General features: G+C 37.9%; 120 protein-coding genes, 1 other RNA gene, 1 pseudogene and 2 other annotated features (2 of these 124 only partly in view). Of the genes and pseudogenes, 98 read left to right on the forward strand and 24 right to left on the reverse strand.

From position 1 onward, the window contains the following. The 3 genes from H0173_RS10860 to H0173_RS10870 all read left to right on the forward strand — a co-directional run. On the forward strand, nucleotides 1–552 hold the 3' portion of the coding sequence (locus tag H0173_RS10860) for a response regulator transcription factor (protein ID WP_221846548.1). The gene continues 51 nt to the left of window position 1, outside the view; the window shows 552 of its 603 coding nt (coding positions 52–603); the start codon falls outside the window, past its left edge; its stop codon occupies nucleotides 550–552. Nucleotides 553–922: 370 nt separating this feature from the next. After that, nucleotides 923–3,481, forward strand: a complete 2,559-nt coding sequence (locus H0173_RS10865) for a vitamin B12-dependent ribonucleotide reductase (RefSeq protein ID WP_221846549.1) — start codon at nucleotides 923–925, stop codon at nucleotides 3,479–3,481. Nucleotides 3,482–3,615: 134 nt separating this feature from the next. Further along, on the forward strand, nucleotides 3,616–4,500 hold the full coding sequence (locus H0173_RS10870; RefSeq protein ID WP_221846550.1) for a patatin-like phospholipase family protein: 885 nt from the start codon (nucleotides 3,616–3,618) through the stop codon (nucleotides 4,498–4,500). 23 nt (nucleotides 4,501–4,523) lie between these two features. Here H0173_RS10870 and H0173_RS10875 read toward each other — a convergent pair whose 3' ends face one another. Together H0173_RS10875 and H0173_RS10880 are read right to left on the reverse strand one after the other, a co-directional pair. Continuing rightward, entirely contained in the window at nucleotides 4,524–4,910 is a 387-nt protein-coding gene (locus tag H0173_RS10875; protein WP_313770629.1) for an SA1362 family protein, read from the reverse strand. A gap of 56 nt (nucleotides 4,911–4,966) precedes the next feature. Further along, nucleotides 4,967–5,911, reverse strand: a complete 945-nt coding sequence (locus tag H0173_RS10880; protein WP_221846552.1) for a DUF1385 domain-containing protein — start codon at nucleotides 5,909–5,911, stop codon at nucleotides 4,967–4,969. 308 nt (nucleotides 5,912–6,219) lie between these two features. Here H0173_RS10880 and H0173_RS10885 point away from each other — a divergent pair, with 308 nt between their 5' ends. The 4 genes from H0173_RS10885 (at nucleotide 6,220) to ssrS (ending at nucleotide 8,821) form a co-directional block, all read left to right on the forward strand. Further along, a complete protein-coding gene (locus H0173_RS10885) occupies nucleotides 6,220–6,732 on the forward strand; it encodes a YqhR family membrane protein (RefSeq protein WP_221846553.1) in 513 nt (170 codons plus the stop codon). Nucleotides 6,733–6,859: 127 nt separating this feature from the next. Continuing rightward, on the forward strand, nucleotides 6,860–7,921 hold the full coding sequence (locus H0173_RS10890; protein WP_221846554.1) for a M24 family metallopeptidase: 1,062 nt from the start codon (nucleotides 6,860–6,862) through the stop codon (nucleotides 7,919–7,921). A 64-nt stretch (nucleotides 7,922–7,985) separates the two neighbouring features. Beyond that, nucleotides 7,986–8,543, forward strand: a complete 558-nt coding sequence (gene efp, locus H0173_RS10895; RefSeq protein ID WP_221846555.1) for an elongation factor P — start codon at nucleotides 7,986–7,988, stop codon at nucleotides 8,541–8,543. A gap of 95 nt (nucleotides 8,544–8,638) precedes the next feature. Continuing rightward, a non-coding RNA gene (ssrS, locus tag H0173_RS10900) (6S RNA) lies at nucleotides 8,639–8,821 on the forward strand. A gap of 40 nt (nucleotides 8,822–8,861) precedes the next feature. Here the strand turns inward: ssrS and H0173_RS10905 are convergent. Continuing rightward, nucleotides 8,862–9,536: an SIMPL domain-containing protein gene (locus tag H0173_RS10905; RefSeq protein WP_221846556.1), complete on the reverse strand. Its 675-nt coding sequence runs from the start codon at nucleotides 9,534–9,536 to the stop codon at nucleotides 8,862–8,864. Between the two features lie 111 nt (nucleotides 9,537–9,647). Continuing rightward, nucleotides 9,648–11,045 carry an alkaline phosphatase gene (locus H0173_RS10910; protein ID WP_260631139.1) on the reverse strand — a complete coding sequence of 466 codons (1,398 nt, stop codon included), beginning with the start codon at nucleotides 11,043–11,045 and terminating at the stop codon, nucleotides 9,648–9,650. Between the two features lie 191 nt (nucleotides 11,046–11,236). On the opposite strand from H0173_RS10910, the gene spoIIIAA reads away from it, so the two are divergent. From spoIIIAA to H0173_RS10950, 8 genes are all read left to right on the forward strand, one after another. After that, the gene (gene spoIIIAA / locus H0173_RS10915; RefSeq protein ID WP_221846557.1) at nucleotides 11,237–12,163 is read left to right on the forward strand and encodes a stage III sporulation protein AA; all 927 of its coding nucleotides are present in this window, start codon (nucleotides 11,237–11,239) and stop codon (nucleotides 12,161–12,163) included. Then, nucleotides 12,164–12,679 (forward strand): stage III sporulation protein SpoIIIAB, encoded by a 516-nt coding sequence (gene spoIIIAB, locus H0173_RS10920; RefSeq protein ID WP_221846558.1) that lies wholly within the window; start codon nucleotides 12,164–12,166, stop codon nucleotides 12,677–12,679. 66 nt (nucleotides 12,680–12,745) lie between these two features. Next, complete coding sequence (gene spoIIIAC, locus H0173_RS10925; RefSeq protein WP_221846559.1) at nucleotides 12,746–12,952, forward strand: stage III sporulation protein AC; 207 nt, start codon at nucleotides 12,746–12,748, stop codon at nucleotides 12,950–12,952. 15 nt (nucleotides 12,953–12,967) lie between these two features. Next, a complete protein-coding gene (gene spoIIIAD / locus H0173_RS10930) occupies nucleotides 12,968–13,357 on the forward strand; it encodes a stage III sporulation protein AD (protein WP_221846853.1) in 390 nt (129 codons plus the stop codon). Between the two features lie 118 nt (nucleotides 13,358–13,475). Further along, on the forward strand, nucleotides 13,476–14,675 hold the full coding sequence (spoIIIAE, locus tag H0173_RS10935) for a stage III sporulation protein AE (RefSeq protein ID WP_221846560.1): 1,200 nt from the start codon (nucleotides 13,476–13,478) through the stop codon (nucleotides 14,673–14,675). A 12-nt stretch (nucleotides 14,676–14,687) separates the two neighbouring features. Beyond that, on the forward strand, nucleotides 14,688–15,302 hold the full coding sequence (gene spoIIIAF / locus H0173_RS10940; protein ID WP_221846561.1) for a stage III sporulation protein AF: 615 nt from the start codon (nucleotides 14,688–14,690) through the stop codon (nucleotides 15,300–15,302). A 6-nt stretch (nucleotides 15,303–15,308) separates the two neighbouring features. Then, nucleotides 15,309–15,980 carry a stage III sporulation protein AG gene (gene spoIIIAG / locus H0173_RS10945; RefSeq protein ID WP_221846562.1) on the forward strand — a complete coding sequence of 224 codons (672 nt, stop codon included), beginning with the start codon at nucleotides 15,309–15,311 and terminating at the stop codon, nucleotides 15,978–15,980. A 4-nt stretch (nucleotides 15,981–15,984) separates the two neighbouring features. Then, the gene (locus H0173_RS10950) at nucleotides 15,985–16,530 is read left to right on the forward strand and encodes a SpoIIIAH-like family protein (protein ID WP_221846563.1); all 546 of its coding nucleotides are present in this window, start codon (nucleotides 15,985–15,987) and stop codon (nucleotides 16,528–16,530) included. Between the two features lie 25 nt (nucleotides 16,531–16,555). Here the strand turns inward: H0173_RS10950 and H0173_RS10955 are convergent. Then, a pseudogene (locus H0173_RS10955) lies at nucleotides 16,556–17,102 on the reverse strand (methyl-accepting chemotaxis protein). 359 nt (nucleotides 17,103–17,461) lie between these two features. On the opposite strand from H0173_RS10955, the gene accB reads away from it, so the two are divergent. From accB to spo0A, 14 genes are all read left to right on the forward strand, one after another. Then, nucleotides 17,462–17,962 (forward strand): acetyl-CoA carboxylase biotin carboxyl carrier protein, encoded by a 501-nt coding sequence (gene accB / locus H0173_RS10960; protein WP_221846564.1) that lies wholly within the window; start codon nucleotides 17,462–17,464, stop codon nucleotides 17,960–17,962. Between the two features lie 14 nt (nucleotides 17,963–17,976). Then, nucleotides 17,977–19,335 (forward strand): acetyl-CoA carboxylase biotin carboxylase subunit, encoded by a 1,359-nt coding sequence (gene accC, locus H0173_RS10965; RefSeq protein ID WP_221846565.1) that lies wholly within the window; start codon nucleotides 17,977–17,979, stop codon nucleotides 19,333–19,335. A 35-nt stretch (nucleotides 19,336–19,370) separates the two neighbouring features. Further along, nucleotides 19,371–19,754: an Asp23/Gls24 family envelope stress response protein gene (locus H0173_RS10970; RefSeq protein ID WP_260631156.1), complete on the forward strand. Its 384-nt coding sequence runs from the start codon at nucleotides 19,371–19,373 to the stop codon at nucleotides 19,752–19,754. Between the two features lie 280 nt (nucleotides 19,755–20,034). Beyond that, nucleotides 20,035–20,421 (forward strand): transcription antitermination factor NusB, encoded by a 387-nt coding sequence (gene nusB / locus H0173_RS10975; RefSeq protein ID WP_221846566.1) that lies wholly within the window; start codon nucleotides 20,035–20,037, stop codon nucleotides 20,419–20,421. Between the two features lie 45 nt (nucleotides 20,422–20,466). Further along, on the forward strand, nucleotides 20,467–21,336 hold the full coding sequence (folD, locus tag H0173_RS10980) for a bifunctional methylenetetrahydrofolate dehydrogenase/methenyltetrahydrofolate cyclohydrolase FolD (protein WP_221846567.1): 870 nt from the start codon (nucleotides 20,467–20,469) through the stop codon (nucleotides 21,334–21,336). A 141-nt stretch (nucleotides 21,337–21,477) separates the two neighbouring features. Next, a complete protein-coding gene (xseA, locus tag H0173_RS10985; RefSeq protein ID WP_221846568.1) occupies nucleotides 21,478–22,818 on the forward strand; it encodes an exodeoxyribonuclease VII large subunit in 1,341 nt (446 codons plus the stop codon). Between the two features lie 5 nt (nucleotides 22,819–22,823). Further along, nucleotides 22,824–23,057 (forward strand): exodeoxyribonuclease VII small subunit, encoded by a 234-nt coding sequence (locus H0173_RS10990; protein ID WP_221846569.1) that lies wholly within the window; start codon nucleotides 22,824–22,826, stop codon nucleotides 23,055–23,057. Between the two features lie 2 nt (nucleotides 23,058–23,059). Continuing rightward, complete coding sequence (locus H0173_RS10995; protein WP_260631140.1) at nucleotides 23,060–23,953, forward strand: polyprenyl synthetase family protein; 894 nt, start codon at nucleotides 23,060–23,062, stop codon at nucleotides 23,951–23,953. A gap of 173 nt (nucleotides 23,954–24,126) precedes the next feature. Next, nucleotides 24,127–26,019 (forward strand): 1-deoxy-D-xylulose-5-phosphate synthase, encoded by a 1,893-nt coding sequence (gene dxs, locus H0173_RS11000; RefSeq protein WP_221846570.1) that lies wholly within the window; start codon nucleotides 24,127–24,129, stop codon nucleotides 26,017–26,019. A gap of 3 nt (nucleotides 26,020–26,022) precedes the next feature. After that, nucleotides 26,023–26,865: a TlyA family RNA methyltransferase gene (locus tag H0173_RS11005; RefSeq protein WP_221846571.1), complete on the forward strand. Its 843-nt coding sequence runs from the start codon at nucleotides 26,023–26,025 to the stop codon at nucleotides 26,863–26,865. Between the two features lie 207 nt (nucleotides 26,866–27,072). Then, nucleotides 27,073–27,522, forward strand: coding sequence for a transcriptional regulator AhrC/ArgR (ahrC, locus tag H0173_RS11010; RefSeq protein WP_221846572.1), 450 nt, complete (start codon nucleotides 27,073–27,075; stop codon nucleotides 27,520–27,522). A 16-nt stretch (nucleotides 27,523–27,538) separates the two neighbouring features. Continuing rightward, complete coding sequence (gene recN / locus H0173_RS11015; protein WP_221846573.1) at nucleotides 27,539–29,230, forward strand: DNA repair protein RecN; 1,692 nt, start codon at nucleotides 27,539–27,541, stop codon at nucleotides 29,228–29,230. 145 nt (nucleotides 29,231–29,375) lie between these two features. Next, entirely contained in the window at nucleotides 29,376–30,665 is a 1,290-nt protein-coding gene (spoIVB, locus tag H0173_RS11020) for a SpoIVB peptidase (RefSeq protein WP_221846574.1), read from the forward strand. Between the two features lie 276 nt (nucleotides 30,666–30,941). Next, on the forward strand, nucleotides 30,942–31,733 hold the full coding sequence (spo0A, locus tag H0173_RS11025; protein WP_221846575.1) for a sporulation transcription factor Spo0A: 792 nt from the start codon (nucleotides 30,942–30,944) through the stop codon (nucleotides 31,731–31,733). Nucleotides 31,734–31,788: 55 nt separating this feature from the next. Here the strand turns inward: spo0A and H0173_RS11030 are convergent, their stop codons facing one another. Next, nucleotides 31,789–31,926 carry a YycC family protein gene (locus tag H0173_RS11030; RefSeq protein WP_221846576.1) on the reverse strand — a complete coding sequence of 46 codons (138 nt, stop codon included), beginning with the start codon at nucleotides 31,924–31,926 and terminating at the stop codon, nucleotides 31,789–31,791. Between the two features lie 38 nt (nucleotides 31,927–31,964). Here H0173_RS11030 and H0173_RS11035 point away from each other — a divergent pair, with 38 nt between their 5' ends. Next, nucleotides 31,965–32,696: a glycerophosphodiester phosphodiesterase gene (locus H0173_RS11035; RefSeq protein WP_221846577.1), complete on the forward strand. Its 732-nt coding sequence runs from the start codon at nucleotides 31,965–31,967 to the stop codon at nucleotides 32,694–32,696. 17 nt (nucleotides 32,697–32,713) lie between these two features. On the opposite strand, the gene H0173_RS11040 is transcribed toward H0173_RS11035, so the two are convergent. Next, nucleotides 32,714–32,962, reverse strand: a complete 249-nt coding sequence (locus tag H0173_RS11040; RefSeq protein ID WP_221846578.1) for a DUF2627 domain-containing protein — start codon at nucleotides 32,960–32,962, stop codon at nucleotides 32,714–32,716. A 228-nt stretch (nucleotides 32,963–33,190) separates the two neighbouring features. Here H0173_RS11040 and H0173_RS11045 point away from each other — a divergent pair, with 228 nt between their 5' ends. From H0173_RS11045 to H0173_RS11125, 17 genes are all read left to right on the forward strand, one after another. Next, nucleotides 33,191–35,260: a sigma 54-interacting transcriptional regulator gene (locus tag H0173_RS11045; RefSeq protein ID WP_221846579.1), complete on the forward strand. Its 2,070-nt coding sequence runs from the start codon at nucleotides 33,191–33,193 to the stop codon at nucleotides 35,258–35,260. 150 nt (nucleotides 35,261–35,410) lie between these two features. Further along, nucleotides 35,411–36,310: a phosphate butyryltransferase gene (yqiS, locus tag H0173_RS11050; protein ID WP_221846580.1), complete on the forward strand. Its 900-nt coding sequence runs from the start codon at nucleotides 35,411–35,413 to the stop codon at nucleotides 36,308–36,310. Nucleotides 36,311–36,405: 95 nt separating this feature from the next. Continuing rightward, nucleotides 36,406–37,503 (forward strand): branched-chain amino acid dehydrogenase, encoded by a 1,098-nt coding sequence (bcd, locus tag H0173_RS11055; protein ID WP_221846581.1) that lies wholly within the window; start codon nucleotides 36,406–36,408, stop codon nucleotides 37,501–37,503. 114 nt (nucleotides 37,504–37,617) lie between these two features. Continuing rightward, nucleotides 37,618–38,724 (forward strand): butyrate kinase, encoded by a 1,107-nt coding sequence (gene buk, locus H0173_RS11060; protein ID WP_313770630.1) that lies wholly within the window; start codon nucleotides 37,618–37,620, stop codon nucleotides 38,722–38,724. Nucleotides 38,725–38,792: 68 nt separating this feature from the next. Beyond that, nucleotides 38,793–40,214 (forward strand): dihydrolipoyl dehydrogenase, encoded by a 1,422-nt coding sequence (lpdA, locus tag H0173_RS11065; protein ID WP_221846583.1) that lies wholly within the window; start codon nucleotides 38,793–38,795, stop codon nucleotides 40,212–40,214. 81 nt (nucleotides 40,215–40,295) lie between these two features. After that, complete coding sequence (locus H0173_RS11070; protein ID WP_221846584.1) at nucleotides 40,296–41,288, forward strand: thiamine pyrophosphate-dependent dehydrogenase E1 component subunit alpha; 993 nt, start codon at nucleotides 40,296–40,298, stop codon at nucleotides 41,286–41,288. A 15-nt stretch (nucleotides 41,289–41,303) separates the two neighbouring features. Then, nucleotides 41,304–42,287, forward strand: a complete 984-nt coding sequence (locus H0173_RS11075; protein WP_221846585.1) for an alpha-ketoacid dehydrogenase subunit beta — start codon at nucleotides 41,304–41,306, stop codon at nucleotides 42,285–42,287. A 202-nt stretch (nucleotides 42,288–42,489) separates the two neighbouring features. Next, nucleotides 42,490–43,812 carry a dihydrolipoamide acetyltransferase family protein gene (locus H0173_RS11080; protein WP_221846586.1) on the forward strand — a complete coding sequence of 441 codons (1,323 nt, stop codon included), beginning with the start codon at nucleotides 42,490–42,492 and terminating at the stop codon, nucleotides 43,810–43,812. Between the two features lie 270 nt (nucleotides 43,813–44,082). Beyond that, the gene (locus H0173_RS11085) at nucleotides 44,083–45,921 is read left to right on the forward strand and encodes a methylmalonyl-CoA mutase family protein (RefSeq protein WP_221846587.1); all 1,839 of its coding nucleotides are present in this window, start codon (nucleotides 44,083–44,085) and stop codon (nucleotides 45,919–45,921) included. Continuing rightward, nucleotides 45,914–48,109, forward strand: coding sequence for a methylmalonyl-CoA mutase (scpA, locus tag H0173_RS11090; protein WP_221846588.1), 2,196 nt, complete (start codon nucleotides 45,914–45,916; stop codon nucleotides 48,107–48,109). The genes H0173_RS11085 and scpA overlap by 8 nt, the downstream gene beginning before the upstream one ends. Next, nucleotides 48,102–49,226: a methylmalonyl Co-A mutase-associated GTPase MeaB gene (meaB, locus tag H0173_RS11095; RefSeq protein WP_221846589.1), complete on the forward strand. Its 1,125-nt coding sequence runs from the start codon at nucleotides 48,102–48,104 to the stop codon at nucleotides 49,224–49,226. The genes scpA and meaB overlap by 8 nt, the downstream gene beginning before the upstream one ends. Before the next feature lie 157 nt (nucleotides 49,227–49,383). Continuing rightward, on the forward strand, nucleotides 49,384–49,821 hold the full coding sequence (locus tag H0173_RS11100) for a BrxA/BrxB family bacilliredoxin (RefSeq protein ID WP_221846590.1): 438 nt from the start codon (nucleotides 49,384–49,386) through the stop codon (nucleotides 49,819–49,821). A gap of 306 nt (nucleotides 49,822–50,127) precedes the next feature. Further along, on the forward strand, nucleotides 50,128–50,916 hold the full coding sequence (locus H0173_RS11105) for a transporter substrate-binding domain-containing protein (RefSeq protein ID WP_221846591.1): 789 nt from the start codon (nucleotides 50,128–50,130) through the stop codon (nucleotides 50,914–50,916). Between the two features lie 87 nt (nucleotides 50,917–51,003). Further along, nucleotides 51,004–51,663 (forward strand): amino acid ABC transporter permease, encoded by a 660-nt coding sequence (locus tag H0173_RS11110; RefSeq protein ID WP_221846592.1) that lies wholly within the window; start codon nucleotides 51,004–51,006, stop codon nucleotides 51,661–51,663. Next, nucleotides 51,656–52,378: an amino acid ABC transporter ATP-binding protein gene (locus tag H0173_RS11115; RefSeq protein WP_221846593.1), complete on the forward strand. Its 723-nt coding sequence runs from the start codon at nucleotides 51,656–51,658 to the stop codon at nucleotides 52,376–52,378. The genes H0173_RS11110 and H0173_RS11115 overlap by 8 nt, the downstream gene beginning before the upstream one ends. A gap of 125 nt (nucleotides 52,379–52,503) precedes the next feature. Next, nucleotides 52,504–53,499, forward strand: a complete 996-nt coding sequence (locus H0173_RS11120) for an aromatic acid exporter family protein (protein ID WP_221846594.1) — start codon at nucleotides 52,504–52,506, stop codon at nucleotides 53,497–53,499. 48 nt (nucleotides 53,500–53,547) lie between these two features. Next, on the forward strand, nucleotides 53,548–54,036 hold the full coding sequence (locus H0173_RS11125; RefSeq protein ID WP_221846856.1) for a L,D-transpeptidase: 489 nt from the start codon (nucleotides 53,548–53,550) through the stop codon (nucleotides 54,034–54,036). A gap of 114 nt (nucleotides 54,037–54,150) precedes the next feature. On the opposite strand, the gene prli42 is transcribed toward H0173_RS11125, so the two are convergent. After that, on the reverse strand, nucleotides 54,151–54,231 hold the full coding sequence (gene prli42 / locus H0173_RS11130; protein WP_313770634.1) for a stressosome-associated protein Prli42: 81 nt from the start codon (nucleotides 54,229–54,231) through the stop codon (nucleotides 54,151–54,153). A 254-nt stretch (nucleotides 54,232–54,485) separates the two neighbouring features. Here prli42 and mce point away from each other — a divergent pair, with 254 nt between their 5' ends. The 3 genes from mce to H0173_RS11145 all read left to right on the forward strand — a co-directional run bounded on the left by mce (nucleotide 54,486) and on the right by H0173_RS11145 (nucleotide 57,637). Further along, nucleotides 54,486–54,890 (forward strand): methylmalonyl-CoA epimerase, encoded by a 405-nt coding sequence (mce, locus tag H0173_RS11135; protein ID WP_221846596.1) that lies wholly within the window; start codon nucleotides 54,486–54,488, stop codon nucleotides 54,888–54,890. Nucleotides 54,891–54,899: 9 nt separating this feature from the next. Continuing rightward, nucleotides 54,900–56,450, forward strand: coding sequence for an acyl-CoA carboxylase subunit beta (locus tag H0173_RS11140; RefSeq protein ID WP_221846597.1), 1,551 nt, complete (start codon nucleotides 54,900–54,902; stop codon nucleotides 56,448–56,450). A 68-nt stretch (nucleotides 56,451–56,518) separates the two neighbouring features. Beyond that, nucleotides 56,519–57,637 carry a tripeptidase T gene (locus H0173_RS11145; RefSeq protein ID WP_221846598.1) on the forward strand — a complete coding sequence of 373 codons (1,119 nt, stop codon included), beginning with the start codon at nucleotides 56,519–56,521 and terminating at the stop codon, nucleotides 57,635–57,637. A gap of 65 nt (nucleotides 57,638–57,702) precedes the next feature. Here the strand turns inward: H0173_RS11145 and H0173_RS11150 are convergent, their stop codons facing one another. Beyond that, entirely contained in the window at nucleotides 57,703–58,935 is a 1,233-nt protein-coding gene (locus H0173_RS11150; protein WP_221846599.1) for an MFS transporter, read from the reverse strand. 221 nt (nucleotides 58,936–59,156) lie between these two features. Between H0173_RS11150 and H0173_RS11155 the strand changes: the two genes are divergently transcribed. From H0173_RS11155 to H0173_RS11185, 7 genes are all read left to right on the forward strand, one after another. After that, nucleotides 59,157–59,588 carry a MarR family winged helix-turn-helix transcriptional regulator gene (locus H0173_RS11155; RefSeq protein WP_221846600.1) on the forward strand — a complete coding sequence of 144 codons (432 nt, stop codon included), beginning with the start codon at nucleotides 59,157–59,159 and terminating at the stop codon, nucleotides 59,586–59,588. A 98-nt stretch (nucleotides 59,589–59,686) separates the two neighbouring features. Continuing rightward, nucleotides 59,687–60,163, forward strand: a complete 477-nt coding sequence (locus tag H0173_RS11160) for a chemotaxis protein CheW (RefSeq protein WP_221846601.1) — start codon at nucleotides 59,687–59,689, stop codon at nucleotides 60,161–60,163. 108 nt (nucleotides 60,164–60,271) lie between these two features. Next, nucleotides 60,272–61,534 carry a DNA polymerase IV gene (locus H0173_RS11165; RefSeq protein WP_221846602.1) on the forward strand — a complete coding sequence of 421 codons (1,263 nt, stop codon included), beginning with the start codon at nucleotides 60,272–60,274 and terminating at the stop codon, nucleotides 61,532–61,534. Between the two features lie 292 nt (nucleotides 61,535–61,826). Further along, entirely contained in the window at nucleotides 61,827–62,825 is a 999-nt protein-coding gene (locus H0173_RS11170) for a DUF3231 family protein (RefSeq protein WP_221846603.1), read from the forward strand. A gap of 142 nt (nucleotides 62,826–62,967) precedes the next feature. Further along, nucleotides 62,968–63,894, forward strand: coding sequence for a ribonuclease Z (gene rnz / locus H0173_RS11175; protein ID WP_221846604.1), 927 nt, complete (start codon nucleotides 62,968–62,970; stop codon nucleotides 63,892–63,894). 33 nt (nucleotides 63,895–63,927) lie between these two features. Beyond that, nucleotides 63,928–64,470, forward strand: coding sequence for a histidine phosphatase family protein (locus H0173_RS11180; protein WP_260631142.1), 543 nt, complete (start codon nucleotides 63,928–63,930; stop codon nucleotides 64,468–64,470). A 345-nt stretch (nucleotides 64,471–64,815) separates the two neighbouring features. Continuing rightward, nucleotides 64,816–65,032 (forward strand) — a binding site (T-box leader). Nucleotides 65,033–65,120: 88 nt separating this feature from the next. Beyond that, nucleotides 65,121–66,464, forward strand: coding sequence for a sodium-dependent transporter (locus H0173_RS11185; protein ID WP_221846605.1), 1,344 nt, complete (start codon nucleotides 65,121–65,123; stop codon nucleotides 66,462–66,464). A gap of 51 nt (nucleotides 66,465–66,515) precedes the next feature. On the opposite strand, the gene namA is transcribed toward H0173_RS11185, so the two are convergent. The 3 genes from namA to proC form a co-directional block, all read right to left on the reverse strand. Then, a complete protein-coding gene (gene namA, locus H0173_RS11190; RefSeq protein WP_221846606.1) occupies nucleotides 66,516–67,535 on the reverse strand; it encodes an NADPH dehydrogenase NamA in 1,020 nt (339 codons plus the stop codon). Nucleotides 67,536–67,614: 79 nt separating this feature from the next. Continuing rightward, entirely contained in the window at nucleotides 67,615–68,706 is a 1,092-nt protein-coding gene (locus H0173_RS11195; protein ID WP_260631143.1) for a glycosyltransferase family 2 protein, read from the reverse strand. Nucleotides 68,707–68,789: 83 nt separating this feature from the next. After that, complete coding sequence (proC, locus tag H0173_RS11200) at nucleotides 68,790–69,620, reverse strand: pyrroline-5-carboxylate reductase (RefSeq protein WP_221846607.1); 831 nt, start codon at nucleotides 69,618–69,620, stop codon at nucleotides 68,790–68,792. Nucleotides 69,621–69,707: 87 nt separating this feature from the next. Further along, nucleotides 69,708–69,935: a binding site (T-box leader), on the reverse strand. A 406-nt stretch (nucleotides 69,936–70,341) separates the two neighbouring features. Here proC and H0173_RS11205 point away from each other — a divergent pair. The 4 genes from H0173_RS11205 (at nucleotide 70,342) to H0173_RS11220 (ending at nucleotide 75,765) form a co-directional block, all read left to right on the forward strand. After that, nucleotides 70,342–73,125 carry a DUF6359 domain-containing protein gene (locus tag H0173_RS11205; RefSeq protein WP_221846608.1) on the forward strand — a complete coding sequence of 928 codons (2,784 nt, stop codon included), beginning with the start codon at nucleotides 70,342–70,344 and terminating at the stop codon, nucleotides 73,123–73,125. A gap of 153 nt (nucleotides 73,126–73,278) precedes the next feature. Next, nucleotides 73,279–74,082, forward strand: coding sequence for an ABC transporter ATP-binding protein (locus H0173_RS11210; RefSeq protein WP_221846609.1), 804 nt, complete (start codon nucleotides 73,279–73,281; stop codon nucleotides 74,080–74,082). A gap of 106 nt (nucleotides 74,083–74,188) precedes the next feature. After that, the gene (gene dapF / locus H0173_RS11215; RefSeq protein WP_221846610.1) at nucleotides 74,189–75,034 is read left to right on the forward strand and encodes a diaminopimelate epimerase; all 846 of its coding nucleotides are present in this window, start codon (nucleotides 74,189–74,191) and stop codon (nucleotides 75,032–75,034) included. Between the two features lie 53 nt (nucleotides 75,035–75,087). Continuing rightward, nucleotides 75,088–75,765 (forward strand): SOS response-associated peptidase, encoded by a 678-nt coding sequence (locus H0173_RS11220; protein ID WP_221846611.1) that lies wholly within the window; start codon nucleotides 75,088–75,090, stop codon nucleotides 75,763–75,765. 69 nt (nucleotides 75,766–75,834) lie between these two features. Here H0173_RS11220 and H0173_RS11225 read toward each other — a convergent pair whose 3' ends face one another. Next, nucleotides 75,835–76,752 carry an LCP family glycopolymer transferase gene (locus H0173_RS11225; RefSeq protein ID WP_221846612.1) on the reverse strand — a complete coding sequence of 306 codons (918 nt, stop codon included), beginning with the start codon at nucleotides 76,750–76,752 and terminating at the stop codon, nucleotides 75,835–75,837. A gap of 271 nt (nucleotides 76,753–77,023) precedes the next feature. On the opposite strand from H0173_RS11225, the gene H0173_RS11230 reads away from it, so the two are divergent. Together H0173_RS11230 and H0173_RS11235 are read left to right on the forward strand one after the other, a co-directional pair. Further along, nucleotides 77,024–77,983 carry an MBL fold metallo-hydrolase gene (locus H0173_RS11230; protein WP_221846613.1) on the forward strand — a complete coding sequence of 320 codons (960 nt, stop codon included), beginning with the start codon at nucleotides 77,024–77,026 and terminating at the stop codon, nucleotides 77,981–77,983. A gap of 27 nt (nucleotides 77,984–78,010) precedes the next feature. After that, entirely contained in the window at nucleotides 78,011–78,805 is a 795-nt protein-coding gene (locus tag H0173_RS11235) for an SDR family NAD(P)-dependent oxidoreductase (protein ID WP_221846614.1), read from the forward strand. Between the two features lie 60 nt (nucleotides 78,806–78,865). Here the strand turns inward: H0173_RS11235 and H0173_RS11240 are convergent, their stop codons facing one another. Beyond that, nucleotides 78,866–79,063, reverse strand: a complete 198-nt coding sequence (locus H0173_RS11240) for a YqzH family protein (protein ID WP_221846615.1) — start codon at nucleotides 79,061–79,063, stop codon at nucleotides 78,866–78,868. A 210-nt stretch (nucleotides 79,064–79,273) separates the two neighbouring features. Between H0173_RS11240 and H0173_RS11245 the strand changes: the two genes are divergently transcribed. Further along, nucleotides 79,274–80,533, forward strand: a complete 1,260-nt coding sequence (locus H0173_RS11245; protein ID WP_221846616.1) for a Y-family DNA polymerase — start codon at nucleotides 79,274–79,276, stop codon at nucleotides 80,531–80,533. A gap of 19 nt (nucleotides 80,534–80,552) precedes the next feature. Continuing rightward, nucleotides 80,553–80,885, forward strand: coding sequence for a YolD-like family protein (locus H0173_RS11250; RefSeq protein WP_221846617.1), 333 nt, complete (start codon nucleotides 80,553–80,555; stop codon nucleotides 80,883–80,885). A 67-nt stretch (nucleotides 80,886–80,952) separates the two neighbouring features. Here H0173_RS11250 and H0173_RS11255 read toward each other — a convergent pair whose 3' ends face one another. After that, nucleotides 80,953–82,425: an amino acid permease gene (locus H0173_RS11255; RefSeq protein WP_221846618.1), complete on the reverse strand. Its 1,473-nt coding sequence runs from the start codon at nucleotides 82,423–82,425 to the stop codon at nucleotides 80,953–80,955. Between the two features lie 419 nt (nucleotides 82,426–82,844). On the opposite strand from H0173_RS11255, the gene H0173_RS11260 reads away from it, so the two are divergent. Beyond that, a complete protein-coding gene (locus H0173_RS11260; protein WP_221846619.1) occupies nucleotides 82,845–83,006 on the forward strand; it encodes a hypothetical protein in 162 nt (53 codons plus the stop codon). A gap of 29 nt (nucleotides 83,007–83,035) precedes the next feature. Here the strand turns inward: H0173_RS11260 and H0173_RS11265 are convergent, their stop codons facing one another. Next, nucleotides 83,036–83,248 (reverse strand): CDGSH iron-sulfur domain-containing protein, encoded by a 213-nt coding sequence (locus H0173_RS11265; RefSeq protein ID WP_221846620.1) that lies wholly within the window; start codon nucleotides 83,246–83,248, stop codon nucleotides 83,036–83,038. A gap of 133 nt (nucleotides 83,249–83,381) precedes the next feature. Between H0173_RS11265 and H0173_RS11270 the strand changes: the two genes are divergently transcribed. The 3 genes from H0173_RS11270 (at nucleotide 83,382) to H0173_RS11280 (ending at nucleotide 85,314) form a co-directional block, all read left to right on the forward strand. Further along, the gene (locus tag H0173_RS11270; RefSeq protein WP_221846621.1) at nucleotides 83,382–83,711 is read left to right on the forward strand and encodes an iron-sulfur cluster biosynthesis family protein; all 330 of its coding nucleotides are present in this window, start codon (nucleotides 83,382–83,384) and stop codon (nucleotides 83,709–83,711) included. A gap of 210 nt (nucleotides 83,712–83,921) precedes the next feature. Next, nucleotides 83,922–84,656 (forward strand): polysaccharide deacetylase family protein, encoded by a 735-nt coding sequence (locus H0173_RS11275; RefSeq protein WP_221846622.1) that lies wholly within the window; start codon nucleotides 83,922–83,924, stop codon nucleotides 84,654–84,656. Between the two features lie 136 nt (nucleotides 84,657–84,792). Further along, nucleotides 84,793–85,314 carry a hypothetical protein gene (locus H0173_RS11280; RefSeq protein WP_260631144.1) on the forward strand — a complete coding sequence of 174 codons (522 nt, stop codon included), beginning with the start codon at nucleotides 84,793–84,795 and terminating at the stop codon, nucleotides 85,312–85,314. Nucleotides 85,315–85,332: 18 nt separating this feature from the next. On the opposite strand, the gene H0173_RS11285 is transcribed toward H0173_RS11280, so the two are convergent. From H0173_RS11285 to H0173_RS11290, 3 genes are all read right to left on the reverse strand, one after another. Continuing rightward, nucleotides 85,333–86,268 carry an alpha/beta hydrolase gene (locus H0173_RS11285; protein WP_221846860.1) on the reverse strand — a complete coding sequence of 312 codons (936 nt, stop codon included), beginning with the start codon at nucleotides 86,266–86,268 and terminating at the stop codon, nucleotides 85,333–85,335. A gap of 106 nt (nucleotides 86,269–86,374) precedes the next feature. Further along, a complete protein-coding gene (locus H0173_RS22280) occupies nucleotides 86,375–86,506 on the reverse strand; it encodes a hypothetical protein (RefSeq protein ID WP_260631145.1) in 132 nt (43 codons plus the stop codon). Nucleotides 86,507–86,568: 62 nt separating this feature from the next. Then, nucleotides 86,569–87,486, reverse strand: a complete 918-nt coding sequence (locus H0173_RS11290; RefSeq protein WP_221846623.1) for a hydroxymethylglutaryl-CoA lyase — start codon at nucleotides 87,484–87,486, stop codon at nucleotides 86,569–86,571. 219 nt (nucleotides 87,487–87,705) lie between these two features. Between H0173_RS11290 and H0173_RS11295 the strand changes: the two genes are divergently transcribed. From H0173_RS11295 to H0173_RS11315, 5 genes are all read left to right on the forward strand, one after another. Continuing rightward, entirely contained in the window at nucleotides 87,706–88,893 is a 1,188-nt protein-coding gene (locus H0173_RS11295) for an acetyl-CoA C-acetyltransferase (RefSeq protein WP_221846624.1), read from the forward strand. Between the two features lie 67 nt (nucleotides 88,894–88,960). After that, nucleotides 88,961–89,650, forward strand: a complete 690-nt coding sequence (locus H0173_RS11300) for a CoA transferase subunit A (RefSeq protein ID WP_221846625.1) — start codon at nucleotides 88,961–88,963, stop codon at nucleotides 89,648–89,650. A 21-nt stretch (nucleotides 89,651–89,671) separates the two neighbouring features. Further along, nucleotides 89,672–90,340 carry a CoA transferase subunit B gene (locus H0173_RS11305; RefSeq protein WP_221846626.1) on the forward strand — a complete coding sequence of 223 codons (669 nt, stop codon included), beginning with the start codon at nucleotides 89,672–89,674 and terminating at the stop codon, nucleotides 90,338–90,340. A gap of 60 nt (nucleotides 90,341–90,400) precedes the next feature. After that, nucleotides 90,401–90,772, forward strand: coding sequence for a VOC family protein (locus H0173_RS11310; protein WP_221846627.1), 372 nt, complete (start codon nucleotides 90,401–90,403; stop codon nucleotides 90,770–90,772). Nucleotides 90,773–90,827: 55 nt separating this feature from the next. Next, nucleotides 90,828–91,073, forward strand: coding sequence for a YqkE family protein (locus H0173_RS11315; protein ID WP_221846628.1), 246 nt, complete (start codon nucleotides 90,828–90,830; stop codon nucleotides 91,071–91,073). 33 nt (nucleotides 91,074–91,106) lie between these two features. Here the strand turns inward: H0173_RS11315 and H0173_RS11320 are convergent, their stop codons facing one another. Next, the gene (locus H0173_RS11320) at nucleotides 91,107–92,018 is read right to left on the reverse strand and encodes an aldo/keto reductase (RefSeq protein ID WP_221846629.1); all 912 of its coding nucleotides are present in this window, start codon (nucleotides 92,016–92,018) and stop codon (nucleotides 91,107–91,109) included. A 388-nt stretch (nucleotides 92,019–92,406) separates the two neighbouring features. Then, nucleotides 92,407–92,559: a Z-ring formation inhibitor MciZ gene (mciZ, locus tag H0173_RS11325; protein WP_221846630.1), complete on the reverse strand. Its 153-nt coding sequence runs from the start codon at nucleotides 92,557–92,559 to the stop codon at nucleotides 92,407–92,409. A 76-nt stretch (nucleotides 92,560–92,635) separates the two neighbouring features. Between mciZ and H0173_RS11330 the strand changes: the two genes are divergently transcribed. Both H0173_RS11330 and H0173_RS11335 read left to right on the forward strand, forming a co-directional pair. Beyond that, nucleotides 92,636–93,187 carry an NUDIX hydrolase gene (locus H0173_RS11330; RefSeq protein WP_221846631.1) on the forward strand — a complete coding sequence of 184 codons (552 nt, stop codon included), beginning with the start codon at nucleotides 92,636–92,638 and terminating at the stop codon, nucleotides 93,185–93,187. A gap of 1 nt (nucleotide 93,188) precedes the next feature. Continuing rightward, the gene (locus H0173_RS11335) at nucleotides 93,189–94,352 is read left to right on the forward strand and encodes an endonuclease Q family protein (protein ID WP_221846632.1); all 1,164 of its coding nucleotides are present in this window, start codon (nucleotides 93,189–93,191) and stop codon (nucleotides 94,350–94,352) included. A 55-nt stretch (nucleotides 94,353–94,407) separates the two neighbouring features. Here H0173_RS11335 and H0173_RS11340 read toward each other — a convergent pair whose 3' ends face one another. Beyond that, the gene (locus tag H0173_RS11340) at nucleotides 94,408–94,812 is read right to left on the reverse strand and encodes a GNAT family N-acetyltransferase (protein ID WP_313770631.1); all 405 of its coding nucleotides are present in this window, start codon (nucleotides 94,810–94,812) and stop codon (nucleotides 94,408–94,410) included. Between the two features lie 325 nt (nucleotides 94,813–95,137). On the opposite strand from H0173_RS11340, the gene spoIIM reads away from it, so the two are divergent. The 17 genes from spoIIM to H0173_RS11425 all read left to right on the forward strand — a co-directional run bounded on the left by spoIIM (nucleotide 95,138) and on the right by H0173_RS11425 (nucleotide 110,240). Continuing rightward, nucleotides 95,138–95,776, forward strand: a complete 639-nt coding sequence (gene spoIIM, locus H0173_RS11345) for a stage II sporulation protein M (protein ID WP_221846633.1) — start codon at nucleotides 95,138–95,140, stop codon at nucleotides 95,774–95,776. 126 nt (nucleotides 95,777–95,902) lie between these two features. After that, complete coding sequence (gene fur / locus H0173_RS11350; RefSeq protein WP_221846634.1) at nucleotides 95,903–96,370, forward strand: ferric iron uptake transcriptional regulator; 468 nt, start codon at nucleotides 95,903–95,905, stop codon at nucleotides 96,368–96,370. 139 nt (nucleotides 96,371–96,509) lie between these two features. Further along, nucleotides 96,510–96,740 (forward strand): YqzK family protein, encoded by a 231-nt coding sequence (locus tag H0173_RS11355; RefSeq protein ID WP_221846635.1) that lies wholly within the window; start codon nucleotides 96,510–96,512, stop codon nucleotides 96,738–96,740. A 7-nt stretch (nucleotides 96,741–96,747) separates the two neighbouring features. After that, nucleotides 96,748–97,641: a site-specific tyrosine recombinase XerD gene (gene xerD / locus H0173_RS11360; RefSeq protein ID WP_221846636.1), complete on the forward strand. Its 894-nt coding sequence runs from the start codon at nucleotides 96,748–96,750 to the stop codon at nucleotides 97,639–97,641. A gap of 226 nt (nucleotides 97,642–97,867) precedes the next feature. Then, the gene (deoB, locus tag H0173_RS11365; protein WP_221846637.1) at nucleotides 97,868–99,052 is read left to right on the forward strand and encodes a phosphopentomutase; all 1,185 of its coding nucleotides are present in this window, start codon (nucleotides 97,868–97,870) and stop codon (nucleotides 99,050–99,052) included. A gap of 14 nt (nucleotides 99,053–99,066) precedes the next feature. Continuing rightward, nucleotides 99,067–99,891, forward strand: coding sequence for a purine-nucleoside phosphorylase (locus H0173_RS11370; protein ID WP_221846638.1), 825 nt, complete (start codon nucleotides 99,067–99,069; stop codon nucleotides 99,889–99,891). 63 nt (nucleotides 99,892–99,954) lie between these two features. Next, complete coding sequence (locus tag H0173_RS11375; protein ID WP_221846639.1) at nucleotides 99,955–101,259, forward strand: pyrimidine-nucleoside phosphorylase; 1,305 nt, start codon at nucleotides 99,955–99,957, stop codon at nucleotides 101,257–101,259. A gap of 181 nt (nucleotides 101,260–101,440) precedes the next feature. Then, nucleotides 101,441–102,607 carry a D-alanyl-D-alanine carboxypeptidase family protein gene (locus H0173_RS11380; protein WP_221846640.1) on the forward strand — a complete coding sequence of 389 codons (1,167 nt, stop codon included), beginning with the start codon at nucleotides 101,441–101,443 and terminating at the stop codon, nucleotides 102,605–102,607. A gap of 249 nt (nucleotides 102,608–102,856) precedes the next feature. Beyond that, nucleotides 102,857–103,207: an anti-sigma F factor antagonist gene (gene spoIIAA / locus H0173_RS11385; RefSeq protein WP_221846641.1), complete on the forward strand. Its 351-nt coding sequence runs from the start codon at nucleotides 102,857–102,859 to the stop codon at nucleotides 103,205–103,207. 1 nt (nucleotide 103,208) lies between these two features. After that, nucleotides 103,209–103,649 (forward strand): anti-sigma F factor, encoded by a 441-nt coding sequence (gene spoIIAB, locus H0173_RS11390; RefSeq protein WP_221846642.1) that lies wholly within the window; start codon nucleotides 103,209–103,211, stop codon nucleotides 103,647–103,649. An 11-nt stretch (nucleotides 103,650–103,660) separates the two neighbouring features. Continuing rightward, a complete protein-coding gene (gene sigF, locus H0173_RS11395) occupies nucleotides 103,661–104,419 on the forward strand; it encodes an RNA polymerase sporulation sigma factor SigF (RefSeq protein ID WP_221846643.1) in 759 nt (252 codons plus the stop codon). Nucleotides 104,420–104,685: 266 nt separating this feature from the next. Beyond that, on the forward strand, nucleotides 104,686–105,306 hold the full coding sequence (locus H0173_RS11400; protein ID WP_221846644.1) for a stage V sporulation protein AA: 621 nt from the start codon (nucleotides 104,686–104,688) through the stop codon (nucleotides 105,304–105,306). After that, the gene (locus H0173_RS11405) at nucleotides 105,293–105,718 is read left to right on the forward strand and encodes a stage V sporulation protein AB (RefSeq protein WP_221846645.1); all 426 of its coding nucleotides are present in this window, start codon (nucleotides 105,293–105,295) and stop codon (nucleotides 105,716–105,718) included. The genes H0173_RS11400 and H0173_RS11405 overlap by 14 nt, the downstream gene beginning before the upstream one ends. Nucleotides 105,719–105,750: 32 nt before the next feature. Then, nucleotides 105,751–106,338 carry a stage V sporulation protein SpoVABEA gene (gene spoVAEA / locus H0173_RS11410; protein WP_221846646.1) on the forward strand — a complete coding sequence of 196 codons (588 nt, stop codon included), beginning with the start codon at nucleotides 105,751–105,753 and terminating at the stop codon, nucleotides 106,336–106,338. Further along, nucleotides 106,313–107,794, forward strand: a complete 1,482-nt coding sequence (locus H0173_RS11415) for a spore germination protein (RefSeq protein WP_221846647.1) — start codon at nucleotides 106,313–106,315, stop codon at nucleotides 107,792–107,794. The genes spoVAEA and H0173_RS11415 overlap by 26 nt, the downstream gene beginning before the upstream one ends. Before the next feature lie 227 nt (nucleotides 107,795–108,021). Then, nucleotides 108,022–109,341: a diaminopimelate decarboxylase gene (gene lysA, locus H0173_RS11420; protein WP_221846648.1), complete on the forward strand. Its 1,320-nt coding sequence runs from the start codon at nucleotides 108,022–108,024 to the stop codon at nucleotides 109,339–109,341. Between the two features lie 542 nt (nucleotides 109,342–109,883). Beyond that, nucleotides 109,884–110,240 (forward strand): GNAT family N-acetyltransferase, encoded by a 357-nt coding sequence (locus tag H0173_RS11425; protein ID WP_221846649.1) that lies wholly within the window; start codon nucleotides 109,884–109,886, stop codon nucleotides 110,238–110,240. 40 nt (nucleotides 110,241–110,280) lie between these two features. Here the strand turns inward: H0173_RS11425 and H0173_RS11430 are convergent, their stop codons facing one another. After that, nucleotides 110,281–110,808, reverse strand: coding sequence for a DUF309 domain-containing protein (locus H0173_RS11430; protein ID WP_313770635.1), 528 nt, complete (start codon nucleotides 110,806–110,808; stop codon nucleotides 110,281–110,283). Nucleotides 110,809–110,985: 177 nt separating this feature from the next. Beyond that, nucleotides 110,986–111,087, reverse strand: a complete 102-nt coding sequence (locus tag H0173_RS11435) for a YjcZ family sporulation protein (RefSeq protein WP_221846651.1) — start codon at nucleotides 111,085–111,087, stop codon at nucleotides 110,986–110,988. A 216-nt stretch (nucleotides 111,088–111,303) separates the two neighbouring features. On the opposite strand from H0173_RS11435, the gene H0173_RS11440 reads away from it, so the two are divergent. The 5 genes from H0173_RS11440 to H0173_RS11460 form a co-directional block, all read left to right on the forward strand. Continuing rightward, entirely contained in the window at nucleotides 111,304–112,044 is a 741-nt protein-coding gene (locus H0173_RS11440; RefSeq protein ID WP_221846861.1) for a segregation/condensation protein A, read from the forward strand. Between the two features lie 29 nt (nucleotides 112,045–112,073). Further along, nucleotides 112,074–112,661: an SMC-Scp complex subunit ScpB gene (gene scpB / locus H0173_RS11445; protein WP_221846652.1), complete on the forward strand. Its 588-nt coding sequence runs from the start codon at nucleotides 112,074–112,076 to the stop codon at nucleotides 112,659–112,661. Between the two features lie 108 nt (nucleotides 112,662–112,769). Continuing rightward, a complete protein-coding gene (locus H0173_RS11450) occupies nucleotides 112,770–113,189 on the forward strand; it encodes a hypothetical protein (protein WP_221846653.1) in 420 nt (139 codons plus the stop codon). A gap of 117 nt (nucleotides 113,190–113,306) precedes the next feature. Further along, nucleotides 113,307–114,197: a superoxide dismutase gene (locus tag H0173_RS11455; RefSeq protein WP_221846654.1), complete on the forward strand. Its 891-nt coding sequence runs from the start codon at nucleotides 113,307–113,309 to the stop codon at nucleotides 114,195–114,197. A gap of 301 nt (nucleotides 114,198–114,498) precedes the next feature. Next, a protein-coding gene (locus H0173_RS11460; protein WP_221846655.1) for a D-alanyl-D-alanine carboxypeptidase family protein crosses the window boundary here: on the forward strand, nucleotides 114,499–115,343 show its 5' portion. It continues 304 nt past the right edge of the window; only the first 845 of its 1,149 coding nucleotides appear in the window; the start codon lies at nucleotides 114,499–114,501; its stop codon lies off the right edge, out of view.

Below are 115,343 nucleotides of genomic sequence, written 5' to 3' on the forward strand. Positions count from 1 at the left end.
GGCTCTCTGCTAGATTTAGAGGACGATTTAATAGTAGTAGATCAGGTCAGAAACGGGGAAGAAGCTCTAAGGACGATTTTGGCTTTAAAACCAGATGTTTGCCTAATGGATATAGAAATGCCTATCAAAAGCGGGCTAGATGTAGCAGAGGAATTGAAGGTTCTTGGTTCTGAATGCAAAATTATTATTTTAACAACGTTTGCAAGACCAGGGTATTTTGAACGTGCTGTAAAGGTTGATGTACACGGATATTTGCTTAAGGATGGGTCAAGTGATGAATTGGCAGAAGCAATAAGAAATGTGATGAGAGGCAAACGTGAATTTGCGCCGGAGCTTATTTTTGGAAGCATGAAGGAAGAAAATCCGTTAACAGATCGGGAACGTGAAGTGCTTAGAATGGTTGCTGATGGAAAAACAGCGAAGGAGATTTCAGCAGCTCTTTACTTATCAGCTGGAACTGTAAGGAATTATATGTCGGAAATTATAAGTAAACTTCAAGTGAAAAATCGCATTGAAGCCATCAGTCTTGCAGAAAAAAAGGGTTGGATTTAATAGAGGAGACAGAGTCACATTATGACACTGTCTCCTCTATTTCTTTATTTTATAGGAAAAAATTGATTGTTTGTTTGAAGCATGATTAATTGACAATAGTGCAAGTCGCAAATTATATTGAAAATTGTCCAAATCTGTAACTATTCTATGATTATCTAATATATACTCTCTTTTATAGTTTTTTTTGATTTTGACAAATAAGTAAAAACGTGAACCGAACACAATATGTAGTAGTGTCGAAAAACTTTAATCACTATATATTGATTTTTAATGCAGGGGTATGGTAACGTTTATATTAAGATATTTAATAGGATAATTTAAACTATTAAATGTGAAAAATTGAATATTTTGATCTGAAGGAGTTGTAATAATGTCTGTAGCAATAGGACAAAAAATGACTTTAAATATTGAGCGATTAAACCAGGATATCCGATTATTTCCACAAGTTCATCCTATCACCCCAGATATGAAAATGACCCACAAAGGGGTCTCCCGATTAGTTATGCTTGATAGGTATACATTTAAGGATACGGAAAAGATTACATTAACTAACGGAGACTTTGTCGTACTCACCATCAAAGAAGATCCAAAATTCCCTGCACGAGGGCTTGGTTATATTCAAGAAATAGATTGGGAAAACAAGGCAGCATCTGTTCTAGTGGAAGAAGATTATAGAGGGGTGCTTGATGACCCAGAAGAAGCGAAAACGGGCATCATCAAGAGATCTCTCGATGTGATAGAAAAACCACTAGAACTTTTTTATGAGCAAATTGCCAAGCGTAATGCAACTGGTCTAGCTTCTGTGGAAGAAACAGAAGAAAAAAGACAAGAATGGTTCGATAAGTTTTATCAAGAATTGGCTAGCTTAAACTTTATCCCAGCTGGACGTGTTCTCTATGGAGCAGGAGCAGATACTGATGTTACTTACTTCAACTGCTACGTTATGCCGTATGTTGCAGATTCACGTGAAGGAATTTCAGAGCACCGCAAGCAAGTAATGGAAATCATGAGCCGTGGAGGCGGAGTTGGAACAAATGGTTCAACTTTAAGACCACGAAACACTTTAGCAAAAGGCGTAAATGGAAAATCATCAGGATCGGTTTCTTGGCTTGATGATATTGCGAAACTTACACATCTTGTCGAGCAAGGTGGTTCCAGACGGGGCGCGCAGATGATCATGCTGGCCGACTGGCATCCTGACATTATTGAATTTATAATTTCTAAAATGCAAAACCCAAGAATTCTTCGTTTCCTTCTTGAAACAACGAACGATGAAATGATTAAGAAATATGCAAAAGAAAAATTAAAATTTACTCCTTTTACTGAACAAGAAATGGCCATGTACCAAGGAATTATTAATTATAAAAACCTTCCAGGCTTTGGAGGATTCAATGAAAAGATCATCCAAGATGCTGAAGAAAAGCTTGAAATTGGCGGTACTTATTCCGTTCATAATTCTGAATTCCTTACTGGTGCTAACATTTCTGTATGCTTAACAAAAGATTTCATGGATGCAGTAGAAAATGATTCTGAGTATGAACTTCGCTTCCCGGATGTTGAAGGCTATGATAAAGAGCAAATGGACATTTACAATGAAGAATGGCATAAAGTTGGAGATGTTCGTGAATGGGAGAAGCTTGGCCATAAGGTAAGAGTTTACCGCAAGATTAAGGCGAAAGAGCTTTGGAACTTAATTAACATTTGTGCGACTTATTCAGCAGAGCCAGGCATTTTCTTCATTGATAATGCTAATGACATGACAAACGCAAAAGCATACGGACAGAAGGTTGTAGCAACTAATCCTTGTGGCGAACAGCCTCTTGCTCCATTCAGCGTTTGTAATTTAGCTGCTGTCAACTTAGCTGAAATGGCGGATAAAGAAAACAAAACCGTCAATTTTGAAAAATTAAAGAAAACGGTCGAAGTTGGAGTAAGAATGCAGGATAATGTTATCAATGCAACTCCATACTTCCTGGAAGAAAATAAAAAGCAAGCCCTTGGCGAGCGTCGTGTTGGTCTTGGAGTAATGGGTCTTCATGACTTATTAATCTACTGTGAAACAGAATACGGCTCTGATAAAGGAAATGAATTAGTAGATAAAGTATTTGAAACGATTGCAACAACTGCATACCGTGCTTCAGTAGACCTTGCAAAAGAAAAGGGGAGCTTCCCGTTCTTAACTGCTGAAACAAAAGAGGAAACAAACAGATTACGAGAAGCATTTACTAAAACAGGATTCATGCAGAAAATGCCTGAGGATATCCGTCAAGGAATTCTTGAAAATGGTATTCGTAATTCACATTTATTAACCGTTGCTCCTACAGGATCAACTGGGACAATGGTTGGAGTATCGACTGGCCTTGAACCATATTTCTCATTCTCTTACTTCAGAAGCGGGCGCCTTGGAAAATTCATTGAAGTAAAAGCAGATATTGTTCAAGAATATTTAGATAGAAATCCTGATGCTGATCCTAATAACTTGCCAGATTGGTTTGTGGCAGCAATGGATTTATCACCAGAAGCACATGCTGATGTTCAGTGTATTATTCAGCGCTGGATCGACAGCTCTATTAGTAAAACGGTGAATGCACCAAAGGGCTACAGTGTTGAACAGGTAGAAAAAGTATATGAGCGCTTGTACCGCGGCGGTGCGAAAGGCGGAACTGTATATGTTGATGGGTCCCGGGATTCACAGGTTCTAACGCTGAAAGCTGAAGAGAATAGCTTTGAAGATACAGTCATTGGTAAAAAGGAAAAATCAAAGCAGCATGTTGTCCTAGTCGATACGATTAATGACCTTCGTTCCACTAACGTAATTGGATCAGAAGTAGGGAATACATGTCCTGTTTGCCGTAAAGGTAGCGTCGAAGAAATCGGTGGCTGCAATACATGTACAAATTGTAATGCACAGCTTAAATGCGGATTATAATCAATAAATAATTTTAGATTAAAGATGGGATTCTTACGTCCCATCTTTTTTTTATTATTATCTATTTGTCCCCTGTACTAATTTCATAGTTCTATGATTAAAGATGTATTAATACATCGACAGGGGTGGCTTCCATGGATATTGATGGCGTTTTTTCAGGGGGAGGTATAAAGGGTTTTGCACTCGTTGGAGCCTATGAAGAAATTGAAAGAAGAGGTTTTCGTTTTAAAAGAGTAGCAGGTACTAGTGCCGGATCTATTGTCGCAGCCCTAATTGCAGCAAACTATTCAAGTAAAGAAATTCACCAGCTGTTGGATGAATTAGAACTGGAAAAATTTCTTGATGCACGAAAAACCCTTATTCCTTTCCCTGTTATGAAATGGATATTAATTTATTGGCGCCTCGGATTGTATAAAGGTGATGAATTAGAGAAATGGCTAGCCGAAAAGCTTGCGGCGAGAGGAGTAATGAGATTTTCGGACTTACCACCCCAGACATTGAGAGTGATTGCCTCTGACTTAACGAATGGTCAGCTGATCGTACTTCCTGATGATTTAATTAAATATGGAATTGACCCATATTCATTTCCGGTAGCGAAAGCAATCCGTATGAGCTGCAGTCTCCCTTATTTTTTTGAACCCGTTAAGCTTTATACAAAACGGACAGCTAATATTATTGTCGATGGCGGTGTTTTAAGTAATTTTCCAATGTGGCTTTTCGATAAAGAAAACATAATAAAAGTTCGACCTGTTTTAGGTGTTCAACTAAGCCACAGTAAGCCTAATCATCCTCAGCATAAAATCCGTAATGCTATTCAAATGTTTGAAGCATTGTTTGATACGATGAAAGAGGCTCATGACTCGCGTTATATTTCAAGGAAGCATGCGGGTGATATTATTTTTATTCCAACTGAAGGAATTTTAACGACAGAATTTCAATTAACCCCTGAGAAGAAGCAGGAACTCATTGACTTGGGGAAGGAATGTACAAAGCAATTTTTCTCGAAATGGTGTTATTAACAATAGAAAAAGATCGAGCTTATTTAGAGAGAAGCCCGATCTTTCTTTTTTCCTTTTTTTCCTTCGATTACAGTTAAATGTGTGGTCGATTTTCTTCTAGGTCTTTTAATCGAAGTTAAAGTAGCAGGATTTGACTTGCGATTGCTGCCCTTTCCTGTGTCAGCATGTGAAAATCGCCTTTTTGATTTCTTTGCTGCGCGATTAAATGCTCGTTGCTCTTGTTTTCTAGGGCTAGCTCTATAAAAACGTTGAAAAATGTAATACACTACAGCACCAACTAATAAAATGACAGCTATTCTCCGCAAAAAACCGGCGGGATTTGATATCATACTGGTGGACACTCCCAAAACAGCTAGAAGAACAAGACCAGAAATAATCAATAGTGAAATCCGATTTTTCAAGAAAGCCACCTCCCTATGAGCATGATGAGCATTTTTCCATTCTTTTAAACTTATGGAAATGAAAATTACAAAATTTCTTCAGTTTTCAGTTTTTCTTCCGTTTCATTTTCTTTTGCTAATAATCTTTCAAATGAGAGAATGGCAACCTCCACTTGATCGTCTTTTGGTTCCTTTGTAGTTAGGAGCTGCAGCCATAGACCTGGCAAACCTAAATACTTCAATACTGGAACATTCCTAACTTTATTCGTTAATTGCAGTACTTCAAAAGAAATGCCAAGTACAACAGGAATTAATGCGAGTCGGTTTAAAACGCGCACGTAAAGAGGTTCTGTTGGGACAAGTAAATAAACGAACACTCCGATAATGACGGTAAATAATATGAAACTGCTTCCGCAGCGGTAATGAAGTCTTGATTGGGCTTGCACATTTTCGATTGTTAATTCTTTTCCGTTTTCAAAAGCGTTAATTACTTTATGCTCAGCACCATGGTATTGGAATACCCTTTTGATAATAGGTGTTAAAGAAACGAAATAAATATAAACAAGCAATAGCATTAATTTAAAAAAGCCCTCAACTAAAATCTGTGCGAAATGTCCTGGGAAAATCGGTTTTGTTAATGCTGCTAAGAAAACAGGGACAAGTGTAAAAATAAACTTGCCAAAAAGAAATGATATGACGCCTATTGCAGCTACTCCAAGCCACATCGATAATTTAGAGCCTTCCTGTTCATTTAACTTATCGTCTTCGCTCGGATCTAAATCGAATCTTTCTGTTGAGAAATTTAAATGCTTTGAGCCATTTGCGCTTGCTTCAAAAATAGCAACAATTCCGCGGAGAAGTGGGATCTTTTTTAACATCTGCAGGGAAGGTTTTGATTTACGTGGCAGCTCGAAATATTCTATAGAGTTATCCTTACGTCTGATTGCAGTCACATAATGATGTTTTCCACCAAACATGACTCCCTCTACAACCGCTTGGCCGCCGTATACAGGCTTCTGAACTTTTGACATGTGTATTTGCACCAACCTAATTTGAACTCGGAATGTAACAGCTAAATAAACAAGGGTGCTTTAAATCATCGCAATATTTCTTAAGCATGTAGTTATGCTTGAAAACAACTTGTTCAAAGGGGCTTCATTTAAAAGCTGTATGTACCTATCTTTATTCTACTAAAAATCCAAAAAAACCTCTAGGAATGACTTACAAATGCCAATAATTAATTTATTTTTTGCTTGTTCTAATGGAAAGTAGTCTTAATTCTTTTTATAATGCAAGTGAATAAATGCATAGGGACATAATATGAATGGAGGTGGATATTATGGCAGAAGAAAAGAACGCTGAACAACATCAAAATAATCAGCCAATGTCTTTTATGACAATGGTTATTTTAACCGGATTGATTGGAGGGATTTTCTGGAGCGGCCTTGCTTATTTAGCTTATGTTGTGAATTTAACAGAAATACACCCTAAAGTAATAATGGAACCATGGACAGTAGGAGATTGGAAGGATAGCTGGCTAGGTACGGTTATCTCCATCTTATTTATAGGGGTCATCTCAATCGTATCTGCACTCATATACTATGCCTTGCTGCGTAGGTTCCCAAGTATATGGGTTGGCATATTCTATGGCATTGTCCTTTTCCTTTTAGTATTCTTTGTTCTTAATCCAATTTTTCCTGGAATAAGTCCCGTCCATGAACTTGACAGAAATACCATTATTACATCTATATGTTTCTATGTATTATATGGTGTATTTGTAGGCTATTCGATATCGTACGAAGAGAGTGAAATAAATTATAAGAAGAAACGGGAAAAAGAGGCAAGTTCATAGGAGGGATTTTAAATCATAGATATGCTTTTCCCTTTGGATTTTCATGGTAGTTAAAATAAAATCATTTATGTTAGAATGTTCTTGGTAATTAATTTTTCGCTGTACGAAATTAAGGGGGAGAAGAAAAATGGAAAAGCTGCAAAAACTTCGCTCAAGCTTCGAACGAATAGGCATTGATGGAATGCTAGTTACTAGTGAATATAACCGTCGCTATATGACGAACTTTACAGGTTCAGCAGGTGTTGTGTTAGTTAGTGGGGAACATGCTCAATTTATAACTGATTTCCGTTATATTGAACAAGCTCAGTCAGAATGTATTGGGTATGACATTGTCAAACACACAGGCTCTATCCCAGATGAAGTGGCAGAGCAAGTAAAGAACCTTGGAATAAAGAAGTTAGGCTTTGAACAGGATCATCTAACTTTTTCCGATTTTAAAGCTTATGAAAAAGCTGTACAAGCAGAATTAATCCCTGTATCGAATGAAATTGAAAAGTTACGCTTGATAAAGACTGATGCAGAGATTAAGATATTAAAGGTAGCGGCTGAGATTGCTGATGCTGCATTTAAACATATTATTGATTTCATTCGCCCAGGCATCACAGAGCTTGATGTATCGAATGAATTAGAGTTCTTTATGAGAAAAGCTGGCGCTGAATCATCTTCTTTTGATATTATCGTCGCTTCCGGCTATCGTTCTGCACTTCCACATGGCAGAGCAAGTAGTAAAGTGATTGAAAAAGGCGATTTCGTTACACTTGATTACGGTGCTTACTATAATGGGTATGTTTCAGATATAACTCGAACTTTGGCAGTTGGGGAACCTGACAGCAAGCTTAAGGATATTTATGATATTGTCCTTCAAGCGCAATTACGTGGTATGGAAGGAATCAAACCAGGTATGACAGGGAAAGAAGCAGATGCTCTGACCCGTGATTATATTACGGAAAAGGGTTATGGAGAATATTTCGGACATTCAACTGGACATGGAATCGGTCTAGAAGTTCATGAAGGACCATCCCTTTCAGTGAAATCTGATGTTGTTCTGGAACCTGGAATGGTCGTAACAGTTGAGCCTGGCATTTACATACCTGGACTTGGCGGAGTTCGAATTGAGGACGACACGATTATTACAAAAGAACATAATGAATCGCTTACGCATTCAACAAAGGAACTGATTATTCTATAATTCATTGTTCTGAAACTAATTTCTTTTAATTAGTTTTAGTCGTGACACTCTAGGAGGATTATTAATGATTTCTGTAAACGATTTTCGTACGGGTTTAACAATTGAAGTAGATGGCGGAATTTGGCGTGTAATGGATTTCCAACACGTTAAGCCGGGAAAAGGTGCTGCATTCGTACGTTCAAAATTACGTAATTTACGAAATGGAAATGTTCAAGAAAAAACTTTCCGTGCTGGTGAAAAAGTCGCAAAAGCACAAATTGATAACAGAAAAATGCAATACCTTTATGCAAATGGTGATCAGCATGTATTTATGGATAATGAATCATATGACCAAATTGAATTACCTGCCGCACAAATCGAGTATGAACTGAAGTTCCTTAAGGAAAATATGGAAGTTCATATTTTAATGTATAATACAGAAACACTTGGTGTTGAACTTCCAAATACTGTTGAATTAGAAGTAATTGAAACAGAGCCAGGAATTAAAGGGGACACAGCTTCCGGCGGTTCTAAACCGGCAAAACTTGAAACAGGTCTTGTTGTTCAAGTACCATTCTTCATTAACCAAGGTGATAAGCTAATCATCAATACAGATGAAGGTTCTTACGTTTCACGCGCATAGTAAATTGGCATTGAACAGGGATTGCATTTATGCAATCCCTGTTTGTAAAAAAATACCTCTTGTGATAACGAATGTTTTTGGGTATTATAAGTATACAGAAGCTGCGTTGTACGCTTGAATATGAAGTTTCAACCTTTATTTATTTTAAGGGAGTTCAACACCATAATCGGACCATCATGCCTTACATACAGAGGACGATTGCGAAGATCATTGCGAACACCCACCTGGAGGAGCAGGTATGAAACTCCATATTAATCGGCGGCAAAGGCGGCTATACATAAGCAAAACTTAAGCAATAACCAGATGGTTATTGCTTTTTTATTGTGTAAAATATTCAAATTCAGCCTCAACTTGACCAATGATTTCCATAGTACCAGACTGAATCGGTGTGATTGATGCTGATTTTAAAAATAGGGAGTTTTGCATAGGGATGGGGTCACCATGATTCCTAACTATTTCATTTATCATGATAGGTGTTTGAAATAATTGAACTCTTAATGTTTTTGCGATAACATCCGCTTTTTTGTACGCATCAATAACTGCTAATGATAACGCCTGTTTTTCATAATGAGCTGCATGCTCTGCAGAAAATACTAAACTTGAGACGATATTGGCACCATTTTTTACAGCTGTGTCTACTGCCAATCCTGCTTTTTCAATCGGGTTAACTGAAATGAGCAGAAGATGCTCAACCTTATACCCTCTAAAAATTTGCTTCCCCTCTATATAATCATAATGAGGAAAAATAGAATAATTTTTGGTTTGTATTTGCTCGTTTGGAATGCCGATTTCTCTTAGGTTTAGGATGATTCCTTCAATAATTTGTGTATTTTTCTTTTGCGCTGCTTCTAATACAGCATCTTCTGTAGATGCTCCTAAAGTAATCTCTGCTGTATCAGGCTGGATTACGACCTTACCTAACCCCGATACTCTAATGATATTCCGTTTATTCTTAAGAGCGGTATTTCTATAAGCAGGCTGCTGAACATACATTCTTCTCCCTCTCCTCCATATATTTAAGCTTTGTAAATATATACGGTAGAAGGTGAAGTAACATTCTTAATGCCGGCTCTTGTTAATTATAATAGTCCATTCAAAGTATACTTAAAAATCGTAGTTCATGAGTTGTGCAATCTTCTTGGGGACGTCTGTATTTTCAAGGACGCCATGAAAAACATCTCCTCCTTTCCCATATGCAAAAAGAATGATTGGATTAGAAGTATGACCACCTGTTGTACTGATGGATCTAACTTTTCGTTGAACTATACCTGCGTTAAAGTGCTTTGCGAGCACGCTTCCCAATTCCCAAGCAGCTGCATATTGAGGATAAACTAACCCACTTTCATCCATTATACTTTCGTTGTATTGCTGAATTTCATCAGCTGTTAATTCAATATTTGCATATTCCTTGACTACGTTTTTAATACTTTCTGGATCATACTCCATTGAGTTTGTCTTCTTAATAAATTGCATCACCATATATTCTGGTGATGCTTTTACTTGCTTTAAACCCTTAATATCTAGAGGTTCAGTGGCAGAGATGCCCATTGTCTCGTGATCAGCAGCAACAAGGACTAATGTGTTTTGATCTTTTTTTGCCCAATCAACCGCATATTGTACAGCATGGTCAAATTCAATTACTTCCTTCCAAACACTTGTTAAATCTGCAGCATGTGAGGCGTGGTCAATACGTGCACCTTCACACATAAGAAAAAATCCGTTATTTCCTTTCGATAAAAATTCTATCGCTTTTTTTGTCATTTCTTTTAAACTTGGTTCCTGACTATTGATAAGTTTGCGATCTAGCTTAAAGCTCATATAGGAGGAATGAAATAAGCCAAGAAGTTTATTCCCGTTAGCATTTAATAATTCATCTCTAGTAGAAACAAACGTATAGCCATCGTTCATCGCCTCTTTTATTAGATTTTTGCCATTTTGGTGTTTAGGCTTAAATACGTCGGCTCCTCCTCCGAGAAGAACGTCTACTCCATTTTTAAGCTGCTGTCTAGCAATTTCATCCTGACCTGACCAACGGTTATTGACGCTAGCAGTAAACGCTGCAGGTGTGGCGTCTGTGACTGTATTAGTTGAAATCACACCAGTTTTTTTACCGTTCTTCTTAAAAGTATCAAGAATGCTAGTGGCTTCCTTTCCATCTGGTGTTACTCCGACCATGCCATTATTTGTCTTTTTCCCAATTGCTAATGCAGTCCCTCCTGCAGCGGAATCTGTAACTGTATGATCAGCTGAAGAGGTATGAACGAGTGAAACAAATGGCAAAGATTCGAGAAACAGTCTGCCTTCCTTTCCATACTCCAATAGTCTAGCGATTTCTATTTGGCCAGCTCCCATTCCATCACCTATCATCAAAATGACATTTTGAGGAGAGGATGATAGCTTTTTATCTACGAGATGTTCATTTTCTTTTGAATACGTAATAGAGTGTAAACTTATTCCTATCATTAAAAAAGCAGTTACTAAACAAACAAATGTTTTCCTCATTTTGTTTCCTCCTTTTACATTCTTCTACTATTTTTTGTAAACTTCAGATTAAATACTCAAATAAATAAAGAACAAATGAATAAATCAAAGTCATATTGTCTCAATGCAGGCATACATTTTAAGTAGAAACATGCTAGTCCATCGAGAAAGAGAGAAGGACCTGAAGGAATAAATATAGGAGGAACTAGTCATTGAAAACAATTCTGCCTTTTTTACCGAAAAATATCTCAGAAAAAATGATGCATATTCCACCTCCTCAATTGAATGAATTAGAAGAAATACGTGTACGTATCAATAGACCACTTGAATTAACGTTCAAGGGCAATCCACAGTTTTTGCACTATGTTGTGACACAGGAAGATGCTCTGCATTTATTAAACAAGATTAGTCATTTTTCTATATATACTCTTGAGGAAGAATTACGAAGAGGGTATGTCACGATTGAAGGCGGGCACCGAGTCGGATTAGCTGGAAAAGTCATTCTAGATGGTGGAAGAGTGAAAGCGATTAGAGATATTTCTTCTTTTAATATTCGTATTGCCAGAGAACAGATAGGAATTGCAGATAAATTGATTATGAATTTACAAGCTGAAGGATCTTGGCTTCATACAATGATTATTGGTCCGCCACAAACAGGTAAAACGACTCTTCTTCGTGATATTGCGAGAATCATATCAGGCGGAGACACGTTTGATCGGTTTCCAGCCTTCAAAGTCGGAATAATTGATGAACGTTCTGAAATTGCAGGAAGTGTCAGTGGTATTCCGCAAATGACATTTGGGCCGAGAATAGACGTGCTTGATGCCTGTCCGAAGGTTGAAGGCATGATGATGATGATTCGTTCGATGAGTCCTGATGTATTAATAGTGGACGAAATAGGCAGAAAAGAAGATGGAGAGGCCATAATGGAGGCAGTGAATGCGGGCATTAAGCTCATGATGACTACCCATGGGAATTCATTGGATGAAATTCGTAACAGACCTACTCTCAAGCCAATTATTGAAATGGGTATTTTCCAGCGATTTATTGAGCTTACAAGAAAAAATGGTCCTGGAACAGTTGCAAGCATAAAAGATAAGAATGGAAGAGATATCCTCTATGAAGTGAGGGTGACATAAATGATTAAACTAATTGGTGCTGTGTTCATTATTATCGCTACAACATGGGGAGGCTTTGAGGCTTCAAGGCATCTGACTGAAAGGCCACGCCAGCTTAGACAGTTGAAATCAGCTCTCCAGTCATTAGAAGCAGAAATTATGTATGGACATACTCCTCTTCACGAAGCGGCAAGAAGACTATCAGCCCAAGTACCAAAGCCATTATCTGTTTTCTTTGATGTATTTGCTAAAAAGCTAACAAATTCGGAAACAACGGTAAAGGAAGCATGGGAACAAAGCCTAAAGCAAATTTGGAAAATGACCGCTCTAAAACAAGGTGAGTATGAAATCATGAAGCAATTTGGAGAGACACTGGGCCGCCATGACCGAAGTTCACAGCAAAAGCAAATCATGCTGACATTATCACATTTAGAACGAGAAGAGAATGATGCCTACGATAAACAAGCCAAATACGAAAAAATGGTGAAAAGTCTAGGGTTTTTATCGGGTTTATTATTAGTCATTTTATTAATGTAATTACGAAACGTTTTATATGAGAAAAAGGCGAAGGCATGCTGCTTGATATTCATAGGAGGGAATAGGATGGGCCTAGAGGTTGATATTATTTTCAAAATTGCAGGTGTCGGAATTGTTGTTGCATTCCTGCATACAATTCTTGATCAGGTAGGGAAAAAGGAATATGCCCAGTGGGTAACACTGTTTGGGTTTATATATATACTTTTCATGGTTGCTTCCATTGTTGATGATTTATTTCAAAAAATTAAATCTGTATTTCTATTTCAGAGCTAAAAGGAGGTCTTTGCCATTGAAATTATTCGAATAGTCAGTGTTGCGCTTGTAGCAACCTTCCTAGCTTTAATTGTCAAAGAGCAGAAGCCTAACTTTGCCTTTTTACTCGTTGTTTTTGTCGGCTGTACCATCTTTCTTTTTTTAGTTGATCAAATCTACGCGATCATCCATATGATTGAAAGAATCGCAGTCAATGCAAAAGTGAATATGATTTATATTGAAACGATATTAAAAATTATTGGAATCGCCTATATAGCTGAATTTGCTGCTCAAATAACAAAAGATGCAGGACAAGGTGCAATTGCATCAAAAATTGAGCTCGGAGGGAAAATTCTAATCCTTGCCATGGCTATCCCGATACTGACAGTTATGATCGAAACAATTATTCAAATGATCCCAGGATAAAGAATTGAATATCAAGCCGGATTTTGACAATAGCAAACACACCACCTAATTAAACAATCCTCCTTTAGTGTCAAGGATCCAAAAGACGCGGGCATTTTTTCAAAATGAGGTGTAATAGATGAAGCAACGGCTGCAGAAAATCATATTACTAAATCTACTATTCTTTTTTTTACTAATTCCTAATGTACAAGCCTCACCGCAAACTAAAGAATTTAATGAAATGATAGGTCCGCAGACAATCGTGAATTCCCAGATTGATTCTCTAAATATTGATGAATTGAAAAGCTTTTGGGAAAAGATTACTACTGAGTATGGCGGGTTCTTGCCCGAAAGCCAAAAAGGCAGTTTGTATGAATTCCTTAAAGGTGAAAAGAAGTTTTCCTTTAAGGAATGGTCCTCAGGGTTTCTTAAATTTATGTTTCATGAATTTATTGCAAATGGCAAACTGCTAGGCTCTTTAATCCTGTTAACGATATTTAGCATGTTTTTGCAATCTCTGCAAAATTCCTTTGAAAAAAATACAGTTAGCAAAGCCGCATATGCGATTGTATTTATGGTGTTGATTATTTTGGCACTTAACAGTTTCCATATAGCCATTAGCTATACACAGGAAGCAATTGACACAATGATCTCCTTTATCCTGGCGCTAATCCCATTATTGCTTGCTTTAATCGCATCATCAGGAGGTATTGTTTCAGCTGCATTTTTTCACCCTGTCATATTATTTCTAATGAATATTAGCGGATTATTAATTCAATATGTTGTGCTCCCGCTGCTGTTTCTATCGGCATTGCTCAGTATTGTCAGTATCATGTCGGAGCATTACAAAGTAACTCAGCTAGCAAATTTACTGAAAAATTGGAGCATAGCTCTGCTAGGAATGTTTTTAACCGTATTCTTAGGGGTCATATCTGTTCAAGGTGCATCTGCAGCAGTGGCAGATGGTGTAGCCATTCGCACCGCTAAATTTATTACAGGGAATTTTATCCCTGTCATTGGCCGAATGTTCACTGACGCAACAGATACGGTGGTCAGTGCATCTGTCTTATTAAAAAATACTGTAGGTATTGCCGGTGTAGCCATTTTAATTCTGATCGCTGCATTTCCCGCAATCAAAATTTTAATGATTGCGTTTATTTATAAATTTGCGGCTGCTATTTTACAGCCTGTAGGCGGTGGGCCAATCATCTCCTGCCTTGACGTCATTAGCAAAAGTGTCATCTATGTTTTTGCTGCACTCGCTGTTGTATCTCTTATGTTCTTTCTAAGCATTACAGTTATTATTGCAGCTGGAAACTTGACAATGATGGTCAGGTAGGAGGTTTGCTCAATGGAATTTATTAAAGAATGGATTACCAATATTATTTTGTTCATCCTCTTAGCGACAGTAATTGATATGCTGCTGCCTAATTCTAATTTGCAAAAATACACGAAAATGGTGACAGGGCTTTTACTCATCGCAGTCATTTTAACACCAGTATTTAAGCTGATTTCACATGATTTTGAGGAAGTTCTTGCTTCTATTCCTGTTCTTAAAGGCACAGGAGAAAAAAATCTAGAAAATTCCATAGAAATGAAGAAAAGAGAAATACAAGCCTGGCAAGATGCATATATTTTAGATGAGATGGCTGTCCAATTAGAAAAACAAGCAGAAGAGGAGCTGATGGAACAGTATCAATTGGAGTTTATGCATGTTGATCTTCAGGTGGATGCAAATGATCCTAACACTTTTCCAGACAACCTAAAAAAGGTTGAGGTGCAGCTTAGACCAAAAGGAGCAAAACCAGAAGTTGTTGAGGTAGTTAAAAAAATTGAAATTAATACACAGGAATCTCTTCCTTCTAACAGATCAACTAATGAAACTGAAAAAATTGTTTCTCTGTTAGCAGAAAAATGGAATGTAAATGAAGAAAAAATTGTAGTACGGGTAGAAGGAGGGAAGTAAAAAAGGATGGAAAAAGAAAAAGGACCATTGAGTCAATTGAAGAAATGGCTTTTTAACAAAGATGATCAGACTGATAAAAAGCCTGGGAAATATCAGTATTTGCTTCTTGTCCTCCTCTTCGGTGCAGCCATTATGCTAATAAGCAATATCTTCTTTCAAGATAAGCCATCTAATGCTAACTTGGCTGTAATGAAAAATCAGCAAGAGGGGAACGGGGATGAAGATGTTCCCGCTTTTGGCCAGAAACAGAAGGCAGGCAATGACACGATTTCAGCGTATGAAAGAGCGTATGAAGCTCAGTTAAAGGAAGCGCTTGACACCATTATTGGTGTTGAAGATGTAACAGTCGTTGTAAATGTGGATGCTACTGAAGAGAAAGTGCTTGAAAAGAACAAAACGAGTAAAAAGCAAATTACTGATGAAACCGACCGAGAAGGCGGAAAAAGGAATGTCGAGGATATTTCTAATGAGGAACAGCTCGTCATTTTAAGAGAAGGAGAAAGAGAGGTTCCAATTGTACTAGAGACAAAGAAACCTAAAATCAGAGGGGTTCTAGTCGTTGCAAAAGGAGCTGACAATATACAGGTGAAAAAATGGATCATTGAAGCAGTAACAAGAGCCTTAGATGTTCCAAGCCATAGAGTTGCAGTTATGCCTAAAAAAACTAAGGGGGAATAATGAGATGTTATTGAAAAAACAAACAGTATGGTTATTAACAATGTTAAGCTTAGTCGCAGTATTATCGGTGTACTATATTACATCACCAGAACAAAATGGTCAGAATCTTGCTGATATGTCTAAAAAAGCAGAAGAATCAAATGAAACAGCTGCATCAGAAAGCGCTGATGATAGTGCAGTCATTACAAATGCATCCGGTGACGAAATGTTTGAAGCTTTACGCTTACAATTAAATGACGAGCGCAGCAAAATGATTGAAGATCTAACAGCAAAAATGGCTAATACAGAGCTCCCAGCCGAAGAAATCAGCGCAGCTAAGGATCAAATTGATCAGCTAGATGCCCTTGCGAAAAAGGAAGAAATGCTAGAAACATTGATTCGTGCTATGAACTATGAGGATGTATTAGTTCGTGCAGATGGAAAGAATGTTCTAGTAACAGTTAAGGCAAAAGAACTTTCCCGTACTGCTGCTAACGATATTATTCGTGAAGTCAATAATGAAATTGGCGGTTTACAGGCTGTAACTGTGGAATTTAAGGCTCCTAAATAAGAAAATAGCGGTCCCTTTGGGGCCGCTATTTTTCCTGTAGTTTCACTAATTCTTCCATTGATTTATTTGCATGAGTAACTGCCTGAAAGAGATGCTCATGATGCTCGGTTTGGACATTTACTGTAGAGGAAAGCTCTTCTAAAGAAGAACTTGCTTGCTCGATTACCGCACTGAATTCATTAATAGATTCACTGATTGTTTTAGAGGAATGACTTATATCCTTAGTAAGAGAGTCATATTTTGATATATTCCCTTTTAAATGGATAAACTTTTGATGGACCTCTTTAAATGCCGCGTTTGTTCTGTCAGCAAGAGAAAGATTACTAGTTACTTTATTTCCGGAGATTTGAATATTGTTTTTTGTATTGTCTGTATTCGTCATAATTTGATTTAGATTATCCGTAATTTGCTTCGCTGTTTTTCCCGTTTTTTCAGCTAGCTTTCTAACTTCCTCCGCTCTCAGCGGCTCTTGCTGCTTCAATGGATGCGTTTAAAGCTAAAAGATTTGTCTGCTCAGCTATTTCTCTTATGCTTGCAGAGAAGTGTGATGTTTCATGGACGAGACCAATCATACAAAGGCTGCTTTTATAATAAGTGAGTTTTTTTGATATAAATCTTCATGTATAATTTCTTCAATCGTTCTCATGACCTATCTTCTCCTCTGTACTAGTTCATTTGAATTATTATTTCGCTATTTTAATCGAAATTACTTTGAAAAAATTAACAAAATTTTAACAAGCTGGAATATTTACTAGTAATAAATCGTGAGGAAAGATTGAATTTGGGCATAATTATTATTTATAAAGATAATACATTATTGAATTTCAATAAGATTTTATCGTATGATATTAGTATCTAGTCATAATTAATTCTTGCAGTTCATTATTTTATTCAAGAATAAAGAACTCAAGAAAATAAGGGGTGCCTAAATATGTTAAAAGTACAAGAAATTCGTGAGCTGATTAAATTAGTTGATCAGTCGAACATTGATGAATTCGTATATGAGCATGATGGTTCAAAAATAAAAATGAAAAAGAAAACGGCTGAAACAGCTGTTGTTCAGCAAGTAAGAACAGTGGTTGAAGAAGTTCCAGCACCACAGGCAGTTCAACAAGCACCTGTAGTTCAGGAGCCGGTTGTTCAAAAGGCTGCTGAAGAGCCAGCTAAAAAAGCTGATGTTGACACAAAGGACTTACATAAAATTGTTTCACCGATGGTAGGTACTTTCTATCAGTCATCTTCTCCTGATGCAGATTCATATGTAAAAGTTGGTTCTAAAGTGTCTAAAGATTCAATTGTATGTATTGTAGAGGCAATGAAGCTCTTCAATGAAATTGAAGCAGAAGTAAATGGGGAAATTGTTGAAATCCTTGTTAAGGACGGACAATTAGTAGAATACGGCCAGCCATTATTTTTAGTAAAAGCAGAATAAGGAGCGGTAACAGGATGATTAAAAAACTGTTAATTGCAAACAGAGGAGAAATCGCTGTTCGGATTATTCGTGCATGCCGAGAAATGGACATCGAAACCGTTGCGGTGTATTCCGAGGCTGATAAAGAAGCCCTTCATGTTCAGCTTGCTGATGAAGCATATTGCATCGGGCCGACAGCATCAAAAGATAGTTATTTAAATTTCACTAATATTATTAGTGTTGCAAAGTTAACTGGTTGTGAAGCCATTCACCCAGGCTATGGATTTTTAGCAGAAAATGCAGATTTTGCAGAGCTTTGCCGGGAATGTAATATCATTTTTGTTGGACCAACTCCAGAGGCTATTACGAAAATGGGAACAAAGGATATTGCACGTGAAACGATGAAGGAAGCGGGAGTTCCGATTGTTCCGGGTTCGAATGGAATTATTAAAGATATCGATGATGCAATTGAGCTTGCGAACAAAATCGAATATCCCGTTATCATTAAGGCAACAGCTGGCGGAGGCGGAAAAGGCATTCGTGTTGCACGAAATGAACAAGAGCTTGTAAAGGGAATTAATATTACCCAGCAAGAGGCTTTAACAGCTTTCGGGAATCCAGGAGTTTATATTGAAAAGTATATCGAGGACTTCCGCCATGTTGAAATTCAAGTTCTTGCTGATACATTTGGTAATACTGTTCATCTTGGCGAAAGAGACTGCTCTATTCAGAGACGTCTTCAAAAGCTTTTAGAAGAAACACCATCTCCAGCATTAGATGGAGAAACACGTGAAGAAATGGGAAATGCCGCAGTTAAAGCTGCGAAAGCAGTGGGATATACGAATGCTGGCACAATTGAATTCATTTATGATTATCGTAATCGTAAGTTTTATTTTATGGAAATGAATACGCGTATTCAAGTGGAGCATCCAGTTACTGAAATGGTAACAGGAACGGATTTAATTAAAGAACAAATTAAAGTGGCTTCGGGAGAAAAGCTTAGCTTTACTCAAGAAGATATTACGTTTGATGGCTGGTCAATTGAATGCAGAATAAATGCAGAAAACCCTGAAAAGAACTTTATGCCTTCAGCAGGAAGAATTAACATGTATCTGCCTCCTGGCGGTTTAGGTGTTCGGGTAGATTCTGCAGCATATCCAGGCTACATGATTCCACCTTACTATGATTCCATGATTGCAAAGGTTATCACATACGGAGCAACTAGGGATGAAGCTATTGCCAGAATGAAAAGAGCATTAAGCGAATTCGTCATTGAAGGTGTGCACACAACAATTCCTTTCCATCTTAAGCTGCTCAGCCATGAGAAATTTGTGGAAGGTCATTTTAACACGAAGTTCTTAGAATTGAATAATGTTATGCAGAAGGAAGACTAATTGGAGGTGCTATAGTGAACGAGAATATTCTGGAAATGAATCATGCAAACAGTGGTCTTGGCAAAATTGAAATTGCTCCTGAAGTAATCGAAGTGATTGCTGGCATTGCGGCTTCAGAAGTAGAAGGAGTTGCCCAAATGCGTGGTAACTTTGCTACAGGAGTAGTTGAGAGATTAGGAAAGAAAAATCACGGCAAAGGCGTTAAGGTCGAGCTTGCAGAGGACGGCATTAAGGTAGATGTATACTGTTCCATGGTATTCGGTATTTCCATTCCTAATGTTGCACAGAAAATTCAAGACAATATCCGTCAGGCTTTATTGAATATGACAGCACTAGAAGCACAGGAAGTAAATGTTCATGTTGTCGGAATCGTATTTGAAAATCAAAAACAAGCAGTAGAATATGAGCAGGAAATGTAATTGAATGCAGCTAGCCAAAGACAACAGGTTGTCTTTGGCTTTTTGCATGATTATCCTTAACTAGTATAATTAATATTGAATTTCTGCTAGAGTAGTGTTTGGAAAAAGATATTTATCTTAACAGGGAAATATTTTGTTTTCGATGCTAATTGGACGTACTTATGCTATGATTTAAAATGTATTTTTAAAGAAGTTAGTGGCATAAATGATAATACGATAGATGCAGCTTACGAATGACTGCAATTGTAAAACTTTCCCTGTTAAAGGAGTTATTAATAGAATGAAGAGAAGAACAGCAAGAGAAAAAGCTTTACAAGCCTTATTTCAAATTGATGTTAGTGAAGTAGAACCAGATGCAGCGATTGAACATGTATTAGATGAAGCGCCGAGCAATGATTTTTTGAATGAGCTTGTCAATGGTGTTGTAATTAACAAAGCAGTAATTGACGAAACAATTAAGAAACATTTAGAAAATTGGACGATAGAAAGATTGGCAACCGTAGATCGAAATCTATTAAGACTTTCCGTTTATGAGCTATTATTTTGCAAAGATACTCCTCCAAATGTTGTCATTGATGAGGGCATTGAAATTGCAAAAATGTATGGGGACGACCAATCAAGCAAATTTATAAATGGAGTTCTTTCTAAGATTAAACAACAACTGTGAACACTCAGCAGGTTCCTTTCATTATTTATTGGGGGAGAAGATAACATGACTGCGAATTTGATTGATGGAAGAGAAATTGCCAGACAGAAAAAATCCTATATTACTGAAGAAGTAGAAAAGCTAAAAAAAGAGGGAATTATTCCAGGTCTTGCTGTTATTTTAGTCGGGAATAATCCGGCTTCTAGAACATATGTGACAAATAAACAGAAAACATGTAAGGATTTAGGAATGCATTCTGAATTAATTGAACTTCCTGAAGATGTTAGTGAACAAGAACTTTTAGAAAAAGTAATTGAACTAAATGAAAATCCAAATATTCATGGTATTCTTGTTCAATTGCCTTTGCCTCATCACATTAATGAAGTGAAGGTAATTGAAACGATTTCTCCTGAGAAAGACGTAGATGGTTTCCACCCAGTTAATATTGGAAGAATGATGACTGGACAAGATGCATTTCTTCCTTGTACTCCATATGGAGTAATGGAAATGCTTGATTTTATTAATGTTGATATTTCAGGCAAGCATGTTGTTGTAGTTGGCAGGAGTAATATCGTAGGGAAACCTGCTGGTCAATTGTTTTTAAGTAAAAATGCAACAGTTACATATTGTCATTCCAAAACAACTGATTTAAAGGAATTTACTAGACAAGCAGATATACTTGTAGCAGCAGTTGGAAAGGTGAACTTAATTACGAAGGATCATGTAAAAGAAGGTGCGATCGTAATCGATGTTGGAATGAACCGCAATAGTGAAGGAAAGCTTTGCGGCGACGTTGATTTTGATGCAGTAAAAGAAGTAGCAAGCTATATTACACCTGTTCCTGGCGGTGTAGGTCCAATGACGATTACAATGCTTATGTTTAATACGTTAAAAGCTGCTAAGTCCATACAGCAAAAATTGCAATGTAAAAATTAATAATTTGTCTAGCCTCTGCCCTTTTCATATGATGCTTTAGAGACTCAATGCCAGAACAGTTAATACGTGACGGCTGGAGAAACTAAATCTATAATGAAAGGGCAGTTTTGTTGTGGAGACAAAATCTTAAAGGAGCTAATTATGAAGGATCAACGCTATTTAACGGTAAATGCGCTGACCAAATATATAAAGAGAAAATTTGATGCAGATCCGCATTTACAGGATGTATTAGTTAAAGGTGAAATATCGAATTATAAACAGCATTCAAGCGGTCATATGTACTTTACATTAAAGGATGAAAAAGCCCGTATTCTTGCAGTGATGTTTTCAAGAAATAATCGCGGCATGAAATTTTCGCCTGAGAACGGAATGAAAGTACTGATTCGAGGCGATCTTACTGTGTACGAGCCAAGCGGCCAGTACCAAATCTATATTAAAGAAATGCATCCTGACGGTGTTGGTGATTTATATGTTGCCTTTGAGCAGTTAAAGGAAAAGCTTGAAAACGAAGGGGTGTTTTCACCGGAAAGAAAGAAGCCCATTCCAAAATTCCCCAAAACCATCTGTATTATTACGTCGCCAACAGGTGCGGCTATTCGCGATATTTTAACAACAATTAAAAGGCGGTTCCCAGTCGTTAATATAATTATTTACCCTGCACTTGTTCAAGGGGGACAAGCTGCCCCTTCTATCGTAAAGCAGATTCAAACGGCTAATCAATTAAATGAAGCAGATGTTATTATAATGGGAAGAGGCGGAGGATCAATCGAAGAGCTTTGGGCTTTTAATGAAGAAGAAGTAGCAAGAGCTATTTTTCATTCAAATATCCCTATTATTTCGGCTGTTGGTCACGAAACGGATTTCACAATCGCTGATTTCGCAGCTGATTTACGAGCCCCCACGCCAACAGGTGCAGCTGAATTGGCAGTTCCGCATATTGAGGATTTAACAGAAAGAGTTTTAAATCGTCAAACTCGATTATTAAGAGCGTTAAAAGAGCAAATGACTTTAAAAAAAGAACAACTGTCAAGAATTCAAAAATCTTATGCATTCAGATATCCGCAGAAATTATACGAACAAAAGCTTGAACAAGTCGATAGACTAACAGAAAAGCTAGAAAAGGGTTCAAAAAAACTCTTTGATCGAAAAATAGACCAATTACAGCAAATCCAAAAGCGAATGCAAAGAAAAACATTAGATGAATTAGTTCTTTCTTCTAAAGATAGGCAAGAAAAAATGCAAAAACAGCTGAATAAAGTTATGATCAATATTTTAGGGTCTAAAAAGAAGGACTTTTCCCATAAAATCTCTACTTTAGAGGCACTTAGTCCATTAAAAATTATGGACAGAGGATATAGTTTAGTCTATTCTTCAGAAGAGAAATTAATTAAATCAGTGAAACAAATTAATAAAAATGATGAAGTAAAGATAAAGGTAGCAGATGGAACAATTAATTGTCAGGTTATGGATATAGAGGAGTGATAAAAATGTCTTCTGAACAAAAATTATCCTTTGAGGAAGCTATGGAACAATTGGAAGTGATCGTAGAGAAGCTCGAGGAAGGCGACGTCCCTCTCGAAGAGGCGATTAACATTTATAAGCAAGGCATGGAGCTATCAAAGCTTTGTCATGATAAGCTGAAAAATGTAGAAGCACAGCTTACTGAAATCTTGACAGAGGATGGACGTAAAGAAAATTTCGTTGTACTTGAGGAGGAGTAAGATTGCAGCAGCCATCCTTACCAACATTTACAAAAAACCATAAAGAGTTATTAGAAAATATTTTAAGAGAAACAGTAAAGCGCCTAAATGCCCCATCTATCATAAAGGAATCTATGCTTTATTCATTAGAAGCTGGTGGAAAGCGAATAAGGCCTCTTCTATTATTTGCAACACTTGAAGCATTTGGACAAGATACTACAAAGGGGCTCTTGACTGCCGCAGCCATTGAAATGATTCATACGTATTCATTAATTCACGATGATCTTCCAAGCATGGATAATGATGATTTAAGAAGAGGAAAGCCGACAAATCATAAAGTGTTTGGCGATGCTTTCGCTATTTTAGCTGGAGATGCACTTTTAACATACAGCTTTCAATTAATTGCTGAAACACCTTCAAACTATGCAAATGCTGAAACGAAGCTTGAACTTATAAAAGAAATGGCGAAAGCAGCAGGAGCAGAAGGAATGGTCGGAGGACAGGTTGCCGATATTAGCGGGGAAGATAAAAACTTGTCTTTAAGTGAATTAGAGTATATCCATATTCATAAAACGGGTAAACTGCTTCAATACAGTGTTATAGCTGGAGCCCTCCTAGCAGGCGCTGATGAAACTAAATTGAAAACACTAGGAGAATTTGCATACCATCTTGGACTCGCTTTTCAAATTAGAGATGATATTCTTGATCTGGAAGGAACAGAATCCATAATTGGAAAGCCTGTTGGCAGTGATACCTCTAATCATAAGAGCACATATCCATCACTGCTGACTCTGGATGGAGCAAAGGAAGCTCTTCATAGTCATATTGAGCAAGCAAAGGCAAAACTATCAGAAACAGGTCTGAACACTATGCTGCTTCAAGAAATAACAGACCTGATCGAAACAAGAAATCATTAAGTTTTAAGAATAGATGCATGATCTCTAAATTGGCAAATTACTACACTATCTTGAGGAATTCCATCATACTGTTATAATAAACCATATACAATAATATGTTCATAATGAAGACAGCCTTATGAACAGCTGCAGAGATATGCATGATAAAGATATGAAAGTGAGTGATCCACTGAATGGATCTAATGAAAATTAAAGACCCATCATTTTTAAAGGGGTTATCTAATAAAGAATTAGAAGCATTGAGTCAAGACATTCGTCAATTTCTAATCGAGAGACTATCGTATACTGGCGGGCATATTGGTCCGAATTTAGGAGTTGTGGAATTAACGATTGCATTGCATAAATGCTTTGACAGTCCAAAGGACAAAATTATTTGGGATGTAGGTCATCAATCCTATGTTCACAAAATCTTAACTGGCCGTGCTGATCAGTTTGATACATTACGCCAATACAAGGGGCTTTGCGGATTTCCTAAAATGGTTGAGAGTGAACATGATGTTTGGGAAACAGGGCATAGCTCAACTTCGCTCTCAGCAGCAATGGGAATGGCTATTGCAAGAGATTTGAAAAAGGAAAAATCCTATGTGATTCCTGTAATTGGTGATGGAGCATTAACAGGCGGTATGGCTTTAGAAGCATTAAACCATATCGGCCACGAGAAAAAGAATATGATAGTGATTTTAAATGATAATGAAATGTCAATTGCACCTAATGTAGGGGCGCTTCATAATGTCCTTGGCAAACTGCGTACTGCAGGGAAATACCAATGGGCAAAGGATGAGTTAGAGCTTCTTCTGAAAAAGATCCCTGCTGTTGGAGGCAAGCTTGCTTCTACAGCAGAAAGGCTAAAGGATAGCCTAAAATATTTATTTGTTTCAGGAATGTTTTTTGAGGAAATGGGGTTCACGTATCTTGGTCCTGTAGATGGTCATAATTTTGAAAGTCTATTTGAGAATTTAAGCTACGCTAAGAAAACGGAAGGTCCGGTTCTCCTTCATGTTATTACGAAAAAAGGAAAAGGATATCATCCTGCAGAAAGCGATACAAAAGGAACTTGGCATGGTACAGGACCTTATAAAATTGAAACAGGTGATTTTGTTAAACCTGTAAATACCCCTCCTGCGTGGAGCTCTCTTGTAAGTGAAACGGTCCGCAGATTAGCTAGAGAGGATGACCGGATTGTAGCCATTACTCCAGCGATGCCGGTAGGATCTAAGCTAGAAGGGTTTGCAAGTGAATTTCCAGAACGCATGTATGATGTGGGGATTGCTGAACAGCATGCTGCTACTGTGGCCGCTGGACTAGCGACACAAAACATGAAGCCGTTTCTAGCCATTTATTCAACATTTCTTCAGCGTGCTTATGACCAAGTTGTTCATGATATTTGCCGTCAAAATTTAAACGTTTTTATTGGGATCGACCGTGCTGGATTAGTTGGGGCAGACGGAGAAACACATCAAGGTGTTTTTGATATTGCCTTTTTAAGACATGTGCCAAACCTAGTGTTAATGATGCCTAAAGATGAAAATGAAGGACAGCACATGGTCTATACAGCAGTAAATTATGATGATGGTCCAATTGCCATGAGATTTCCACGAGGAAATGGAATTGGTGTTCCGATGGATAAAGACTTGCATAAGATTCCCATTGGAACGTGGGAAGTACTTAAAAATGGCACAGATGCTGCTATTTTAACATTTGGTACAACCATTCCAATGGCATTGAAAGCTGCAGCAATCATGGAAAAACAAGGTCATTCTGTAAAAGTAATAAATGCGAGATTCATTAAACCATTAGATGAAAAAATGCTCCTCGAGCTATTTAAAGACAATACGCCGATATTAACGATTGAAGAGGCAGTCCTTCAAGGCGGATTTGGCAGCTCTGTTCTTGAGTTTGCTCATGAGAGAGGCTTCCATCATATAGAAATAGATCGAATGGGTATTCCGGACAGATTTATTGAACACGGCAGTGTTGATAAGCTATTAGAAGAAATCGGCATGACTGTTGGTGATGTTGTCGATCGATTAAATATTCTTGCAAGAAAGAAACAGAAAAGGGCTTAACGAATGAAAGCAAAAAAGGAACGCTTAGATGTTTTATTAGTAGAAAGAGGTTTATCAGAGACGAGAGAGAAAGCAAAGAGAACGATAATGGCTGGTCTTGTTTTCAGTAATGAAACTCGTCTTGATAAGCCAGGTGAAAAGGTAAGCAGTGATATTCCGCTAATTGTAAAAGGAAAAGTTATGCCATATGTAAGCAGAGGCGGATTAAAACTAGAAAAAGCATTAAAAGTATTTGATCTGGAAGTAAAAGACAAGATTCTGCTTGATATTGGCGCTTCTACCGGAGGATTTACTGATTGTGCTCTGCAAAATGGAGCTAAAATGTCATATGCCCTTGATGTCGGTTATAATCAGCTTGCTTGGAAGTTAAGGCAGGATGAGAGAGTTGTCGTAATGGAACGTACTAATTTTCGTTATGTGACACCTGCTGATTTGCAAGCAGGAATGCCAAATTTTGCATCTATTGACGTATCTTTTATTTCTCTAAAGCTGATCCTTCCTGTATTAAAGACTCTTCTTGTATCGGGCAGTGATACTGTAGCTCTTGTAAAGCCGCAGTTTGAAGCTGGGCGTGAACAGGTTGGAAAAAAAGGGATTGTAAGAGAAGCAAAGGTACATTTACAGGTGCTTGAAACGATCATAACTTTTGCACTCCAACAAGGGTTTGATGTGAAAAATGTTTCGTTTTCTCCGATAACTGGCGGAGATGGAAATATTGAATTTTTACTTCATTTATGGTGGTCTGGCGAAAAGGAAAATGGTGATAATTTATTAAATATCACACCGGAAGCTGTTGTAAAAGAAGCACATTTAGAACTAAAGACAAAGCAAAATGAAGAGGAATAGGCAGCCGCTTATTCCTGCTTTTTTTGTTGGAAATGTAACTTCGCCATTTTGCTAAGAATTAAGTCAATAATATGCTGCGAAAAACAAAGAATAATTGTACATTATCGGGAAAATCAGCTAACATATAATTAGAATTACTCATTTTTTTCAACAATTTGGAAATTAAAAATGAATACGCATTGCGTTTTTCTTAATAGAGGTGATTATATGACAAAAGGACAGCGTCATATTAAAATACGGGAAATTATTGCTAATAATGATATTGAAACACAGGATGATCTAGTAGATGAATTAAAGAATGCTGGATATAATGTCACACAAGCTACTGTTTCACGTGATATTAAAGAGCTCCATCTCGTGAAAGTTCCTCTTATGGATGGCAGATATAAATATAGCCTTCCAGCAGATCAGCGCTTTAATCCATTACAGAAATTAAGACGTAATTTAATGGATGCGTTTATACGGATTGACTCAGCAGGGAATTTGCTCGTCATGAAAACCTTGCCTGGAAACGCTATGGCGATTGGAGCGCTTATTGATAATTTAGATTGGGAAGAGATCCTAGGTACGATCTGCGGGGATGATACTTGCCTGATTATTTGCAGAACGCCAGAACAAGCGGAAGAAATAACGAATCGTTTTCTTGAAATGCTGTAAATGGGGATGATTTCATTTGTTAACTGAATTATCAATTAGAAACTTTGCTATAATTGAAGCCCTTTCAATTTCATTGGAAAAGGGCTTAACTGTGTTAAGCGGTGAAACGGGTGCAGGAAAATCTATTATTATTGATGCGATTCACCTTCTGGTTGGTGGAAGAGGATCATCTGAATTTGTAAGGCACGGAGAGGAAAAGGCAGAAATCGAAGGGCTTTTTCAAATCGAAGATCTTAATCATCCGCTTTATAAAAAGGCATATGAATTTGGCATTGATCTTGAAGAGGGAATGATTGTCTTAAGAAGGGACATATCAAAGTCAGGAAAGAGCGTTTGCAGAATCAATGGAAAGCTTGTAACCATCTCGACTTTAAGGGAGATTGGGAGTACCCTTATCGATATTCACGGGCAGCATGAACATCAGGAGTTAATGGATGAGGTAAAGCATATTTATCTGCTAGACCAATTTGGTGGAGAGAAAATCGCCGAGGCACTAACAGAGTATCAACAAGTTTTTCATACATATGAGCAAAAGCAAAAGTATTTAAAAACTTTAAGTGAAAACGACCAGCAAATGGCTCATCGACTTGATTTAATCCAGTTTCAATTTGACGAAATTCAAAATGCTAATCTAAAGCTAAATGAAGATGAGGAGCTTTTTGAAGAGCGGAAAAAGCTTAGTAATTTTGAGCGGATATTCAGTTCACTGAAGGCAGGCTATGATGGCCTGCAAGGGGAGCAGAGAGGGCTTGATTGGATTGGCATGGTAATGAGCCATGTTGAAGATGCTGCTGAAATTGATCCTGCCTACAAGGAGCTTGCAGAGACAGTTTCAAACAGCTTTTATCAGTTAGAGGATGCTATGAGAACTCTTCGCAACGAACTTGATTTTCTTGAATATAATCCGGAAAGACTTGCGGAAATCGAAGATCGACTAAATGAAATTCAACAGTTAAAACGAAAGTATGGCAAAACAATTGAAGAAATACTTGAATATGCCGCAAAAATAGAAGAAGAAATTGAAACATTGCAAAATAAAGAAACACATATTGGCAAATTGGAAAAAGAGATAGCCTCATTAAAAAAAGATCTACTTATAGAGGCAGAGGAAGTAAGTAAATTAAGAAAGAAAACTGCAGTTCATTTAACAAAGTTAATACATAATGAATTAAAAGAGCTGTATATGGAGAAAACTGTTTTTGAGGTGAATTTTGATCGGGACTTTGATGCTTTTACGAAAAATGGAGTTGACCGGATTGAATTTTATCTTTCAACAAACCCAGGAGAGCCATTAAAACCTCTGTCTAAAATTGCATCAGGCGGAGAGCTTTCCAGAATCATGCTAGCCTTAAAAAGCATTTTCTCTAAGCATCAAGGAGTTACTTCCATTATATTTGACGAAGTAGATACTGGAGTGAGCGGTCGGGTTGCCCAAGCAATTGCAGAGAAAATTCACCATGTTGCTGTTAATTCACAAGTAATGTGCATCTCTCACCTTCCACAAGTGGCAGCAATGTCAGATACTCACTTATATATTACAAAAGATATTAAAAATGGACGCACGAAAACCACTGTCAAACCATTAAATGAGGCGGAGAAAATCAAAGAAATTGGCCGAATGATTTCTGGAGTTGAGATTACGGATTTAACGAAAAAGCATGCTGAAGAGTTGCTTCAGCTAGCGAATAAAATAAAAGTTCATTCGTGAAGCTCAGGTTATAATACAATGAAAAGCTATCCAAAGCAGGATAGCTTTTTTTATCCCTAAAACAGTTATAAATGCGCCGCTTACAGGCAAAATTATAGATGTAGCCATTTGACGTTGTGGATTAGAAGCGAGGAGAGTGAAGGTTTTGACTAAAGAAGTGATTAGAAAAATAATAGGTGGAATTCTCCTTGTTTCATTAATTGCAATTGGATTCTCTAAACCATTTAAGGACTATTTAGATATTCCAACATCAGTTACTCTTTTTGAGGGACAGCAATTACAGCTTACTAAAGCAGAAATGGTAACAGCAACAATGTCTACAGATGATTCAAGTATTGCACTAAACCAAGATTCACATTCCGTTTCCCTGAATGCTAAAAAACGCGGAGAAAACGAAATGTTTCTGGAGTTAGCAGGTTTTCCAATTAAAAAAGTCGATGTAAATGTATTAAAGGATTTCAAAGTGATTCCAGGCGGACAATCAATTGGAGTTAAATTAAATACGGTTGGTGTCTTAGTGGTAGGGCATCATCAAATAAATACAGTTGACGGAAAATCATCTCCTGGCGAAATAGCAGGCATAAAAGTTGGGGATATTATTACTGAAATTAACGGTAAGAAAATCGAAAAAATGTCAGATGTAGCACCTTTTGTCCAAGAAGCTGGAAAGTCCGGCAAACCATTAAATATTTTGGTAACCCGAGAAAATGAACGGTTCTCAACAAAATTAGCACCTCTTAAAGAGAAAGGTGAAGGTTCATTCAAATTGGGGCTATATATTCGTGATTCTGCTGCCGGAATTGGCACCATGACATTTTATCATCCGGAATCACGCAAATATGGAGCTTTAGGACATGTTATTTCAGACATGGATACTAAAAAGCCTATTGTCGTTGATGATGGTCAAATTGTACGCTCAACCGTAACTTCTATTGAAAAAGGAAGTAATGGAAATCCCGGAGAAAAACTCGCACGATTTTCTGATGACAAAGAAGTAATCGGGAATATTGTAAGAAATAGTCCATTTGGCATATTTGGAAAGCTTAATCAGGATTTGAAAAATGGCATTTTCGATAAGCCAATGCCAATAGCCCTTTCACATCAAGTAAAAGAAGGGCCAGCCAAAATATTAACGGTTGTCGATCATGATGAGGTAAACCTGTTTGATATTGAAATTGTCAGCACAATCCCGCAAAAATTCCCTGCAACAAAAGGAATGGTCATTAAGGTGACAGATCCTAAACTATTAGCAAAAACAGGCGGTATTGTTCAAGGGATGAGCGGAAGCCCGATTATTCAAAATGATAAAGTAGTTGGCGCTGTTACTCATGTCTTCGTTAACGACCCTACTTCAGGATATGGAGTTCATATTGAGTGGATGCTCAATGAAGCAGGGATCGATATTTATGAAAAACAAAAAGAAAAAGCATCATAATAAAAAGACGGGGACACTTTCCCGTCTCTTTTAATATCTATACTACATATATGTTATAATAAAGTATAAAGATTTTTCGACAAATAATCAGCGGAATGACAGTCGAATATCGAAAATGGTCGAATAGTAGAGAAAATAAAAGAAAACTAAAGATTTTCTCCTATTTTTGAGTTTTTTAAAAAAAACAAAAGGATTTTCAGTTGCATTGTCGAATTTCTCATTTAGAATAAGAATAGACATTAAAGAGACCACAAAGGATCGGGGAGGAAAGAATTCGTGAGTAAAATTAAAGTTTGTGTTGTCGATGACAATAGAGAGCTTGTCGGACTTTTAGAAGAATATATTTCATCACAGGAAGATATGGAAGTTGTAGGTGTTGGCCATAATGGACAGGAATGCTTGGATATATTAGAGCATGAGGATCCAGATGTTCTTGTTTTAGATATTATTATGCCTCATTTGGATGGATTAGCGGTACTTTCTAAAATGCGTGAAATGAATAAGAGCTATCTTCCAAATGTAATTATGCTAACTGCTTTTGGGCAGGAAGATGTTACAAAAAAAGCGGTTGATTTAGGCGCATCATATTTTATTTTAAAACCATTTGATATGGAAAATTTAGCTAGTCATATTCGTCAAGTGAGCGGAAAGGCAAATCCAGTCATTAGGAAGACGGTATCTTCAGCCTATAGGCCACAAGTAGAATCGAAGCCAAAAAATCTTGATGCAAGCATTACAAGCATTATCCATGAAATTGGCGTGCCTGCACATATTAAAGGGTATATGTATCTTCGTGAAGCCATTTCCATGGTTTATAACGATATTGAACTACTTGGTTCTATAACAAAGGTACTTTATCCGGATATAGCGAAGAAATATAATACAACCGCAAGCCGAGTTGAACGTGCTATTCGGCATGCGATTGAGGTTGCCTGGAGCAGAGGAAATATCGATTCCATTTCGTCTTTATTTGGCTATACGGTTTCTATGTCCAAGGCTAAGCCAACCAATTCTGAGTTTATCGCGATGGTAGCCGATAAATTAAGACTTGAGCATAAAGCGTCCTGAAAGGGTAAGGAGTAATAAAGTAGAGCGTTCTCATTAAGGGAACGCTTTTTTTGAATTAGTTTTTTTCTTTATCTAATTCCATCATTTTTTGAATTAGAACATGCTGTGGCATATGTAAAATTTGCTCGAGTGGAAGCTTCAATTTTTTAGCAAGTTTAACCGCAGTTTCAGGTGAAATTTGTAATGGTTTCATTTTTATACCTCCATATCATAATAAGGGAGCAATGTGTAATGACGCTTATTTTTGCCCATCGGGGATATTCTGCTCTGTACCCGGAAAACACTTTGAAATCATTTAGGGAAGCAGAAAAAGCTGATGCAGATGGAATTGAATTGGATGTTCAGCTGACAAAGGACGGTGAAATCGTGGTCATCCATGATGAAAAGGTTGATCGAACAACGGATGGAAAAGGCTACGTTAAAGATTTTACATTTAATGATTTAAGAAAGCTAGATGCTGGCCGGCATAAGAAAAAACTTTTTTCACAAACTGAACCGATTCCCTGTTTGGCTGAGGTCCTGGAATGGATGAAGGGCAATAAAATCATTTGCAATATAGAGCTGAAAAATGGGGTTATACCTTATGAAGGTATGGAGGAAAAAGTGATTAGCCTTGTCCGTGCATATAATATGTCAGACCGCGTTGTTCTTTCATCATTTAATCATTATAGTATTGTGTATTGTTACAGGCTTGCTCCGGAAATTGAAACAGCCCCGCTATTTTCTGAAGGGCTTTTTATGCCATGGATATATGCTGAATCAATAGGCGCCAAGAGCATGCATCCTAAATATACAATTGCAAGGACTGAATTGATAAAGGCCTCAGAGGAATACGGTATAGCTGTTAGACCATACACCGTTAACAAAGAGAAGGAAATGCATCGATTAATATCAGCAGGGTGTTCAGCATTTATTACAGATGACCCTGTTTTAGCTAGGAAAATTAGGGGAATGTATATTTAAAAAAGGATGACATTGAGTCATCCTTTTCCATTTTTTCTTTGGAAACGCGGTTGTACTTTATTTTTCTTGCGATCGCGGTGCAGGATAAAACCTGCAATAAAACCAAGTCCGACAACAAAGAAAAGCAGTCCGGCTAAAAACTGAAGCCATAAATAAGGAAAGGGGCTTTGTAAAATGCCAAATACCATATCCCTCATTAATTTTATTCCGTATGCAGCCAGAAAACCTGGTATAAGCATAATTAATAACGCAATAATTCTTATCATACGAAAAATCCCTTCGTTCCCTAATACATGATAATATCGCTCATAAAAATAATAAATCAACAGAAGGATTTGTCAAGCGATTGAGCCTTTCAAAAGGTTCTTAGTAAATTGCTTTACCTTTTTAGTTGGCATGATAGAATTCTTAAGATAAAATAAGTGTGAAATAAATTGCACAAAATGTGAAATGCTAATGAAAAAAATTTCAATTAAGAAGGTGGTCACACGATTATGCAAACAGTTATGATTGTGGGTGCAGGAAAAGGCGGATCAGCAATATTAAAAATAATAAAAGAAACTGCTATGCTAAAAGTCATTGCTGTCGTTGACCATAATCCTCATGCACTTGGCCTCTTAATTGCAAAAGAAAGTGGAATTCCTACAGATCCGGACTGGAGAAAATTTATAAAGCAAGATATAGATATTATCGTTGAAGTAACTGGGGATGAAAACGTATTTATTGAACTGAGAGAAGCAAAAAATAAAAATTCAGTGCTTATTCCTGGCAGTGTTGCTGCATTAATTGCCAATCTCATCGAGGAAAAAGAAGAATTAATAACAAATATACAAAATGAAAAATATAAGCACGATCTTATTTTTAACTCAACTGGCGATGGCATGATTGTGATTAATAAACACTGTGAAATCATCCTTTTTAATAAAAGTGCTGAAAGAATGACGGGGACAAATCGAAAAGAAGTAATTGGTAAACACATCCTTGAAGTTATTTCCAATAGTGAACTGCCAAGAGTATTAGAGACAAGACGTACATATGCGAATCAAGAGCTTGTTCTAAATAATGGTGTAAAAATTATTACAACAAGAGTGCCGATGGTAACTGAGAACAACGAGCTTATTGGTGCTTTTGCTGTGTTCAAGGATATTACGGAAGTTATGAACTTGGCTGAGGAGATCACCAATTTAAAGGAAATACAAACGATGCTCCAAGCTATCATTCAGTCAAGTGATGAAGCAATTTCGGTTGTTGATGAAAATGGACGGGGGATCTTAATTAATCCAGCCTATTCAAGAATTACTGGGCTTTCGGAGGAAGAGGTTATTGGAAAACCGGCAACCGCAGATATTTCTGAAGGTGAAAGTGTACATATGAAGGTGCTTCAAACGAGGCGGGCTGTAAGAGGAGTAGCTATGCGTGTAGGGCCAAAGAAAAAAGAGGTTATCGTAAATGTGGCTCCTGTAATTGTAGATGGCAAATTAAAAGGCAGTGTTGGCGTCATTCATGACGTATCAGAAATTAAAACATTAAATCGTGAACTAAACCATGCACGGCAAATTATCCGGAATCTTGAGGCAAAATATACCTTTGAGGACATAATTGGCGAGTCAGAGGAAATGACGATTGCCATTGAACAAGCTCGTCTTGGAGCAAAGACTCCGGCAACCGTATTACTCCGTGGGGAGTCAGGAACTGGGAAGGAATTATTTGCCCATGCGATCCATAATGGCAGTGACCGAAAATATAATAAGTTTATTCGTGTGAATTGTGCAGCCCTTTCAGAATCTTTGTTGGAAAGTGAGCTGTTTGGATATGAAGAAGGTGCTTTTTCCGGTGCAAAACGTGGCGGAAAAAGGGGTTTGTTTGAGGAAGCGAATAATGGCAGCATTTTCTTAGATGAAATTGGTGAGTTATCAGCTAACACACAGGCAAAACTATTAAGAGTTTTGCAGGAAAAAGAAATCACAAGAGTTGGCGGAACAAAGCCGATTGGAATTAATGTCAGAGTTATTGCTGCAACGAATGTAAATTTAGAAAAAGGAATTGCAAGTGGAACTTTCAGGGAAGACTTATATTATCGCTTAAATAGAATGCCTATTCACATTCCCCCTCTTAGAAAGCGAAAGGAAGATATTCCGCTCCTATGCAATCGTCTTATCCAAAAAATTAATCAGGAGTATGGACGTAATGTAGAAAGTACATCTCAAGCGGCCATGAATAAATTAATGTTGTATGATTGGCCCGGAAATGTCAGGGAACTTGATAATATTTTAGGAAGAGCCATTATTTTTATGAATTATAATGAAAATATTTTGGACGAACATCATGTTCCGGAGTTATTAAAACTTGAAAACAAGAGCCAAAGGGAATATGAGACAAATGAATTTAATCCTAACAAAACATTGGCTCAGCTAGTTGAACAATATGAAAAGGAACTTATAGAACATACTTTAAAAAAATCACTTGGAAATAAAACACTAGCAGCCAAGTCACTCGGATTGTCGGTAAGAAATTTGTATTATAAGATAGAGAAATATGAAATTGCAAACAATAGCATGCAATAATTTGCAGAGTGTGCATATTTTTTCATACTACAATTACAGAAATAAAGCGTTTTCATAGAATTTTTGTTTTGGCACAAATCTTGCAAAATAGATAAGTGACTGTAGCAGTAATTGAAATTAGCGCTTTTACAGTAAAGGGGTTGAGACTAGATGAAGTTGGATTCGCTTATACAGAGAGCAACCCAATATGAAGAAAAAACAGTAGCTATTGCTGCCGCAGAAGATCAAGAAGTTATCGAGGCTGTCTCCATGGCGGTTAATCATAACTTAGCAAAGTTTTTGTTGTTTGGGGACAAAGAAAAAATATTGAAATTAGTTAAAAAGTACGAAAATTTAGCCTCAAGCAATAAAATTCAAATCATTCATACGCTCTCAAAAGGTTTAGCTGCAGAAAATGCAGTTAAGGCAGTGAAATTAAATGAAGCGGATGTTTTAATGAAGGGAAATGTTCCAACGGCAACACTTCTAAAAGCCGTATTAAATAAGGAATATGGATTAAGGACTGGAAGTGTCTTATCTCATGTTGCTGTATTTGAAATCCCAGACTATGACAGATATACAATTATTACAGATGCAGCCATGAATATTGCTCCAGACTTAGATCAAAAAGCGCAAATTATTAAAAATGCAGTCGGGATTGCAAGGAGTATTGGAATTGAAAAACCGCTAGTTGCACCTCTTGCAGCAGTGGAGGTAATTAATCCGGCCATGCAAGCAACTCTTGATGCAGCTGCCTTAACATTAATGAACAAGCGCGGACAGCTGACAGACTGTATTGTCGACGGGCCACTGGCTTTAGACAATGCTATTTCGGTAACAGCTGCAGACCATAAGGGAATTATAAGTGATGTTGCAGGAAAAGCTGATATATTATTAGTGCCAACGATTGAAGTTGGCAACACTCTGTATAAATCATTAATTTATTTTGCAAGAGCTAAAGTTGGGGCTGTCATTGCTGGAGCAAAGGCTCCAATTGTTCTAACATCACGAGCAGATTCAGCGGAGAGCAAGCTCTATTCCTTAGCATTGGCTTTATGTTCAGCATCCTGATTGCCTAGTCAAGAAGTTACTATACTAGTGACAGTACAGGCTGCGGATGTTTTCTATAACTTATTCAAAACATACATTCTTAGGAGGCTTTTCAGATGGAAATTTTTAAGTATCTAGAAAAATATGATTATGAGCAAGTAGTATTTTGCCAAGATAAAACATCAGGATTAAAAGCAATTATTGCTATTCATGATACAACTTTAGGACCTGCTTTAGGCGGAACAAGAATGTGGACATATGCTTCAGAAGAAGAAGCAATTGAAGATGCGCTGCGTTTAGCTAAAGGTATGACTTACAAAAATGCTGCAGCAGGGCTTAACCTTGGTGGCGGTAAAACAGTTATTATCGGAGATCCGAAAAAAGACAAAAACGAAGAAATGTTCCGTGCATTTGGCCGTTATATTCAAGGTTTAAATGGCCGTTACATTACAGCTGAAGATGTTGGTACAACAGTAGCTGATATGGACCTTATTCACGAAGAAACAGATTATGTTACAGGTATTTCACCTGCCTTTGGATCTTCAGGGAATCCATCTCCAGTAACAGCTTACGGAGTTTATGTCGGTATGAAGGCTGCTGCAAAGGAAGCATTTGGCTCAGATTCACTTGAAGGCAAAGTAATAGCGGTTCAAGGTGTCGGAAACGTAGCATACAGCCTTTGCAAGCATTTACATGAAGAGGGCGCCCAGCTGATTGTTACCGATATTAATAAAGAGGCTGTTCAGCGTGCAGTAAATGATTTTGGTGCAAAAGCGGTTGAACCAAATGAAATTTATGGCGTAGAGTGTGATATTTATGCACCATGTGCACTTGGTGCCACAATTAATGATGAAACGATTCCGCAATTAAAAGCAAAGGTTGTTGCAGGATCAGCTAATAACCAGTTGAAAGAAGAAAGACATGGAGACATTCTTCATGAAATGGGAATTGTATACGCACCTGACTATGTTATTAATGCCGGTGGAGTTATCAATGTAGCAGATGAGTTATACGGATATAATGCAGAACGTGCACTAAAAAAGGTAGAAGGCCTTTACCAAAGCATTGAAAAGGTTATTGAAATTTCAAAACGAGACAATATTCCAACTTATAAGGCTGCAGACAGAATGGTAGAAGAACGAATCGAAAGAATGAGAAATTCTAGAAGCCAATTCCTGCAAAATGGCCATCACATTTTAAGCCGCCGTAAATAATTGCGCTTATAGTTTAAATTAAGAAATTAATGCTTGCCGATTAACGGCATAAAGTTTGCTCACTGGATGAATAGAACAATTCTTCCGGTGAGCATTTTAAACGGAGGTTTCATTGTGCTAGAACAAGAACATCGAATTCTCGTCATCAACCCAGGATCTACATCAACCAAAATTGGAGTATTCGATAACGACATTTCAATATTAGAGAAAACGATACGTCATGACTTAGAAGTAATTAATTCATATGAGAACATTATTGATCAGTACGAATTTCGTAAAAATGTCATCCTTGAAACGTTGGACATAGAGGGTATAAATATTTCAAAGCTTAATGCTGTCTGTGGTAGAGGCGGGCTGTTAAGACCTATTGAGGGAGGAACCTACCCGGTAAATGAAGCGATGCTCAAGGATCTTAGGGATGGCTATGCTGGTCAGCATGCTTCAAATCTTGGCGGAATCATTGCTTATGAAATAGCTGCAGCATTAAATATCCCATCTTATATTGTTGATCCAGTAGTAGTTGATGAATTAGCCCCAATTGCCAGAATTTCCGGTTTCTCACTTATTGAAAGAAAAAGTATTTTTCATGCTTTAAATCAAAAAGCTGTTGCTAGAAGAGCGGCAAAAGAATTAGGTAAAAAGTATGAAGACCTTAATTTAATCATTACTCACATGGGTGGCGGAATAACAGTCGGCGCGCATCAAAAAGGCAAGGTCATCGATGTAAATAATGGATTACATGGAGAGGGACCATTTAGCCCAGAGCGTGCTGGAACTGTTCCCGTAGGTGATTTAGTTTCATTGTGCTATTCAGGCTCTTATTATCGTGAAGAAATCATGAGAAAAATCGTCGGGCAAGGCGGACTTGTTGGATATTTAGGTACGAATGATGCCCTTAAGGTTGAAGAAATGATTAAAAATGGTGATGACTACGCAAAGCTAATTTACTCGGCAATGGCTTATCAAGTTGCAAAAGAAATTGGAGCAGCAAGTGCAGTTTTGAGTGGGAAAGTTGATGCAATTGTTATAACCGGCGGACTTGCTTATGGTAAAGATTTTGTTAAAGAAATAAGTGATCGAATTAATTGGATTGCAGATGTGATAGTCCAACCTGGTGAAAACGAATTACAAGCATTAGCTGAAGGAGCTCTGCGTGTACTTCGCGGTGAGGAAACAGAAAAGGAATATCCTAGAACACAAAATAAAGTAACAGTTCTATAGTTAAATCACTGTCTATCTCCAGCTCTAAATCCCCATTGTTAAGTATATCCATAATAGGAGGAATAAAAGTGGCAGAAGAATACGATTTAGTCATATTAGGCGGAGGTACAGGCGGTTATGTTGCTGCGATCCGTGCATCACAACTAGGACTAAAAACAGCTCTCGTTGAAAAAGGAAAACTTGGCGGTACATGCTTACATAAAGGCTGTATTCCAAGTAAAGCACTCCTAAGAAGTGCGGAAGTATTTGCAACCGCAAAACGCAGCGAAGAGTTCGGTATAACAGCTGAAAATGTTGCAGTTAACTTTAATAAAGTTCAAGAAAGAAAAAATAAAATTGTGGACCAGCTTCATAAAGGTGTTCAACATTTAATGAAGCAAGGAAAAATTGATGTCTTTGAAGGAACGGGCAGGATTTTAGGTCCATCGATTTTTTCTCCAATGCCAGGAACTATTTCAGTTGAAATGAATAATGGCGAGGAAAACTCAATGCTAATTCCGAAAAATGTGATTGTAGCAACAGGCTCTCGCCCTAGAACATTACCAGGTCTTGAGATTGGCGGAAAGGTAATGACTTCAGATGAAGCATTAGTAATGGAAGAGATTCCAAGCTCAATTATAATCGTAGGCGGCGGGGTTATCGGAATCGAATGGGCTTCTATGCTTTCAGATTTCGGTGCGGAAGTGACCGTTATTGAATATGCTGATCGCATTATTCCAACAGAAGATAAAGAAATTTCTAAAGAAATGCAGCGTTTAATGAAGAAAAAAGGCGTAAAAATTATTACGAGTGCCAAAGTGCTGCCGGAAACACTTCAACAAACAGACAGCAATGTAACAATTTCAGCAGAAGTAAAAGGAGAACAAAGAGAATTTTCTGCTGAAAAGCTGCTTGTTTCAGTTGGACGTCAAGCGAATACTGAAGGAATCGGCATTGAGAATACAGATATCCAGATTGAAAAGGGCTATATTGTAACAAATGAGTTTTTCCAAACGAAAGAATCCCATATTTATGCAATTGGAGATGTAATTGGCGGATTACAGCTCGCACATGTTGCTTCTCATGAAGGGATTGTGGCTGTAGAGCATATCGCGAACCAAAATCCATCACCGATTAATTATAGTCTTGTATCTAAATGTATTTATAGCTCTCCGGAAGCGGCCAGTGTCGGCTACACCGAAGATGAAGCTAAAGAAATGGGCTATAAAGTAAAGACTGGAAAATTCTCATTCCGTGCAATTGGAAAGGCACTAGTATTTGGAGAATCGGATGGCTTTGTTAAAATTGTTGCTGATGAGGAGACAAATGATATTCTAGGTGTGCACATGATAGGACCACATGTAACGGATATGATTTCTGAAGCTGGCTTAGCCCGTGTCCTAGACGCAACTCCTTGGGAAGTTGCTAATACGATCCATCCACACCCAACTTTATCAGAGGCTATTGGGGAAGCAGCACTTGCTGTGGACGGGAAGGCAATTCACGGTTAATCTCCAATATTTGATTTGTTAATTTTGTGAATAACAAAGAGCTCCATGCTCTTTCCATATAACTTATTAGGAGGGTTTGAAATGGTTGAAAACCGTCATAAAGATTTAGGATTAAGTGATGAAACGGTATTACAGATGTACGAAACCATGCTTTTATCACGTCGTATCGATGAGCGTATGTGGCTTTTAAACCGTGCAGGGAAAATTCCTTTTGTTATTTCATGTCAAGGTCAAGAGGCTGCTCAGGTTGGAGCAGCGTTCGCACTTGATAAGGATAAGGATTATGTTCTTCCGTATTATCGTGATATGGGCGTCGTACTTACATTTGGCATGACCCCAACAGAATTAATGCTTTCAGCGTTTGCAAAGGCAGAAGATCCAAACTCAGGAGGCAGACAAATGCCAGGCCATTTTGGCCAAAAGAAAAATCGAATCGTAACAGGTTCTTCTCCAGTTACTACACAAGTTCCACATGCTGTCGGTGTTGCATTAGCAGGCAGAATGGAAGGGAAGGATTTAGTGACGTTCGTAACATTTGGAGAAGGCTCTTCTAACCAAGGGGATTTCCATGAAGGCGCAAACTTTGCTGGAGTTCATAAGCTTCCGGTTATCTTCATGTGTGAAAATAATAAGTATGCTATTTCCGTACCGATTGAAAAGCAATTGGCTTGTGAAAATGTATCAGATCGTGCAATAGGCTACGGAATGCCTGGAGTTACAGTCGATGGAAATGATCCTCTTGCTGTCTATCAAGCAGTTAAGGAAGCGGCAGACAGAGGACGCCGTGGAGAAGGTCCTACATTAGTAGAAACGGTTTCATATCGTTTAACTCCTCACTCTTCTGATGACGATGATCGCAGCTATCGATCACCTGATGAAGTGGCTGAAGCGAAAACTAAAGATTCGCTTATCACATTTGGTGCATATTTAAAAGAGTTAGGAATTATGAATGATGAATTAGAAAAAGAAATTAATGACCGTGTAATGAAGCAAGTAAATGAAGCGACTGACTATGCTGAAAACGCACCATATGCAGAACCGGAACATGCATTGAAATATGTTTATGCTGAATAGTAAGGGGGAACGAACATGGCGGTAATTTCTTATATTGATGCGGTAACAATGGCAATCCGTGAAGAAATGGAAAGAGATCCTAAGGTTTTTGTATTAGGGGAAGATGTTGGTAAAAAAGGCGGAGTTTTCAAAGCAACTCAAGGCTTATATGACCAATTTGGAGAGGAACGTGTTATTGACACGCCGCTTGCAGAGTCTGCAATCGCGGGAGTAGGGATTGGAGCGGCTATGTATGGTATGCGTCCAATCGCAGAAATGCAATTTGCTGATTTTATTATGCCCGCTGTAAACCAAATTATTTCAGAGGCAGCAAGAATTCGATACCGTTCTAATAATGATTGGAGCTGTCCAATCGTTATTCGTGCTCCTTATGGCGGAGGAGTTCATGGAGCTTTATATCATTCTCAGTCAGTTGAATCGGTTTTTGCTAATCAGCCTGGCTTGAAAATTGTCATGCCTTCAACGCCTTATGACGTAAAAGGTTTATTAAAAGCAGCTATTCGTGATGAAGATCCAGTTCTTTTCTTTGAGCATAAACGTGCTTACCGTTTAATTAAAGGAGAAGTTCCGGACGATGATTATGTATTGCCAATTGGAAAAGCAGACGTAAAGCGCGAAGGTGAAGACATTACGGTCATTACTTACGGTTTATGTGTTCATTTTGCTCTGCAAGCGGCTGAAAGATTAGCGAAAGACGGCATTTCAGCGCATATTCTTGACTTAAGAACAGTATATCCGCTTGATAAAGAAGCAATTATCGAAGCTGCTACAAAAACAGGTAAAGTTTTACTTCTAACAGAGGATAATAAAGAAGGCAGCATAATGAGTGAAGTTTCAGCTATCATTGCTGAGAATTGCCTTTTTGAGCTTGATGCTCCGATTAAGCGCCTTGCTGGTCCTGATGTTCCAGCGATGCCATATGCTCCAACAATGGAAAAATTCTTTATGGTCAACCCTGATAAAGTAGAAAAAGCAATGAGAGAATTGGCAGAATTTTAGTTAGAAAAGCGGAAGTGCCTCGTTCAGCCCCGACAAGCATAAGACGAGCCAGCAAAAAGGTCGATTTTTACCTTATTGCTGGAACGACTTATGACCTCGAGGTCGACAAAAACGCGACGTCCTGTCGCATTGTCGACACTAGTACTTCCTGTACGTCGGGGCTAGGCACTGCAGCTGGACAAAAGTGAAGGAGGCAATTCCATTGGCAATAGAACAAATTAAAATGCCGCAATTAGGTGAAAGTGTTACAGAGGGTACCATTAGTAAATGGTTAGTCTCTGTTGGTGATAAAGTAAATAAATATGATCCGCTTGCAGAAGTAATGACAGATAAGGTAAACGCTGAAGTCCCATCTTCTTTTTCAGGCACCATTAAGGAATTAGTTGCCGAAGAAGGTGTAACTTATGCAGTCGGGGAAGTAATCCTTACGATTGAAACAGAGGGTGGCGTAACAGGGGATGTGGCTCCAGAATCTCCACAAACACAAGCACCTGCTGGCAATACAGAAATAGTTACTCCTGCAGCAGCAGTGTCTTCTGCTCAAGCGAAGACAGATGGAAATAAAGTACGTTATTCTCCTGCTGTTTTGAAGCTATCACAGGAGCATGGCATTGATCTAACTTTAGTTTCAGGCACAGGTGCAGACGGACGGATTACGCGCAAAGATTTAATGGAAATTATTGAATCCGGCAATATTCCAAAAGCTAGTCAGGCTGCATCAGTACAAGCAGCTGCTCCTCAAGCTGAAGCTTCGCCGGCTAAAATTGAAGCTCCTGCTCCAGAAAAGCAAGCGGCTCCTGCACCGAATGTGCCAGTTGTCCCTGGAGATATTGAAATCCCAGTAACAGGAGTTCGCAAGGCGATCGCTGCTAATATGCTTCGCAGCAAGCACGAGGCGCCACATGCTTGGACAATGATTGAAGTGGATGTTACTAATTTAGTTGAATACCGGAATTCAATTAAAAATGATTTCAAGAAAAAAGAAGGCTTTAACCTGACATTCTTTGCTTTCTTTGTAAAAGCTGTTGCTCAGGCGCTTAAAGAATACCCACAAATCAACTCGATGTGGGCAGGCGATAAGATCATTCAAAAGAAGGATATTAACCTTTCAATAGCAGTTGCTACAGATGATGCATTATTTGTCCCAGTTATTAAACATGCCGATGAAAAAACAATAAAAGGGATTGCCCGTGAAATCAATGAACTTGCAGCAAAGGTACGTTCAGGGAAGCTAACTTCAGCAGAGATGTCTGGCGGTACTTTCACTGTGAACAATACAGGTTCATTTGGCTCCATTCAGTCAAATGGAATAATCAACTATCCGCAGGCTGCCATCTTACAGGTTGAATCAATCGTTAAGCGCCCAGTGGTCATGAACAACGGAATGATTGCTGTTCGTGATATGGTGAATCTGTGCATGTCTCTTGATCATCGCGTTCTAGATGGTCTTGTGTGCGGACGTTTCTTACAGCGTGTTAAAGAAATTCTAGAAAACACTTCAAAAGAAAATACATCTGTTTATTAATATAGAAAAGGCTGCCATCAGGCAGCCTTTTCTACGTATATTGAGGAAAAAGGAATAAAACAGTATTTAATAGCATGAATACCATAATTATTGGGACAGACCCTAATTGCCTGTTTAATATTTGTGTAATAAAATATTAATGATATGATTTTTACGAATTTTTTATATAATTCCGTTCATATACAAAGATCAAGCTAAGTTTCCTTCAAGAATCAGAACGGACTTATAAGCATATGAAGGGAGGGGAAGCTGTCTGCTAAGACAGTGGTCATGACAATAAAAAAGATGATGAATGAATGCTTTCCGGCGTTTTCCCTAAATGATTGGGAGAAAAAAGCTGAAGAAGCCTTAAAAGGAAAGCCTGTTCATTCTTTAAACACTAATACGTATGAAAATATTGGATTAAAGCCCCTTTATACGAAACAGGATATTCATAACAGGGAGGTCTCACAATACCCTGGTGAAACAGATTATAGAAGAGGAATTCATTCGCTTGGATATCTTTCACATGAATGGAAGGTTGCTCAAAAGGTAGTAGCAAGAAAGGGTGAGAGCTTACGAGATACCCTGCTTGCTGCTTTTAAAAGAGGGCAGTCTGCCATTTCGTTTAGTTTAGATCATATTAATATTAACGAGTTTGCTAGTTTAGTTGATGGTTTATATACTGAATATCCTTTCTGTATGGAAGTAACCGATAACCAGGCAGAAATATTACTGCAATTATCAAAGCAACCCGATAGTAAAAAGGTATCTGGTTATATAGCTGCAGATCCAATGGCACCAAAAGTATTGAAGGGCACTGCTGTAAAAAATCAAACATATGATGCATTTGCCGAAACAATCAAATTAGCACATGCAAGCATGCCAAACCTTAAGACCATTATGGTTAACACAAGTATTTACCATAATGCAGGAGGTAATGCGGTTCAGGAACTTGCTTTTGCACTGGCAACCGGAGTTCATCATATTCAGCAGCTTTTGGAAAGAGGGCTTACAGTAGATACGATAAAGAGTAAACTTGTTTTTAAATTTTCAATTGGTGCTAACTTTTTCATGGAAATTGCGAAGCTTCGTGCTGCAAGAGTGCTTTGGAATAAAGTAATAGAGGCATACGGTGTCGAAAATCATAGTCCAAACATGGTCATATCGGCTGAAACCTCTGCCTTTACAAAAACAGTATATGATCCCTATGTAAATATGCTTAGAGCAGGTAATGAGGCATTTGCTGCTGTACTTGGAGGTATTCAATATCTTAATGTTAGCCCCTTCAATGAACCGGAAGGTAAAACCACTCCGTTCTCTGATCGCATTGCACGTAACACTCAATTAATCTTAAAAAATGAAACTCATTTAGAGAAGATTGCTGATCCTGCAGGCGGTTCTTGGTATATTGAAAGTTTAACAAATGAGCTGGCAGAAAAAGCTTGGACATTATTTCAGAATATAGACGAATTAGGTGGCATGGATAAAGCAATAGAGTCTGGCTGGGTAGATGAACAAATTACTGAAGTATACAATAAAAGAAGCAATGATATTTATACAAGGAAAAAAAGTATCATTGGCACAAATGTATATGCGAGTTTAAATGATTCTCCACTTGAAAACTTTGAAAGCGCTAACTTAAATGAAGGCGGTTTACGACAAGTCCGTTTGTCAGAACCATTTGAAAAGTTACGGAGAAAAGCAGAACAAATGGAGAAAGCAGGTAAAAAACCGACAGCTGGTCTAATTTGCTTAGGAGAGTTAAAGGCGCATAAAGCAAGAATGGATTTTATTACGGGTTTTCTTGCTCCAGGCGGTATTCACGCTTGCCAAAGTCAAGATATTGCCGAGCCAGAACAAGCAATACTGTTTGTAAGTGAAACAAATCTTCAGCATTATATCATTTGTGGTACAGACAATCAGTATGAAGAATTTGGCAAAGAAATGGCACGTCTTGTAAAAGAAAAACATCCGAATGTAAAACTTTATCTTGCAGGTCTTCCTGATCGGGATAAACAAGTGCTGTTTAAACAAGCAGGAATAAATGAATTTATTCATCTTCGCAGCAATTGCTTTGAAATTCTATCTTCCTTATTAAGCGAAATGGAGGTGGCTGGTAATGAATAATAAACCAGATTTTAAAAGCATTTCTCTTTTCGATGGCAGCAAGCCGTCTAAGGATGAATGGACAAAGAAAGCAGCAGCTGAAATAAATAGTTCTATCGAAGATCTATTATTTGAAACAAATGAACAGATTGCTATCAAACCTCTTTATACGGAAGGGGATTTAAGAGATTTACACCATATGGATGGGACCCCGGGCTTGCCGCCATACACACGCGGACCTTATCCGACAATGTATGTGAATCGTCCATGGACAGTTCGCCAATATGCAGGATTTTCTACTGCGGAGGAGAGCAATGCTTTTTATCGAAGAAATCTTGCTATGGGACAGAAGGGTTTATCGGTCGCATTTGACCTTGCTACACACCGCGGCTATGATTCTGATCATCCAAGAGTAGTGGGGGATGTTGGAAAAGCAGGCGTAGCAATTGATTCTGTTCTAGATATGAAAACTTTATTTGATGGTATACCTCTGGACCAAATGTCTGTCTCGATGACAATGAATGGCGCAGTATTGCCAATTATGGCTTTCTTTATAGTGACTGCTGAAGAACAAGGTGTCAGCCAGGAAAAGTTATCAGGCACCATTCAAAATGATATTTTAAAAGAATATATGGTAAGGAATACGTATATTTATCCTCCGGATATGTCTATGAAAATTATCGCTGATATTTTTGAATACACGTCCAAATATATGCCTAAGTTTAATAGCATCAGTATTTCCGGCTATCATATGCAAGAGGCTGGTGCACCAGCAGATATTGAGCTTGCTTATACATTAGCAGATGGATTAGAGTACGTCAGAACGGGCTTAAAGGCAGGAATCGATATTGACTCCTTTGCACCAAGACTTTCCTTCTTCTGGGCGATCGGCATGAATTACTTTATGGAAGTTGCTAAAATGCGTGCTGCGCGATTTATTTGGGCAAAAATGATGAAAACGTTCCAACCAAAAAACGACAAGTCGATGGCACTCAGAACGCATTCTCAAACATCTGGCTGGAGCTTAACAGAGCAGGATCCGTTTAATAATGTGACGAGAACATTAATCGAAGCTCATGCAGCGGCAATGGGACATACCCAATCACTGCATACAAATGCACTAGATGAAGCGATTGCACTGCCAACTGATTTCTCTGCAAGGATTGCAAGAAATACACAGCTTTATCTTCAAGAGGAAACAGGAATCACGAATGTCATTGATCCTTGGGCAGGCTCTTATTATGTAGAAGCATTAACAGATGGGTTAATTAAACGGGCGTGGGAGCATATTGAGGAAATTGAAGGTCTGGGAGGCATGGCGAAAGCTATTGAAACTGGACTGCCAAAAATGAAGATAGAAGAAGCAGCTGCACGCAGGCAAGCACAGATTGATTCAGGTAAAGAGATCATTATCGGGGTAAATAAATATCGGCTTGACATAGAAGAGCCAATTGAAATACTAGATATTGATAATACAGCTGTTCGTCTAAAGCAAATTGAAAAGCTGCAGACTTTGAAGGCAGCACGTGATGAAGAAAAGGTTAACGAAGCACTTGTGTCCATTACAAAAGCGGCTGAAACAGGTGAAGGTAATTTGCTGGAATTATCTGTACAAGCGGGTAGAGTTCGGGCAACACTTGGTGAAATTTCCTCCGCTATTGAAAAAGTGGCTAACCGTCACAAAGCGATTATTCGCTCGATTAGCGGTGTTTATAGTTCTGCTTTTTCAAATGAAGAGGAAATCATTGAAGTGAAGAAAATGACAGATGAATTCTTAGAGAACGAAGGCAGAAGGCCACGGATACTAATTGCGAAGATGGGACAGGATGGGCATGACCGTGGAGCAAAAGTTATTGCAACTGCCTTTGCAGATCTAGGATTTGATGTAGATATTGGCCCTTTATTCCAAACTCCTGAAGAAACAGCAAGACAGGCAGTTGAAAATGATGTCCATGTGATTGGAATTAGTTCACTGGCTGCAGGACATAAAACTCTTCTTCCACAGTTAATTGAAGAGCTTGAAAAGCTTGATAGGGAAGATATTCTCGTCGTGATTGGCGGAGTGATTCCAGCTCAGGACTACGAATATCTATATGAACATGGTGCTTCCGCAATCTTTGGACCGGGAACAGTCATTCCAGTTGCTGCCCAAAAGGTTATTCGCGAAATTTATAACCGGATAGGTTATGAGGAAGTCACAAATGAATAATGAAAAAAAACCTGAATGGTTTGACGGCTCCAATCCCGATAACTTTACTACTGTTGTAAGAAAGGGAGTAGAAATAACTTCAGACAGTTATGGATTTGTGAAAAATACTAAATTCAAGAAGAAGTCTGGGCATGATCCGAATAATGATGAATTAGCTGCAGGTATTATAGATGGCAATCGGACATTGCTTGCGCGGGCAATCACATTAATTGAGAGTAATGCAGAACATCATTTTCGAAAAGCACAGGATCTTTTGCAGAGGCTGCTCCCTTTTTCCGGAAAAGCCATACGAATTGGCATTACTGGAGTTCCTGGAGCGGGAAAAAGTACATTCATTGAGGCGTTTGGATCGTATTTATGTGACCTCGGGTTAAAAGTAGCAGTACTTGCAATTGATCCTAGCTCGAGTATAAGCGGAGGCAGCATCCTTGGGGATAAAACTAGGATGGAGTTCCTTTCTAGAAATCCTAGAGCATATATTCGTCCGTCACCATCCTCTGGCAAACTTGGCGGTGTTCATCGTAAAACGAGAGAAACGATGCTTATCTGCGAGGCTGCCGGCTTCGATGTAATTTTAATTGAAACTGTTGGTGTCGGTCAGAGTGAAGTGCTTGTAAGAGATATGGTCGACTTTTTTATGCTATTGGTTTTAACGGGTGCAGGCGACGAACTCCAAGGGATGAAAAAAGGGATTATGGAGCTTGCTGATGCAATTGTTGTCAATAAAGCGGATGGACCGAATAAAGGGCTTGCCTTAAAAACGAAGGAAGAGTACAGCCGCATTCTTCACTTTCTGCAGCCGGCAACAAAAGGCTGGGAAACAAAAGCTTTTACTTGTTCAGCCATGTATAATGAGGGAATGAGTGAGATTTGGCAAACGATCCGGACCTTTGAAGTGCAAACAAAGGAAAGGGGAGTTTTTGAAGAACGAAGAAGATTCCAAACGAAGGAATGGATATACTCGATGATTATTGATCAGCTGCAATTCAGCTTTTTCTATCATCAAGAAGTAAGAACCCTTTTGCCAAAGATTGAAAACGAGGTTATTGCAGGAAATCGGACAGTTACATCGGCGGTAGAAGAACTGTTTAAAGTCTTTTCTCTAAATCGAGAATAATAGAGAGCTGTCCCAATTGGGGCAGCTTTTCATATTCATGATTGAATCACTAAAAACAACATTTTAATATAAACTATTTCATTACATTGAAAACAAGGCATAACTATTGGTATGATGTAGGTAAGGCAACTTTTTGAAATAAGGAGGAAAGATTTTTATGAATATGGATTTTAATTTATTTATGAATGATGTTGTTAATCAGGCACGTAAAGAGATCGTGGCTGCAGGCTATACAGAATTAAAAACAACAGATGAGGTAGAGGAAGCACTAAATCAAAAAGGAACTACTCTTGTAATGGTTAACTCTGTTTGCGGATGTGCTGGCGGAATTGCAAGACCCGCAGCTGCTCACTCGCTTCATTACGATAAACGGCCAGATCATCTAGTGACTGTATTTGCTGGTCAAGATAAAGATGCAACTGCTGCTGCACGTAATTATTTTACAGGATATCCGCCATCCTCACCATCTTTTGCCTTATTAAAAGACGGAAAGCTGTGCACGATGATCGAGCGTCATGAAATTGAAGGCCATGAGCCAATGGCAGTCGTCCAAAAATTGCAAAATGCATTTGAACAATATTGTGAAGATATGTAAAAGTCCCTTTAGGGGCTTTTTTTATATAATTTTTTTCCTTTATATAACACAATAAAAATACAAATATATTTATTTTTATGCATTATTATATTTCGAAATCTCTCGGTGTAAAATCACGAAGTTAGTTGTCAGAATAGTAAAATAACGTATATTAAATAAATAGTATTGCATAATTATAAACATGTGTTAAAATACATTTAAGTGAATAAATATTAATTAAAAAGAACACTTGAAAATTAATAGGTTATCACGGATAATATATTTAAATAATAATAATTTTCAGAAAGATATAAGGGGGAAGAATATATGAAAAAGATCGTTTCTTACTTTTTTGTTAGTATTCTACTAATCGGTTTGCTTGCCGCATGTGGAACGAGTGGAGAGAAAACTACAGGCGGATCTAAAGGCGATGACTCTAAAAAGAAAACATTAATTATGGGGACTTCTGGAGACTATGCACCGTTTGAATATATCGATACAGCTAAAGGTGATGACATTATTGGAATCGACATCGATATTGCTAAAGCGGTTACAAAAAAATTAGGCTATGATTTTGAAGTACGTGATATGGACTTCGGCGGCTTAATTCAAGCATTACAATCTGGTCAAGTGGACTTTGTTCTTGCTGCTATGTCTGCAACAGATGAGAGAAAGAAAAGTGTAGATTTCAGTGAGGTCTACTATACTTCTAAACATATGATTGTTTCAAAGAAAGATAGCGGTATTACAAAGGTAGAAGACCTTAAAGACAAAAAGATTGGTGCTCAGTTAGGGTCAATTCAGGAAGAAAAGGCAAATGAATTAGCCAAAACAGTGGACATGACTGTTGAAAACCGCAACCGTATTCCTGAACTAATCCAAGAAATTAAAGCTGGCCGTTTTGATGCGGCAATTATTGAAGATACAGTTGCTAAAGGCTACTTAGATAATAATCCAGATCTTGAAGGCTTTACAGTTGAAGACGCTGATGGCGGATATGCGATTGCGCTTCCTAAGAACAGTGAGCTTACTGCAGAATTCAATAAAGTATTAAAAGAAATGATTGAAAACGGCGAAGTTGATGCCATTATTAAAAAGTATTTTGAAGCACAATAATATTCCAACTGGCGGCAAACGTTCAGAAGTTAAACGACTTCTGAACGTTTTTGCCCTTGTGATATTTAGAGAGGACTGAGCTTCCGGATGAATTTAGATTTTTCTTCCATACTCCCTTCCCTACCATACATGATAAAGGGGATTACCGTAACACTTCAAATTGTTGCAGGAGCCGGTTTATTGGGGTTTGTATTAGGAATTATATTATCATTGTTTAAGATTAGTTCCGTAAAACTGCTATTGTGGTTTGCAGACGGGTATACGTCTATTTTCCGCGGAACTCCCCTAGTTCTGCAGCTGATGATCATTTATTTTGGATCTCCGCAAATATTTGGATATCAAATTGAACCATACCTTGCAGCTGTTCTTGCATTCGGCTTTAACTCCGCTGCCTATATATCTGAAATTATTCGTGCTGGAATTCTCGCAGTTGATAAAGGGCAGAGCGAGGCGGCAATGGCTCTAGGTGTGCCATACAGCAAAATGATGTTAAATATTATTTTGCCGCAGGCATTAAAAAATATTTTACCTGCATTAATGAATGAATTTATTACATTAACGAAAGAGTCTGCGATCGTCACGACAATTGGAGTAATGGATATTATGCGCAGAGCCTATCAGGTTGGGGCGAACACATATAGATTCTTTGAACCATTATTATTGGCTGGTATGATTTATTATTTAATGGTTATTACGTTAACACTCCTCGGCAAAGCAGTTGAAAGGAGAATGAGACGCGGTGATTAAGGTTGAAAATTTATATAAGCAATATGGCAAATTAGAAGTGTTAAAAGGGATATCAACGACAATAAAGGATGGAGAAGTTGTTGCCATCATTGGTCCTTCCGGTTCGGGGAAATCAACTTTCCTTCGCTGTATTAATTTACTAGAGAAGCCGACAGCTGGCCAGATTACAATTGGAGATCATGATATTACCGATAAAAAAACAAATATTATGAAGGTGCGACAAAATGTAGGAATGGTTTTTCAGCATTTTCATTTATTTCCCCATAAAACTGTTCTGCAAAATTTAACATACGCACCTATTACTGTAAAAGGCATGACAAAGCAGGAAGCAGAGAAAATAGGGCTTGAGCTGTTAGGCAAAGTTGGATTATCAGAGAAAGCCAATGAATATCCAAACCGCTTGTCTGGCGGACAAAAGCAGCGTGTAGCCATTGCTCGTGCACTTGCAATGCAGCCGGAAGTGATGTTGTTTGATGAGCCTACATCAGCCCTTGATCCTGAAATGGTTAAAGAAGTGCTTGACGTTATGAAGTCACTGGCTCATACAGGAATGACGATGGCAATTGTTACGCATGAAATGGGATTTGCGAAAGAGGTTGCTGATCGTGTGCTCTTTTTAGATGGAGGGGTACTAGTGGAGGATGCGCCACCAGATGAATTCTTTACGAACCCAAAATCAGCACGTGCAAGAGACTTCTTGCAAAAGGTACTCTAGAATATAATAATGATATAAGTACTTAGAAGATGATTTCTATTGATCATCTTCTTTTTTTTGGACATAATTTGTTATGAAGTTTATAATTATTTCGCATATATTGGATGACTAGGAGTAACCACATTATGAAGTTTCGCATTGGCTATCGAACGATAAAAACAGCTATTGGTACAACAGCTGCTATAATTTTGGCGCAAATCTTTGGGTTTCATAATTTTGCTTCAGCAGGTATTATTACAATCCTTTGTATAAAGCCTACAAAAAAGATGTCTTTGCAAGCATCATTAGACCGTTTCTTTGCATGCCTATTAGCTATTATATTATCGGCAGTGATCTTTGAAGGGATAGCTTATCACCCATTAATGATCGGACTGCTGCTGTTATTCTTTATTCCGACAACCGTAATGCTAAAAATTAGTGATGGCATTGTAACGAGCAGTGTGATTATTTTGCATATTTATTCTGCTGGACAGGTAACCGCAGAAATAATATTAAATGAATTAGGGATTATTACAATTGGTATTGGTGTAGCACTAATTGCTAACTTGTTTATGCCTAGCCTCGATCAGAAGCTAGGTGAATACCAAATGCAAATAGAAGAAAATTTCAAACGGATTTTTGAAGAAATAGTTATTTATCTTCGAGTAAATGAGAGCAATTGGGATGGTCTTGAAATTACTGAGACAGCCAGATTGATTGAGGAGGCTGAAGCTCTTTCTTATCGTGATGTGGAAAATCATTTTCTCCGTAATGAGAATATTTTCTATCATTACTTTAAAATGAGAGAGAAACAATTTGAAATTATTGAGCGTGTACTGCCTATTGTGACTTCAATTTCATACACAGTTGAGCAGGGGGAAATGGTTGCGGATTTTATCGAGGATCTATCCAAAAATATTCACCCGGGAAATACTGCTCATATTTTTTTAGATAAGCTTTATAAAATGAAGACGTCATTTAAAAATATGGATTTACCTAAGACAAGAATTGAATTTGAAGCACGTGCAGCTCTATTTCAATTTGTTAGGGAAATGGAAGAGTATTTGTGGATAAAAAGTGCAACTAAAGAGCTTCCAATTGGCAGAAAAGTGCATGTTCCACACTATTCAGGTGAAAACTAACCTTTAAAAAGGTTGGTGATTGTTTTGATAAAGCTTATTACTTCCATAATGATTGCATTTACAATTTCGCCAATCTGGCCATTAGGGCAAAATCCCCTGCCAGGCGATCCATTCATTATTGTTAACAAAAAAACAAATGAAGTTGCTTTAATTAATGAGAATAAAGTCCAAACAGTAATTACTGCTGCAACAGGGAAAACCGAGGATTTAACACCAGAAGGGATGTTTACGATTACAGTTAAGGCAAAAAATCCTTATTATCGTAAAAAAGATATAAAAGGCGGAGAGCCTGATAACCCGCTAGGAACGAGATGGATTGGATTTGATGCCGCTGAAACAGACGGAAGAATATATGGAATTCACGGTACAAATGATCCATCCTCAATTGGAAAATATATTTCCCAAGGGTGCATAAGACTTCAAAATGAAGCCGTAGAATCTCTTTATACGATGATTCCAATCGGAACAAAAATCCTTATTATTACTTCAGAAAAAAGCTATGAACAACTTGGTCGAGACTACGGTGCAATTCAATAATAAAGAGGCTGATTAGTAGTGGCAGAGTCTGCTCAACATTTATGCAATGTGAGCGAGTATTCTGCCGCTTCCTTTTTATCAGCCTCTTATTATTGATATAGTAACGTAAATCTATTAAAAAAACATGGATGCGCCAATGACTAATGTAGAGGCAAGCATGGCGAATATCATTAAATAAACAATTATCTTACGCACTTTTTTATTTGACAATACATTTCACTCCCTGCCAACATAGTTTTCTTGTTTACATTTTACTAGGAAATCTCTAATTGAACAACCGCTCGAATTATTAAAGGAATTTTCGACAGTTTTAGAGAATATATAATGCAATAGTTTTTATTATTAAAAAATATTCAGAGTATTTAAAGGGAACCCGATTAATGATTGGTGTTTCCCTTTATTATAGAAAAGTTTATAATTTTAAGAGTATAGCAAATGGAGGGGAACAAATGATTAAAAAAGTCGATCATATCGGAATTGCAGTTTGCTCGCTTGATGAAGCACTGCCATTTTATACGGACATTTTAAAGCTTCCTCTGCTTGGTATTGAAGAGGTTAAAAGTGAAAAGCTAAGAGTTGCTTTCATAAAAGCAGGTGAAACAAAACTAGAGCTGCTAGAGCCGACTAGTTCTGAAAGCGCTGTCGCGAAATTTATCGAAAAACGCGGTGAAGGCCTTCATCATGTTGCTTTAGGGGTTGAATCTATCGAGGAACGGATAAAAGAAATGAAGGAAAAAGGCATTTCCATGATCAATGAAGAGCCAAAAATTGGCGCAGGCGGTGCGCAAGTTGCGTTTATGCACCCAAAATCAACAGGAAAAGTGCTTTATGAATTTTGTGAGAGGAAAGGATGAAAGGAAGCAATGGCAGACATCTATGAAAAGATTAATGAGTTATATGACCGCAGAAGAGAAATAGAATTGGGCGGCGGAGATGAAAGAATTGCAAAGCAGCATGAAAAAGGCAAGCTGACAGCTAGAGAGCGGATTGATTTATTAGTTGATCCTGGCACTTTCGTGGAATTAAATCCTTTTATTGAACATCGTTGTACAGACTTTGGCTTAGAAGGACAAAAGGGGCCGGGAGATGGTGTAGTAACTGGATATGGTAAAGTAAATGGCAGACCGATTTTTTTATTTTCACAAGACTTTACGGTGTTTGGCGGAGCTCTTGGGGAAATGCATGCGAAAAAAATTGCGAATGTTATGGATTTAGCTGCTAAAAATGGCGCACCTTTCGTCGGTTTAAATGACTCCGGCGGTGCAAGAATTCAAGAGGGTGTTGTTTCTTTAGATGGATACGGTCATATCTTCTATCGTAACGCAATCTATTCAGGTGTTATTCCGCAAATTTCAGTTATTATGGGACCTTGTGCTGGCGGAGCAGTTTATTCTCCTGCCATCACAGATTTTGTTTTTATGGTAGAGGAAACGAGTCAAATGTTCATTACGGGTCCTAAGGTCATTGAAACGGTTACAGGAGAAAAAATCTCTTCTGAGGATTTAGGCGGAGCAAATGTACATAATACGATTAGCGGGAATGCGCATTTTAAAGGAAAAACAGAAGCAGAAGTGATCGAACAAGTGCGCCATTTATTAACCTATTTACCGCAAAATAATGAAGAAAAGCCACCAAGACTCGAGACTGCTAATGAGGATGATTACCGTCCGGACTTAACGGATGTAATTCCATTCGACGCTGTTCGTCCATATGATGTGCGCAAAGTGATTGAGCAAGTCGTTGATCAAAATTCCTTCATAGAGATTCATCAGGATTTTGCTAAAAATATAGTTGTGGGATTGGCTAGAATTAAGGGAGAAGTAATAGGCCTTGTCTGCAATCAGCCGAAGGTTATGGCAGGCGGACTTGATATTGATTCATCTGATAAAGCTGCAAGGTTTATTCGCTTCTGTGATTCGTTCAATATCCCGATCATTACATTTGAGGATGTAACAGGCTTTTTCCCAGGTGTTAAGCAGGAGCATGGCGGGATTATTCGCCATGGTGCAAAAATTCTGTATGCGTATTCTGAAGCAACCGTTCCAAAGCTGACGGTAATTTTGCGTAAAGCATTTGGCGGTGCCTATGTAGCTTTAAATAGTAAAGCTATTGGAGCTGATCTCGTTTTTGCTTGGCCAAATGCAGAGGTTGCTGTTATGGGTCCTCAGGGGGCAGCAAATATCATTTTTGCCCGTGAAATTCAAAACAGTGAAGATCCAGAAGCGACAAGAGCACAGAAAATTGAGGAGTATCGCGAGAAATTTGCCAATCCGTATGTAGCTGCCAGCAGAGGGATGGTTGACGATGTCATTGATCCGCGTGAAACGAGAATTAAATTGATTCAAGCTCTTGAAATGCTGAGAAATAAACAAGAATCAAGACCTAAGAAAAAGCATGGAAATATACCGCTGTAACATATAGGTGTATAATTTATTTGTTATAAACATGCTAAAGTGTATGTAAAATATTGGAGGAAAAAGAAATGATTAATCAAGAGCGCTTGCTTAACGAATTTTTAGAACTTGTTCAAATTGATTCGGAAACAAAATATGAAGCAGAAATTGCAAACGTATTAAAACAGAAATTTTCTGATTTAGGTGTAGAAGTTTTTGAAGATGATACTACTGAACAGACTGGACATGGAGCTGGCAACCTAATTTGTACACTTCCTGGTACTAAAGAAGGTGTGGACACGATCTATTTTACTTCCCATATGGATACGGTTGTTCCAGCTAGAGGAGTTAAGCCGTCAATAAAGGATGGCTATGTAGTGACAGACGGTACAACAATTTTAGGGGCTGATGATAAAACAGGTCTTGCGGTAATGTTGGAAGTCATTAAAATTCTTAAAGAACAAAGCATTCCTCATGGTACAATCCAATTCATTATAACAGTTGGAGAAGAGTCTGGCCTTGTTGGAGCGAAGGTTCTTGATCCATCTTTGCTGAAAGCAAAATTCGGCTATGCACTAGATAGTGATGGCAAGGTTGGGAATATTATTGTCGCTGCTCCTACTCAAGCGAAAGTATTTGCAACTATTCATGGGAAAACAGCTCATGCTGGCGTTGCTCCTGAAAAAGGAGTATCAGCCATTACGATTGCGGCAAAGGCGATTTCAAGAATGCCTTTAGGTCGAATTGATGAAGAGACAACTGCAAATATTGGCCGCTTTGAAGGCGGTACACAAACTAATATCGTTTGTGACCGAGTAGATATTCTCGCAGAGGCACGTTCTTTAGTTAATGAAAAAATGGAAGCTCAAGTGCAAAAGATGAAAGAAGCGTTCGAAAGTGCCGCAGCCGAAATGGGCGGAAAAGCAGATGTTAAAATTCAAATCATGTATCCGGGCTTCAAATTTGGTGAAGGCGATCATGTTGTTGAAGTAGCACGGAGAGCAGCAGCTAAAATTGACCGCAGCTGTGAGCTGTTAAAAAGCGGTGGAGGAAGCGATGCTAACGTAATTGCTGGTTTTGGAATCCCAACGGTTAATCTAGCTGTCGGCTATGAAGAAATTCATACAACGAATGAGCGGATGCCAATTGAAGAATTGTATAAATTAGCGGAAATGGTTCTTGCGATTATTGAGGAAGTATCAGCTTAAATTATATACTTTTAAACAAAAAAGCAGTGTGATTATGAAATCCACTGCTTTTTGTGTGTTGAATTTTAATGTCCTGATTCAATAGAATCGACATGCTTTACATGTTTATTATTTGCCCAAATAAATAGCACCGATAAAAGGACAAATACGGCTCCCACTATAAAAGGCATATGCGGGTTAAACCATTCAGCCAACTTTCCTGCAAGGAAAGGAGCGATCGCACCTCCGATAAAACGTAGGAAACTATATGCTGCAGAAGCTGTTGAACGTTCAATTGGTGCACAATTCATAACAGCTGTTGTAATTAACGTATTGTTGTTTCCTAATAGGGAACCAGCAAATATGACTGCTGCAATAACAACCCATTGAATAGACGTCCAAATACCCATAATGAATAAAATGAGCGCAAATAATATAAGCATTGCACACATAGACTTGACCGTTCCAAAGCGCTTTTGCAGCTTTGGAGCCATGAATACTGAAGTAACTGCAAGTAAAATTCCCCAGCCCAAGAACACAAGTCCTAAGCCATGCTCATCAAGTCCCATAACAAATGGTGTGTATGCCAAAAGGGTAAAGAATCCGAAATTATAAAGAGCAGCGGTTAATCCAAAAACAAGGAGCGATCGATGCTGCTTAAGAGCACGAAACGGATCAGCTAATGCTGTTTTAGGACGTTCAGACTGAGTTGTTTTCGGATTTGGCATTAATACAATAAGACCAATAAAAGCAATAACCATTAATACGGCAACTCCAAGGAAGGGACCTCTCCAAGACATGCCTCCAAGCCAGCCTCCTAATAAGGGGCCGACTGATATCCCAAGACCAATAGCAGCCTCATATAAAATGATCGCATTCGCTGTTCCGCTAGTTGAGAGGGATACAATAGCAGCTAATGCAGTGGCAACAAAAAGTGCATTTCCAAGCCCCCAGCCTCCGCGTAGACCAACAAGCGTCCAAATCCCATTAGAAAATCCTCCAAGGGCAGAGAACAAAGCGATAATAACAATCCCAGTAAGCAAGGTTCGCTTTACGCCTAATCTGGATGAAATCATTCCAGTAATAAGCATAGCCACTGCCATAACTGCATTATAGCTAGTAAACAGGAGTGAAACCTCACTTGGTGTGGCATTTAAATTATGGGCAATAGCTGGTAATATCGGATCCACCAATCCAATACCCATAAAGGCGATGATACAGGCGAAGAATACGGCCCAAACTGACTTTGGCTGATGCAGAATACTTGTGTTTGCTGCTTTCAGCGAATCAGCATGAACCCTTTGAGTAGTTGATGACATTTTCATCTCTCCTTTATTTTATTATCTAGTTATTTAAAAGAATTATTTCATAATATATGTGTCATCGAAAATTAGTTGTATTATGAAACTACATTATTGTATTATACAACTATTTTTATTTCTGTCAATTAGGTGTCGAAGCTTTCCCTTAGTTTTTTAGAAAAAGATGCAGGTTATGTTATGATAGAGATAGATCATTACGATACTGCGAGGTAGTAAAAATGGACGAACGAGCTATAGAAACTATTGAACTTGAACTGGCTATCCTAATTCGACGAATAAATTCCATTTCAAATTATAAAAAGTTTGGTAATCTTGATCGATCTGCATATTTATTATTACATCAAATAAACGTGCATAATGGATCAGCAGGCGTGAAAATATTGGCAGATGAGTTTCAATTAGATATTTCAACAGTTAGCAGACAAACCGCTTCACTGGAGAAAAAAGAGTATGTATACAGAATTCCTGACCCATCAGATGGCAGGGCCTATTTTCTTCAAATTACTGAATTAGGGAAAAAAGAATTGCTTCAGTATAAAAAATCACGAATGGAAAGAGTGTCAGAAATTATAGAAAGCTGGACTGACGAAGAACGAGAGATCTTTGGCCAGCTCCTAAAAAAATTTAATCGTGGTGCAATCAATAGTTAACCAGCTTTTAGCAAGAAATAGTAATATTTCCTTCAAAAATTCTCACTTATTTAGTAATATATGTATAGGGGAAACTACCTATAGATAGGAGGGATTGCATGGAAGAGACGAATAAAGTTGTGGTTTTTCAAGTTGGAAATGAAGAATATGCGATTCCTATTCGATTTGTCATTTCAATTGAAAAAGTGGAAGGAATTACACCTATCCCGAATTTGCCTGATTATGTGAATGGAATATTTAAAGTAAGAGGAGAGCTAAGCCCGGTCATTGATTTTGAAAGAGTTCTATACAATCGGCCAACCATAATGAATGAATCAGCAAAGATCATTGTTTTACATACGAATGAGCTGTCAATTGGTGTAATTGTTAAGGACGCAAAAGAAATTATTGATATTCCATCTGAAAAGATAAAACAGCTTGGTCTTATCGCTTATAAAAAGACAACATATTTTACTGGTGTGGCTAATTTGGATTCGCGCATTATCACTTTGATAGATCCTTCAGAAATGGTTCAATGTTTAGAAGGGATCAAGCAGATTCAGGAATTTATGATGTCGCAAATGGAAAATGCATAATATTTCGAACAGAGGATGGCAGCCATCCTCTGTTTTTTATTCGAAAAGTGAAAGACGGAAGCCATTTTGGTAAAATAGTAGCAGAGTAAAGGTAAGGGAAGTGTCGGCATGAAACAAATGTACCCGAAAAATGGCCACGTCATTCTACATGTTGATATGAACAGCTTCTATGCCTCAGTTGAGATGGCCTATGATCCTTCTTTAAAAGGGAAGCCGCTTGCAATTGCCGGCAATCCTGCTGAACGGAGAGGGATTATCGTGACATGCAGTTATGAGGCTAGAAGGTTTGGGGTGAAAACAACAATGCCGCTTTGGGAGGCGAAGAAGCTTTGTCCGGAGCTCATTATTAAAAAGCCTAACTTTGATAGATATCGTGCCGCTTCCATCGGAATGTTTGAAATTTTAAATGAATACTCGGATCTCGTTGAACCAGTCTCTATAGATGAAGGCTATATAGATATAACCGAGAGCTATGAACACGGTACACCTCTTGAAATTGCTGAGAAAATTCAAAAGCAGATCATGCAGCAGCTGGATTTGCCATGCAGTATTGGGATTGCTCCTAATAAATTCCTAGCTAAAACTGCTTCAGATATGAAAAAACCAATGGGGATAACCGTACTAAGGAAAAGAGATGTTCCAAACATCCTCTGGCCATTAGAAGTTGAACAAATGCATGGAGTTGGGAAAAAGACAGGGGGAAAATTGCGCAGTATGCAAATCGATACAATCGGGGATTTAGCGATTGCTAATGACATTCAGCTTAAATCTGCACTTGGCATTAATGGTATTCGTCTGAAGGAAAGAGCAAATGGAATTGACAGACGAATGGTAGATCCTGAGGCTGCTTCAGAATTCAAAAGTGTCGGGAACTCTACGACTTTGCCGAGAGATAATTCTAATCAGCAGGAGCTTCTTGAGGTTATTGAAAATCTGTCTGGCACCGTATCAGCCAGACTTAAAAGAAAAAAGGTCCTCTCATCTTCATTGAGTATTATGATTCGCTATAAGGATAGAAAAACAGTGACAAGAAGCAAAAAACTCGAAAATCCAATCCAGAAGAAGGAAGAAATATTTTCAGCAGCCAAGAAATTATTTTTAAAACATTGGACTGGTGATCCTGTGAGGCTACTAGGGGTTACTGGAACAGATTTAGTTGAATACAATGAGGCCGTTAAACAGCTTGATTTATTTAGCTACGAGGCAGAGGCCAAAAAGGAGCCGCTTTTTAAGGCACTGTCAAATCTTCGTGAAAAATATGGCTCCCAAATAATCGAAAGTGCTGCAGGAATGCCTGAAATCAAAAAGCAGCAGCAAAGAATAGGGACAGAAACAAGCTTTAACAAGGATTTTCTTCAAGAGAGAGAATAAAGGATTGTAAATTACAGGAGTGCTCTATTAACGATAGGCACTCTTTTTTTAAGGCTTTGTTCTAAAAGATTGTTGCTTACTTTACAATATTTAAACCACAGAGTGGATTGGAGCGGAAAGCAAGTGCCTGTAGCGGAAAGGAACGGTTCACTGTTTAGTCTTAACAACAAAGTTTACAAAAACAGTATTTTTTAATTTCAATAATTTTAAGTATAAAATCTTTTTAAACGTAAAAAAATAAAAGTTATTCCTGGCTATATAATTTTTTCTTCAATGTGTTTGGAGGTGTCCAATGGAACATCAGGATCGCAGTAGCTTGACATCAGCTGAAATTGGAAAACTATGGGCTACTTATATGGGAAATACGATGGCTAAGTGTGTTCTTAGTTATTTTCAACATCATACAGAAGACGAGGATATTAAAAGAGTTGTTGGAACTGCACTAAACTTTAGTGAAAGGCTTATAGTTGAAATTAAAGATATATTTAAGCAAGAAAACTTTCCAGTGCCTGCTGGGTTCTCAGATGAAGATGTAAACCTTGATGCTCCAAGGTTATTTGCGGATGAGCTTTACCTCCATTACTTGAAATATACGGGGAAAGCTGGAGTGAGCATTTATTCAATTGCCATCCCTCTAATGACAAAAAAAAATATTAGAGATTTTTTTATTAATGCACTAAACTCAACTGTTAAGCTAATTACAGAGGTTAATGACGTATTAATGGAAAAAGGCTTTTATATTAAGCCACCGCTTATTCCTATACCTGAGAATGTGGATTTTGTGAAAAAACAAAATTATTTAAATGGCTTTTTAGGGGATGTTAGGCCTCTCCATGCGTTAGAAATTTCGCATCTATACGACAATATTGAGAATAACGTAACAAGCAAGGCATTGCTAATTGCATTTAGCCAAGTAGCCAAGATGGGATCAATTGAGAGGTTTATGTTAAGAGGAAAGGAAATTACAAGTAAACACATTGAAAATTGTATACAACAGCTTCATAACGATAATTTACCGGCTCTATTGTTATTGGACAATCTTGTAAGCACTTCTACCATTGCGCCTTTCTCAGATAAATTAATGTTATGGCATAAAATAGACATGTTCTCAATGAAAATTAGAACATATGCAAATGCTGCTTCACTTAACGGAAGGCGAGACATTGGAGCCATGTATGCACGCTTTTTATTAGACATCAGTCTTTATGTTGAGGACGGAGCTAATATTATGATAGATCAAGGCTGGATGGAGAAAGTTCCACAAGCAGCAGATCGAAAAAAATTAAAATGATATATATATAAAGTCTATTTACTCTATTCAGAGAAATAGACTTTTTTTCTATCTAAGCGTCTTTATGGCATCATTACTGTTTAATGGAATGGATGTGTTATAGTTAAAATAGGAAGCTGATCTTTGATAAAGGAGTTTATTTATGGATGTTTTTTTCTTAGGAACAGGTGCGGGAATGCCTGCTAAGCTGAGGAATGTGACCTCAATTGCCTTAAAGCTGCTTGAAGAACGCGGCACTATCTGGTTATTCGATTGTGGGGAGGCAACCCAGCATCAAATTTTACATACTTCCATTAAACCGCGAAGAATTGAAAAAATTTTTATTACTCATCTTCACGGAGATCATATTTACGGTTTACCCGGTTTATTATCAAGCCGCTCTTTTCAAGGCGGCGAATCAGAAGTAACTCTTTACGGTCCAAAGGGTTTAAAGGAATATGTGGAAATTTCCTTAACCATTAGCCAAACATATTTAAAATATCCTTTAAAAATCATTGAGATTGAGGAAGGTATTATTTTTGAAGATAATGAGTTTTTAGTGGAAGCCCGCCTTCTTGAGCATGGTATTCCTTCTTATGGTTATCGTGTTATCGAAAAGGATCGGCCAGGTACTCTTCTTGCAGAAAAACTGCTGGAGGCAGGCATAAAGCCAGGACCACTTTATAAAAAAATAAAAAAAGGAGAGCCGATTGTTCTTGAAGACGGGAGAGTCATTAACTCTTCTGAATTTGTAGGTCCTGCGCAAAAGGGAAGAATTGTGACAATTCTTGGAGACACTCGCAAATGTGAAGCCGCTATTGAATTGGCAAAAGAAGCGGATTTGCTTATTCATGAAGCAACTTTTTCTGCCGGCGAGGAAAATCTTGCGTTTGAATATTTTCATTCCACTACAACCCAGGCAGCTATGATTGCGAAAATGGCAGGGGCCAAACAGCTTTGTCTTACACATATTAGTTCAAGATATGACCGAAATGATTGGCAGACATTAGTTCAAGAGGCACAAACTATTTTTTCTAATACTGATATTGCATTGGATTTTAAGGAAATTAATATTCCGTTTGAGAAATAGAAGTATTTTTTATAAAAGGAGAGGAGTCTCTTAATGATGAAAACGATTTATTTCATCCGTCATGCACATGCGGAGGGACAGCCATTTGATTCGGCACTTACCAAAAAGGGCAGGGAACAAGCGGATGCTCTTATTGCTTTTTTCTCAGAAAAAGAGATTAATCGAATTTATTCGAGTCCTTATTTACGGGCAATTGAAACGATTAGCCCTTTGGCTAAATCTAGAGGTATGGACATTTTAGAGGATGAAAGGCTTGGAGAGCGCATGCTTAGTTCATCTTATTTTGATGACTGGCAAGATAAGCTTAGGGAAAGCTTTGCTGATTTTGATCTTTGCTTTGAAGGCGGAGAGTCACACGCTCAGGCAATGGAGCGGGTACAGTCTATCTTAGAGGATGTTATTCTGTCTGAAGATCAGAATATTATTTTAGTTAGCCATGGAAACCTTACGACCTTAATGCTTCGGTATTTTGATGATCGTTTTGGATTTGAACAATTAATGAATATGACGAATCCTGATGTTTTTGAAATTTTGATTCATAACGATGAAGTGAAGTTAAATCGGATTTGGAAATAGGTGAATGTCTTCTATTTCTTCAGGAAGAGATGTAATTTTCAATTTTTTATTGTATAGGAAATTATAAATTCGCATGCTGTGTATAACGTTGTCAAAAATTTTGTTTACGTTCAGCTCCAGCGCCTACCCCCTCGAGGTCACAAGCCAATCCTCCCAAAAAGGTAAAGAACACCTTTCCGTGAGGCTTGTCTTGTGCTTGTCGGGGGTGAGCACAAAGGAAAGCTTCTGCGAATAATCCTCGCAGGAACAATTGTCCTTTAATTGTTCCGAAGGCGCTTGCGCATTTGTTCTTGACATACCTAAAAGCACATACTATAATCTCACTTAAACCTAAATTATTATATCAGTAAAGCTATGAAGAGTTACTATTAAGTCTTATTTCCCTGTTTAGAGAGAGTTAGTGGCTGGTGGAAACTAACACAAAGATAAGATGAATTTCAGCTTGGAGCTTTTTTTACTGTCTTCTATTGGCGGTAAAAACGGTCATTCCGTTAACATGTTGAGTGGAAAGTCACATGCTTTCAAAAAGGGTGGTACCGCGTGAAGTATTCACGTCCCTTTTGATAGGCTGTGGCTTTTTTGTATTTTAAAAAAATTGATATTTTAGGCTTTCATTCTGTTAACAGGATTTTATTTGAGGAGGAGCATTTATGCAGCAAGATGAACAATGGTCATCGAAAATTGGATTTATATTAGCTTCTGCTGGATCAGCCATCGGGCTTGGGGCTATTTGGAAGCTACCTTACGTTACAGGCATGAGCGGAGGCGGGGCATTTATTTTATTATTTTTAATTTTTTCTCTGCTAATTGGTTTTCCGCTGCTGTTAGGGGAATTTGTCATTGGACGAAGTACGGGAAAAGAAGCAATCTCTGCTTATAAAACAATTGCTCCTAGAACTAAATGGCATTGGATTGGTTATTTAGGGGTATTTACATGCTTTCTGCTCCTATCCTTTTATAGCGTAATTGGCGGCTGGATTATTCAATATCTGTATTACAATGTGGCGGATCTGGTGGGAGCTTCAAGTAATGTTGATTATGAAGCATTGTTTGGCTCAACTGTTTCCAATCCGGTACCTGTAGTAATTTCACAAGGCATTTTTCTGGTGATTACCATTTATGTTGTCGCAAGAGGCGTTCAAAAGGGAATTGAACAAATTAGTAAAATTCTTATGCCAGCACTATTTATTTTGTTTATTATTTTAATTTTTCGTTCCCTTACATTAAATAATGCGATGGAAGGGATCAGCTTCTTTTTAAAGCCTGACTTTTCAAGGTTAACGTCAGATAGCATTCTGTACGCAATGGGGCAGTCATTTTTTTCCTTGAGTGTAGGGGTGTCAGTTATGGTTACGTATAGCTCGTATTTATCAAAAAAAGAGAGCATCCTTCAGCCAGCTCTATCTGTCGTTTTTATGAATCTATTTATTTCCCTTCTAGCGGGGCTCGCTATATTTCCAGCAGTATTTTCATTAGGGTTTGAGCCGACTGCTGGTCCAGGGCTGTTATTTATTGTTTTACCATCAGTTTTTGATCAAATTATGTTTGGAAAATGGTTCTTGCTTTTTTTCCTTGCTTTATTCTTATTTGCAACACTGACATCAGCCTTTTCAATGTTAGAAATCGTTGTTGCAGCACTCACTAGCAAAAAGGGGAAAGGAAGAACGGCCACGTCTTGGATGATGGGGGCAGCTATTTTTCTAGTCGGTATTCCTTCAGCTTTATCGTTTAGCACGCTGTCTGATATTACGTTCTTTGGTAAAAGTATATTCGATAGCGCTGATTTTCTAGTCAGCAATATTTTAATGCCGACAGGTGCATTGTTCATTTCAATTTTCGTTTCTTTTAAAATGAAGAAAGACTTATTAAGAAGTGAATTAATCCAAGGATCGAAAGGGTTAAATCTGATTTTTACTGTTTGGTTTTTATTGATGAGATTTGTTGTACCGGTTGTCATTATTATTGTATTTTTAGATTCATTGGAGCTTATTTAAATAAAAACAGGATGGAGAAATTTATCCATCCTGTTTTTATTTCAGGGTCATTTACATCCAGCCGCGCTCATATTGTTTAGGGGATTGGATTTGTGCGCCTAGTTCTACTGCGGCTGTTCGCGGCCAGTATGGATCACGCAATAGCTCACGAGCGATAAAAATTAAATCTGCGCGATCATTTTGCAGGATTTCCTCTGCGTGTATTGGGGATGTAATCAATCCGACAGCACCTGTTGGAATTTCAGCTTCTTTTTTAATTTTTTCAGCAAAAGGCACTTGGTAGCCAGGGTACGTATGTATTCTTGCTGGGACGACTGCTCCTGAACTGCAGTCGATCAGGTCAACACCTTGCTCCTTCATCCAGTGAGCCATTTCCACGTAATCCTCTGCTTCCATACCTTCTTCATGATAGTCACTTGCTGAAATTCTAACAAAAAGCGGTCCGTCCCATACTGACTTAATGGCATCGATCACTTCACGGAGGAAACGGTAGCGATTTTCAGCAGATCCCCCATATCCATCAGTCCGTTTGTTCGATAGTGGGGAAAGAAATTCATTAATCAAGTAGCCGTGCGCTCCATGAATCTCAATGACATCAAAGCCAGCTTGCTTGGCTCGGACAGCACCTTGTTTAAATGCTTCGACTGTATCCTGAATATCCTCCATTGACATTTCCTTCGGAGTTTTCATTTGTTCATTGAAGGAGAGTGGTGAAGGAGCGATAATCTCGCCTTCCAAAACAGCTTTTCTTCCAGCGTGAGCAAGCTGAATTCCTGTTGCTGAACCATGTTCCTTCATTAACTCTGTCAGCTCTTTTAATCCTTCTATGTGATCATCGCTCCAAATTCCTAAATCATTTGGAGAAATGCGTCCTTGAGGGGTTACCGCTGTTGCTTCAATAATGATTAAGCCAACCTGACCGATTGCACGGCTTGTATAATGAGTTTTGTGCCAATTTTCAACGATGCCATCTTCATTATGGCAGGAGTACATACACATAGGTGACATGACAATCCGGTTTTTAAATGTAGTGTTTTTTATCGTAAACGGAGAAAAAAGCTTTGTTTCCATAGAGAGCCTCCTTATTTTTACTTCTATATTAGTATATCAAGGAGACGAGGATAAAAAAAAGAAATTGCCCTAAATCTGGTTAATCCTTCTCCCGTAATTCTTTCAGACGGTATTTTGTACCTCTCCAAACAATGCCTCCCCGGATAAACGTTAAGAGACTTGCTCGAATTATAGAGTATATAAAAAGAAGTGCTGTAATAGGGAAAACGAGAAATAGCAGTGGTGAATAGGTTGTCATTCTTCTAATAATAAGAGTATAGACACAAGCTATCAAAATGACGTTGGCCATACTTAAAGCAGAAATATAAGTATTTGCCGTAAAGATGGTGAAAAACGGCATAACTTGGGAAATGAATGTTCCGGAAATAGCAAACAATACCATACTAATGCGGTAGTGAAGCCCGGCAAATGTATTTTTCTCTAATCCAATTAATGCTTCCTTTAAACTGCCGTACCATTCCACCTCAAGCAAATCCAGGGCAGTTACGATCCTCTGACTGTATCCATGCCGTTTTATTCTTTGACCGAGCATCAGGTCATCATCAGGTCGCATTTTTATAGACTCATGTGTTCCTATTGATTCATAAGTACTCTTAGCTATGAGGTTAAAAGCTCCGATTCCGATACCTGTTTTGGATTGAGGTTTATTAGCCATCCATGGACGTTTATAATATGAAAATCCAAACAGGAAAAAGGCAACAAAAGTTTTAAGCCAAAATCTATTTCCGCTTAAATTAGGGGCTGCGGTTAAATGATCTAGCTTATTTCTGGTAAAATAACCGACAGCCTTGCCTATTGCGCTTGGCTGATAAAGAACATCAGCATCTGTAAATAAGAGCAATTCTCCAGATGCTATTTGTCCACCGGTAAACAGAGCATAATTTTTTCCAAGCCAGCCGTCTGGCAGATTTGAAATATGAACGACCTTTATTCGTGAATCTGACTCTCTTAGCTGCTCCATTTTTTCCCCGGTTTTGTCGGTGGACCGGTCATTGACTAAGACCCATTCAATATTTCTGTAATGCTGCATCAACTGACTGGCAATGCTTGTTTTGATATCTTTTTCTTCATTTCGGGCTGCAACAATGATGGAAACGAGCGGTCCGTTTTCTAGCTCGCTCTCATCTTCAAGGCGTTTAAGTGTTCTAAAACCAAGAGATGCATCAATCAAAACAAATATCCAAACTAGCAGGCTTATAGAAAGTAAGATAATGATGTCAATACTGCCTCCTTGACAATAATAATGCGAATTTATTAAACGCTAATTTCCCCTCCTAATGCTTTTCCCAGTCTTCTTGATTGTGCCGTTGCTTCTTTAATGCAATCAATAAATGCATTTTGCACACTGTATGAATCCAATATTTTTATGCCAGCTTCTGTAGTTCCTCCTGGGCTCGTCACTTCTTTACGAAGCTGTTTTGGCTCTTTTGCTGATTTTGAAAGCATTTCAGCTGCCCCTAGTAATGTTTGCACAATGAGCTCCTTTGCAACTTCTTTTTCGAGTCCAATGTCCATAGCACTTTTTTCCATTGCTTCTGCAAGATAATAGATATAGGCAGGACCGCTTCCAGATAATCCAGTAACAGCGTCGAGCTGTTCCTCTTGAACAATGGTCGTTAAGCCAACCGTCTCAAACATTTTTTTGACAAGCTTCATTTGCTCGCTTGATACTTTATCGTTTATTGCTAGTGCCGTTGCTGATTTGCCAACTGCTGCTGATGTATTTGGCATTGCTCTAACAATCGCTAATGATTTTTTTGCCAGTTTTTCAATGCTGTTAATACTTATTCCTGCTAATACGGATATTACTAGGCTGTCATTTGTTAAGTAATTCTTTATTCTCGTAATGGCTTCTCCTGCATCTTTTGGTTTCATAGCCAAAAAAACAATATCGGCATCTCGAAATACTTCATCTAAACGATAAGTGGCTTGGACGCCATACTGATTCTCCATCTCAGTTAGTTTCTCTTGATCAGCCTTATTTGTTACCCAAATATTTTTACTATCAACTAGTTTATTGTTAACGATTCCAGATATTAAAGCTTCTGCTATAGAACCTGCACCGATAAAAGCTATTTTTTTCATGTTTAGACCCTCCTTGTTTTTGTGTTTATTGATAAAAATGTTTTAAGAGTAAAAGATGTAGGGAAAATAAAAAAGTCCTTTCATCCTGTAAAGGACGAAAGGACTTTGCTTTCGTGGTACCACCTTAATTACCCCTTTTAAGAATAACTTCTAAAAAGGGCATCTCTAATCCGTTAACGCCGGAAAACACGTTTAGGTTTGCCTAACTGCTCATAAGATAGGTTCAATAGCTAAGTGGACGGTGAAGCCTTTCAGCCGCTGAGCTTCACTCTCTTTCGCCGTTATCTATTTACTGGTCTTATTCATTGCTTTTCCATTTTTTGATCGATTAGGCGCCAATGGCACCGTTCAAATAATATTAATTGTGATTATGTATGAGGACAAGTGTGTTTGTCAAGGAATTTTTTTTATTTTTTGAAAACGGTGATATTACAATAGCTTTTTGAATTTTATATTTTGTGCCGGCTATACTAGAGTGGATGCTTTTTCATTGATGAAAACTATAGATCCTTGGTAATGTTTGGTTTTGTGTCAAAGTGATTAGTAGTTTCTATATAAACAAATACTAATGAGCTTTTGATCCCACAAGAATAATAGTATTATATGATCATTTTTGCTAGATCATCTATTTTTTACAAAATTGCAATTGTACTGTTAATACTGCCGTGCTTAACTAGAGGTGAAAGTGCACTTCACATTACTAGAATTTGGAGGAGATTGAATGAAGAGAAATCGGCAGAAAAAGTCATTTAATTTAGTGCTTATCTTTACAATGATTTTGAGCTTAATTGTTCCATTTCAAGTATCAAAAGCAGCAGAGACGCTTTCAGTTGCAGAGGCGATTGCAAATAATAGCGGAACAGCTAAAGTAGAAGGATATATTGTGGGTGTCACAAATAACGGGCCAAAATATCAGCATAGCGGACCTTTCACGGTTAATACCAATATTGCTATTGCGGATTCTCCTAATGAAACAGATGCTGCAAAAATTTTACCTGTTCAGCTGCCTAATAATAATATTAGAGCCGAACTAAATCTTAAAGATCATCCTGAAAACCTAGGTGTGAAAGTTCAAATTACTGGTTCACTAGAGGCATATTTTGCCGTGCCAGGCTTAAAAAATCCTACGGGCTATTCTTTTGATCTGACAGAGCCTATTAAAGTTCAAACAGTTAGTGCTTCTCCAAATGGGGGAATTGTTGTTAAAGGATCGACTGTTACATTAACAACTGCTACTGCTGGTGCAGCTATTTATTACACATTAGATGGAGCTGAACCGACTGTATCAAGCACTCTTTATAAAGAGCCTATTGCAGTTAATGATTCATTAACGATAAAAGCAATTGCTATAAAAGAGGGCTTAGAGGACAGCGATATAGAAGTTTTCAATTATAAAGTTCAGCAGGAATCTATCCGCATTCATGACATTCAAGGTGCTGGACACTATTCCCCATATGCAGACGAAAATGTTGCTGGTGTTGAGGGGATTGTAACGAAAGTTGTAGATGCCAGTAATTTTTATATGCAGGACCCGCACCCAGATGCTGATCCTAATACATCAGAAGGAATATTAGTGTATAAAAAATCTCATGGAGTTAAAGTTGGGGATGCTGTGATCGTAAACGGTCAAGTAAAGGAATGGGTTCTTGAGGGATATGCAGAAAAGCTGCAAACAGACCTTCCAGTGACAGAGATAAATGCTTCTTTTATTGGAATTTCAGCAAGTAATCAGGCTCTTCCGGCACCGGTTGTTATTGGGGTTGACCGAATTCCTCCGGTAACAGTAATCGATAATGATGGGCTAGCAGTCTTTGATCCTGAAGAGGATGGAATTGACTTCTTTGAAAGCCTGGAAGGGATGCTCGTTCAAGTGAACAACCCTAAAGTTGTCGCTCCGCAAAAATATGGAGAACTCATTGTTGTTCCTGAAAATGTTCCGGTAAACACGACAGCAGGCGGGTTGCGTATTACAGAATCTGATTTTAATCCAGAAAGAATTACAATTGATATTAATGACAATCGTTTTGTTGCTAAAATGGGGGATCATTTTCAAGGTTCCATTCAAGGTGTTGTTAGTTACGGATACAGCAATTATAAGGTGTTAAGCAACCGAGCTGATTTGCCTCCATTAATCGAAGGGACTAATTCCAGGGAAATAACGACGATTGCCCCAGATGCCAATAAATTAACAATCGCCTCTTATAACGTTGAGAATTTTTCAACGAAAACAGATGAAGAAAAAGTATCACGGCTAGCAGAAGCCATTGTTATGAATTTGAAGCACCCAGATATTATTGGTTTAACAGAGGTTCAGGATAATGATGGACCGACAGACAGCGGCACGACAGATGCGAGCTTAAGTGCAGCGAAATTAATTGATAAAATTGAAGCACTTGGCGGACCTAAATACACGTATATTGATATTGCGCCCGTAGATAAAATGGATGGCGGACAGCCGGGAGGAAATATTCGCGTTGGTTTCCTTTATAACGAAGAACGTGTTTCGCTAGTTCCTGGAACGAAAGGATGGGCTAATGAAGCTGTTGGTTTTGAGGATGGCAAGCTTACTTTAAACCCGGGACGCATTGACCCGACTAATCCAGCCTTTGAATCAAGCCGTAAGCCACTTGCAGCACAGTTTGAATTCAATGGTGAAAAGGTAATCGTTATCGCAAACCATTTTAATTCAAAAGGCGGGGATCTTCCTCTGTTTGGTAAGATACAGCCTCCGGTATTAAACAGTGAGGTTCAGCGATTGCAAATTGCAGCGATTGTAAATGGCTTTGTTAAAGATGTTTTAGCGAAGGATCCAAGTGCAAACATTGTCTTAGTTGGGGATTTTAATGATTTTGAATTCTCCAATCCGCTGCGCGTTCTAAAAGGTCAAGAATTGACAAACATGATTGAGAAAGTACCTGCTAAAGAGCGTTACTCATATAATTACCAAGGAAATGCACAAGTTCTAGATCATATTTTAGTTTCGAATAATTTAGCTCCTTCAACAGAGGTAGATATTGTTCATATTAATTCTGGCTTCATGGTGGAGCATGGCCGTGCTAGTGATCATGATCCTGTTTTGATTCAAACAGAGCTGAAACAGAAAGTTCAGCCGGAGGAGCCAAAATATGATAAAGTGTATGATCTTGTTGGCTACAAAGCGAAAAAACTTGTAATTGGACCAGACAATGTCCTTGTTATTATGGACGAGACTTCCTCAATTACAGAAGGGATTTGGCTGAAAAAGTCTGCTACCCTAAAAGGGGAAGGCTTGAAGAAAACAAGAGTCGTCATTAGCTCTGCACAAAAAGGTGCGATTGTTGATTTAACAGGAGCCGAAGTGAAAGAAGTTTTTATTGAGAAGGATAAGGTTTCAGAAATTAGAGGGGCAGAAAACGTTAAATTATGGACTGTAGGGAAAAAGGTTGACACCTCTCACATTAAATTTACAGATTCAAATGGAGATGAAATTCCTTCGCCATTCTCCTCAGAGGAAAAGGCAAGCTAATGATATATTATTCAAAAGAAGCTGTCGTTTTTACGATTAGCTTCTTTCTTTTTGCAGTTTTTATCATTCTTACCTATTTAAATCAAATTCAGATTATGCTATTGTCAATAAATAAAAAGATTCTGACTTTGGGAGAGAGTGAGGTTTATATAAGTGGGGAATATCGTTTCATTTAAAAATGTTTCATGGCGCCGCAGCGGAGAAGAAATCTTAAGCAATTTAAATTGGGAAATGGACCAGAATCAGCATTGGGCCATCTTCGGATTAAATGGATCGGGAAAAACCTCTCTGCTAAATATCGTATCGGGCTACCAATTTCCTACAGCGGGAGAAGTAGCGGTTCTTGGAAATGTGTTCGGAAAGACGAATTTACCAGAGCTGCGCAGAGAAATAGGATTTGTCAGCAGCTCATTGGACCGGTTCTCTAATAGCTTAAACTATGAAGCTGCAGAAGACATTATTTTAAGTGGGAAGTTTGCATCTATCGGTTTGTACGAAGATGTTACTAGTGAGGATGTAGAAAAAGCTGAATCATTGCTATGCAGCCTCCGTCTAGAATACTTAAAAGGGAAGCACTTCCGTCTTTTATCACAAGGTGAGAAGAGAAGAGTCCTGATAGCAAGAGCATTAATGGCTAATCCGAAAATATTAATTTTGGATGAACCTTGTACAGGCTTAGACATCCTATCTCGGGAAGAGGTCCTCGGTTTGATAAAGGATATTGTGAAAAACAATTGTCATTTAATCTATGTTTCTCATCATATTGAGGAGCTTGTGGAAGAAATTACACATGCACTGCTTCTTCGTGATGGCAAAATCATTGCGGCTGGCTCTAAATTGGAAGTCTTGACAGATGAAATATTAACTGAAGCCTTTAAAACCCCGGTTAGTATTCGGTGGGAAGAAGGAAGACCATGGCTTGCGGTAAAAAAAAAAGAAATGTTAGAAAGAAGGTAAAAAAAGGAGGGGCGATTTGCCTTTAGGAGGTAAGTTGTTAATCTTTTTTTGTAATAAATATTCTGATATTTCAGTATGTTATGATAAAAGTTCAGGGAGGATCGTAATGCTTGATATTCCTTTTACTAAAATGCATGGCTGCTGCAATGATTTTATTGTCATCGATAACCGGGACCGCATCATGGATGACATCCCCGTGACAGAGTTTGTATCAATGGTTTGCAAAAGGAGATACAGTATTGGCGCAGACGGTCTTATGCTTCTCGAAAACTCTGCAGTAGCCAATTTTAAAATGCGCTATTTTAATGCAGATGGAAGCGAAGGAGAGATGTGCGGTAATGGAGCAAGATGTCTTTGCAGGTTTGCCTATCAGCTTGGTATAGCGGATAAGGAAATGATCTTTGAAACTATGAACGGCATCTACAAAGCTTCTATACTAGGGAACCAGGTGCAGATTAACTTCCCAGCAATTAAAAGCAGTAGCGTTTCTCTTCATCAAATATTTGATTATAACGGACAAAATGAAACGTATCACTATGCATATGTAGGGGTTCCCCATTCAGTCTGGCTACAAGATGCATTTGAACGAATGAATATCCAATCCTTTCATGATTGGGGAAGAATGATCAGGAAAAGGACTGACCTATTTCCATCTGGAACGAACGTAAACTGTATTGAAGTACTGGATCGTCACCATATGAAAATTAGAACCTATGAAAGGGGAGTTGAGGAAGAAACCCTTGCTTGCGGATCAGGAGCAACAGCTTCTGCTCTCATTGCAAAATTATTAAACTTAATAGAATCGCCTGTCTATTTAGAAACTCTGGGAGGAACCCTTAAGGTCTCTTTTCAGTTTACGGAAGAAATGTTTAATGAAATATCTCTTGAAGGCAATGCTGTTATCGTATATAAGGGTTTTATTCACAGGGAAGCTTGGCAGGAATCTGTTTGATTATATAGTTTTTTGTTGGTAAAATATTCAAAACTAATTCAAAAGGTGATTTTATGTGCGGCCGTTTTACCTTAACTGCTTCTTTCGAACAAATTATTGATCGGTTTCAGATCGAACAATTTATTGAAGAAGATTTATTTTCTCCGAGCTATAATGTAGCACCTTCACAATCTGTATTATCGGTTATTAATGATGGCAGCAAAAACCGTTTAGGATTTTTGCGATGGGGGTTAATACCATCCTGGGCCAAAGATGAAAAAATCGGCTATAAGATGATCAATGCCAGAGCCGAAACATTACATGAAAAACCTAGTTTTCGTCAGGCTTATAAGAATAGACGTTGTTTAATCATTGCAGACAGCTTCTACGAATGGAAAAGACATGATGATAATACAAAGACACCGATGAGAATTAAGTTAAAGTCAGATGAGCTATTTGCTATGGCTGGTTTGTGGGAACAGTGGAAGTCTCCAGATGGCACATCTATTTTTTCTTGTTCTGTGATTACCACCACGCCAAATGAGCTCGTAAAAGACATTCATGATCGTATGCCAGTCATTTTAAAGCCAGAGGATGAAAGAGTTTGGCTCGATCGAACAATTACGAATACAGCTTATTTAGACAAATTGTTGAAGCCGATCGATCAGGAATTAATGGAGGCGCATGAAGTATCTCCGCTCGTGAATTCTCCGAAAAATAATTCAGTGGAACTGATACAGAAAATTTGTTAGTCAGGCTCCTGTTTACAGCTTGTACATGTTTTGTTTAAAAACCTTTTATCGTTAAGAAAAAGGTTTTTTTTACAGTTCTAAGTGCTTTTTTAATTCTGCCTGAATACGCTGCTTTTCTTCCTCAGAGACGATAAAGTAGTAAATGCTGTTTATAATGCTATTGCTGCCTTCAATAGACAATTGCTCAACTCCATTGGCTGCTGACCGGTAATGTTTTTGAATATCAACCATATCATCAAATGTCAAATTCGTTTTGATGTTTTCTCCTAAAACATTAAATATTTCTTTATATTTTACAATGGAGGAGAGGCTTGCCCCTTCCTTAAGAAAGGCTTGAATGATTTGGCGCTGTCTTAATTGACGGCCAAAGTCTCCTCTCGGATCATTGTACCTCATTCGGGAAAATAATAACGCGTCTTCTCCGTTTAAAGTAAGCTCACCTTTCGAGAAGTGCTTTCCGTCTTCGTAAAAATCTAAGTCATTATAGACAGTTATTCCTCCAACCGAATCAATCAATTTTATAAAGCCTTCCATATTGATTTGTACATAATAATCAATGGGGATGTCTAAAAAGTTTTCTGCCGTGGCTATCGCCATTTCTGCTCCTCCAAATGCAAAGGCATGATTAATTTTGTCAACGGTGCCGTAGCCGATTATCTCTGTTCTTGTATCTCTTGGGATGCTGAGCATTTTGACAGAGCTTTGTTCAGGATTTACCGTCAATACAATAATAGAATCAGAACGGCCACGATCACCTGGGCGCTGGTCAACTCCAAGCAATAGGACAGAAAATGGTTCCTTTTTGCTCAATTCAATTACTTCACTTCTTTTTTCTGATATTTCTCTATTTATAGGGAGATGCATTGTTTCCACCGTATTAGTCAATGATCTATACATTGAGTATCCATATAGGCTAGTTCCTATTAAAACTAATAGAATAAGAATACCTGCCCCGTAAAGCAATAATTTCTTTTTCCCGGATTTCATCTTCCTCCTCCTTCATTGGCATTTTAGTGTATTCTGTCAAATGCGAATGTGGTACTATTGTTTTTCTCTATGTTTCTTAGCTTCGTAACATAAATTTATGTTATGGAGGAGGTCCATTATGTTATAAACACTATTAAATTGTTCTAATGATACATAGAATTATGCGAAAATAATGACAATTAATCGATTAAAGAGTAAACTTATGTTTATATATTGGAATCATTAGAAATTACTCTATTTAAATATAATAATCCTTAAAGGAGTCGAACATATGGCTGAATGGAAAAATGACATAGCGAAACTTATTATTCCTACACCTTTCCCTGTTGGGGATGTGAATATTTATGTGGTTAAGGGAGAGAAATTGACTCTTATCGACGTTGGGCCTAGAACTGAAGAGGCTTGGGAGGCTTTAAAAACACAGTTAAAAGATTTAAGCCTATCTCCTGATGATATCGAACAGGTTGTCCTTACCCATCATCATCCCGATCATGCGGGTCTCCTGGATTATTTTCCGGACCAATTAGCTGTATATGGCCACCGCCATAATGAAAGATGGCTATTTCGTACGGAGGAATTTTTAAAGGCTCATGATGAATTTTATTATGATCTTTTTCCTAAGTGCGGAATTCCTGATCAATATTTATCTTTTATTGGCTTGTTTAAAAAGACACTCCGTTTTTCCTGCAGTCGTTCTCTTACAGGGACACTGAAGGAAGGAGACAATCCTCCTGGGCTATCAGACTGGACAGTGATTGAAACTCCTGGGCATGCCCAGAGCCAAATCGGTTTATTTCGGGAAAAGGATGGGGTATTTATCGGCGGAGATCATCTGCTAGCGCATATTTCCCCAAATCCATTAATGGAACCGCCAATCCATGGAGAAACAAAGCGGCCAAAGCCGCAAGTACAGCTTAATGAGTCATTAAAAAAATTAAGGCAATTCCCGATTAGGCTTGTTTATTCAGGACACGGAGAGGATATTTATAATTGCAGTGAACTAATCGAGAAAAGGCTCGCTCGCCAGCATGATCGTGCGATGTATGTAAAGCAAATGCTTCAAGAGGAGCCTCTCACTGTATTTCAAATTTGTCAGCGTCTTTTTCCGTCTGTATATGAAAAGGAATTTAGCCTAACGATCTCTGAAACTATTGCTCAGCTTGACTATTTAGAATCATTAGGTGAAATTAGAATAAATAAAGCTGGGAAGTCATTTTATTTTTCTGCCTAGTTTTGAATTTGTAAGATGAGGTGCAATATGTCAGACCGTTTAAAGAATAAAAATATTATCATTACAGGAGCGTCAGGTGGAATTGGTGCGTCTATGGCGGCACTCTGTGCGGAAAGAGGTGCTAATCTTGTTTTACTTGCGCGAAGTCATGAGAAGCTCCTCGCTATGAAAAAGGATTTAGAAAGCCGCTTTCATGTGAATGTTGATATACATAAGCTCGATGTTTCGAACACGGATGAGATCCAGAGTGTATTTTCGAAGGTTTTGGAGGGGCTTGGACGTGTAGATGTTCTTGTGAATAATGCTGGCTACGGAATTTTCCGTGAAGCACATGATGCAAAAATTGAAGACATTAAAGGAATGTTCGCAGTTAATGTTGTCGGCTTAATGACTTGTACCAGTATGGTTTTGCCTATGATGCGGCGGCAGGGGAGCGGGCATATTATTAATATTGCTTCCCAGGCTGGAAAGATTGCCACACCGAAATCAAGCGTTTACTCAGCAACAAAGCATGCTGTCTTAGGGTACACGAACAGCCTTCGAATGGAACTTTCTGATCAGCGTATTTTTGTAACAGCTATTAATCCAGGTCCGATTGAGACGAACTTTTTTACAATTGCTGATGAAAAGGGAACATATGTGAAGAATGTGAAAAAATTCATGCTGAAGCCTGAGTATGTAGCCAAAAAGATTGTAGACGCCATGCTGACGCCGACACGCGAAATTAATCTGCCGCGATGGATGAATGCAGGGAGTGTGGTTTATGCTCTGTTTCCAGGATTGTTTGAGCGGCTAGGTAAAGATATGTTTAATAAAAAATAATAGAGCAAGTGAAGAAAAGTTGCTTTTTTCTTCACTTGCTTTTTTTGTACTATTTTTTACCTAAAAATAAGGTGAATTCGTTATATACCCATAAACGACATCATTCACAATATCATGCAAATGAGTCTCTTTTTCCTCGTATTTCATCTTGTTTATTTTATTATACATTTCTTCGAATTCTGGACTATCGATTGAAATTGTATCATTGTATTGCTTTAAGCAGTTTTGAATCATTTTATAAATGAAGGTTCTGTCCATTCTTCATTGCCTCCTCTTGTCGATTATACGCTTTAAAATGACAAGACACACTGGAAAAGTCCCCTTTTTTAAGAAATTAGTCGTTAAATTTCCATTGAAAACGAACGTATATTCGCTTAATATAATGGGTATACATAATTAAGAACTAGTGTTCTTGTTTTAAAACCAGCTTCGCTGCCTAACAGTACTGCATTCTAGGAGGATAAGGCCATGATTGATTACAGCATGCTCCCAAGCAATCAAATAATGTGCATCGATATGAAGAGCTTTTATGCGAGCTGTTCCGCTGTGATGGAAGGGCTGGATCCTCTTGACTGCTATCTTGTTGTGGCCGGAAATCATGAGAGGAAGGGCAGTGTTGTTCTTGCGGCATCACCAAAGATGAAAAAAGAGTTCGGCATCAAGACAGGAAACAGGCTTTATGAAGTGCCGAATGATCCTCGGATTATTGTAGCCGAACCGAAAATGGCCACTTATTTAAGAGTATCAACCGAAATTACCCGTGTGTTTAATCGATTCGTCCCGAAAGAGGCTATCCATACGTACAGTGTGGATGAGAGTTTTGTTAAGGTGGATGGAGCTGTCAAGCTTTGGGGGGATGCTACCACGATTGCTCGTAAAATACGGGATGATATTGAGCGCGAATTTCAGCTTCCTTGTGCTATTGGCATTGGTCCAAATATGCTGCTGGCAAAGCTCTGTCTTGATCTGGAAGCGAAGAAATCAGGGATTGCCCAGTGGACTTATGAGGATGTACGCACGAAATTATGGCCTGTTTCCCCATTAAGAGAAATGTGGGGAATTGGGCGCCGAGTTGAAAAGACGCTGAATGGCATGGGGATTTTTACAGTTGGGCAGCTGGCAAATTATGATTTAGAGAAGCTAGAGAAGAAATTCGGCATTATGGGCAACCAGCTGTACCATCATGCTTGGGGGATTGATCTGTCCGAAATTGGTGCACCCATTATCGAGGGACAAATTAGTTTCGGGAAAAGCCAAATTTTACTTAGAGATTATAAAGAAGAGCATGAAATTAAGGCAGTCATCCTTGAAATGTGCGAGGAAGTGGCAAGAAGAGCACGTACCCATCGGAAGGCGGGAAGAACGATCAGCTTTGGTCTCGGCTATAGCCAAGATGAATTAGGCGGAGGATTCTACCGTTCGAAAACGATTGATGAGCCTACAAATATAACAATGGATATCTATCGTGTATGTATACAGCTGTTTCATAAGTTCTATTCGGGAAAAACAGTCCGGCAAATTTCTATGTCTATCGGCAATCTGATTGATGATAATGAAATGCAGCTCAATCTTTTTGATCGGAATGGCTGGAGGAAGAAAGAGCTTGGCTATACAGTTGACCATATTCGATCGAAATTCGGGGCTAGTGCTCTGTTGAGAGCCGTTTCCTATACAAAGGCGGGGACTGCTAAGCATCGTGCAACATTAGTCGGAGGCCACAAAATGTAATGCAAAGGGAGGGGACGTAATGATTCGGGATCGTGGCAGAATAAAATGGACATCTATGATGCTCCCGGAGCATGTGAAATTATTAAGGGACTGGACGAAGGAAGATAGGTATGACCCAAAACGGGAATTGGATGAGCAAATGCTGGAAAATATGAACGAGACCATTTCAGAGGCTATGGAGTATGGAAAGGTCGTGGCTATTAGCCACTATCACTATAAAAATTATGAGCTTGTTATAGGAAATATCCATTTTTGGGACGAAATAAATCAGAAACTGCATGTTATTGATCGCTTTGAGGAGGTGCATCGGATTAGCATTTCGGATATTGCAGATGTGCGGTTTACGGATTAAATTGCTCTTTCTTTTAGTCGATATAAAAAACGGACAACTTAAAATTAAAGTTGTCCGCAAGTCTAAATTATTTTTTATCAAAATCAAACTCACATTCCTCAAGAGGAACGACTTTCGTTTTCTTAATAAATTTATAGCCGAACCATAAGATAAGGAAAAGCGGAATGCCCATATATGCAGCAACAACACTGCCCCAATCAATTTTGTCAGCAAGGAATGCCTGGAAGTTTTGCGCTAAAATAACAATTAAGCCAATAAGAATCGCGAAAATCGGTCCAAATGGATACCATTTTGCCCGATATGGGAGCTCATCCAAAGAATGGCCTTGAGCAAGGAAAGCTTTACGGAAACGATAATGACTGATGGAAATACCAAGCCAGAAGATAAAGCCAGTAATCCCGATCGAATTCATTAACCAAATATAGACTATTCCATCTCCGAAGATAGAAGAGAAGAAAGCAAGCATCCCGATCACGCAAGTTAAAATAGTAGCTGCAACAGGAACACCGCGTTTATTAAGCTTAGCAAAAATTTTCGGAGCCTGTCCTTCTTTAGCCATAGAAAACAGCATCCGTGTAGCTGCATAAAGACTTGAATTTCCTGCGGATAAAACAGCAGTTAAAATAACAGCATTCATAAGAGAAGCGGCAAATGCAAGGCCAGCCTTCTTAAATACAAGTGTGAATGGACTCACCATTACATCATCACTTTGTAAATTTGGATTTGTATACGGAATAATCAGTCCAATGATAGCGATCGCTAAAACGTAAAAGAGCAAAATTCTCCAGAAAACACTTTTAATCGCTTTTGGAACGTTTTTAGCAGGGTCTTCACTTTCACCAGCGGCAACACCAACAATTTCAGTTCCTTGGAAAGAAAAACCGGCAGCAACGAACACGATAAATACACCAAGGAAACCGCCTGAAAATGGTGCATCATCAATGGTAAAGTTTTTAAATCCAATGACTTCTCCGCCCATAATCCCAAAAATCATTAAGAGACCAACAATAATAAAAATGATAACTGCAGATACTTTAATAAAAGAGAACCAATATTCTCCTTCCCCATATCCCTTAACAGATAAATAATTTAAAAAGAAGATTAAAAGTAAAAATCCTAAGCTCCATAAAAGGGATGGGCTATTAGGAAACCAGAATTTCATAATCATTGTTGAGGCCGTTAATTCAGCTGCTATTGTCATAGCCCAGTTAAACCAATACGTCCACCCTAAAGCGAAACCAAATGCAGGGTCAACAAATTTAGTTCCATACGTACTAAATGCACCACTTGTCGGCATAAATGCAGACAGTTCCCCTAAACTTGTCATAACGAAGAAAACCATTGCACCGACTAAGGCGTAAGCGAGTAAAGCACCGCCTGGACCAGCTGTATGAATGGCTGCACCGCTTCCTAGAAATAGCCCGGTTCCGATCGCTCCTCCAATGGAGATCATTGTTAAATGTCGTGCTTTTAAACCTTTTTGCAATTTATTCTCCCCGTGCTCATGGAGAACGTCATTATTTTTTTGCGGTAATGCCATTACTTTCAGTCCTTTCATTCATAAGGTATGGATGTGCGCAGACAAATAAATGTAAACGCTATCTATTGAGAGATAAAATAGTTAACTATAATAATTTCATTTCGAACATTATTATAGTGGTAAATTGATTTTACAAGAAACATAAGAATCTGAATAGTTTTTTTTGAAAAAAATAATGAATTTTTCAACAGAATTATAGGTTTAAATGTCTATATATAGAGGTTTTGAGAAATGGTTACAAATATGTTTATTGATTGGGAGAATATTTCGAAAAAATAACTGAATGTTATCGAAATGATCTTTTGTTATATTAGAATATTAAAGGAGTGAAGAGGTTCATCGGATTGGGGATAATGGAAAATAATAAAAAGGCTAGAATATCTGACTGGAAGCAACTTAATAAGAGGAGGTGTATGCAAATGCCAAGAGGAAAAGAACTTGAACAGCTTCCTATGTCAAATATTGCTCCAGGTGCGGGAGATGACAGCAGCCCAATGGATAGAGAGGTTTTGTGGGGAATGACTGAAGAGCAGGCAGTGGCTCCAGCAAAGGTTGGTAGGGAAAAGAAAAAACGGGGTTGAGAGCCCCGTTTTAAAACTGTGATTAAATCTTATTCTTCTTCAGCTTTTGGTGCACGGACGACAGATTCAAATTTTCCTTTATGAGTTCCGTCGCAAAATGGTGCTTTACTAGACATACCACAGCGGCAAAGCGAGAAGGTCTGCTTTGTTTCAAATTGATTTCCCTCTGCATCAATTAGCTCTACATCGCCTGTAATACGGTAAGAACCGTTATCATTTACTTTAATCGTTACTTTAGTCATTTTATCCACCCTTTCTCAAAATTGCCACATTTACTATCCATATTATTCGGTTAAGCACCAAAAAGCAAATAAAGCAGTTCATATTAAGTATGGTACAATTAAGAAAATAATGACAGTAAGGGGTAATGGTAATATGAACATTACAATTACAGAAGGAGCAGCTGCAAAAATAAGAGAGCGAATGGATGGCAAAAGCGGCTTCTTGAAGCTAAAATACGATACCGATAACTGTGGATGTGTTGTATGTGGAGTATCCGCCCTTTGGCTAGTAGGTGACCTAGACGAAGATGATCGGGAAATCAAAACAAATGAAGGCAGTATTTATATTGAAAAGTCAAAGGAAGTTTTTTTCGATGACAACATGAAAATAGATTTCTCTGAAAAAGCAAACTGCTTCCAATTAAAAAGTCCGAATCAATACTTAAATCCACGAATGAGTTTTTATGATAAAACAGTTCAATAAAACAGCACATAAAAAGTGAAACTTTTGATAGAGCTACTTCTCTATTGATAAAGTTTCCTTTTTTTACTTTCTGAAATATTTGAATTTTGACTATACAGAAGAAATCTTTGAAAATGGAATACAGTGCAAAGATATGATTCGACTATCGCAAGATTTATAACGCTATTTTTAGGAATACTAAAACGTAAGAATAGATAAAGCGGGGGTATTATGAAAAAGACTGCGCTGTTTTTTCTAAGTATTCTTATCTTAAGTATTCCTTCACAAGTTATGGCAGGACAAAAAATACCGATATTAGTATACCATTCGATCGACGAGTTTCAGGGCCATGGTTCTAAAGAGCTATATGTAACGCCAAAGAATTTTGAGGATCAAATGATTTATTTACGAGATCATGGCTACACCCTATTAACTTTTGAGCGGTGGCAAGACATTCATAAAGTGAACAAACCTATATTCATTACCTTTGATGACGGCTATAAAAATAATTTGAATGCATGGACGATCTTTCAGAAGATCGAGACTGAACGTTTTAAACCTGCTGGAACACTTTTTGTCATTTCGGATTTTATTGGCCGCCCAAATCGGTTATCGCCATCCGACTTGAAAAGAATGGCTGATTCAAATTTTTTCTCCATTCAGTCACATACTGCTACACACCCAGATTTAATGAAAGTAACAAATTATGAATTTGAACTAAACGGGTCGAAGGATAAGATTGAAAGTATAACCGGCAAGCCAGTTATCGCTTTATCGTATCCGTACGGAAATTTCAATAGCAAAGTTGTGGCAGAAGTAAAGAAGTACTATCAGTTTGGACTTACTACTACTCCTGAACTATACTCTAAAACAAATAACGCAAATGAATTGTATTTATTACCAAGAATTTATATTAAATATTCAACGAATCTTGAAGAATTTGCAAAAATTGTAGAAGGCATTTGAAGGCAGTTACTGTAAGGGTAATTGCTTTTTTATTTTGGTTTATTGGTTAATTTTACCTAAAAATATAGATTTAGTCATGATTTATTAAATTTGCACATTAAATGATAAGGATGCAGAAGAACGGAGGGGAGCAAAAGTGAATTCAAGGTGGATTCCTTCTCTTATCTTTGTAATCCTTATGTTATTATCGGCTTGCTCCAGGTTAACCATCGAAGAGGTAATTGAAAAAGATATTCCATTTAATGTGAAAGAAGTTATTCACAAGGAAAAGGTGAAGGATGGGGTCATTCTTCTATACCTGACGGAACAGAAGAATAATCACGGTATTTTTGATACAGTAACAGTCGCATTTTTAAAAGGTAATGCCAGGGACGGCTGGAAAAACGCCGGGCATAATCATTGGGAGCATGCTGAAAGCGATTGGATTACCGTATATAAGGATGTATTCTATGAATACAACAAAAAGGGTATGTTGGAAAATTACCTTCCCGTCATTTACGGAAAAGTTGAAAATGATAATGTTCGATTTGTTAATGTTTTGGGAGAAGAAGAAAAGCTTGAAAAAGCCTATATAATTGAAAAAGATAGTGGCCGATATTTTATAAAAATAGGTAATTATGAACTAGTGCGAGGGGAAATGAAAAACAGATGGAAATAGATTTCGCTAAGAAAAGGCCTAACAATCAGGCCTTTTAAATTTATCATTTGGATAAACAAATTCATTTAAAAACTCATCAATTGCTTTTTCATACTCTTCACGATTTTCGTTCAAAGATTGTGCGTGAACGCCATGGGACGCAATATAAAGTTTTTTGGGTCCCTTTTTTCGGTCATATAAATCCTGGGACATGGAAGGCAAAATATAATCATCCTTTTCGCTGTGAATAAAAAGAATTGGCTTTTGAATATTTTCAATAACTGCGATTGGGGAAACTTGTTTAATGGAGTATTTTTCCCGCAAGCGTAAAAAGAAGTCAGCGATAGGAAGGATTAGTGCAGGCGGTAATTTTATATCTGATTTTATTCGATAGGAGAGCAGTTCTTTAAAATCTGAAAATGGACAATCTGCAATATAAAAATCGGCACCATCCTCTAAGAGGCCAGCATACAGCAGCATTGTCGCAGCTCCCATTGATTCACCATGAATCCCAAGCAATAGATCTGCTCCTTTTTCTTTGCGGAGCCAGTCAACAATCGCTTTTAGGTCGAATTTTTCATAGTGCCCAAAGCTAGTCGTCTTACCGCCGGACTCTCCGTGACGGCGATGATCGTAAATCACTGTATTGAAGCCGCGCTCTAAAAAAAGATTCATATATTTTATAGAATTCATTTTATTTTCAGTTACGCCATGTGCAATGATGATGTAGCGGTTATTTTCATAGGGCTCTGTAATGACGGTTTTAAGTGAATAGCCAAAAGGAGAAGGAATAAGAACTTCCGATTTTGGCAAACTTTCATATTTAATTGGATTAAGGCGTCCGGCTTCTTTTTCCCGGTCAATAATAAATTGAGCCTCTTTTTTCTTCATATACATTAGTCGATTTGTGAAATAAATTCCGATAGATGACAAAAAGAGAAAGAAGGATAGTAAGTATCGGGCATAGCGAAGCAGTCTTTTCAAGTTCATCCCCCTAGCAGTCTTTTTCTTTATTTTACCATTTTAGAGAAATATAAAACCAATTTTTTGTTTAATACGCAAAAAGCCGCTAAAGAGCGGCTCATTGTTTTGAATTTTGACTTTTTGTAGGATGGATCGCTTTTTCTAATTCTTCTGCTGCAATGACATTGTTAACAGTATCACTATTCGGTTTCCCTTTTTGACTATGGCCTTTATCACGTTTTTGGCTCATGAATGCATCCCCCTTAAAATGTGTATTGCTACACCTAATAAGATGGATAAAGAAGGTCTAGTTTATTCATGATTGACAATACGTTCGGCATTAAGCTGATAATAAGAACTATTGATCGGCCGTGATAAATGAGGTTCAACAATCTTAATCGCTTGAACTAATTTTTCCAGATCGATATTTGTTTCGATTCCCATTCGATCAAGCAAATACACCACATCTTCTGTGGCAGCATTTCCTGCAGCTCCAGGAGCAAATGGACAGCCGCCCAGCCCCCCAGCAGATGTATCAAAACGGTCAATGCCAGCTTGTAATGCCGCAAAAATATTCGTCAGCGCCATCTTTCGTGTATCATGAAAATGTGCTGTCAGCAAAACTTTCGGAAACTCTTTTTTCAAAGTGCTAAAGAGAGAAAAGGATTCATGGGGTGCTGCCATACCGATTGTATCAGCAACACTTAATTCATCCACACCAGCTTCTACAAACTTTTGGCATAAACTTACTGTATCCTCTGGATTGATTTTGCCCTCATATGGACAATAGAAGGCTGTTGAAATACAGGCACGGACAAAATATTCCTTATCCTTAAGCTCTGTAATAATCGGAGTAAGCTCATCCATACTCTCCTGTGTTGTTTTATTTATATTTTTTTTGTTAAATGTATTACTGACACCAACAAAGATAGCAACAGCCTTGCAGTTTGTCGAATAAACTCTGTCAATTCCTTTGCGATTAGGAGCAAGTACAATGTTTCGTACATGTTCATCAAGACAGTTTGACGTAATTTCCGCAGCATCTCCCATTTGCGGGACCCATTTTGGCGATACGAAGGAGGTTAATTCCATTTCTGTTATTCCTGCTTGTTTTAAGCCATGGATGAAAGCCTTTTTAATATCAGTCGGCACAAATGCTTTCTCATTTTGAAGGCCATCACGCGGTCCAACCTCGATGATTGTTACTTTTTTAGGCATATGAAGCGTCATGTTTCCCTCTCCAATCTCATAGTTTAGTATAAATACAGTAGCATCTTTGATCATGTATTCGTTTCCAATTTAAGTTAGCCCTGATGCTCTATTTTTTCTTTATTTTAGTGTGATTGCAATTCTGAAAGCAAGAATTATATAAATTTTGACAAAATTAAAGGATTTTTGCACAATTTCTCGAAAAATAATATAAAGAGATGGTAAGAAAGGATGATAAGGATGTCAAAAACAGAAGTAGTCATTGTCAGCGCTGTCCGCACTGCGATAGGAAATTTTAATGGAAGCTTAAAAGATGTATCCGCTCCTGAGCTTGGAGCAATTGTAATAAAGGGAGCGCTAGAAAAAGCAGGAGTAAAGCCTGAGCAGGTAGATGAGGTTATTCTTGGGAATGTATTGCAGGCAGGGCTTGGACAGAACCCAGCTAGACAAGCAGCTATCAAAGCGGGTATTCCTGAAAGCGTTTCCTCGATGACGATTAATAAAGTATGCGGCTCTGGTCTGAAAGCTGTTCATTTAGCAACACAGGCGATTTTAGCAGGTGATGCGGAAATTGTTGTCGCTGGCGGAATGGAGAATATGAGTCAGGCACCTTACATATTAAAAAATGCACGAAATGGCTTTAAAATGGGGAATCAGCAGCTTCTAGATACGTTGATCTCTGATGGTCTAACATGTGCATTTAATGATTATCATATGGGCATAACAGCAGAGAATCTGTGTGATAAATATGGTTTAACGAGAGAAGAACAGGATGAGTTTGCAGCTGCAAGTCAGACTAAGGCGGCAAGCGCGATAGAGGAAGGCAAGTTCAAGGATGAGATTGTTCCGGTCGAAATTCCGCAAAGAAAAGGCGAACCAATCATTTTTGACACAGACGAATATCCAAAAAAGGGAACAACAGCAGAAAAATTAGCCTCCCTAAGACCAGCATTTAAAAAGGAAGGAAGCGTGACAGCTGGAAATGCTTCAGGAATTAATGACGGTGCAGCAGTATTAATCTTAATGAGCAGTCAAAAGGCAGATGAACTAGGAATTCAGCCTTTAGTTTCTATAAAAGGGAATGCAAGTGCAGGTGTAGATCCAAGCATTATGGGAATTGGACCTGTGAATGCAGTAAAAAAAGTGCTTGAAAAATCTGCAGTCTCCATGGAGGAAATCGAGCTGATCGAAGCAAATGAGGCATTTGCAGCACAATCAATAGCAGTAGATAGAGAGCTTAATTTTAATAAAGATATTCTGAATGTAAATGGAGGAGCGATTGCACTAGGCCATCCAATTGGGGCAAGCGGTGCGAGGATCCTTGTAACATTGATCCATGAAATGAAAAAACGCCAAGCGAAAAAAGGGCTTGCAACCTTATGTATAGGCGGAGGACAAGGCGTTGCAACTGTTGTTGAGCTTGTTTAATACTCACGTTAAATGATGGCCTAAGCATGGTTGAATGAAACGTTCTCAAATGAGAGGGGAGATTAGCGTGAAAAAAATTAGTACTTCCTTTAATGAGGCAGTAAAGGATATTCATGATGGTGCAGTTATTATGGTTGGGGGATTCGGACTATGCGGCATCCCAGAAAATTTAATAATAGCTTTGGTCGAGAAGGGTATTAAAGATTTAACGGTTATCTCAAATAACTGTGGCGTAGACGACTGGGGTTTAGGTTTGTTATTAAAAAACAAGCAGATTAAGAAAATGATCGGTTCCTATGTAGGAGAAAACAAGGAATTCGAAAGACAGGTTCTTGCTGGAGAAATTGAAGTTGAGCTTCTGCCGCAAGGAACACTTGCAGAGAAAATTCGTGCTGGCGGTGCAGGAATTCCAGCATTTTATACACCTGCAGGAGTAGGAACCCCTGTTGCGGAAGGTAAAGAAACTAGGTTATTTAACGGGAAGGAATATTTGCTTGAAGAGGCACTTGTTGCAGATTTCAGTTTAGTGAGGGCATGGAAAGGTGATAAAATGGGCAATCTCGTTTATCACAAAACAGCTAGAAACTTTAATCCGATGGTAGCTGCAGCTGGAAAAGTTACAATTGCAGAAGTGGAAAATCTGTGCGAAATTGGTGAGCTGGATCCGAATACTATTCATACGCCTAGTATTTATGTCCAAATGCTAATAGAAGGCAAACAAGAAAAACGGATTGAAAGACTCACATTAGCAAGATAATCGACAGGAAGGAGAATCGCCATGAGTAACGATAAAGTGTCAGTTCGTGAGAAAATTGCGCGGCGGGCTGAAAAGGAAATTGAAAATGGCTTTTATGTTAATTTAGGTATTGGTATGCCAACACTTGTCGCCAACTATATTTCGGGTGATAAACAGGTGGTGCTTCAATCTGAGAATGGCCTGCTTGGCATCGGTCCTTACCCTGTTAAAGAGGAAGTGGATCCTGATTTAATAAATGCTGGAAAAGAAACAGTTACGGCCATTCCTGGTGCTGCTTACTTTGATAGTGCCGAGTCTTTTGCGATGATTCGTGGGGGGCATGTGAATATTGCTATTTTGGGAGGAATGGAAGTCTCTGAAAATGGCGATCTGGCAAACTGGATGATTCCTGGAAAAATGATAAAGGGCATGGGCGGAGCAATGGATCTTGTTCATGGTGCAGGTAAAATTATCGTCATTATGGATCATACGAATAAAAACGGAGAATCCAAGATTCTTAAACAATGCACGCTTCCATTAACAGGAAAAGCAGTTGTAGATCGAATTATCACTGAGCGTGCCGTCATTGACGTTACTGATTCTGGGCTGAAGCTTGTCGAGGTTGCAAAGGGCTATACAGTTGAAGAAGTTATTGGAGCAACAGAAGCTTCACTACAAGTTGACGAGCATGTGCTGACAGACGCTTATTAATTTTTGATGAGCACAGTTGAAAATGACTGTGCTTTTCCTCATTAAAGGAGAGAACATACAATGACATTTAGATTTAAAAGTATAGATCATATTCAATTAGCGGCTCCGAGCGGATGCGAAGAGCAGGCAAGAAAATTTTTTGGCAAAATCCTTGGCTTAGAAGAAATTCCTAAACCGGAAAATCTTCAAAAGCGAGGAGGCTGCTGGTTTAAATGCGGAAACCAAGAAATTCATATTGGTGTACAAGCAGATTTTACTCCAGCGAAAAAAGCACATCCGGGCTTGGTTGTAGAAAATCTTGAGGAGCTTCGGAACCTATTAGAAAATGAAGGTTATAAAATTAAAGAAGAACCGCCGATAGATGGAAGAAATCGCTTTTTTGTGGATGATCCTTTCGGCAACAGAATAGAATTCCTGGAGTTTTTAATCTAGCAGAACTAAAATATGATATAATTGGTGACAAATTTTATTTTACGAGGCGATTTTGATGAAGAAAAACAAGCAGCATTCCCAGCCTAAAAAGGAAGATCAGCCAATTACACTTGGAGATATGCTCAATCAGGAATTAATGGCCAAATTGAAAAATACAAAACAGGAATTAAAGGCAGCAGAGGATAAGAAAATTGAAGAGGAAGAACAGAGAAAACGAGAAGAAAGACGTTTAAGGGAAAAGAATAAAAGCTTTGAAGAATTACTTGGTGAAAGTAATCTTAATTGGAAGGACTATAAATAATGAAAAAATCGCTTAATCTAAGCGATTTTTTCATTATTTATGCTGATCATATACATTTGCTTTTGTAATTGATTGAATGAGGGACAGCTCATCCTTAGATAGGGACTTACCTTGAACAGCCTTCGCATTTTCCTTCACTTGCGCAATGCTGCTGGCACCAGCAATGACTGACGAAACGGCTGAATTCGCTAAATTATACTGTAGCGCAATTTCTGTCATGGAGCGTTCATGGGAAAGTTTTTCTCTCAATAGTGGAATCATTTCCTGCAGTTCGTTCAATTTGTAATCTTGATAGCCTTTCTCCGATGCTTTCTCCAGCATTTTCTCACTAAGCAATCCTTTTGCAAGCGGACCTCGCGTCACAGCTGAAATGCCATGCTGCTCTAAGAGAGGAAGAACTTCCTCTTCTGGCCGGCGATCTAGCATACTATATTGGATCATAACAGAAACAATATTTGATTTGTTTACATATTCTCTTATAACATTAGGACGAATAGATGAAATCCCATAATATCGAATCAAACCTTCTTTTTTGAGCTCATCAAACGCTTCAATTGTTTCATCAATCGGGTCTTCGATTGTTCCTCCATGCAGCTGGTATAAATCAATATAATCCGTACCAAGTCTGGATAAACTTGCCTTGACTGCTTCTTTAATATGCTTTTTGGAAGGATCCCAGTACCAGCTATCTTTGTTTTCGTTCCAGCGATTTCCGGCTTTCGTCGCTATAATCACTTTGTCTCTGACACTTTTTAATGCCTTCCCGACAATCTGCTCATTTTCGCCAAAATCATATAAGTCGGCTGTATCGAAGTAATTTATTCCTTCATCTAAAGCAGCATGAATAATTTCTTGAACTTTCATTGAATCTGTGCCAAGTGACATACAGCCAAGCCCTAATTCACTAACAAACAAATCTGAGCTTCCCAACTGTCTTTTTTTCATAAAAATAACCTCATTTTCCCTTTTTCTTTCTATCATAACGAAAGTAAAGAATAAATCACAACAAATGTACCTATCTTAAGTATGGAACTAAGTTTTAGTTATCAAATGTACCAAGGTGGACCAAACTTCTGCTTTTTACTGAAAAACATGCGGGTTTCTTAAGAAAAACACGTAACTTTCTGGATATATCGGCAAGTTTCCGGATATATCGGCGAGTTTCCGAATATATCGGCGAGTATCCGAATATATCGGTGAGTTTCCGGATATATCGGCGAGTTTCCGGATATATCGGCGAGTTTCCGGATATATCGGCGAGTATCCGAATATATCGGCGAGTTTCCAGATATATCGGTGAGTTTCCGAATATATCGGCGCTATTCCGGATATATCAGCGCCTTTCAGAATTTATCGGTGTACTCCTTTTCATTTCCACCCAATCTTTAACCAACTGATATTCTTTACTATATTCCTTTAATTTCTGTCGAATCTCCCATGCTTTCCCGACTAGTAAAACTCCCCTCTCATGAACATGTATCTTCATATCATACTCCCCCAATCAATGTATGATAATATGTATGAGTAAACTCAATCGGAATAGAACAGGAGTGACTGTATTCATGAGTCGCCTAGAAGAAAAGACACTTAATATAGAAAAGATATTTACAGGAAAGGTCATAAGCCTTCAAGTAGAAGATGTAGAGCTTCCAAATGGAAATAAGTCTAAGCGAGAAGTAGTAAAGCATCCTGGAGCAGTTGCAGTTCTTGCCCTAACAGACGATGGAAAAATTGTAATGGTTGAGCAGTACCGAAAAGCATTAGAAAAAACGATTGTAGAAATCCCGGCTGGCAAGCTAGAAGCAGGAGAAGATCCTAAGGATTGTGCAATGAGAGAGCTTGAGGAAGAAACGGGCTATGGCTGTGAAGAGATGGAATGGCTCATCTCCTTTTACACATCGCCAGGATTTGCCGATGAAATTATCCATTTATATATCGCAAAAGGCATTAAAAAGAAGGAGAACGCAGCATCACCAGATGAAGATGAATTTGTTAACCTGCTTGAGCTGACATTAGAAGAGGCAGAGCAATATATAAAGGATCAAAAAATCTATGATGCGAAAACGGCATTTGCTGTTCAATATTTGCAGCTGCAAAAGGTGATGAAAAAGTAGCATGAGAGATTATTATTCAGATTTGCATATTCATATTGGAAGAACAATGACAGGCAAGCCGGTTAAAATTACTGGAGCTAAATCACTTACGTTTACCAACATTATTGAACACGCGCGAAATGAAAAAGGTTTAAATATGATTGGAATCATTGATTGTCATTCACCAGAGGTTATTCTCGAAATCGCTCAGCTTATGGAAACTGGCGATGTAATTGAGCATCCAGAGGGCGGTTTACAATTCGGTGATTTAACGATTATTCCAGGCTCTGAGCTCGAAATATATGATGAACTCTGTCAAGGACCGATTCATGTCTTATGCTATTTTCCGACTTTATCGATTATGAAGGAATTCTCATCGTGGCTTTCAGATCATCTCAAAAATATTACTCTCAGCTCCCAGCGAATTTATGCTTCAGGGCGTGAATTACAATCAAAAGTAAAGGAGTTGGGAGGATTATTTATACCAGCTCATGTGTTTACTCCTTTTAAGAGTCTATACGGAAAAGGTGTTCATAAATCATTAGAGGAAGTATTTGATAAAAATCTGATTGATGGTATTGAACTTGGATTAAGCGCAGATACGGCAATGGCTGATCAAATTGGAGAGCTTCATAATTATTCGTTTCTCACGAATTCTGATGCTCATTCCTTAAAGAAAATTGCAAGGGAATATCATGTTCTTCATATGGAAGAGCCTTCATTTCTTGAATTAGAGAAAGCCTTGAAAAATAAAGAAGGACGAAAAATTACAGCTAATTATGGACTTGATCCGCTGCTTGGGAAATATCATCAAACAGTTTGTTCAGAATGCTTTGCCTCGTTTGATCCTGAACTGCACGAATGCAAAGAGTGTGGCAGTCTTAAATATATTAAAGGAGTAGCGGATAGAATTTCGGAATTAAAAACAGCTCACGAATCACCTCAGGGTCGTCCTCCTTATATACATCAAGTCCCGCTTGAATTTATTCCGGGGCTTGGACCAAAAATGCTTCAAAAGCTATTGGATCACTTTGGTACTGAGATGGCCATATTGCATAAAGTTCCTTTAGAAAAGCTCTCTGAAACTATTCCAGCTAAAATCGCTGAGCTTATTGTAAAGGCTCGCGATGGAAAATTGAGTTTGGCTGCAGGTGGCGGCGGAAAATACGGTAAAATCGCTGATTAATCCAAATAACTAGAGAAAAGACTGACAAACATGTTCAGTCTTTTTCTCATGTCAATTAATTCTCTTTCCGCCGCACTTTTGCAAACACACAGGTATCTCGCAGTTCTTTCCCATCAGTACTTAAATCATCATTAACTAAAATCCCCTCTATATGAAACCCTAATTTTTCCGGGATTTTTCTGCTGTTAACATTTTTTGGATCGCAACGAATTTCGATGCGGTTTGCTTCAAAATGATTAAACGTAAAATCGATTAAAGCAGTGACGGCTTCTGTTATATAGCCTTTCTTTTGCTGGCGAGAGTCGCACCAGTACCCGATTTCAAACTTGCGGATTTTCCAATTCATTCTGTGAAGACCAGTAGAGCCTATAAACTGATCATCCTCTTTTCGAAAAATATGAATCCGGAAATCCTCCCTTAATAAGAACTTAGCATGGGACTGACGAATGTTCGCTTCCACATCATCAATACTTTGCTCAATATTTGCAAAAGGAAGCCATGGCTTTAAATCCTCGATTGAGGCTTGATCGAGTCATAAACGAACTTACTGTCACCAGGCATACAAATCCGCAAATAAAGTCTTTCGGTTTCAATTCTGTCTGGAAAATTTATCAATATTGGATTCATCTCAAATGTTCCTCCTTTTACTAATTTTGACTATTATAATTCAAATTATCAAAAAATCAACTAAGTTTTTCTATTAACTTATAATCTATTAATTTTTGTCATATGAGTAAGGAACAAGCATACAATTTAGTAACAGAATGATTGCAGGAGGAAGAGCAATGAGAAAAAAAATATACCAGAACATCGCCGCAAACCATTTTCGCGAGCATTCCTCGATCTATTTATTTGTGACTGTTTTATTTCTGATGGGGGTTATCTTTGGAGCTGTAGTAGTAAATAGTTTAAGCTTTACACAAAAAGAAGATTTATTTTACTACCTTTCACAATTTTTTGGCCAAGTATCAAGTGATGAAGTGGCAACAGCTAATGATTTATTCAGACAAAGCTTTTTTCATAACATAAAGTTTATTGGTTTTATGTGTATTTTAGGTATTTCAATCATCGGTTTGCCTATTATTCTTATTTTGTTATTTATGAAAGGGATGGTTGTAGGGTTTACAGTTGGATTTTTAGTAAATCAAATGGGCTGGAATGGCTTCTTACTTTCCTTCGTTTCTGTGCTGCCGCAAAATTTGATTATAATTCCCATCTTTATTATCTCAGCAACGCTAGCCGTCTCTTTTTCGTTAAAAATGATTAGCAGGCAGTTTATGAAAAAAGTAGGTCCGCCGATTATGCCTTTGTTCGGAAGATATGTAATTTCGTTTGTTTTTTCGCTACTATTCATAGGTGTTGCAGCAGGCATTGAGGCATTTTTATCACCTATCTTAATGAAAACGGTAATAAATTCGTTCTAACGGATTAAAATGTATTGATTATTATTAAATAATCAATATAAATACTTAATTATAATAATTTTATTTTGAATCTACTCCTCAATCTGCTATAATGAGAATGTGTAAGTGGGCGAGGAGGACTTCGGAATGGAAAGCAGAATCGATAGAATTAAGAAGCAGTTGCATTCATCTAGCTATAAATTGACGCCTCAGCGCGAAGCAACCGTTCGCGTATTATTAGAACACGAAGAGGATCATTTAAGTGCAGAAGATGTCTACCTCCTAGTTAAAGAAAAATCGCCTGAGATAGGCTTAGCAACTGTATATAGAACACTTGAATTGCTAACAGAATTAAAAATTGTCGATAAAATCAACTTTGGTGATGGGGTATCTCGCTATGATCTTCGCCAAGAAGGGGCGGCACATTTCCATCATCATTTAGTTTGTATTGAATGTGGAGCAGTTGATGAAATTCAGGAAGATTTGCTCGAGGATGTTGAAGAAGTAGTAGAACGAAGATGGAACTTTAAAATTAAAGATCATCGTCTAACCTTCCATGGAATTTGCTATCGCTGTCACGATAAAGTAACAGAAGAAGAAAATAATAATGAATAAATAAAAGGAGGATCATTCAGAGCTATCTGAGTCATCCTCCTTTTCTATTTCAAGCATTGTCGGGTCTACTAAATTATAGGTATATTTCTTGTCCAAGTTGGCATACCCTTTACTATAAAGGTTTTGTGGGGGAAGTTATATGATATCTTGGCTAAAAATTGCATTTCAGACGATAAAAGTATTCGTGCTTTTCACGGGATGCACAATCCTTTTTTATTATGGTATTATGTGGTTAAATGAAGAGTATCAGGATTATCATCGATATGATGAGCCAAAGGGAGCAGCTGTAAAAGTTTCAGCTAGTACTAATAACAGCGGCCAATCAAACTGGTTGGATCGGTTAATTCTTTTTTATCTAAATGGGGAGTAGAGTCATCATGGAGGACGAGCTTAAAGATTTTATTCATTATTTAATCGTTGAAAAAGGTCTCGCCAAAAATACAATTGTGTCTTATGAAAGAGACTTAAAAAGTTATACAAAATATTTAAAAAAGATTGAAAAGCTAGCATCTCTAGATGAAGTTCAGCGTACACAAATCATCCACTTTCTTGGGTCTTTAAAGGATCAGGGAAAATCATCGAAAACAATGGCAAGACATGTTGCATCCATTCGAGCTTTCCATCAATTCCTTCTTCGTGAGAAAGTTGTTGAACATGACCCTTCCGTACATATTGAATCGCCGCAAATAGAAAGATCACTGCCCAAAGTGTTAAACATGCAAGAGGTAGAAATTTTATTAAATTCGCCAAAGGCAAATGATCACTTTAGTATACGCGATAAAGCAATGCTTGAGCTTCTCTATGCTACAGGAATTCGGGTAAGTGAACTAATTGGATTAAATATGGGCGATATTCATATAACGATGGGATTTATTAGATGTGTTGGTAAGGGAAATAAGGAGCGCATTGTCCCAATTGGAAGAACAGCAGCAGCTGCTTTGAACCTCTATTTACAAGAGGGAAGAAAGCGTTTTGTCTCAAAAAAATATCAGGATGAAGCCTTTTTCTTGAATCATCATGGAAAACGCTTAACAAGGCAAGGCTTTTGGAAAATATTGAAACGGCTTTCCGTAGAGGCTGGCATAGAAAAGGAATTGACCCCCCACACACTAAGGCATTCTTTTGCAACACATCTACTTGAAAATGGCGCTGATTTGCGTGCGGTTCAGGAAATGCTTGGCCATGCGGATATTTCGACAACACAAATTTATACGCATGTAACGAAAACTAGATTAAAAGATGTTTATAGCCAGTTTCATCCGAGAGCTTAATATGATCATATAAGTCAGAAAGCTGTCATAAATAATTGACAGCTTTTTCTTTTCTTTTATTTTCCTCTTATGTACAATATAGATGTCAGACTTCTGACTTATTCAAATAATAATTGTGATAATCATAAATTAGAAAGGGTATTCTTTAAATAGATAGGAAAATGATCATTAAAGAATAAGTTTCTAAATTATGAAACCGTATACATATATTCTAGGAGGAATTAATATGTCAGCTCATGCTTATAAACGAATTTTTGTCGTTGTAATGGATTCTGTTGGTATAGGGGAAGCGCCAGATGCCGAAAAATTTGGTGATAAAGGTGCGGATACTTTTGGGCATATTGCCGAAAAAATGAATGGCCTTAAAATGCCTAATATGGCAAAGCTTGGCCTTAGCAATATTCGTGAAATTCAAGGGGTTGAAAAAGCAGAAAAGCCGCTTGCTTTCTATACTAAAATGCAGGAAGCTTCAAATGGAAAAGATACAATGACAGGACATTGGGAGATCATGGGACTAAATATTAAAACTCCATTTCAAGTATTCCCTGATGGATTTCCAGATGAATTAATTTCCGAGCTTGAGTCTCGTACGGGGAGAAAGGTAATTGGAAATATACCTGCAAGCGGTACAGAAATTATTGTAGAACTTGGCGAAGAGCATATGAAGACAGGGGCTCTTATTGTCTATACATCAGCGGACTCGGTTCTGCAAATAGCTGCACACGAAAATATTATTCCTATTGAAGAGCAATACCGTATTTGCAAAATTGCCCGTGAATTAACTTTGAATGAAAAGTATATGGTCGGCCGTGTTATCGCTAGACCTTTTATTGGTGAACCAGGTAATTTCACAAGAACTTCTAATCGCCATGACTATGCCTTAAAGCCATTTAATCGCACCGTTATGTCTGAATTAAAGGATTCAGGTTTTGATGTGATTGCCATTGGAAAGATCTCTGATATTTTTGATGGCGAAGGTGTAACAGAATCTCTGAGAACAGTATCTAATATGGACGGAATGGATAAGTTATTGCAATCATTTGATATGGACTTCACTGGATTAAGCTTCCTAAATCTAGTCGATTTTGATGCACTTTATGGACATCGCCGTGATCCAATCGGCTATGGGAAAGCGCTAGAAGAATATGATGCCCGTCTTCCTGAAGTATTTGCTAAGATGCAGGAAGATGACTTATTAATTATTACCGCCGATCATGGGAATGACCCGGTTCATCATGGTACAGATCATACAAGGGAGTATGTGCCTCTCTTAATTTACGCGAAAAATATGAAAGAAGGAAAAGAGCTTCCAATTAGAGAAACCTTTGCAGACATTGGCGCAACCGTTGCGGAGAATTTCCAAGTAAAAATGCCTGCATACGGAAAAAGTTTCTTAACGGAAATAAAATAGGGGGAAGAGTTACAATGGATTATCAAAAAATTCAACAGGCTGCTCAATTTTTACAAGAGAAATATAAACAGCAGCCGGTCATTGGCTTAATTCTTGGTTCTGGATTAGGAGTATTAGGGGATGAGGTAGAGGAAGCAGTAAAAATTCCTTATAATGAAATTCCTAATTTTCCGGTTTCCACAGTCGAGGGGCATGCGGGGAATCTTGTCTTCGGATTACTAAATGGAGTTCCAGTAGCTGTTATGCAAGGCCGTTTTCACTATTATGAAGGATACAGCTTTGAAAAGGTAACATTTCCAATACGTGTTATGAAAGAGCTTGGTATCAGGCAGCTCATAGTTACGAATGCGGCTGGAGGTGTAAATGAACATTTTTCACCTGGTGATTTAATGCTCATTTCAGATCACATTAATAATATGGGAAGTAATCCATTAATAGGTCCAAATGATGCTCGTCTTGGTGTTCGCTTTCCTGATATGTCTGAAGCATACTCTGCTGAGCTTCGTATCGTTGCAAAGAAAATTGCAGCAAAGTTAAATATCCCGATTCAAGAAGGGGTATATGTTGGGAATACAGGTCCAACTTATGAAACACCCGCCGAGGTTCGCATGCTCCGGACCATTGGCGGGGATGCTGTCGGAATGTCTACAGTTCCAGAGGTTATTGTTGCTAGACATGCAGGTATGAAGGTGCTTGGGATTTCATGTATTTCTAATATGGCAGCGGGGATATTAGATCAGCCTTTAAACCATGAAGAGGTTATCGAAACAACAGAGAAGGTAAAAGCTCATTTTCTTTCATATGTTAAAGAAATTGTTGCAGAGATAGGGTCAGAGTAATGTTATTGCTTAAGCAAGCTTTGTCAGCAAGGCAGAAATCTAGAAACGGATCGGTGATTGACAATGAGAATGGTTGATATTATTGAACAAAAGCGGGACGGAAAAGAGCTGACTTCAGAAGAAATCCAATTTTTTATAAAAGGATACACAGACGGTTCCATCCCTGACTACCAGGCAAGTGCTCTAATGATGGCTATTTATTTCCAGGGGATGACGGAAAAAGAGAGAGCAGATTTAACAATGGCCATGGTTCAATCCGGGGATCAAATTGATTTATCAAAAATAGAAGGCATAAAAGTAGATAAGCACTCAACTGGCGGTGTTGGCGATACAACGACACTTGTATTAGGACCATTAGTAGCTGCTGTTGGAGTTCCAGTTGCAAAAATGTCTGGCCGCGGACTCGGGCATACTGGTGGAACAATTGATAAGCTTGAATCAGTTGACGGATTTCATGTTGAAATCGAAAATGAAGAGTTTATAAATCTAGTGAATAAGAATAAACTTGCAGTGATTGGGCAAAGCGGAAATCTAACACCTGCAGATAAAAAGCTGTATGCCCTTCGTGATGTTACGGCAACGGTAGAAAGTATTCCTCTTATTGCTGGTTCAATTATGAGTAAGAAAATCGCTGCCGGAGCAGATGCTATTGTTCTCGACGTTAAGACAGGTGCTGGAGCTTTTATGAAAACACTTGACGATTCACGGGAACTGGCCAGTGCGATGGTTCGCATAGGAAATAATGTAGGCAGAAGAACGATGGCAGTTATTTCAGATATGAGCCAGCCGCTTGGTTTTGCGATCGGAAATGCCCTAGAAGTAAAAGAAGCTATTGATACGCTAAAGGGTGAGGGTCCTGGTGACTTAACAGAACTTTGCTTAACTCTAGGCAGTCACATGGTTTATTTAGCGAATAAGGCAGAAAATTTAAAAGAAGCACGTGAAAAGTTAGAAAGGGTCATAAAAGATGGAACAGCATTATCTGTCTTTAAAACCTTTTTAACATCACAAGGCGGGGATGCATCCATTGTTGATGACCCAAGCAAGCTGCCACAGGCAAAATATAAGGTTGAACTCCATGCTAAAGATGATGGATATGTATCTGAAATGATCGCGGATGAAATTGGAACAGCAGCCATGATTCTTGGTGCTGGACGGGCAACAAAAGAATCTGTCATCGATTTGGCGGTTGGCCTCGTTCTTCGGAAAAAAATCGGAGATCCAGTCAAGAAGGATGAATCACTTGTAACGATTTATAGCAATTTTGAAAATGTTTCTGAAGTTGAAAATAAGCTTTATGAGAGTATTCGAATTTCAAATAAAGCAGTAACCCCTCCTTTATTAATTCATGGAGAGATAACGGAATAAGGTTTATCAGCGCCAGAGGAAGTTTTTCTTCCCTGGTGTTTTTTTGTTTTCAAAGAAAAAGCTCATCAAGTTTATAAAATGTGCAATTTTCCATAAAAATATTCATTTTGTTCGCTTGTGATCTGTATATATTCCTTCCAAATGGAAAAGATGGAGGCTATAAAGAATGGAGGGTTATGTGATGAAACGAATAGTCTCTTTAATGATGATGACCTTATTATTAGCTTCTGTCTTTGTACCATCAGCTTTAGCTAGGGAAAACGGGGTTGAACTAGTTGAAAATGTAAAGTCTGCTATTTTAATTGAGCGTGACACAGGGGCAGTGCTATACGAGAAAAATAGTAATGAAAAACTTCCGCCAGCTAGTATGACAAAAGTTATGACGATGCTGCTCATTATGGAGGCAATTGATAAAGGTAAGCTTTCCATGGATGAAAAAATTCGTACAAGTGAGTATGCTGCTTCAATGGGAGGTTCTCAAATATTTCTTGAGCCCGGGGAGGAAATGACAACAAAGCAAATGCTAGAAGGAATTGCGATTGCCTCCGGTAACGATGCTTCTGTTGCGATGGCAGAAAGACTTGCAGGTTCTGAGGAAGAGTTTGTTAAGCTTATGAACAAAAAGGCGAAAGAACTTGGATTAAAGGATACAGAATTTAAATCTGCAACTGGGCTGCCAGGAAAGCAAGATTATAGTACTGCTCATGATATGGCCATTATGGCTAAGGAACTACTGAAATATGAAGGCATAACGAAATTTACAAGTACTTATGAATCTTACTTACGTGAAGGTACAGATAAAAAGTTTTGGCTTGTTAATACAAATAGGTTAGTCAGATTTTATCCGGGCGTAGATGGTTTAAAGACGGGATTTACAAATGAGGCTAAATACTGCTTAACTGCAACAGCACAAAAAGATGGAATGCGGGTAATTGCTGTTGTTTTTGGGGCGCCAACCTCTAAAGAACGTAATGCCCAAGTGACAAAAATGCTAGATTATGCATTTAGCCAATATAAAACCCACCCAATGTTTAAAAGAAATGTAACACTTGGTCACGTTGCAGTTAGTAAAGGGGAAAAGAAGAAAGTAGCTGCCCTGACAAGTGAACCGATCTCCTTGCTTACCAAAAAAGGGGAAAGCGTTGAAAATATTAAACAATCTATTGAAATCAATAAAAATGTAAAGGCACCAGTTAAAAAAGGAGACAAGGTTGGTACATTGAAGCTAATTCAAGATGGAAAAGTGTTAGTGGAAAGCCCGCTTGTCGCTAAAGAAGACAGCAATGAAGCCAATTGGTGGACTTTATACAAACGTGCAATTGGAATGTTTACAAAGGCAGGTCAATAGCTTAAAAAGAGAAAATGTCGAAAAGAAAAATATGCCTTCTACTTTTAGCGAATTAACACTAGTTTTGTCTTAAGGAAGGAAATGCGAGCTGGAATATCGAATTGGACTCACTATAAAAGGCCATAAAATATCATCGGGTAGAACATTAACAATCATTCTATTTGATGATATCGGTAGAGCCGATCCAAAAGCAGATGCGAAACTACTTACATCTGCCGTATGGATACTAGATGAAGGAGGCTATAAAGGGTGAGTCTTACAATTAATTTAGAAGTCAAAAGAGATGTTCTTTGTATTCGTCTAAGCGGTGAACTTGATCATCATTCGGCTGATGAGCTGCGTGAACGGGCGACGAAAGCAATTGAAGATTACGATATCCAGCATATTGTACTAAATTTAGATCAGCTATCATTTATGGATAGCTCAGGGCTTGGTGTCATTCTTGGCAGATATAAACAAATAAAACAGCACCAAGGGGAAATGGTCGTTTGTGCAATTTCTCCAGCCGTTCAAAGACTATTCGAAATGTCGGGATTATTTAAAATTATTCGCTTAGAACCGACAGAAGAATTTGCTTTGCAAAGACTGGGGGTTGCCTAATATGAAAAATGAAATGCATATTCAATTTAGTGCATTGAGCCAGAATGAATCATTTGCCCGTGTAACAGTGGCTGCATTTATTACACAGCTTGATCCTACTATGGATGAACTGACAGAAATAAAAACAGTTGTTTCTGAAGCAGTTACAAATGCTATTATTCATGGGTATGAACAAGATCCAAATGGTATGGTCTATATTTCCGTTAATATGGAGGACGGCTATATCGATATGTCGATTAGGGATGAAGGAATCGGCATCATGAATGTCGATGAGGCACGCCAACCGCTTTTTACAACGAAACCTGAGCTTGAAAGATCAGGAATGGGTTTTACAATTATGGAAAACTTCATGGATGAAATCGAAATTCAATCGCAACCGGGGAAAGGCACAGAGATCCGATTAAGAAAGCATTTATCAAATAGTAAAATGCTGTGTAATTAAGGAGTCTTGCTATGGATGTGGAGGTAAAGCTCGAAAAAGGTCAAGCATTTTTGAAGGATTATGAAGTGAAGGATCTGATTAAAAAGAGTCAGGCTGGTGATCAGCATGCAAGGGATACCATTGTTCAAAAAAACATGCGGCTCGTTTGGTCTGTTGTCCAGCGCTTTTTAAACCGGGGATATGAACCCGATGATCTCTTCCAAATCGGTTGTATTGGATTGCTAAAGTCTGTTGATAAATTTGATTTGAGCTATGATGTTAAGTTTTCAACATATGCTGTACCAATGATTATCGGAGAAATTCAGCGGTTTATTCGAGATGATGGGACAGTAAAAGTAAGTCGTTCTCTTAAAGAAATGGGGAATAAAATCCGGAAAGCAAAAGATGAATTATCAAAAACACTCGGCAGAATTCCGACTGTTAATGAACTTTCTGAGTTTCTGGATATTCCCCCAGAGGATATTATTCTTGCACAAGAAGCAGGACGGACTCCTTCTTCAATTCATGAAACTGTCTATGAAAATGATGGAGACCCTATCACCTTGCTTGATCAAATTGATGATGGCAACGAAGGAAAATGGTTTGATAAAATCGCCTTAAAAGAAGCTATTAATGAATTGGATGATCGAGAACGCTTAATTGTATATTTGCGGTATTACAAAGATCAAACCCAATCCGAAGTTGCAGCTAGACTTGGGATCTCGCAGGTTCAAGTATCCCGCCTGGAAAAAAAGATATTGCAGCAAATGAAAGACCGTATGGATCTATGATCCATACGGTTTTTTGGTTTTAGTAGGAAGTTTTACTTTACTTGAGTTCGAGAAATGTCTAGCTTCAGCGCCTACCCCCTCGAGGTCACAAGCCTATCCTCCCAGAAAGGTAAAGAACACCTTTCCGTGAGGACCGTCTTGTGCTTGTCGGGGGTGATCAAGGCGCTTACGCATTTCTTATTCATCCAACTATTGGTAATCATGAAGTTAATATATGTAACTCATACTACGTATATGAGTAAATCTATTTTTAGGAAGTGAGCAAAATGGAACAAACGGTATATATTCGATTGCGACATCGGTTGCAAGTTCGACCGCGAGCCTCCATTTTTCTAAAGGACATTGCACAGATGATTGCCAATGAAACGATTTATGAACGCCTAAACAATTTAAAGATATATGAGGTGAATGAAGGGGATCAAAATATAGTTGTGATCGATATCATGAAAGTTATTCATGATATTACGAATCAAATTCCTAATATCGAAATCCAAACAATAGGGCCATCACAAGTCATTGTCGAAGTAATTCCCAAAAAACGAAAGGTATCACTTCCACTGTTTTTTTTAGTTTGGCTCTTATTATTCTTCGGTGCTGCACTGACCATTATGAATTTTCATGAAGATGTAAGTATGCAGGAAGTTCAGCTTCGAATTTATACAATATTGACTGGAGAAGTGGATACGAAGCCTTTAATTTTCCAAGTTCCCTATTCAATTGGCCTAGGTTTGGGAATGATTCTTTTTTTTAACCATTTATTTAAAAAACGCTTAAATGAAGAACCGAGCCCGCTTGAAGTAGAAATGTTTAATTATCAAATGGACCTTGATAATTATATATCAATGAATGAAAACAAAGAAAGTATGAGAAAACTTGACGACCATTAATGTAATTGTTGTTGTTTTTATTGGTCTAGCCGGAGGTCTGGCGGTAGGTTCAGGATTTGTAGCGTTTTTAACTGTTTTTGGAATAATTCCTCGGCTTACACAGCTAACGAGAACAATGAAGATGGTCCGTTATTATGAGTGGGCTATTGTGTTAGGGGCTGTTATTGGTGCAGCTGCTACCTTGTGGAATCCTGTACTACATATTACACCCTATATATTAGTTCCAATTGGTTTAGCTTCTGGGGTATTTGTTGGAATGGTTGCAGCAGCCTTAACAGAAGTTCTTAACGTTCTCCCAATACTTGCAAAAAGAATTGGCATAGACGGACAAATTGTCATTTTACTAATGGCAATCGTTTTTGGAAAGATATTTGGGTCTTTATATCAATGGCTTTACTTTGTAAATCAATAATAGGTCAAATTGGAATGAAAGGATAATAATGTATGGAAGATAGGAGAAGCGTAATTATTATAACGGATGGGGATGATTATGCAAGAAGGACAATTGAATTTGTCGCAAAAGAGGTAGGAGGCAGATGTATATCATTATCCCATGGAAATCCAACCGTTTTGGATGGTCCACAAATAGTTAAACAAATAAAAAAAGCTTCTCATGATCCTGTCTTTGTCATGTTTGATGATAGCGGCTATGTAGGTGAAGGTATAGGAGAAAAGGCATTAAAATACGTAGCTCTCCACAAAGATATCGAGGTCCTCGGAATCATTGCTGTTGCTGCAAAAACAAGGCAGGCAGAATGGACAAGGGTCAATGTCAGTATTGACCGAGACGGAGAATTAACTCCTTATGGGGTGGATAAATTTGGAGTGCCAGAGCTTGAGATAGGAAGATTAAACGGGGATACCGTTTATTGTTTAGATGGACTGAATGTACCGATTATTGTCGGCATTGGGGATATTGGGAAAATGTCAAAGAAAGATGATCTTAAAAAAGGGTCCCCGATTACAAGAAAAGCAGTTGATCTCATTTTAGAAAGGAGCGGATATCATGTCAGATGCGAAAATGAAGAATAAAATGCCGATTCCAGAGTCGCTCGCAAAAATAGAAAAATATATGGAAGAACGAATTGGGCTTGGAGTGAGCTTTGATCTTGGAGTTAGAAAGCTTAATATCCTTCGGAAAGAAGTGAACATTTATTTTGTTAATGGGTTAAACGACTCTCAAATAATTGTTCACCTAATTGAAGAGCTTGTTAATATTAATGATAATGAAAAGCAATCCTCTAAACTATTTGAGATTATAGAAAACCGTTTAGTTCATGATTCAGTAGAAAAAATAAAAACAATGGATGAACTGGTTGACCAGGTTCTATCAGGGTTAATTGTCGTTGTTATTGAAGGAGAAACAACTGCATTTGTTATCGATGTTCGCAGTTATCCAGGGAGAACCCCACAGGAGCCTGATACAGAAAAGGTGATTCGCGGTTCGAGGGATGGATTTGTAGAAAACATTATTTTAAATACAGCACTAACGAGAAGAAGGATTAAGGATGAAAGACTTCGCTTTGAAATTACTGCAGTTGGAGAAAGATCGAAAACAGATGTTGTCATCGGATATATTAAGGATATTGCCGACCCAGATTTAGTAGAAATCATAAGAAAAGAAATCGAAGCGATTAATATTGATGGAATCCCGATGGCGGATAAAACAGTAGAAGAATTCCTATTTAAACAAGGATATGACCCTTTTCCATATGTTCGCTATACAGAGCGTGCAGACGTTGCAGCTACCCATTTACTTGAAGGACATGTTCTCGTATATGTCGATACATCACCAAGTGTAATCATTACGCCAACAACGTATTTCTACCATATGCAGCATGCAGAAGAGTATAGGCAGTCACCAGCAGTTGGAACATTTGAGCGGTGGATGCGTTTTATCGGTATAATTTCTTCTTTGTTCTTATTGCCGCTTTGGTTTTTATTTACTTTGGAGCCTTCGCTTTTACCCGAAAAGCTAGCATTTATCGGTCCTAATAAGGAAACGAATGTTCCTATCATTTTTCAGATTTTTATTGCTGATTTTGGGATTGAAATATTAAGGATGGCGGCCATCCATACGCCAACCCCGCTTGCAACAGCAATGGGTTTAATTGCCGCAGTTTTGATTGGTCAAATAGCTATCGATGTGGGACTTTTTGTACCAGAAGTGATCCTATATGTTTCTTTAGCTGCCATTGGAACCTATACTACCCCGAGTTATGAATTAAGTGTGGCGAATAAAATTACAAGACTTTGTTTCTTAATTGCGGTTGCCTTGTTCCATACGCCGGGGTTTGTCATATCAATAACGTTATTCATTTTATTGCTGGCAAGTAAGAAGCCGCTGAATACCCCATATTTATGGCCATTCATTCCATTTTATCCAAAAGCATTATTACAGGTCATTATTCGCAGGGCGGTGCCGGGATCCAAGCTTCGTCCAAGTATTAATCGTACTGGGGATCGCATTAGACAGCCAGTAAAGTGAAACTTCAATGGGAGGAGTTTTTCACCACCTTAATCTTCGATAAAATAATGAAATTGCCTAGTAAGTAGAGATTGTGATTAGCTTGAATTTATGTTAAAGTATTTTTAATATTTTAACTTGAAGAAATTTCTTAAAATAATTTAATAAATGATTTGATAATAAAATAGACAGATTCTCGTTAGATTCTGTCTATTTTTGATAAGTCTTACATGGGAAGAGGGAGAATAATGTATTTTCATGGTACTTCAAAGGTTAACAATAAAGGGCATTTAGAAATTGGCGGGGCAGACACGGTTGAGTTAGCAAAAAAGTATGGAACTCCATTATATATATATGATGTGGCATTAATTAGAGAACGTGCCCAAGGGTTTAAGGAGACGTTTGAAAACTTAAAGGTACCTGCTCAAGTTGCTTATGCAAGTAAAGCTTTTTCTACTATAGCAATGGTTCAGCTGGCCGAAGAAGAGGGGTTATCTTTAGATGTTGTATCAGGCGGGGAATTATATACGGCAATAGCAGCTGATTTTCCAAGGGATCGCATTCATTTTCATGGAAACAATAAAAGCAGAGAAGAGCTGGAAATGGCTCTAAAACATGAGATTGGCTGTATTGTAGTTGATAATTTCTATGAACTTGAATTATTAAATTCTATTTGTCAATCTATGAATAAGACTACAAAAGTTCTATTAAGGGTTACTCCGGGCATTGAAGCACATACACATGATTATATCCTCACAGGACAAGCTGATTCTAAATTCGGATTTGATTTACAAAATGGCCAGGCTGAAAGCGCTCTTAAAATGGCACTGAATTTTGAAAGAATAGAGGTACTAGGCCTTCATTGTCATATCGGATCGCAAATATTCGAAACACAGGGCTTTATTTTAGCCGCTCAGAAGTTGTTTAAAAAGCTGCATGATTGGAAAGAAGCGTTATCTTATGAGTCCAAGGTGTTAAATTTAGGCGGCGGTTTTGGAATTCGTTATACGAATGAGGATAAGCCTTTGCCTGCTGCTCAATACGTTGCTGAAATTATTGAAGAGGTTAAGAAACAAGCAGAAAAGTATTCTATGAAAATGCCTGAAATATGGATTGAACCTGGAAGATCTTTAGTAGGAGATGCAGGTACTACACTTTACAAAATTGGATCGCGTAAAGAAGTGCCGAATGTCCGTCAATATGTAGCTGTAGATGGTGGAATGAGTGATAATATTAGACCTGCGCTTTATCAGGCGAAATATGAGGCGGTTCTTGCAAACAAAGCACTTGAGAAAGCTGAGGAAACCGTATCAATTGCAGGAAAATGCTGTGAATCAGGGGACATGCTAATTTGGGACCTTCCGCTTCCGAAATCTGAAAGTGAAGACTTATTGGCTGTTTTTTGTACAGGAGCATACGGCTATGCAATGGCTAATAACTATAATCGTCTTCCAAGGCCAGCTGTTGTATTTGTAGAGAATGGCGAGGCTAAACTTGCTGTTAGACGGGAAACGTATGAGGATATCATTAGAATGGATCTTTCCATTAAAGAGAAGATTAATAATTAAGCTGCCTTTTTAGGCAGCTTTCACTTTAATTTTAGGGAGCATGGAAATAATTTTAGGTTTCGTGTAAAATGAAGTTGTCCATAGTTTATAAGATTTCATTAGGAGGGGCAACTAACGATTTATGAAGAAAAACAATTGGTTTCTTTTCGTTTTATTTTTAATAGGCAGTATGGCTTGGGGACTGTTTTATTGGTTCGTCATTGTTCCATCAAAGTGAATCTTTTGATTATACATAATAAATATAAGAAAAATTAACGGTTTAGCTATAAGCAAACGAGAAGGAACAAAGGGAATTTTAGTACATATATTATTAGCAAGTTTGAAATGAAAATTTTTTGGGAAAAATAGAGATGGAACTTTCTATAAATGAATAATGATAAACTTATTACCTAAAAAATCCACGTTTACAATCTGACTTATTCGTCGTGATACATGAAATTCACTTACGGAATGAATTTCGGGTTAAAATATCGCAGGAGTAAAACGGAGATAATTTCCGAGAGTGCGGGGATTACAAGGTTTTACTAATAATGAGGGATAATATGTTAATTAGATATAAAAAAGCGTTTGAAAAAATTGCCATGGGACTTTTATCTTTTATGCCAAATGAGAAGGATTTAAAAGTATTACAGCAGACCATGAGGCAATATGAAACAGAAGAGAATAGGCAGTTATTTCTTTGGAAAGAAGGAGAAGATATTATTGGCCTTATTGGGGTTTCCTTCAAAGATCATGCTGCAATGATTGAACATATATCTGTCAATCCTTCTCATCGGCATCAAGGCATTGGTAAGACGATGGTCAAAGCTTTGAAGGAAATGTACTCAGAAAAAGAATTAAAATCAAATGAAATGACGGATGCATTTCTGAATAAATGTGATTTAAATGCTGATGCATAAAAACAGCTTTCAATGATAATGAAATTAAAGCAATCGGAGCCTACCGATTGCTATTTTTTTGCAGAGCTTTTAGTCTGTCTTGAATCACTTGACTCCGGTCTCTTAGTGAATGACGGTGTATTATCTCTTTATTCGATAAATCACTTTTTTCACACCATATAAGCCCTGCCTGCTCACATTTATCCTTACAAATAGAGATTAATGAAGTATCTGCAAATGGAAAAATGTAGCTTTCATATTCACAGCCTTTAGCCAAATCCTCAAGGTTTACCTCTAAATCAAATAGTAACTTTCTGCTATCTATCCCTAATTGATCGAGCTGACTTATGTTTTCTCTGAAAATAGTAATTGCTTTCGATAAAGCCTTTTTTGCGCCGCTGAAATTTCTTCTCCTGTGATGATAATTAGCAACGGCAAATAATATTAGTCCAACCCAAGTCGATTGTTTATTCCTTGAATCTGTCTTTTTCCAATATTCCTCAAGGATTTCATGACACTCAAAATAGTCACGATCCCCGTGAAAATGTATTAAGTAATCGATATATTCACTCGGATACAACGCACTCACCCCCATTTATGTCTATCTTAACATAGAAATGAAGCCGACCTAATTATGTATGAGCGCTTAGTTATTTTTTAATAATTAAAACCCGGCATAAACCGGGTTCTTTATATTTTTGTAAAATAATACTATTCTAATCTTTGGACTCATTTGTTTATTATAGAAATTTAATTTACATCTAAATTAGAAGCACCAAGAAGCACCAACAATAACTAAAAGGATAAACAGAACCACGATTAGAGCAAATCCTGTACCCCAGCCTCCAACTACACCTGACATATTCATACCTCCTAATTCTTCTCTTATTTATTGTTCAAAATCATCATATGTAGGCACCTGTAAAATGGTCTGGGCGAATATAATGTTTTTTCTTACGTATTTAAATGGAGACAGAAGGTTTAAATTTCTATTGGATAACGACTTTGAATAATTTATACTAATGATAGTGTTAAGCTGGGAATTTTATAAAGAAATTTTGGTGAAATATATATGCAAGATGTTATGCATTACAATGTAAAGATTGACGCCTTTGAAGGACCGCTTGATTTGCTTCTTCATTTAATCCACCGTCTTGAAATTGATATATACGATATTCCTGTGGCAGAAATTACGGAGCAATATTTTTTATATATTCATACGATGCAGGAACTTCAGCTGGATGTTGCTAGTGAATACTTGGTAATGGCTGCAACACTCCTTGCCATCAAAAGCAAAATGCTGCTTCCAAAACACGAAGAGGATTTATTGGATGATGAACTTAGCATGGAAGAAGAAGAGAACCCAATGGACGAGCTCGTTGAAAAATTAATTGAATACCGTAAATATAAAGAAGCAGCCGAGGAACTTAAACAAATGGAACAGGAAAGAGGTTTAATGTTCACGAAGCCTCCAAGTGATCTTTCAGATTATGTAAAAGAAGCTCAGACCGAAAAATCGGATTTGAATGTTTCTCTATATGATATGTTAGGTGCATTTCAAAAGCTTTTACGCAGGCAGAAATTACAAAAGCCGCTTTCAACAAAAATAGCTCGACAAGAAATTCCAATTGAAAAAAGAATGGCTGAAATATTAGATGATCTTAGAAAAATAAAAGGCAGAAGAAGCTTTAATGATTTGTTTACTGTCTCTGACCGTGAGCATATTGTAGTAACGTTTCTTGCAGTTTTAGAGCTGATTAAGCAGAAAGAAATTCATATTGAACAAGAAAAAAATTTCTCGGAAATATTTTTAATGAAGCTTTAACTTTGTAAAGTGAAAAAAGGGGCATAGTCATGGAACTTATTAATTGGAAAGGGATAGTCGAAAGTCTCTTATTTGCAGCTGGAGATGAAGGCTTATCTTTAAAACAAGTTGCCCTCGTTTTAGAAGTGGATGAAATACAGGCTGAATCCATTATTAGAGAACTAATAGAGGATTATACTCATTCTTCACGAGGCATTACTATTGTAGAATTGGCTGGCACTTTTCAGCTGGCTACGAAAAAGGAGAACTCAGATTATCTAAAAAAACTAGTTGTTTCTCCTTCCTCATCTGGTCTATCACAGGCTGCACTTGAGACGCTTGCCATTATAGCTTATAAACAGCCCATTACAAGAGCAGAAATAGAAGAAATAAGAGGGGTAAAGACAGAGAGACCATTACAAACTTTAACTGCGAAAGCGTTAATTAAAGAAGTAGGCAGAGCTGAAGGTACAGGCAGAGCATATTTATATGGAACAACAAAGGAGTTTTTGGATTATTTCGGATTAAAAAGAATCGAAGAGCTTCCGCCGCTGCCTGAAAAATTGGATGATGATGAATTTATCCAGGAAGATGCAGATTTATTTTTCGGGAAATTTCAAGAAACAATGGGATCTTAGGTTCCGTAAAGTTTCACTTTATCCATCCTGATTTCACCTATTTATGTTAATATATTACTGCGTGTATATTTTTTACATAAGGGGAATTGTTTTCTGGGAGGGTTATAAATGCTTATTAAACAATGTAATGGCTATGAACTTGAAAAAGAGAAATCAAATACTTCAGAGGATTTTTTTAATAGAAGTGAGATTACCTTTGAAGAAGAGGGCACTGAAAAAACTTTACACGTATTGTATGTCCGTTATTTTGAAGATTTACTAAATGAATTTACCCCATTTGCTTCAAACCCGATTTTTACTGCTAAATCAAGAGAAGTAGAACTTAAAGATGTTGTGGCACTAGTCTGTTTATTGAAAAATCCTGGTTTCCGTCACCGTAAGCGAGTATATATTAATTCGCAGGCAGAATTTGCTTCTTTTTTTCAGGATATAGATTTTTCTAAACTTCCAGCTATTTTCGAATCACTTGAGAACAGCAATAGCTATCATCTTCGTTCACCGCTTGATTATATTTTACAGCCTAAATAGCCAATTTTAATTTTAGAGCAGCCAAAACGAGCTGCTCTTTAATTTTTTTGGTCATTTTTCTTTCTGATACTCATACGATAAATCTGGGCAGATAACCATAGAAAAGAGGGATCATTGATGAGCCGGCTGGATGAGTATTTTCAAGAAGTGTTCAAATGGAATAAAGAAATGCGTGATTTTCTTCAATCAGAGGAAGTTGAAAATAATAAAGAGCTTTGGGAGAAGATGGACAGTCTCTCAGCAATAATGGAAGGTGTGAACGGATCGTTAAATATTGATGAGCTTTCGATCATTCAAAATCATGTCGATGAGCTCCATTCTGAAATTGAGCAATATTTTTCGAAAAGGCAGCAGCTTGGCAGTGTTTATATGAATGAACCAAACATAGCGGCTGGAACGCATGTATTGCCGTCACTCCCATATCCATATAATGCACTTGAGCCTTATATTTCAGAAGAAATTATGAGATTGCATCATGACAAACATCATAAATCATATGTGGACGGATTAAATAAAGCGGAGAAACAGCTTCAGGAAGCTAGAAAATCAGGTGATTATTCACTTGTTAAGCATTGGTCAAGAGAGCTTGCTTTTCATGGATCCGGACATTATTTGCACACGATTTTTTGGAGCAATATGAAGCCGAATGGCGGAGGAAAACCTTCTGGAGGATTACTTAAAGAGATAGAAAAATATTTCGGGAGTTTTGAAGCATTTAAGAGTCATTTTAGCGAGGCTGCCAAACAAGTAGAAGGAGTTGGCTGGGCAATTCTAGTTTGGTCCCCTCGTTCTCGTCATCTCGAAATACTTCAATCAGAAAGACATATGCTTTTAACGCAATGGGATACAATTCCATTACTAGTTCTTGATGTGTGGGAGCATGCCTACTACTTGCAGTATAAAAACAATCGGGGAGAATATGTGAATAATTGGTGGAATATAGTGAATTGGAAAGATGTTGAAGAACGCTTCCGGAATGCTTCACAGCTGAAGTGGAGGCCATATTAATGAGAAAAAAAGCGAAAAACAACAGGTTTTTCGCTTTTTGCATGTCTATGAATATCCCACCCTACCGAGTTTGTGTTTTTTGTCATATCCCCACTTGTCCCGCATAAAATTGTACAAACATCGAAAAGCGGAGGCGCCTTGCTCAAGGGCGACAAGCATAAGACGAGCTAGCGAGGAGGTTGTCTTTTACCTCCTTGCTAGATTGACTTATGACCTCGAGCCCTTAGGCGCCGCAGCTGGACAAATCGAAAAGCGGAGGCGCTTACGCTTAGCTAGACTATAGGAGACGGGGTATTATGCAATGAATAAAATGAAAAAGGTTTTGATCTTTCCATTGGTTGCAGCATTGCTGATCGCCATCATTCCGCAGAAGGCAAAAGCTTCTGTTAATGTGAGTGCTCATAGTGCGATTTTAATGGAGCAAGAATCTGGCAGAATCTTATTTGAAAAAGATGCGTATAAACAGAGAAGGATCGCCAGCATTACTAAGATTATGACCGCTATATTGGCGATTGAATCAGGAAAAATGGACGAGATGGTAAAGGTGAGTGAGAAAGCTGTGAGGACAGAGGGCTCCTCTATTTACTTAAAACCTGGTGAGAAGATAAAACTGGAGGACTTAGTTTATGGATTAATGCTTCGTTCAGGCAATGATGCAGCCGTTGCAATCGCAGAGCATATTGGGGGAAGCCTTGATGGTTTTGTTTTCTTAATGAACCAAAAAGCGGAGGAAATTGGCATGAAAAATACCCATTTTGCAAACCCCCATGGACTTGATGATCATGAGAACCATTATTCTACAGCTTATGATATGGCAATATTAACCCGTTATGCGATGAATAATGAAGAATATGTAAAAATTTCTGGAACAAAGGTTCATAAAGCACCTAACCCTACAGAAAACTGGGACCGCAAATGGACGAATAAAAATCGTCTTCTATCAGATTATGAATATTGTACAGGTGGGAAAACAGGATTTACAAAACGGGCTAAACGGACATTAGTCACGACGGCAACAAAAGGAGAGTTAAATTTAATCGCAGTCACACTAAATGGCCCAGATGACTGGAACGATCATACGCAAATGTATGAAATGGGATTTCATACATACAAAGTTGCCGAGGTATTACCAAAAGGCTTCATTAA

Source organism: Bacillus sp. S/N-304-OC-R1, assembly GCF_019749375.1.
Lineage (GTDB): Bacteria > Bacillota > Bacilli > Bacillales > Cytobacillaceae > Cytobacillus.

What these genes read in the sequence shown, in the direction of transcription:
- yqiS (WP_221846580.1), top strand. Translation starts at nt 35,411, where the DNA reads ATGAAGTTGGATTCGCTTATACAGAGAGCAACCCAATATGAAGAAAAA.
- ahrC (WP_221846572.1), top strand. Translation starts at nt 27,073, where the DNA reads ATGACAAAAGGACAGCGTCATATTAAAATACGGGAAATTATTGCTAAT.
- H0173_RS10950 (WP_221846563.1), top strand. Translation starts at nt 15,985, where the DNA reads ATGTTATTGAAAAAACAAACAGTATGGTTATTAACAATGTTAAGCTTA.
- mciZ (WP_221846630.1), bottom strand. Translation starts at nt 92,559, where the DNA reads ATGAAGATACATGTTCATGAGAGGGGAGTTTTACTAGTCGGGAAAGCA.
- H0173_RS11235 (WP_221846614.1), top strand. Translation starts at nt 78,011, where the DNA reads ATGTCAGACCGTTTAAAGAATAAAAATATTATCATTACAGGAGCGTCA.
- folD (WP_221846567.1), top strand. Translation starts at nt 20,467, where the DNA reads ATGACTGCGAATTTGATTGATGGAAGAGAAATTGCCAGACAGAAAAAA.
- H0173_RS11415 (WP_221846647.1), top strand. Translation starts at nt 106,313, where the DNA reads ATGTCAGATGCGAAAATGAAGAATAAAATGCCGATTCCAGAGTCGCTC.
- H0173_RS10880 (WP_221846552.1), bottom strand. Translation starts at nt 5,911, where the DNA reads ATGTCAAAAGTTCAGAAGCCTGTATACGGCGGCCAAGCGGTTGTAGAG.
- H0173_RS11105 (WP_221846591.1), top strand. Translation starts at nt 50,128, where the DNA reads ATGAAAAAGATCGTTTCTTACTTTTTTGTTAGTATTCTACTAATCGGT.
- spoIIM (WP_221846633.1), top strand. Translation starts at nt 95,138, where the DNA reads ATGAGAAAAAAAATATACCAGAACATCGCCGCAAACCATTTTCGCGAG.
- H0173_RS11380 (WP_221846640.1), top strand. Translation starts at nt 101,441, where the DNA reads ATGAAACGAATAGTCTCTTTAATGATGATGACCTTATTATTAGCTTCT.
- scpA (WP_221846588.1), top strand. Translation starts at nt 45,914, where the DNA reads ATGAATAATAAACCAGATTTTAAAAGCATTTCTCTTTTCGATGGCAGC.
- H0173_RS11070 (WP_221846584.1), top strand. Translation starts at nt 40,296, where the DNA reads ATGGTTGAAAACCGTCATAAAGATTTAGGATTAAGTGATGAAACGGTA.
- H0173_RS11165 (WP_221846602.1), top strand. Translation starts at nt 60,272, where the DNA reads ATGAAACAAATGTACCCGAAAAATGGCCACGTCATTCTACATGTTGAT.
- H0173_RS11160 (WP_221846601.1), top strand. Translation starts at nt 59,687, where the DNA reads ATGGAAGAGACGAATAAAGTTGTGGTTTTTCAAGTTGGAAATGAAGAA.
- H0173_RS10865 (WP_221846549.1), top strand. Translation starts at nt 923, where the DNA reads ATGTCTGTAGCAATAGGACAAAAAATGACTTTAAATATTGAGCGATTA.
- meaB (WP_221846589.1), top strand. Translation starts at nt 48,102, where the DNA reads ATGAATAATGAAAAAAAACCTGAATGGTTTGACGGCTCCAATCCCGAT.
- dxs (WP_221846570.1), top strand. Translation starts at nt 24,127, where the DNA reads ATGGATCTAATGAAAATTAAAGACCCATCATTTTTAAAGGGGTTATCT.
- H0173_RS11180 (WP_260631142.1), top strand. Translation starts at nt 63,928, where the DNA reads ATGATGAAAACGATTTATTTCATCCGTCATGCACATGCGGAGGGACAG.
- spoIIIAF (WP_221846561.1), top strand. Translation starts at nt 14,688, where the DNA reads ATGGAATTTATTAAAGAATGGATTACCAATATTATTTTGTTCATCCTC.
- H0173_RS11140 (WP_221846597.1), top strand. Translation starts at nt 54,900, where the DNA reads ATGGCAGACATCTATGAAAAGATTAATGAGTTATATGACCGCAGAAGA.
- H0173_RS11240 (WP_221846615.1), bottom strand. Translation starts at nt 79,063, where the DNA reads ATGGACAGAACCTTCATTTATAAAATGATTCAAAACTGCTTAAAGCAA.
- H0173_RS10990 (WP_221846569.1), top strand. Translation starts at nt 22,824, where the DNA reads ATGTCTTCTGAACAAAAATTATCCTTTGAGGAAGCTATGGAACAATTG.
- H0173_RS11330 (WP_221846631.1), top strand. Translation starts at nt 92,636, where the DNA reads ATGAGTCGCCTAGAAGAAAAGACACTTAATATAGAAAAGATATTTACA.
- H0173_RS11375 (WP_221846639.1), top strand. Translation starts at nt 99,955, where the DNA reads ATGAGAATGGTTGATATTATTGAACAAAAGCGGGACGGAAAAGAGCTG.
- H0173_RS11205 (WP_221846608.1), top strand. Translation starts at nt 70,342, where the DNA reads ATGAAGAGAAATCGGCAGAAAAAGTCATTTAATTTAGTGCTTATCTTT.
- H0173_RS10905 (WP_221846556.1), bottom strand. Translation starts at nt 9,536, where the DNA reads ATGTATGTTCAGCAGCCTGCTTATAGAAATACCGCTCTTAAGAATAAA.
- scpB (WP_221846652.1), top strand. Translation starts at nt 112,074, where the DNA reads ATGGAACTTATTAATTGGAAAGGGATAGTCGAAAGTCTCTTATTTGCA.
- mce (WP_221846596.1), top strand. Translation starts at nt 54,486, where the DNA reads ATGATTAAAAAAGTCGATCATATCGGAATTGCAGTTTGCTCGCTTGAT.
- fur (WP_221846634.1), top strand. Translation starts at nt 95,903, where the DNA reads ATGGAAAGCAGAATCGATAGAATTAAGAAGCAGTTGCATTCATCTAGC.
- H0173_RS11270 (WP_221846621.1), top strand. Translation starts at nt 83,382, where the DNA reads ATGAACATTACAATTACAGAAGGAGCAGCTGCAAAAATAAGAGAGCGA.
- H0173_RS10890 (WP_221846554.1), top strand. Translation starts at nt 6,860, where the DNA reads ATGGAAAAGCTGCAAAAACTTCGCTCAAGCTTCGAACGAATAGGCATT.
- H0173_RS11250 (WP_221846617.1), top strand. Translation starts at nt 80,553, where the DNA reads ATGATTCGGGATCGTGGCAGAATAAAATGGACATCTATGATGCTCCCG.
- H0173_RS11125 (WP_221846856.1), top strand. Translation starts at nt 53,548, where the DNA reads ATGATTGCATTTACAATTTCGCCAATCTGGCCATTAGGGCAAAATCCC.
- H0173_RS11085 (WP_221846587.1), top strand. Translation starts at nt 44,083, where the DNA reads ATGACAATAAAAAAGATGATGAATGAATGCTTTCCGGCGTTTTCCCTA.
- H0173_RS11425 (WP_221846649.1), top strand. Translation starts at nt 109,884, where the DNA reads ATGTTAATTAGATATAAAAAAGCGTTTGAAAAAATTGCCATGGGACTT.
- H0173_RS11120 (WP_221846594.1), top strand. Translation starts at nt 52,504, where the DNA reads ATGAAGTTTCGCATTGGCTATCGAACGATAAAAACAGCTATTGGTACA.
- H0173_RS11220 (WP_221846611.1), top strand. Translation starts at nt 75,088, where the DNA reads ATGTGCGGCCGTTTTACCTTAACTGCTTCTTTCGAACAAATTATTGAT.
- H0173_RS22280 (WP_260631145.1), bottom strand. Translation starts at nt 86,506, where the DNA reads ATGAGCCAAAAACGTGATAAAGGCCATAGTCAAAAAGGGAAACCGAAT.
- H0173_RS11040 (WP_221846578.1), bottom strand. Translation starts at nt 32,962, where the DNA reads ATGATAAGAATTATTGCGTTATTAATTATGCTTATACCAGGTTTTCTG.
- H0173_RS11035 (WP_221846577.1), top strand. Translation starts at nt 31,965, where the DNA reads ATGACGCTTATTTTTGCCCATCGGGGATATTCTGCTCTGTACCCGGAA.
- H0173_RS10870 (WP_221846550.1), top strand. Translation starts at nt 3,616, where the DNA reads ATGGATATTGATGGCGTTTTTTCAGGGGGAGGTATAAAGGGTTTTGCA.
- efp (WP_221846555.1), top strand. Translation starts at nt 7,986, where the DNA reads ATGATTTCTGTAAACGATTTTCGTACGGGTTTAACAATTGAAGTAGAT.
- accB (WP_221846564.1), top strand. Translation starts at nt 17,462, where the DNA reads ATGTTAAAAGTACAAGAAATTCGTGAGCTGATTAAATTAGTTGATCAG.
- H0173_RS11455 (WP_221846654.1), top strand. Translation starts at nt 113,307, where the DNA reads ATGAGCCGGCTGGATGAGTATTTTCAAGAAGTGTTCAAATGGAATAAA.
- H0173_RS11265 (WP_221846620.1), bottom strand. Translation starts at nt 83,248, where the DNA reads ATGACTAAAGTAACGATTAAAGTAAATGATAACGGTTCTTACCGTATT.
- H0173_RS11155 (WP_221846600.1), top strand. Translation starts at nt 59,157, where the DNA reads ATGGACGAACGAGCTATAGAAACTATTGAACTTGAACTGGCTATCCTA.
- spoIIIAG (WP_221846562.1), top strand. Translation starts at nt 15,309, where the DNA reads ATGGAAAAAGAAAAAGGACCATTGAGTCAATTGAAGAAATGGCTTTTT.
- H0173_RS11150 (WP_221846599.1), bottom strand. Translation starts at nt 58,935, where the DNA reads ATGTCATCAACTACTCAAAGGGTTCATGCTGATTCGCTGAAAGCAGCA.
- H0173_RS11005 (WP_221846571.1), top strand. Translation starts at nt 26,023, where the DNA reads ATGAAAGCAAAAAAGGAACGCTTAGATGTTTTATTAGTAGAAAGAGGT.
- H0173_RS11290 (WP_221846623.1), bottom strand. Translation starts at nt 87,486, where the DNA reads ATGACGCTTCATATGCCTAAAAAAGTAACAATCATCGAGGTTGGACCG.
- sigF (WP_221846643.1), top strand. Translation starts at nt 103,661, where the DNA reads ATGGATGTGGAGGTAAAGCTCGAAAAAGGTCAAGCATTTTTGAAGGAT.
- spoIIIAB (WP_221846558.1), top strand. Translation starts at nt 12,164, where the DNA reads ATGATTAAACTAATTGGTGCTGTGTTCATTATTATCGCTACAACATGG.
- H0173_RS11310 (WP_221846627.1), top strand. Translation starts at nt 90,401, where the DNA reads ATGACATTTAGATTTAAAAGTATAGATCATATTCAATTAGCGGCTCCG.
- H0173_RS11275 (WP_221846622.1), top strand. Translation starts at nt 83,922, where the DNA reads ATGAAAAAGACTGCGCTGTTTTTTCTAAGTATTCTTATCTTAAGTATT.
- rnz (WP_221846604.1), top strand. Translation starts at nt 62,968, where the DNA reads ATGGATGTTTTTTTCTTAGGAACAGGTGCGGGAATGCCTGCTAAGCTG.
- H0173_RS11245 (WP_221846616.1), top strand. Translation starts at nt 79,274, where the DNA reads ATGATTGATTACAGCATGCTCCCAAGCAATCAAATAATGTGCATCGAT.
- H0173_RS11305 (WP_221846626.1), top strand. Translation starts at nt 89,672, where the DNA reads ATGAGTAACGATAAAGTGTCAGTTCGTGAGAAAATTGCGCGGCGGGCT.
- nusB (WP_221846566.1), top strand. Translation starts at nt 20,035, where the DNA reads ATGAAGAGAAGAACAGCAAGAGAAAAAGCTTTACAAGCCTTATTTCAA.
- H0173_RS11435 (WP_221846651.1), bottom strand. Translation starts at nt 111,087, where the DNA reads ATGAATATGTCAGGTGTAGTTGGAGGCTGGGGTACAGGATTTGCTCTA.
- proC (WP_221846607.1), bottom strand. Translation starts at nt 69,620, where the DNA reads ATGAAAAAAATAGCTTTTATCGGTGCAGGTTCTATAGCAGAAGCTTTA.
- H0173_RS11335 (WP_221846632.1), top strand. Translation starts at nt 93,189, where the DNA reads ATGAGAGATTATTATTCAGATTTGCATATTCATATTGGAAGAACAATG.
- xerD (WP_221846636.1), top strand. Translation starts at nt 96,748, where the DNA reads ATGGAGGACGAGCTTAAAGATTTTATTCATTATTTAATCGTTGAAAAA.
- H0173_RS11320 (WP_221846629.1), bottom strand. Translation starts at nt 92,018, where the DNA reads ATGAAAAAAAGACAGTTGGGAAGCTCAGATTTGTTTGTTAGTGAATTA.
- H0173_RS11260 (WP_221846619.1), top strand. Translation starts at nt 82,845, where the DNA reads ATGCCAAGAGGAAAAGAACTTGAACAGCTTCCTATGTCAAATATTGCT.
- H0173_RS11185 (WP_221846605.1), top strand. Translation starts at nt 65,121, where the DNA reads ATGCAGCAAGATGAACAATGGTCATCGAAAATTGGATTTATATTAGCT.
- H0173_RS11440 (WP_221846861.1), top strand. Translation starts at nt 111,304, where the DNA reads ATGCATTACAATGTAAAGATTGACGCCTTTGAAGGACCGCTTGATTTG.
- H0173_RS11370 (WP_221846638.1), top strand. Translation starts at nt 99,067, where the DNA reads ATGGATTATCAAAAAATTCAACAGGCTGCTCAATTTTTACAAGAGAAA.
- spoVAEA (WP_221846646.1), top strand. Translation starts at nt 105,751, where the DNA reads ATGGAAGATAGGAGAAGCGTAATTATTATAACGGATGGGGATGATTAT.
- H0173_RS11255 (WP_221846618.1), bottom strand. Translation starts at nt 82,425, where the DNA reads ATGGCATTACCGCAAAAAAATAATGACGTTCTCCATGAGCACGGGGAG.
- H0173_RS10970 (WP_260631156.1), top strand. Translation starts at nt 19,371, where the DNA reads ATGAATCATGCAAACAGTGGTCTTGGCAAAATTGAAATTGCTCCTGAA.
- spoIIIAE (WP_221846560.1), top strand. Translation starts at nt 13,476, where the DNA reads ATGAAGCAACGGCTGCAGAAAATCATATTACTAAATCTACTATTCTTT.
- dapF (WP_221846610.1), top strand. Translation starts at nt 74,189, where the DNA reads ATGCTTGATATTCCTTTTACTAAAATGCATGGCTGCTGCAATGATTTT.
- accC (WP_221846565.1), top strand. Translation starts at nt 17,977, where the DNA reads ATGATTAAAAAACTGTTAATTGCAAACAGAGGAGAAATCGCTGTTCGG.
- H0173_RS11145 (WP_221846598.1), top strand. Translation starts at nt 56,519, where the DNA reads ATGATTAATCAAGAGCGCTTGCTTAACGAATTTTTAGAACTTGTTCAA.
- H0173_RS11295 (WP_221846624.1), top strand. Translation starts at nt 87,706, where the DNA reads ATGTCAAAAACAGAAGTAGTCATTGTCAGCGCTGTCCGCACTGCGATA.
- H0173_RS11075 (WP_221846585.1), top strand. Translation starts at nt 41,304, where the DNA reads ATGGCGGTAATTTCTTATATTGATGCGGTAACAATGGCAATCCGTGAA.
- spoIIAB (WP_221846642.1), top strand. Translation starts at nt 103,209, where the DNA reads ATGAAAAATGAAATGCATATTCAATTTAGTGCATTGAGCCAGAATGAA.
- H0173_RS10885 (WP_221846553.1), top strand. Translation starts at nt 6,220, where the DNA reads ATGGCAGAAGAAAAGAACGCTGAACAACATCAAAATAATCAGCCAATG.
- H0173_RS11400 (WP_221846644.1), top strand. Translation starts at nt 104,686, where the DNA reads ATGGAACAAACGGTATATATTCGATTGCGACATCGGTTGCAAGTTCGA.
- H0173_RS11045 (WP_221846579.1), top strand. Translation starts at nt 33,191, where the DNA reads ATGCAAACAGTTATGATTGTGGGTGCAGGAAAAGGCGGATCAGCAATA.
- H0173_RS11355 (WP_221846635.1), top strand. Translation starts at nt 96,510, where the DNA reads ATGATATCTTGGCTAAAAATTGCATTTCAGACGATAAAAGTATTCGTG.
- lysA (WP_221846648.1), top strand. Translation starts at nt 108,022, where the DNA reads ATGTATTTTCATGGTACTTCAAAGGTTAACAATAAAGGGCATTTAGAA.
- H0173_RS11110 (WP_221846592.1), top strand. Translation starts at nt 51,004, where the DNA reads ATGAATTTAGATTTTTCTTCCATACTCCCTTCCCTACCATACATGATA.
- deoB (WP_221846637.1), top strand. Translation starts at nt 97,868, where the DNA reads ATGTCAGCTCATGCTTATAAACGAATTTTTGTCGTTGTAATGGATTCT.
- H0173_RS11450 (WP_221846653.1), top strand. Translation starts at nt 112,770, where the DNA reads ATGCTTATTAAACAATGTAATGGCTATGAACTTGAAAAAGAGAAATCA.
- xseA (WP_221846568.1), top strand. Translation starts at nt 21,478, where the DNA reads ATGAAGGATCAACGCTATTTAACGGTAAATGCGCTGACCAAATATATA.
- spoIIIAC (WP_221846559.1), top strand. Translation starts at nt 12,746, where the DNA reads ATGGGCCTAGAGGTTGATATTATTTTCAAAATTGCAGGTGTCGGAATT.
- H0173_RS11100 (WP_221846590.1), top strand. Translation starts at nt 49,384, where the DNA reads ATGAATATGGATTTTAATTTATTTATGAATGATGTTGTTAATCAGGCA.
- H0173_RS11230 (WP_221846613.1), top strand. Translation starts at nt 77,024, where the DNA reads ATGGCTGAATGGAAAAATGACATAGCGAAACTTATTATTCCTACACCT.
- namA (WP_221846606.1), bottom strand. Translation starts at nt 67,535, where the DNA reads ATGGAAACAAAGCTTTTTTCTCCGTTTACGATAAAAAACACTACATTT.
- bcd (WP_221846581.1), top strand. Translation starts at nt 36,406, where the DNA reads ATGGAAATTTTTAAGTATCTAGAAAAATATGATTATGAGCAAGTAGTA.
- H0173_RS11030 (WP_221846576.1), bottom strand. Translation starts at nt 31,926, where the DNA reads ATGAAACCATTACAAATTTCACCTGAAACTGCGGTTAAACTTGCTAAA.
- H0173_RS11225 (WP_221846612.1), bottom strand. Translation starts at nt 76,752, where the DNA reads ATGAAATCCGGGAAAAAGAAATTATTGCTTTACGGGGCAGGTATTCTT.
- H0173_RS10910 (WP_260631139.1), bottom strand. Translation starts at nt 11,045, where the DNA reads ATGAGGAAAACATTTGTTTGTTTAGTAACTGCTTTTTTAATGATAGGA.
- H0173_RS11315 (WP_221846628.1), top strand. Translation starts at nt 90,828, where the DNA reads ATGAAGAAAAACAAGCAGCATTCCCAGCCTAAAAAGGAAGATCAGCCA.
- H0173_RS11170 (WP_221846603.1), top strand. Translation starts at nt 61,827, where the DNA reads ATGGAACATCAGGATCGCAGTAGCTTGACATCAGCTGAAATTGGAAAA.